The organism is Bacillus sp. PS237 (assembly GCF_037963345.1).
In the GTDB taxonomy this organism is placed as follows: domain Bacteria; phylum Bacillota; class Bacilli; order Bacillales; family Bacillaceae; genus Bacillus; species Bacillus subtilis.
Genome location: NZ_CP150156.1, coordinates 3,975,405 through 4,090,747 on the forward strand (window position 1 = coordinate 3,975,405; position 115,343 = coordinate 4,090,747).

118 protein-coding genes, 4 tRNA genes and 2 pseudogenes (2 of these 124 cut by a window edge) are annotated in these 115,343 nt (G+C 44.2%); 37 read left to right on the forward strand and 87 right to left on the reverse strand.

Features of this window, described 5'->3' with window-relative positions; genetic code table 11:
- A protein-coding gene (locus tag NST22_RS20600) for an amino acid permease (protein WP_019712856.1) crosses the window boundary here: on the forward strand, positions 1-305 show its 3' portion. The gene continues 1,123 nt to the left of window position 1, outside the view; the window shows 305 of its 1,428 coding nt (coding positions 1,124-1,428); its start codon lies beyond the left edge, outside the window; the stop codon is at positions 303-305.
- A 41-nt stretch (positions 306-346) separates the two neighbouring features.
- Here the strand turns inward: NST22_RS20600 and NST22_RS20605 are convergent, their stop codons facing one another.
- The 18 genes from NST22_RS20605 to NST22_RS20690 form a co-directional block, all read right to left on the reverse strand.
- Positions 347-1,648 carry a pyrimidine-nucleoside phosphorylase gene (locus NST22_RS20605; protein ID WP_003243952.1) on the reverse strand — a complete coding sequence of 434 codons (1,302 nt, stop codon included), beginning with the start codon at positions 1,646-1,648 and terminating at the stop codon, positions 347-349.
- A 29-nt stretch (positions 1,649-1,677) separates the two neighbouring features.
- Entirely contained in the window at positions 1,678-2,859 is a 1,182-nt protein-coding gene (nupC, locus tag NST22_RS20610; protein ID WP_003244143.1) for a nucleoside permease NupC, read from the reverse strand.
- 80 nt (positions 2,860-2,939) lie between these two features.
- Positions 2,940-3,611, reverse strand: a complete 672-nt coding sequence (gene deoC / locus NST22_RS20615; protein WP_003244069.1) for a deoxyribose-phosphate aldolase — start codon at positions 3,609-3,611, stop codon at positions 2,940-2,942.
- 105 nt (positions 3,612-3,716) lie between these two features.
- A complete protein-coding gene (gene deoR, locus NST22_RS20620) occupies positions 3,717-4,658 on the reverse strand; it encodes a DNA-binding transcriptional repressor DeoR (protein WP_003227124.1) in 942 nt (313 codons plus the stop codon).
- Positions 4,659-4,791: 133 nt separating this feature from the next.
- Positions 4,792-5,619 carry a DUF1206 domain-containing protein gene (locus NST22_RS20625; protein ID WP_003243667.1) on the reverse strand — a complete coding sequence of 276 codons (828 nt, stop codon included), beginning with the start codon at positions 5,617-5,619 and terminating at the stop codon, positions 4,792-4,794.
- 72 nt (positions 5,620-5,691) lie between these two features.
- Complete coding sequence (gene eutH, locus NST22_RS20630) at positions 5,692-6,804, reverse strand: ethanolamine utilization protein EutH (protein ID WP_003243423.1); 1,113 nt, start codon at positions 6,802-6,804, stop codon at positions 5,692-5,694.
- Between the two features lie 69 nt (positions 6,805-6,873).
- Positions 6,874-8,211 (reverse strand): MmgE/PrpD family protein, encoded by a 1,338-nt coding sequence (locus NST22_RS20635; RefSeq protein WP_003243743.1) that lies wholly within the window; start codon positions 8,209-8,211, stop codon positions 6,874-6,876.
- Positions 8,208-9,350 (reverse strand): N-acetyl-sulfur-metabolite deacetylase SndB, encoded by a 1,143-nt coding sequence (sndB, locus tag NST22_RS20640; RefSeq protein ID WP_003243840.1) that lies wholly within the window; start codon positions 9,348-9,350, stop codon positions 8,208-8,210. Before sndB ends, NST22_RS20635 begins: the two co-directional genes overlap by 4 nt.
- A 16-nt stretch (positions 9,351-9,366) precedes the next feature.
- Positions 9,367-10,116 (reverse strand): amino acid ABC transporter ATP-binding protein, encoded by a 750-nt coding sequence (locus tag NST22_RS20645; RefSeq protein ID WP_003243284.1) that lies wholly within the window; start codon positions 10,114-10,116, stop codon positions 9,367-9,369.
- Positions 10,117-10,128: 12 nt separating this feature from the next.
- Entirely contained in the window at positions 10,129-10,803 is a 675-nt protein-coding gene (locus NST22_RS20650) for an amino acid ABC transporter permease (RefSeq protein ID WP_003243465.1), read from the reverse strand.
- Positions 10,804-10,825: 22 nt separating this feature from the next.
- The gene (locus tag NST22_RS20655) at positions 10,826-11,620 is read right to left on the reverse strand and encodes an amino acid ABC transporter substrate-binding protein (RefSeq protein WP_003227109.1); all 795 of its coding nucleotides are present in this window, start codon (positions 11,618-11,620) and stop codon (positions 10,826-10,828) included.
- A gap of 24 nt (positions 11,621-11,644) precedes the next feature.
- On the reverse strand, positions 11,645-12,142 hold the full coding sequence (snaB, locus tag NST22_RS20660; RefSeq protein WP_003242734.1) for a sulfur-containing aminoacid acetyltransferase SnaB: 498 nt from the start codon (positions 12,140-12,142) through the stop codon (positions 11,645-11,647).
- Between the two features lie 13 nt (positions 12,143-12,155).
- Entirely contained in the window at positions 12,156-13,481 is a 1,326-nt protein-coding gene (locus NST22_RS20665; protein WP_003242500.1) for an LLM class flavin-dependent oxidoreductase, read from the reverse strand.
- 185 nt (positions 13,482-13,666) lie between these two features.
- A complete protein-coding gene (locus tag NST22_RS20670; protein ID WP_003243777.1) occupies positions 13,667-13,894 on the reverse strand; it encodes a hypothetical protein in 228 nt (75 codons plus the stop codon).
- Positions 13,881-14,867: a penicillin V amidase gene (gene yxeI / locus NST22_RS20675; protein ID WP_003243495.1), complete on the reverse strand. Its 987-nt coding sequence runs from the start codon at positions 14,865-14,867 to the stop codon at positions 13,881-13,883. Before yxeI ends, NST22_RS20670 begins: the two co-directional genes overlap by 14 nt.
- A 154-nt stretch (positions 14,868-15,021) precedes the next feature.
- Positions 15,022-15,834: a sugar-phosphatase gene (gene yidA, locus NST22_RS20680; RefSeq protein ID WP_003243315.1), complete on the reverse strand. Its 813-nt coding sequence runs from the start codon at positions 15,832-15,834 to the stop codon at positions 15,022-15,024.
- Between the two features lie 39 nt (positions 15,835-15,873).
- Complete coding sequence (locus NST22_RS20685; protein WP_003242636.1) at positions 15,874-16,431, reverse strand: hypothetical protein; 558 nt, start codon at positions 16,429-16,431, stop codon at positions 15,874-15,876.
- A complete protein-coding gene (locus NST22_RS20690) occupies positions 16,412-16,846 on the reverse strand; it encodes a YxeF family protein (protein ID WP_003244165.1) in 435 nt (144 codons plus the stop codon). The genes NST22_RS20685 and NST22_RS20690 overlap by 20 nt, the downstream gene beginning before the upstream one ends.
- An 88-nt stretch (positions 16,847-16,934) precedes the next feature.
- Here NST22_RS20690 and cotNE point away from each other — a divergent pair, with 88 nt between their 5' ends.
- Positions 16,935-17,300 (forward strand): inner spore coat protein CotNE, encoded by a 366-nt coding sequence (cotNE, locus tag NST22_RS20695; protein ID WP_003227093.1) that lies wholly within the window; start codon positions 16,935-16,937, stop codon positions 17,298-17,300.
- A gap of 247 nt (positions 17,301-17,547) precedes the next feature.
- On the forward strand, positions 17,548-17,901 hold the full coding sequence (locus NST22_RS20700; RefSeq protein ID WP_003242469.1) for a hypothetical protein: 354 nt from the start codon (positions 17,548-17,550) through the stop codon (positions 17,899-17,901).
- 43 nt (positions 17,902-17,944) lie between these two features.
- Here the strand turns inward: NST22_RS20700 and NST22_RS20705 are convergent, their stop codons facing one another.
- Entirely contained in the window at positions 17,945-18,343 is a 399-nt protein-coding gene (locus NST22_RS20705; protein ID WP_003243293.1) for a hypothetical protein, read from the reverse strand.
- Between the two features lie 177 nt (positions 18,344-18,520).
- Here NST22_RS20705 and NST22_RS20710 point away from each other — a divergent pair, with 177 nt between their 5' ends.
- A complete protein-coding gene (locus tag NST22_RS20710) occupies positions 18,521-19,486 on the forward strand; it encodes an iron-hydroxamate ABC transporter substrate-binding protein (protein WP_003243725.1) in 966 nt (321 codons plus the stop codon).
- A 40-nt stretch (positions 19,487-19,526) separates the two neighbouring features.
- On the opposite strand, the gene NST22_RS20715 is transcribed toward NST22_RS20710, so the two are convergent.
- From NST22_RS20715 to iolA, 15 genes are all read right to left on the reverse strand, one after another.
- Positions 19,527-19,874, reverse strand: a complete 348-nt coding sequence (locus tag NST22_RS20715) for a YxeA family protein (protein ID WP_003227084.1) — start codon at positions 19,872-19,874, stop codon at positions 19,527-19,529.
- A 13-nt stretch (positions 19,875-19,887) separates the two neighbouring features.
- Positions 19,888-21,756: an ABC transporter permease YxdM gene (gene yxdM, locus NST22_RS20720; protein ID WP_003244410.1), complete on the reverse strand. Its 1,869-nt coding sequence runs from the start codon at positions 21,754-21,756 to the stop codon at positions 19,888-19,890.
- On the reverse strand, positions 21,731-22,504 hold the full coding sequence (gene yxdL / locus NST22_RS20725) for an ABC transporter ATP-binding protein YxdL (RefSeq protein ID WP_003243557.1): 774 nt from the start codon (positions 22,502-22,504) through the stop codon (positions 21,731-21,733). Before yxdL ends, yxdM begins: the two co-directional genes overlap by 26 nt.
- A 143-nt stretch (positions 22,505-22,647) precedes the next feature.
- A complete protein-coding gene (gene yxdK / locus NST22_RS20730; protein WP_003243885.1) occupies positions 22,648-23,625 on the reverse strand; it encodes a two-component system sensor histidine kinase YxdK in 978 nt (325 codons plus the stop codon).
- Positions 23,622-24,311 carry a two-component system response regulator YxdJ gene (yxdJ, locus tag NST22_RS20735; RefSeq protein ID WP_003243527.1) on the reverse strand — a complete coding sequence of 230 codons (690 nt, stop codon included), beginning with the start codon at positions 24,309-24,311 and terminating at the stop codon, positions 23,622-23,624. Before yxdJ ends, yxdK begins: the two co-directional genes overlap by 4 nt.
- 107 nt (positions 24,312-24,418) lie before the next feature.
- The gene (gene iolJ / locus NST22_RS20740; RefSeq protein ID WP_003242766.1) at positions 24,419-25,291 is read right to left on the reverse strand and encodes a 6-phospho-5-dehydro-2-deoxy-D-gluconate aldolase; all 873 of its coding nucleotides are present in this window, start codon (positions 25,289-25,291) and stop codon (positions 24,419-24,421) included.
- Between the two features lie 20 nt (positions 25,292-25,311).
- Positions 25,312-26,148, reverse strand: a complete 837-nt coding sequence (iolI, locus tag NST22_RS20745) for a 2-keto-myo-inositol isomerase (RefSeq protein WP_032730291.1) — start codon at positions 26,146-26,148, stop codon at positions 25,312-25,314.
- Positions 26,149-26,233: 85 nt separating this feature from the next.
- Positions 26,234-27,103, reverse strand: coding sequence for a sugar phosphate isomerase/epimerase (locus NST22_RS20750; protein WP_015250852.1), 870 nt, complete (start codon positions 27,101-27,103; stop codon positions 26,234-26,236).
- Between the two features lie 19 nt (positions 27,104-27,122).
- Positions 27,123-28,157: a bifunctional inositol 2-dehydrogenase/D-chiro-inositol 1-dehydrogenase gene (iolG, locus tag NST22_RS20755; protein WP_032730288.1), complete on the reverse strand. Its 1,035-nt coding sequence runs from the start codon at positions 28,155-28,157 to the stop codon at positions 27,123-27,125.
- A gap of 22 nt (positions 28,158-28,179) precedes the next feature.
- On the reverse strand, positions 28,180-29,496 hold the full coding sequence (gene iolF / locus NST22_RS20760; RefSeq protein WP_003244597.1) for a myo-inositol transporter IolF: 1,317 nt from the start codon (positions 29,494-29,496) through the stop codon (positions 28,180-28,182).
- A gap of 14 nt (positions 29,497-29,510) precedes the next feature.
- A complete protein-coding gene (gene iolE / locus NST22_RS20765; protein ID WP_003227062.1) occupies positions 29,511-30,404 on the reverse strand; it encodes a myo-inosose-2 dehydratase in 894 nt (297 codons plus the stop codon).
- A 16-nt stretch (positions 30,405-30,420) separates the two neighbouring features.
- Positions 30,421-32,334, reverse strand: coding sequence for a 3D-(3,5/4)-trihydroxycyclohexane-1,2-dione acylhydrolase (decyclizing) (iolD, locus tag NST22_RS20770; protein WP_003242642.1), 1,914 nt, complete (start codon positions 32,332-32,334; stop codon positions 30,421-30,423).
- Between the two features lie 32 nt (positions 32,335-32,366).
- Positions 32,367-33,344, reverse strand: a complete 978-nt coding sequence (gene iolC, locus NST22_RS20775) for a 5-dehydro-2-deoxygluconokinase (protein WP_003243753.1) — start codon at positions 33,342-33,344, stop codon at positions 32,367-32,369.
- 23 nt (positions 33,345-33,367) lie between these two features.
- Positions 33,368-34,183, reverse strand: a complete 816-nt coding sequence (gene iolB / locus NST22_RS20780) for a 5-deoxy-glucuronate isomerase (protein WP_003243247.1) — start codon at positions 34,181-34,183, stop codon at positions 33,368-33,370.
- A 74-nt stretch (positions 34,184-34,257) separates the two neighbouring features.
- A complete protein-coding gene (iolA, locus tag NST22_RS20785) occupies positions 34,258-35,721 on the reverse strand; it encodes a methylmalonate-semialdehyde dehydrogenase (protein WP_003243682.1) in 1,464 nt (487 codons plus the stop codon).
- Positions 35,722-36,136: 415 nt separating this feature from the next.
- Between iolA and iolR the strand changes: the two genes are divergently transcribed.
- From iolR to NST22_RS20810, 5 genes are all read left to right on the forward strand, one after another.
- Positions 36,137-36,892, forward strand: coding sequence for a myo-inositol utilization transcriptional regulator IolR (gene iolR, locus NST22_RS20790; protein WP_003227050.1), 756 nt, complete (start codon positions 36,137-36,139; stop codon positions 36,890-36,892).
- A gap of 53 nt (positions 36,893-36,945) precedes the next feature.
- A complete protein-coding gene (locus NST22_RS20795) occupies positions 36,946-37,878 on the forward strand; it encodes an aldo/keto reductase (RefSeq protein ID WP_003243075.1) in 933 nt (310 codons plus the stop codon).
- Between the two features lie 261 nt (positions 37,879-38,139).
- Positions 38,140-38,790, forward strand: a complete 651-nt coding sequence (locus tag NST22_RS20800; protein WP_003244225.1) for a hypothetical protein — start codon at positions 38,140-38,142, stop codon at positions 38,788-38,790.
- A 3-nt stretch (positions 38,791-38,793) separates the two neighbouring features.
- Positions 38,794-39,102, forward strand: a complete 309-nt coding sequence (locus NST22_RS20805; protein WP_003227046.1) for a YxcD family protein — start codon at positions 38,794-38,796, stop codon at positions 39,100-39,102.
- A 237-nt stretch (positions 39,103-39,339) separates the two neighbouring features.
- Entirely contained in the window at positions 39,340-40,725 is a 1,386-nt protein-coding gene (locus tag NST22_RS20810) for a sugar porter family MFS transporter (protein WP_003244055.1), read from the forward strand.
- A gap of 41 nt (positions 40,726-40,766) precedes the next feature.
- Here NST22_RS20810 and htpG read toward each other — a convergent pair whose 3' ends face one another.
- Both htpG and NST22_RS20820 read right to left on the reverse strand, forming a co-directional pair.
- The gene (htpG, locus tag NST22_RS20815; protein ID WP_003243561.1) at positions 40,767-42,647 is read right to left on the reverse strand and encodes a molecular chaperone HtpG; all 1,881 of its coding nucleotides are present in this window, start codon (positions 42,645-42,647) and stop codon (positions 40,767-40,769) included.
- A 167-nt stretch (positions 42,648-42,814) separates the two neighbouring features.
- Entirely contained in the window at positions 42,815-43,066 is a 252-nt protein-coding gene (locus tag NST22_RS20820) for a hypothetical protein (RefSeq protein WP_003244458.1), read from the reverse strand.
- A gap of 116 nt (positions 43,067-43,182) precedes the next feature.
- On the opposite strand from NST22_RS20820, the gene NST22_RS20825 reads away from it, so the two are divergent.
- Entirely contained in the window at positions 43,183-44,004 is an 822-nt protein-coding gene (locus NST22_RS20825) for an SDR family oxidoreductase (RefSeq protein ID WP_003244072.1), read from the forward strand.
- Between the two features lie 28 nt (positions 44,005-44,032).
- Here NST22_RS20825 and NST22_RS20830 read toward each other — a convergent pair whose 3' ends face one another.
- Entirely contained in the window at positions 44,033-45,175 is a 1,143-nt protein-coding gene (locus tag NST22_RS20830; RefSeq protein ID WP_003243187.1) for a TetR/AcrR family transcriptional regulator, read from the reverse strand.
- Between the two features lie 142 nt (positions 45,176-45,317).
- Between NST22_RS20830 and NST22_RS20835 the strand changes: the two genes are divergently transcribed.
- Positions 45,318-46,655 carry an aldehyde dehydrogenase family protein gene (locus NST22_RS20835; protein ID WP_003243415.1) on the forward strand — a complete coding sequence of 446 codons (1,338 nt, stop codon included), beginning with the start codon at positions 45,318-45,320 and terminating at the stop codon, positions 46,653-46,655.
- Positions 46,656-46,693: 38 nt separating this feature from the next.
- On the opposite strand, the gene NST22_RS20840 is transcribed toward NST22_RS20835, so the two are convergent.
- Together NST22_RS20840 and NST22_RS20845 are read right to left on the reverse strand one after the other, a co-directional pair.
- Complete coding sequence (locus NST22_RS20840; RefSeq protein ID WP_003244176.1) at positions 46,694-47,173, reverse strand: GNAT family N-acetyltransferase; 480 nt, start codon at positions 47,171-47,173, stop codon at positions 46,694-46,696.
- A gap of 79 nt (positions 47,174-47,252) precedes the next feature.
- On the reverse strand, positions 47,253-48,245 hold the full coding sequence (locus NST22_RS20845) for a cupin domain-containing protein (RefSeq protein WP_003243554.1): 993 nt from the start codon (positions 48,243-48,245) through the stop codon (positions 47,253-47,255).
- 508 nt (positions 48,246-48,753) lie between these two features.
- Here NST22_RS20845 and NST22_RS20850 point away from each other — a divergent pair.
- From NST22_RS20850 to NST22_RS20870, 5 genes are read left to right on the forward strand one after another with little or no spacing between them, the layout of a single operon-like run.
- A complete protein-coding gene (locus NST22_RS20850) occupies positions 48,754-49,488 on the forward strand; it encodes a class I SAM-dependent methyltransferase (RefSeq protein WP_003243600.1) in 735 nt (244 codons plus the stop codon).
- On the forward strand, positions 49,488-49,757 hold the full coding sequence (locus NST22_RS20855) for a PqqD family protein (protein WP_003242779.1): 270 nt from the start codon (positions 49,488-49,490) through the stop codon (positions 49,755-49,757). Before NST22_RS20850 ends, NST22_RS20855 begins: the two co-directional genes overlap by 1 nt.
- A 3-nt stretch (positions 49,758-49,760) precedes the next feature.
- Entirely contained in the window at positions 49,761-50,243 is a 483-nt protein-coding gene (locus NST22_RS20860; protein WP_003243073.1) for a hypothetical protein, read from the forward strand.
- Positions 50,244-50,263: 20 nt separating this feature from the next.
- Positions 50,264-52,507, forward strand: a complete 2,244-nt coding sequence (gene asnB, locus NST22_RS20865) for an asparagine synthase (glutamine-hydrolyzing) (RefSeq protein WP_003244103.1) — start codon at positions 50,264-50,266, stop codon at positions 52,505-52,507.
- Complete coding sequence (locus NST22_RS20870) at positions 52,504-53,703, forward strand: MFS transporter (protein WP_003244232.1); 1,200 nt, start codon at positions 52,504-52,506, stop codon at positions 53,701-53,703. Before asnB ends, NST22_RS20870 begins: the two co-directional genes overlap by 4 nt.
- Before the next feature lie 63 nt (positions 53,704-53,766).
- Here the strand turns inward: NST22_RS20870 and NST22_RS20875 are convergent, their stop codons facing one another.
- Both NST22_RS20875 and NST22_RS20880 read right to left on the reverse strand, forming a co-directional pair.
- Complete coding sequence (locus tag NST22_RS20875) at positions 53,767-54,999, reverse strand: PQQ-binding-like beta-propeller repeat protein (RefSeq protein ID WP_003243209.1); 1,233 nt, start codon at positions 54,997-54,999, stop codon at positions 53,767-53,769.
- A gap of 100 nt (positions 55,000-55,099) precedes the next feature.
- Positions 55,100-55,525, reverse strand: a complete 426-nt coding sequence (locus NST22_RS20880) for a DUF5391 family protein (protein ID WP_003242533.1) — start codon at positions 55,523-55,525, stop codon at positions 55,100-55,102.
- 256 nt (positions 55,526-55,781) lie between these two features.
- Here NST22_RS20880 and NST22_RS20885 point away from each other — a divergent pair, with 256 nt between their 5' ends.
- Complete coding sequence (locus tag NST22_RS20885; protein WP_003242940.1) at positions 55,782-56,237, forward strand: RDD family protein; 456 nt, start codon at positions 55,782-55,784, stop codon at positions 56,235-56,237.
- A 29-nt stretch (positions 56,238-56,266) separates the two neighbouring features.
- Here the strand turns inward: NST22_RS20885 and NST22_RS20890 are convergent, their stop codons facing one another.
- The 3 genes from NST22_RS20890 to yxaF form a co-directional block, all read right to left on the reverse strand.
- Positions 56,267-57,475 carry a DUF418 domain-containing protein gene (locus NST22_RS20890; protein ID WP_003244185.1) on the reverse strand — a complete coding sequence of 403 codons (1,209 nt, stop codon included), beginning with the start codon at positions 57,473-57,475 and terminating at the stop codon, positions 56,267-56,269.
- Positions 57,476-57,582: 107 nt separating this feature from the next.
- A complete protein-coding gene (qdoI, locus tag NST22_RS20895; protein ID WP_003243000.1) occupies positions 57,583-58,596 on the reverse strand; it encodes a quercetin 2,3-dioxygenase in 1,014 nt (337 codons plus the stop codon).
- 93 nt (positions 58,597-58,689) lie between these two features.
- Complete coding sequence (gene yxaF / locus NST22_RS20900; RefSeq protein ID WP_003227022.1) at positions 58,690-59,265, reverse strand: transcriptional regulator YxaF; 576 nt, start codon at positions 59,263-59,265, stop codon at positions 58,690-58,692.
- Positions 59,266-59,395: 130 nt separating this feature from the next.
- Between yxaF and NST22_RS20905 the strand changes: the two genes are divergently transcribed.
- Entirely contained in the window at positions 59,396-60,466 is a 1,071-nt protein-coding gene (locus NST22_RS20905) for an SDR family oxidoreductase (RefSeq protein ID WP_003244500.1), read from the forward strand.
- Between the two features lie 56 nt (positions 60,467-60,522).
- On the opposite strand, the gene NST22_RS20910 is transcribed toward NST22_RS20905, so the two are convergent.
- Positions 60,523-60,954, reverse strand: a complete 432-nt coding sequence (locus NST22_RS20910) for a MarR family transcriptional regulator (RefSeq protein ID WP_003243994.1) — start codon at positions 60,952-60,954, stop codon at positions 60,523-60,525.
- Between the two features lie 226 nt (positions 60,955-61,180).
- Here NST22_RS20910 and NST22_RS20915 point away from each other — a divergent pair, with 226 nt between their 5' ends.
- On the forward strand, positions 61,181-61,585 hold the full coding sequence (locus NST22_RS20915) for a CidA/LrgA family holin-like protein (protein ID WP_009968420.1): 405 nt from the start codon (positions 61,181-61,183) through the stop codon (positions 61,583-61,585).
- Entirely contained in the window at positions 61,555-62,247 is a 693-nt protein-coding gene (locus NST22_RS20920) for an LrgB family protein (protein WP_003227015.1), read from the forward strand. Before NST22_RS20915 ends, NST22_RS20920 begins: the two co-directional genes overlap by 31 nt.
- Before the next feature lie 39 nt (positions 62,248-62,286).
- Here the strand turns inward: NST22_RS20920 and NST22_RS20925 are convergent, their stop codons facing one another.
- A complete protein-coding gene (locus tag NST22_RS20925; protein ID WP_003242482.1) occupies positions 62,287-63,318 on the reverse strand; it encodes a polysaccharide pyruvyl transferase family protein in 1,032 nt (343 codons plus the stop codon).
- Positions 63,319-63,410: 92 nt separating this feature from the next.
- Positions 63,411-64,559 carry a glycerate kinase gene (locus NST22_RS20930; RefSeq protein ID WP_003242551.1) on the reverse strand — a complete coding sequence of 383 codons (1,149 nt, stop codon included), beginning with the start codon at positions 64,557-64,559 and terminating at the stop codon, positions 63,411-63,413.
- 195 nt (positions 64,560-64,754) lie between these two features.
- Between NST22_RS20930 and gntR the strand changes: the two genes are divergently transcribed.
- The 6 genes from gntR to ahpF all read left to right on the forward strand — a co-directional run bounded on the left by gntR (position 64,755) and on the right by ahpF (position 72,394).
- The gene (gene gntR / locus NST22_RS20935; protein ID WP_003243132.1) at positions 64,755-65,486 is read left to right on the forward strand and encodes a gluconate operon transcriptional repressor GntR; all 732 of its coding nucleotides are present in this window, start codon (positions 64,755-64,757) and stop codon (positions 65,484-65,486) included.
- On the forward strand, positions 65,479-67,020 hold the full coding sequence (gntK, locus tag NST22_RS20940; protein WP_009968422.1) for a gluconokinase: 1,542 nt from the start codon (positions 65,479-65,481) through the stop codon (positions 67,018-67,020). Before gntR ends, gntK begins: the two co-directional genes overlap by 8 nt.
- Positions 67,021-67,048: 28 nt before the next feature.
- The gene (gene gntP, locus NST22_RS20945) at positions 67,049-68,395 is read left to right on the forward strand and encodes a gluconate permease GntP (RefSeq protein ID WP_003243139.1); all 1,347 of its coding nucleotides are present in this window, start codon (positions 67,049-67,051) and stop codon (positions 68,393-68,395) included.
- Between the two features lie 22 nt (positions 68,396-68,417).
- Positions 68,418-69,824, forward strand: coding sequence for a decarboxylating NADP(+)-dependent phosphogluconate dehydrogenase (gene gnd / locus NST22_RS20950; RefSeq protein ID WP_003243876.1), 1,407 nt, complete (start codon positions 68,418-68,420; stop codon positions 69,822-69,824).
- A 463-nt stretch (positions 69,825-70,287) separates the two neighbouring features.
- A complete protein-coding gene (gene ahpC / locus NST22_RS20955) occupies positions 70,288-70,851 on the forward strand; it encodes an alkyl hydroperoxide reductase subunit C (protein WP_003243686.1) in 564 nt (187 codons plus the stop codon).
- Between the two features lie 13 nt (positions 70,852-70,864).
- Positions 70,865-72,394 (forward strand): alkyl hydroperoxide reductase subunit F, encoded by a 1,530-nt coding sequence (gene ahpF, locus NST22_RS20960; RefSeq protein ID WP_003243077.1) that lies wholly within the window; start codon positions 70,865-70,867, stop codon positions 72,392-72,394.
- 109 nt (positions 72,395-72,503) lie between these two features.
- On the opposite strand, the gene bglA is transcribed toward ahpF, so the two are convergent.
- From bglA to NST22_RS20975, 3 genes and pseudogenes are all read right to left on the reverse strand, one after another.
- On the reverse strand, positions 72,504-73,943 hold the full coding sequence (gene bglA, locus NST22_RS20965) for a 6-phospho-beta-glucosidase BglA (protein ID WP_003226994.1): 1,440 nt from the start codon (positions 73,941-73,943) through the stop codon (positions 72,504-72,506).
- A 13-nt stretch (positions 73,944-73,956) separates the two neighbouring features.
- Positions 73,957-74,196, reverse strand: a pseudogene (locus NST22_RS20970) (PTS glucose transporter subunit IIA); the annotation flags it as partial.
- Complete coding sequence (locus tag NST22_RS20975; protein WP_075058871.1) at positions 74,096-74,374, reverse strand: PTS transporter subunit EIIB; 279 nt, start codon at positions 74,372-74,374, stop codon at positions 74,096-74,098. The pseudogene NST22_RS20970 and the gene NST22_RS20975, both read right to left, overlap by 101 nt.
- 156 nt (positions 74,375-74,530) lie before the next feature.
- Between NST22_RS20975 and NST22_RS20980 the strand changes: the two genes are divergently transcribed.
- Both NST22_RS20980 and NST22_RS20985 read left to right on the forward strand, forming a co-directional pair.
- On the forward strand, positions 74,531-75,241 hold the full coding sequence (locus NST22_RS20980) for a GntR family transcriptional regulator (protein ID WP_003226988.1): 711 nt from the start codon (positions 74,531-74,533) through the stop codon (positions 75,239-75,241).
- A 27-nt stretch (positions 75,242-75,268) separates the two neighbouring features.
- Positions 75,269-75,427 (forward strand): hypothetical protein, encoded by a 159-nt coding sequence (locus tag NST22_RS20985; RefSeq protein ID WP_009968424.1) that lies wholly within the window; start codon positions 75,269-75,271, stop codon positions 75,425-75,427.
- Positions 75,428-75,557: 130 nt separating this feature from the next.
- On the opposite strand, the gene NST22_RS20990 is transcribed toward NST22_RS20985, so the two are convergent.
- The 5 genes from NST22_RS20990 to NST22_RS21010 form a co-directional block, all read right to left on the reverse strand.
- Positions 75,558-76,280: a peptide ABC transporter permease gene (locus NST22_RS20990; RefSeq protein ID WP_003243760.1), complete on the reverse strand. Its 723-nt coding sequence runs from the start codon at positions 76,278-76,280 to the stop codon at positions 75,558-75,560.
- A 20-nt stretch (positions 76,281-76,300) separates the two neighbouring features.
- Positions 76,301-76,930, reverse strand: coding sequence for an ATP-binding cassette domain-containing protein (locus NST22_RS20995; protein ID WP_003242913.1), 630 nt, complete (start codon positions 76,928-76,930; stop codon positions 76,301-76,303).
- A gap of 149 nt (positions 76,931-77,079) precedes the next feature.
- Positions 77,080-77,838: a zinc metalloprotease LiaK gene (liaK, locus tag NST22_RS21000; protein WP_003243055.1), complete on the reverse strand. Its 759-nt coding sequence runs from the start codon at positions 77,836-77,838 to the stop codon at positions 77,080-77,082.
- A complete protein-coding gene (locus NST22_RS21005) occupies positions 77,819-78,778 on the reverse strand; it encodes a YydG family radical SAM peptide epimerase (RefSeq protein ID WP_003242609.1) in 960 nt (319 codons plus the stop codon). The genes liaK and NST22_RS21005 overlap by 20 nt, the downstream gene beginning before the upstream one ends.
- Positions 78,779-78,835: 57 nt before the next feature.
- Positions 78,836-78,985, reverse strand: coding sequence for an epipeptide YydF family RiPP (locus NST22_RS21010; protein ID WP_003226979.1), 150 nt, complete (start codon positions 78,983-78,985; stop codon positions 78,836-78,838).
- A 471-nt stretch (positions 78,986-79,456) separates the two neighbouring features.
- Between NST22_RS21010 and fbp the strand changes: the two genes are divergently transcribed.
- Positions 79,457-81,382, forward strand: a complete 1,926-nt coding sequence (gene fbp / locus NST22_RS21015; protein WP_003243329.1) for a fructose-1,6-bisphosphatase — start codon at positions 79,457-79,459, stop codon at positions 81,380-81,382.
- A 533-nt stretch (positions 81,383-81,915) separates the two neighbouring features.
- Here fbp and NST22_RS21020 read toward each other — a convergent pair.
- The 5 genes from NST22_RS21020 to NST22_RS21040 all read right to left on the reverse strand — a co-directional run bounded on the left by NST22_RS21020 (position 81,916) and on the right by NST22_RS21040 (position 86,504).
- The gene (locus tag NST22_RS21020; RefSeq protein WP_009969953.1) at positions 81,916-83,676 is read right to left on the reverse strand and encodes a DUF2326 domain-containing protein; all 1,761 of its coding nucleotides are present in this window, start codon (positions 83,674-83,676) and stop codon (positions 81,916-81,918) included.
- Positions 83,676-84,074 (reverse strand): hypothetical protein, encoded by a 399-nt coding sequence (locus tag NST22_RS21025; RefSeq protein ID WP_003242576.1) that lies wholly within the window; start codon positions 84,072-84,074, stop codon positions 83,676-83,678. Before NST22_RS21025 ends, NST22_RS21020 begins: the two co-directional genes overlap by 1 nt.
- Entirely contained in the window at positions 84,067-85,512 is a 1,446-nt protein-coding gene (locus NST22_RS21030; RefSeq protein WP_003243883.1) for a metallophosphoesterase, read from the reverse strand. Before NST22_RS21030 ends, NST22_RS21025 begins: the two co-directional genes overlap by 8 nt.
- A gap of 261 nt (positions 85,513-85,773) precedes the next feature.
- The gene (gene rlmH / locus NST22_RS21035) at positions 85,774-86,253 is read right to left on the reverse strand and encodes a 23S rRNA (pseudouridine(1915)-N(3))-methyltransferase RlmH (RefSeq protein ID WP_003243164.1); all 480 of its coding nucleotides are present in this window, start codon (positions 86,251-86,253) and stop codon (positions 85,774-85,776) included.
- 80 nt (positions 86,254-86,333) lie between these two features.
- Positions 86,334-86,504: a CxxH/CxxC protein gene (locus tag NST22_RS21040; RefSeq protein WP_003219122.1), complete on the reverse strand. Its 171-nt coding sequence runs from the start codon at positions 86,502-86,504 to the stop codon at positions 86,334-86,336.
- 184 nt (positions 86,505-86,688) lie between these two features.
- Between NST22_RS21040 and NST22_RS21045 the strand changes: the two genes are divergently transcribed.
- Entirely contained in the window at positions 86,689-87,102 is a 414-nt protein-coding gene (locus NST22_RS21045) for a hypothetical protein (protein ID WP_003243375.1), read from the forward strand.
- 33 nt (positions 87,103-87,135) lie between these two features.
- On the opposite strand, the gene fdhA is transcribed toward NST22_RS21045, so the two are convergent.
- From fdhA to NST22_RS21075, 6 genes are all read right to left on the reverse strand, one after another.
- On the reverse strand, positions 87,136-88,362 hold the full coding sequence (fdhA, locus tag NST22_RS21050) for a formaldehyde dehydrogenase, glutathione-independent (RefSeq protein ID WP_003226972.1): 1,227 nt from the start codon (positions 88,360-88,362) through the stop codon (positions 87,136-87,138).
- A gap of 62 nt (positions 88,363-88,424) precedes the next feature.
- Positions 88,425-88,595, reverse strand: coding sequence for a hypothetical protein (locus NST22_RS21055; RefSeq protein ID WP_003244248.1), 171 nt, complete (start codon positions 88,593-88,595; stop codon positions 88,425-88,427).
- Between the two features lie 104 nt (positions 88,596-88,699).
- Complete coding sequence (locus NST22_RS21060; protein ID WP_003243630.1) at positions 88,700-88,948, reverse strand: DUF2651 family protein; 249 nt, start codon at positions 88,946-88,948, stop codon at positions 88,700-88,702.
- Positions 88,949-88,963: 15 nt separating this feature from the next.
- Positions 88,964-90,127 (reverse strand): hypothetical protein, encoded by a 1,164-nt coding sequence (locus tag NST22_RS21065; RefSeq protein ID WP_003243905.1) that lies wholly within the window; start codon positions 90,125-90,127, stop codon positions 88,964-88,966.
- Between the two features lie 10 nt (positions 90,128-90,137).
- Entirely contained in the window at positions 90,138-90,875 is a 738-nt protein-coding gene (locus NST22_RS21070; protein WP_003243470.1) for a YiiX/YebB-like N1pC/P60 family cysteine hydrolase, read from the reverse strand.
- A 141-nt stretch (positions 90,876-91,016) separates the two neighbouring features.
- Complete coding sequence (locus tag NST22_RS21075) at positions 91,017-91,487, reverse strand: GNAT family N-acetyltransferase (RefSeq protein WP_003243975.1); 471 nt, start codon at positions 91,485-91,487, stop codon at positions 91,017-91,019.
- Between the two features lie 110 nt (positions 91,488-91,597).
- Between NST22_RS21075 and rapG the strand changes: the two genes are divergently transcribed.
- Complete coding sequence (rapG, locus tag NST22_RS21080) at positions 91,598-92,695, forward strand: response regulator aspartate phosphatase RapG (RefSeq protein ID WP_003243386.1); 1,098 nt, start codon at positions 91,598-91,600, stop codon at positions 92,693-92,695.
- On the forward strand, positions 92,696-92,812 hold the full coding sequence (locus NST22_RS21085; protein ID WP_003226961.1) for a Phr family secreted Rap phosphatase inhibitor: 117 nt from the start codon (positions 92,696-92,698) through the stop codon (positions 92,810-92,812).
- A gap of 236 nt (positions 92,813-93,048) precedes the next feature.
- Here the strand turns inward: NST22_RS21085 and rocF are convergent, their stop codons facing one another.
- From rocF to rocD, 3 genes are all read right to left on the reverse strand, one after another.
- Positions 93,049-93,939 (reverse strand): arginase, encoded by an 891-nt coding sequence (gene rocF, locus NST22_RS21090; protein WP_003226959.1) that lies wholly within the window; start codon positions 93,937-93,939, stop codon positions 93,049-93,051.
- A 73-nt stretch (positions 93,940-94,012) separates the two neighbouring features.
- Positions 94,013-95,416, reverse strand: a complete 1,404-nt coding sequence (locus tag NST22_RS21095; RefSeq protein WP_003242721.1) for an amino acid permease — start codon at positions 95,414-95,416, stop codon at positions 94,013-94,015.
- Between the two features lie 222 nt (positions 95,417-95,638).
- On the reverse strand, positions 95,639-96,844 hold the full coding sequence (gene rocD / locus NST22_RS21100; protein ID WP_003242970.1) for an ornithine aminotransferase: 1,206 nt from the start codon (positions 96,842-96,844) through the stop codon (positions 95,639-95,641).
- A 240-nt stretch (positions 96,845-97,084) separates the two neighbouring features.
- Here rocD and rocR point away from each other — a divergent pair, with 240 nt between their 5' ends.
- A complete protein-coding gene (gene rocR, locus NST22_RS21105) occupies positions 97,085-98,470 on the forward strand; it encodes an arginine utilization regulatory protein RocR (protein WP_003244510.1) in 1,386 nt (461 codons plus the stop codon).
- On the opposite strand, the pseudogene NST22_RS21110 reads toward rocR, so the two are convergent.
- From NST22_RS21110 to dnaB, 15 genes and pseudogenes are all read right to left on the reverse strand, one after another.
- Positions 98,452-98,640: pseudogene (locus tag NST22_RS21110) on the reverse strand (ATP-binding protein); the annotation flags it as partial. The gene rocR and the pseudogene NST22_RS21110 overlap by 19 nt on opposite strands.
- Before the next feature lie 116 nt (positions 98,641-98,756).
- Positions 98,757-98,885, reverse strand: a complete 129-nt coding sequence (locus NST22_RS21115) for a hypothetical protein (RefSeq protein ID WP_003242634.1) — start codon at positions 98,883-98,885, stop codon at positions 98,757-98,759.
- A gap of 19 nt (positions 98,886-98,904) precedes the next feature.
- Complete coding sequence (gene htrC / locus NST22_RS21120; protein ID WP_009969578.1) at positions 98,905-100,107, reverse strand: serine protease HtrC; 1,203 nt, start codon at positions 100,105-100,107, stop codon at positions 98,905-98,907.
- A gap of 81 nt (positions 100,108-100,188) precedes the next feature.
- Positions 100,189-100,983 (reverse strand): MBL fold metallo-hydrolase, encoded by a 795-nt coding sequence (locus NST22_RS21125; protein ID WP_003242676.1) that lies wholly within the window; start codon positions 100,981-100,983, stop codon positions 100,189-100,191.
- Between the two features lie 21 nt (positions 100,984-101,004).
- The gene (walI, locus tag NST22_RS21130; protein WP_003244037.1) at positions 101,005-101,847 is read right to left on the reverse strand and encodes a WalRK two-component regulatory system regulator WalI; all 843 of its coding nucleotides are present in this window, start codon (positions 101,845-101,847) and stop codon (positions 101,005-101,007) included.
- A complete protein-coding gene (gene walH / locus NST22_RS21135; protein WP_003242498.1) occupies positions 101,834-103,201 on the reverse strand; it encodes a WalRK two-component regulatory system regulator WalH in 1,368 nt (455 codons plus the stop codon). Before walH ends, walI begins: the two co-directional genes overlap by 14 nt.
- Positions 103,191-105,026 carry a cell wall metabolism sensor histidine kinase WalK gene (gene walK, locus NST22_RS21140; protein WP_009968432.1) on the reverse strand — a complete coding sequence of 612 codons (1,836 nt, stop codon included), beginning with the start codon at positions 105,024-105,026 and terminating at the stop codon, positions 103,191-103,193. Before walK ends, walH begins: the two co-directional genes overlap by 11 nt.
- Before the next feature lie 7 nt (positions 105,027-105,033).
- Entirely contained in the window at positions 105,034-105,741 is a 708-nt protein-coding gene (gene walR, locus NST22_RS21145) for a cell wall metabolism DNA-binding response regulator WalR (RefSeq protein ID WP_003244363.1), read from the reverse strand.
- A 383-nt stretch (positions 105,742-106,124) separates the two neighbouring features.
- Positions 106,125-106,197: transfer RNA gene (locus NST22_RS21150), tRNA-Phe, on the reverse strand.
- Positions 106,198-106,232: 35 nt separating this feature from the next.
- Positions 106,233-106,309, reverse strand: a tRNA-Asp gene (locus NST22_RS21155).
- Positions 106,310-106,390: 81 nt separating this feature from the next.
- Positions 106,391-106,462: transfer RNA gene (locus NST22_RS21160), tRNA-Glu, on the reverse strand.
- Positions 106,463-106,471: 9 nt separating this feature from the next.
- Positions 106,472-106,547: transfer RNA gene (locus tag NST22_RS21165), tRNA-Lys, on the reverse strand.
- 224 nt (positions 106,548-106,771) lie between these two features.
- Positions 106,772-108,064 carry an adenylosuccinate synthase gene (gene purA / locus NST22_RS21170; protein WP_003243325.1) on the reverse strand — a complete coding sequence of 431 codons (1,293 nt, stop codon included), beginning with the start codon at positions 108,062-108,064 and terminating at the stop codon, positions 106,772-106,774.
- A gap of 205 nt (positions 108,065-108,269) precedes the next feature.
- Positions 108,270-108,689 carry a VOC family protein gene (locus NST22_RS21175; protein WP_003243491.1) on the reverse strand — a complete coding sequence of 140 codons (420 nt, stop codon included), beginning with the start codon at positions 108,687-108,689 and terminating at the stop codon, positions 108,270-108,272.
- Between the two features lie 120 nt (positions 108,690-108,809).
- Positions 108,810-110,174: a replicative DNA helicase gene (gene dnaB / locus NST22_RS21180; protein ID WP_003226923.1), complete on the reverse strand. Its 1,365-nt coding sequence runs from the start codon at positions 110,172-110,174 to the stop codon at positions 108,810-108,812.
- Positions 110,175-110,343: 169 nt separating this feature from the next.
- On the opposite strand from dnaB, the gene NST22_RS21185 reads away from it, so the two are divergent.
- Positions 110,344-110,544 (forward strand): DUF2188 domain-containing protein, encoded by a 201-nt coding sequence (locus NST22_RS21185; protein WP_003226922.1) that lies wholly within the window; start codon positions 110,344-110,346, stop codon positions 110,542-110,544.
- A gap of 47 nt (positions 110,545-110,591) precedes the next feature.
- Here the strand turns inward: NST22_RS21185 and NST22_RS21190 are convergent, their stop codons facing one another.
- Positions 110,592-110,795: a hypothetical protein gene (locus tag NST22_RS21190; RefSeq protein ID WP_003244312.1), complete on the reverse strand. Its 204-nt coding sequence runs from the start codon at positions 110,793-110,795 to the stop codon at positions 110,592-110,594.
- A 120-nt stretch (positions 110,796-110,915) separates the two neighbouring features.
- On the opposite strand from NST22_RS21190, the gene NST22_RS21195 reads away from it, so the two are divergent.
- The 3 genes from NST22_RS21195 to NST22_RS21205 all read left to right on the forward strand — a co-directional run bounded on the left by NST22_RS21195 (position 110,916) and on the right by NST22_RS21205 (position 114,499).
- Positions 110,916-111,056: a YycC family protein gene (locus tag NST22_RS21195; protein WP_003242786.1), complete on the forward strand. Its 141-nt coding sequence runs from the start codon at positions 110,916-110,918 to the stop codon at positions 111,054-111,056.
- A 72-nt stretch (positions 111,057-111,128) separates the two neighbouring features.
- On the forward strand, positions 111,129-112,337 hold the full coding sequence (locus NST22_RS21200; protein ID WP_003226917.1) for a CynX/NimT family MFS transporter: 1,209 nt from the start codon (positions 111,129-111,131) through the stop codon (positions 112,335-112,337).
- A gap of 104 nt (positions 112,338-112,441) precedes the next feature.
- Entirely contained in the window at positions 112,442-114,499 is a 2,058-nt protein-coding gene (locus NST22_RS21205; protein WP_003242651.1) for a glycosyltransferase family 39 protein, read from the forward strand.
- 36 nt (positions 114,500-114,535) lie between these two features.
- Here the strand turns inward: NST22_RS21205 and rplI are convergent, their stop codons facing one another.
- Together rplI and gdpP are read right to left on the reverse strand one after the other, a co-directional pair.
- Positions 114,536-114,985: a 50S ribosomal protein L9 gene (rplI, locus tag NST22_RS21210; protein WP_003226915.1), complete on the reverse strand. Its 450-nt coding sequence runs from the start codon at positions 114,983-114,985 to the stop codon at positions 114,536-114,538.
- A protein-coding gene (gene gdpP, locus NST22_RS21215) for a cyclic-di-AMP phosphodiesterase GdpP (protein ID WP_003242517.1) crosses the window boundary here: on the reverse strand, positions 114,982-115,343 show its end. 1,618 nt of this gene lie beyond the right edge of the window; 362 of the gene's 1,980 nt are visible here — the last part of the coding sequence; the start codon falls outside the window, past its right edge; it ends in the stop codon at positions 114,982-114,984. Before gdpP ends, rplI begins: the two co-directional genes overlap by 4 nt.

Consider the following 115,343-nt stretch of genomic DNA (forward strand, 5'->3'; position numbering starts at 1 on the left):
GAGTCGTGGTCTGGATGAGCATTGCCTTGTCCCAGCTCTTGTTTCGAAAGAGATTTCTGAAAAAAGGGGGGAATGTAAAAGATCTGACATTTCGCACGCCGCTTTATCCTCTTATGCCTATAGCCGCTCTCTTATTATGTTCTGCTTCTTGTATCGGTCTTGCTTTTGATCCCAATCAAAGAATCGCACTTTTCTGCGGAGTTCCTTGTATCATCCTTTGCTATCTGATCTACCATTTCAAAAGAAATGTTACAAAAGCGAAAAAAATCAGCCAAGAGGAATATCAGGCTGATCACATCCTGTAATCAAAAAAGCACACCCCACTCAGGATGGGATGTGCTTTTTTTTATTCAGTAATCAACGTATGAATCAGCTTCGGCGCCTTCGCTTCCGCGGCGATGCGGATGTTGTCATAGACTTTTGCGATGACTTCATCAACGTTTTCGCGGTTGGCGTAAAGCGTCACGAGCGGTTCGCCTTTTTCTACTTTGTCGCCGACCTTCTTGCGGAGCATGATGCCGACGGCTAAATCGATCTCATCTTCTTTTGTGGCGCGACCGGCACCTAACAGCATCGCCGCGACGCCGATTTCGTCCGCAACGATTTCAGAGACGACACCCGCTTCTTTGGCAGGCACATCAATTTGATATGCGGCTTGCGGAAGCTTAGACGGATCGTCAACAATTGAGCTGTCGCCGCCTTGGTTTTTCAGGAAATCCTTGAATTTCTCAAGTGCTTTGCCGTTTTTCATGACTTCTTCCAGCTTCGCTCTCGCTTCGTCCAATGTATCGGCTTTTTTCGCAAGCACAACCATCTGGCTGCCGAGCGTTAAGACAAGCTCATGAAGATCCTCAGGCCCCTCGCCTTTGAGCGTGTCGATCGCTTCTTTGACTTCAAGCGCATTTCCGATCGCAAAGCCGAGTGGCTGGGACATGTCTGAAATGACAGCCATTGTTTGACGGCCGACGTTATTTCCGATGCGTACCATCGCTTTGGCAAGTTCAGCTGCGTCTTCTTCTGTTTTCATGAAGGCGCCCGCTCCCGTTTTTACGTCAAGCACGATGGCGTCCGCCCCGGCAGCGATTTTTTTGCTCATAATCGAGCTTGCAATGAGCGGAATGGAATTGACCGTTCCCGTTACATCACGAAGCGCGTACAGTTTTTTATCAGCCGGCGTTAAATTGCCGCTTTGGCCGATGACCGCAACCTTGTCGCGGTTCACAAGTTTAATAAATTCATCCTTCGTCAGTTCCACGTGGAAGCCCATGATTGCCTCTAACTTATCAATCGTGCCGCCCGTATGGCCGAGGCCGCGGCCGGACATCTTAGCAACCGGCACATCAAGAGCCGCAACAAGCGGAGCGAGAACGAGCGTTGTCGTGTCGCCGACGCCGCCGGTAGAGTGTTTATCCACTTTAATTCCTTCAATGGCAGAAAGATCAATCGTTTCACCGGAGTTCACCATAGCCATCGTCAAGTCCGCGCGTTCACGGTCACTCATATCCTGGAAGAAAATCGCCATAGCAAGCGCGCTTGCCTGATAATCAGGAATGCTTCCATCTGTATAGCCGTTCACAAAAAATTGAATTTCTTCAGTGGTGAGTTCTTTTCCGTTTTGTTTTTTGATGATGATATCTACCATTCTCATGTTTGGTCACCGATCCTTTTCGATTAAGTTCAGTAAATCAAGCCCACAATTGCTGCTGATAAAAAGCTGACAAGCGTAGCACCGTATAATAATTTCAAGCCGAAACGAGCGACGACATTTCCTTGCTTTTCATTCAGTCCTTTTACGGCACCGGCAATGATTCCGATTGAGGAGAAGTTCGCAAATGACACAAGGAATACCGATACGATCGCTGTTGTACGGCCGCTGAAATGGAAACCGTTTTGCGTAAGCGACGTCATGGCGACAAATTCATTCGATACCATTTTTGTTGCCATAATGCTTCCCGCATTAACAGCTTCATTCCATGGGATACCGACAAGAAAAGCGAATGGAGCAAACACATATCCAAGAATGCCTTGGAACGAAATACCGAATACTGCATTAAAAATGCCATTGATCAATGCAATAATCGCGACAAATCCAATCAGCATCGCAGCGACGACAACCGCTACTTTGAAACCGTCAAGAATGTATTCTCCGAGCACTTCGAAGAAGGATTGTTTTTCTTCTTCCTCAACACGAAGCATATCCTCTTCTTTTGCAACCTCGTACGGATTGATAATAGAAGCGATAATGAAACCGCCAAATAAGTTCAAAACAAGCGCTGTTACAACATATTCCGGTTTCAGCATTGTCATATACGCACCGACAATCGACATTGATACAGTTGACATCGCAGATGCGCAAAGCGTGTACAAGCGCTGCTGATTTAAAAGACCGAGTTCTTTCTTCAAGGAGATAAATACTTCTGACTGCCCTAAAATCGCAGAAGCCACTGCGTTATACGATTCCAATCTTCCCATACCGTTTACCTTGCTGAGGGCAAGGCCGATATATCTAATGATAAACGGGAGGACTTTCCACTTTTGCAGAATCCCGATCAGAGCGGAAATAAACACGATTGGCAAGAGAACATTCATAAAGAATGTCGTTTGGTCCGCATTCACCAAGCCGCCAAACACAAAGTTAATTCCCTCTGCCGCGTATTCAAGCAGGTAACCGAATCCTTTTGCAAATCCTCCCACGAGGAAATTCCCTATTCCGGTATTGAGGAGAATGTAGCCAAGAATAAATTGCAAAATGAGCATAACAACAATTGGGCGGATCTTAATTCTTTTTTTGCCGCTGCTCGCGATCCACGCGAGGCCTAAAAACACGATTAAACCGATAATCCCAATCAAATACTTCATATGTGTTTCTCCTTTATTTGTATTCGCTTACAATTACTGTTTCCTCAGAAAACGGAAAGCAGTCTGCCTTCCGTCAGCTCTTAATAGTTGTCTCCGCCTGATGCATTTTCTCCTTTTACGATAGAAACGCCTGCGCTGGCGCCAATTCGGCTTGCTCCGGCCTCTACCATTGTGTCTACATCTTCTTTCGTTCTGACGCCGCCAGATGCTTTCACGCCGATATCAGGCCCTACTGTTTTGCGCATTAAGGCGATATCTTCCTTCGTTGCGCCGCCTGTAGAAAAGCCTGTTGATGTTTTTACGAAATCCGCTCCCGCAGACACCGCTAAACGGCATGCACGTTCTTTTTCTTCATCAGTCAGAAGGCACGTTTCGATAATGACTTTGACAAGCGCTTTTCCGGCTACAGCTTCCACTACACCGCGGATATCAGCTTCCACCACATCGTCTTCCTTGTCTTTTAAAGCGGCAATATTAATGACCATATCCACTTCAGTGGCGCCTTTTGAAATGGCGTCTTTTGTTTCGAACGCTTTTGTTTCAGTTGTATTGGCACCGAGCGGGAAGCCGATGACCGTACAAACGTCGACTCCAGTTCCCTTAAGCTCTTTTGCAGCAAGCTCCACCCATGTCGGATTGACACATACTGAAGCAAATTTGTATGTTTTCGCTTCTTCAATTAGTTTTAGAATGTCCGCTTTTTGTGTATGCGGTTTCAAAGCTGTATGATCAATTATGTTGGCTAATGACATCCTTCGCACACTTCCTTTTTTGTTAAGATATTTTTTAGCATAACCGACTTTTGAACATATGTAAATTGGTAATTGAAATTTTGTTCAATGAAAGGTTTGAACGTGTCACAAATCATTAACAAGCGCCCTCGCGGTATGCTGGTCAATGATTAAAACGTTGGCATATTTTCCGGTTAATGCTCCGTGAATGGAAGATACTTTTCTGCTTCCGCCGGCAACTAAAATGGAGCGTTCCTTCAGTCTAAGGTCTTGAAGCTCAACACCGATGGTCCGGTCATTGATGGCGCTGCTGCAAATATTCCCTTTCGCATCAAAAAAGCGTGAACAAATATCCCCGACGGCCTGTTTTTTCAGCAGGGCTTTCTCTTCTTCGTTAAAATATCCGAGCCGAAACAACAGCGCTTCATCACGGACAGTCCCGACCGTAAAGAGAGCGATATTCGCCTGCTTGCCCATCTCAATGATCCGTTCAATATGACGGTCTTTCTCCACCATTCGCTTCACATCCGCATTATCAAACACGACGGGAAGCGGGAGATAGCGCGGCATCGTTTGAAAAGCCTCTGCAAACAGCTGAATCGTTTCAGCCGAATACGTGTTTACCCGGGAATGGCTGATGCCGCCTTTCAGCTGGACGACCTCGACGCCTTTTACCTGCTTCGGCTGCATGTTTTGCGCGATTTGATACATGGTGGTTCCCCAGCTGACGCCGACAATGTCGCCGTCTTTTACCGTTTCATGCATATATTCTGCACCATAGCGGCTTAGGTCATGTGTAATTCCTGCATAATCGGGTGTCGGGGAAAACACAACATGCGCCTCAAGGAGCCCGTATTTCTCTTCAAGTATGGAACCGAGCGCATCCAAATCCTCAAAAGGGTCCATGACGCGAATCTGGACATACCCTTTTTCCTTTGCATATTGCAGCAGCCGGGAAACGGTTGGCCTTGAAATGTTGAGCTGCTCAGCAATTTGCTGCTGACTGTAGTCAGACTGATAGTAAAGCCTTGCCGCTTCTATGCTTAATTGCTGTTTTTCCCGATCCATTCTGCACCTCCCTGTGGATCAGTCCTGATAAAACTGCTTTTGATTTGCTTTTATTATACAGGCTGGCGCCGGCTTTCATCCACCTGATTTCTAAGAAACTGAAAAACGCTCTGGGCGCGGACCTGCCCAGAGCTTACTTCTCCCAAGTCATATGCTGATAAATGCCTTTCATAATGGCGTACATTCCATATAGGATCAGGCCTAATGCCAATATAGACAGAATCAATTTGCCATGCGGCTGCTGCGCGAGTTCTGCGAGCGCGCCGTCAAAGCCTCTTGTGTCGTCGGGATCAGCGGTCATGGCTGTCTTGATGAGAAAATAGCCGATAGCCGAGAAAATAATGGCCCGGGCGATATTGCCTGCGCGTCCTGTGTTTTTCGTGATGCATATCATCTGTTTGTTCATTTTTGATGTATCGAATTCTTTCATAAAAGCAGCCCGAACGCCTTTCATAAATTGAACAATCGCAAATACGATAAAACCCGCACCCGTAAGCCCTGTGAGCCATTGGCCGAACGGCTGCGCCAATACATAAGCGGACCACGTCTGTTCTGAAGTGCCGCCGTCCCCTTGGCCAAACACAAATCGCAAGGCATTCCAAGCGATGGATGTGTAAACAGCGGCACTGAAAAAGTTTCCTATTCTCCGCGACAGGCCTCGCCTGCTGTTTCCGTGCCCCTCCGTGTCCTTGATCGCGCTTAACACCATCCAGATCACATAGCCGATAAGGCCGATGCCTATAAAAAAAAGCAATAGTGACCCATACGGCATGCGTGATAGCGTTTGGAGAGCTCCGCTCGAATCTTTGGCGCGGCCTGCCCCGGCAGCCGTCATAAAAGCCAAAACCCCAAGCAGAATAAAAACGCCGCCGAATGCAAAATAACCAAGCCTCCCGAATCGTTTGATCCAAGGCTTGGTTTCCTGTTTTATTTTTGACATGTACCGGTCTTTCACCGCCATGTGTCCAACCCTCTTTCACAGAAATCTTTACTGTAACATTCCCGATTGAACAAAGTTGAAACAGCTCCTGCCTCAGCTATGGCTGGCTGAGATACGTTTTTGCTGTTTAGCTGATTGTGCAGGTGTCATCCAAGCAGCCGCTGCGGCAGCTGTGACTCCGCCTGCTAATTTCCCAATGATCATGGCCGCCGCCATTTCTTTTTTCATTCCAGCTACAAAACCGAGATGGCTGCCGAGTACAAAGGCGCCGCTGACCGCAAACGCGACATTGATGACCTTTCCTCTCGGCGTCATATCCTTTAATGAAGCCAGCATTGGGATATGATGCGCCAAAGAGGTCACTAAGCCTGCTGTTGCTGTCTCATCTAAATGAAGGCATTTCCCCAGAGCCTGAAGCGGTTTTTTAAAGGTTTTTGTAATAAATGCCGTCATCGGGAACGCCCCTGCCAGAGCAATGGCGATGGTCCCTGTCGTTTGTATCCCTGTCTCGACATTCTCCATTCCCGGAATCAGCACAATGCCGGTCATCGTTTCAACAGAAACAGCTGCAAGCCCGATAATCGCAACCATACTGACCGCTTTCCCGAAGAGATGAAACAACTGAATCATTCTGTCGGTGTATCGCCATAACCCAAAAGCGATGACAGCAGATAACAGACTCGGGATCAGAAGATTTTTACCTATCATGCCGATGTCAAAGCCTGCGCATAATCCGCCGATTAAGCAACCGATCGGCACTGTGCACAGCCCGATTAATATGCCTTTCGCAAAATACGGATGATCCTCTTTTTCGATGATGCCAAGAGCGACGGGAATCGTGAAGACGATTGCCGGCCCCATCATTGTTCCTAAAAACACCCATGAAAACAGCCCGGCCTGCGGATCTTTCGCCATTTCTCCAGCCAGCGCATATCCTCCCATATCAATCGCCAAAATGGTGTTCGCAAAGGAAGAAGGATCCGCGCCAATCGCTGTGTAAAACGGAGCAACAATGGGAATCAAGATTGCTGCCAGCACGGGCGCCAGCGATACAATTCCGATCATGGACAGCGCCAGCGGCCCCATAGCCTTAAAGCCGTCCGCAAACCGCTCGCCTAGCCCCCATCTGTTTCCCAAACAATAATCCGCTGCTCCCCATAGTAAAAAGGCAGCCAAAATGAATACAACCGCGTCATTCACCGTCATGGTTTTCTCCTTTTTCAAACGTATGATTGGTTTTATCATATCATCTGAAATCACCGAATAGAGTTGATCTTATTCAATATGAGCTAAAAATTCTTTTATATCGGCTTTTTCAACGGCTGTTATAATGCGTCGCGCTTTTTCTTGCGGGACCGTTAATGTCAATTTTTCTATTATGTCTTCTTCAGACAGCTCATTTCCTGGTGCCCCTTTTGGGCAGTCCACACGCGCTTCGCAAATCCGGCCGTCTGATAAATAGGCCCGGACAATCGTGAAACGGCCTTTTGGAACGGCATGAGGAGCCGGCTGAATAGCATTGTCATATACGCGCTGAATTCGCCCCATTGTCGTTTGAACCCCGTTTGGGATCGGCTGGCTGCTGAAATGTTCAACGGTCAGGCCGTGTCCATGCAAAGCAAGAGCAATCACATATTCAACGCTGAAACGGCCTTCCTCTCCAGCTTTTGGAGATCTTTCCGTCAATGCAGCATCTCCGCCTGGCGGAAATATCACTTCAATACGTTCGGTATTGGCAGCAGAAATGGTTTCTTCGGAGATAAGCTGTCGTACCGCATCTGCAGCATGGTGTGCCGCGGAACAAAATGGATAGATTTTAAACCATAGACCCGGCTGCACAATTCTCCACGGTGCCCCCCAATCGTTTAGCAAAGTGTGTTGTGCTTTCTCAACGTCACCGTACAGACTGAAGAAACCAGTTTCTCCATCAAGTGCCGTGCGGGACCCGCCAAATTCTGATTGGGCCAGCTTAACGGCCAGCAAGCCAGCCTGAGCCGCCAAACCGGCGTGCAGCGGTTTCATTTCTGTTCCAAATTGCACCCTCATCCCAGCAGATTGCGTAGCCGCAAAACCAATTGCTTTTTCCAACTCTTCCTGAGTCAGCTCCTCAGCATAACCTACGGCGCAGGCAGCAGCGATGGCACCAAGCGTACCTGTATTATGCCAGCCCTTCTCATAGTGGCGGCTGCCAATTGATTCTCCCAGCCGTGCCATCACTTCAACACCAACAACATAAGCGCCAAGAAGCCGCTCGTCATGTCCGCGAGCGGCAGAAGCAATAAGGGCCGGTACGATGACTGCACTGGGGTGTCCTCTTACATCGGAGTGGACATCATCAAAATCCAATGCATGGGCGATAAATCCATTGAGCATCGCGGATTGTAATGGCGCGGCCTTTTTGCCCTGTCCGATAACAGGAACAAGGGGCCGGCCTCCTTCATCCTCTATCAGACGGAGGAGCTTTTGAATTCCTTTATCTTCTCTTCCTGCGAATGAAGCGGCAGTAAAATCAAGTAATCCCTTTTTTGCTTCGTGAATCGCGTCAACTGAATGCTCAGGTTGTGACGTTCTCACAGCCTCTGCAAGACCTGCTGTCAGCCCTTGTTTGCTCATTTGATGGTCTCCAATACAATAACCGCCAGCTCCGCAAAGTATTGAGAGGCAACCGTAAGGGCTTCTTCATCCAGTGTAAAGGCCGGATGATGCCACTCCTCCGTCCCGTTCGTTCCCATCCAGACAAAAAATCCCGGAATCTTCTCTTGATACAGAGCGAAGTCTTCTCCGCCCGGAGACTGCTCAGCGTGAACGGTTTGATAGCCAAGCCGTGCCGCAGCTTCGGATGCCGCATTCAAAAATGTGCCGTCATTCTGAACGGAAGGCAAATAAGGAAACCACTTGAATTCTGCTTGTGCCCCATAGCCCGCTGCAATTCCTTCAGCCACTCGTCTCATATGCTCGGGAACAGCCTGCCTCGCTTCTTTTTGAAAGGTTCGAACCGTCCCCTCCATTTCAGCTTGGTCTGGAATTACGTTCCACGAGGTGCCCGCCTGTACTCTTGTGATACTGACGACTGCGTTTTGCAGTGAGCTGATATTGCGGCTGACCACAGATTGCAGCCCGCTGATGATTTGTCCGGCTGCAGCGATTGGATCAATACTGTTATTTGGGATGCCGGCGTGCCCGCCTTTCCCTTTGATGACGATCTCAAATCGGTCAACACTTGCCATGAGCGGACCTTCCTTTACACCAATGGTCCCGACAGGCAGATCCGGCTTATTGTGCATGCCGAAAATCGCAGAAACGCCATTAAGTACGCCAGCTTCTAGAACCTTTCTTGCTCCTGCGGCAATTTCTTCGGCCGGCTGAAAGATAAAGCGGACTGTACCTTTCAGCTCGGCCCTTCTTTGATTCAGCAACATCGCTGTGCCAATAATAGAAGCAGTATGAAAATCGTGTCCGCACGCATGCATTGTGCCATCAACCTTAGATGCAAATGGAAGATTCGTCTGTTCTTGGATCGGGAGCGCGTCAATGTCCGCTCGTATTGCTATCACGGGGCCGTCTTCCCGTCCTTTGATTTCTGCAATCACACCAGTCTTCAATTGAGGGACATCAAGTATTTCGATTTGCTCCTCCTCAAGCCAACGGCGGATTTTTTTCGTCGTTTCAACCTCTTGAAATGACAGTTCAGGATGTTCATGAAGATCACGCCGCATATTGATTAAACGGGTATGAAACGCTTTGTCGGCCATTGTTCTTCTCCCCTTCTTATATAAGCTCTGCAGGCTCTCCCACCTGCTTGATAAATCGTTTCGTCCGTTCGTTTTTCGGATGGTCAAACAGTTCCTCTGGCGTTCCCTGCTCGATAATATGGCCGTCTGCCATAAAAATCACTTGATCAGCAACCTCTTTTGCAAACGCCATTTCGTGTGTAACAATGATCATCGTTGTTTGTTTTTCCGCAATGGACTTGATGACCTGAAGCACCCCTGTGACGAGCTCAGGGTCAAGCGCTGACGTTGGTTCATCCAGCAAAATCGCATGCGGATTGACCGCAAGCGCCCGCGCAATGCCGATTCGCTGCTGCTGGCCGCCGGACATTGTGATTGGATAGCTGTCAGCCTTATGCTCCAGACCGACTTGTTTCAGAATCTCCATTCCAATACGTTTCGCTTCGTCGCGTGGTTTATGTTGAGCCACGATTAAAGCTTCTGTAATGTTTTGCAGAGCCGTTTTATTTTTAAACAGATTGTAGTTTTGAAAGACCATGGCCGTTTGCTGGCGAAGCCGATGTGCTTCCTTGCGTGTAAACTTTTCCGCATTCAGTTTGGCTTCTCCGATTTCAATAAGGCCTTGATCCGGACGCTCTAATAGATTTAAGCACCGGAGAAGCGTTGATTTTCCGGAACCGGACGGACCGATGATTGCCACCACTTCTCCGCGTTTCACTTCTAGATCGATTCCGTCGAGCACGACGAGATCTTTAAACGCTTTGCGAATATTTTTTACTGTTATCAACTGATTTCACCTCTAAGTCCGGTATGGCTTGCTCATGGCACGTTCAAACAAGTCCTGCAAAATGCTGTAGATAATGGTAAGAACCCAATAGACGATCGCAACCGCCAAATACGTCTCAAAATATTTGAGGTTTCCTGAAGCGTACATCTTCCCTTGGGCGAACATCTCCATGACCCCTAATGTAAAGGCCAGTGACGTTTCTTTCAGGAGCCCGATAAATGTATTGCCCGTTGCCGGAATCGCATTTCGGATCGCTTGCGGCAAAATAATCCGTCTGTATGCCTGAAATTTTGTCATACCGACAGACAGGCACGCCTCCAGCTGCCCGTCATCAACAGAATTGAGGGCGGCCCGGAAGATTTCTGCCAAATAAGCTGCGTTTTTTAAGCTTAACCCGATGATGGCAGCTGTGAGAGCTGTCATTTTGCTCATCTCTGGAAATAGCTGCGGCAGCCCGTAATAGATTAAGAACAGCTGTACAAGTGTCGGCACGCCTCGGAAAAAGGATATATACAGCTTTGACAGCTGATGAAGCACTGGAATTTTGTTTTTTGTAATGAGTGCGAGAATAAGTCCTCCGATAATGGCAAAAATCATAGCTGCTATTGCCATAAACAAGGTGATCGGAAGGGCCTGAATTAAAGTCGGGAACGCTGATATCATGAATTCCCAATCAATCGTGTTCATTCTGGTGAGTCACCGCCGTTTCTTAATGCTTCTGTTCTACTGTGATATCTTCATTAAAGTATTTTTCAGAGAGTTTTTTCAGTGTTCCGTCTTTACGCAATTCATCTAGGGCCTTATTGACTTTTTTGCGGAGCTTGTCGTGCGCATCGTCCTTGGCAAATGGGAATGCAACCTGTTCGTAAACAATCGGATCTCCTGCAAGCTTTAATGGCAAACCGGTCTTCTTGATTTGCGCGATCAATACAGTTCGGCTGTTGACATAAGCGTCTACACGGCCGTACGCAACATCCTTCAGCGTACCCTCTTGTGTTTCGTACGTTTTGATATTGATTTTTTTATCAGGATCTTTGCTTTCAAGGTTTTTCGCGTGGTTTGAACCGAGAACGGCTGCGACTGTCTTGCCTTTTAAATCGTCTACTGATTTGATGTCTGTATTGTCTTTTTTGACGACAATCTGTGTTCCCGCATAAGCGTATGGTTTCGTAAAGTTATACGTTTCCTTACGTTCGTCTGTCACAGCTACCTGGTTGGAAATGGTGTCAAGCTTGCCTGTTTGAAGCTCTCCCATCAGCCCGCTGAATTCAAGCAGCTTCCAGTCCAGTTTCATGTCAATTTTCTTAGCGACTGCTTCCATCACTTCCACGTCAAAGCCTGTCAGCTTTCCGTTTTCTTTATAAGCAAATGGGTAACTTTGTCCTGTCGCACCGACATGAAGCACATTGTCATCCTCTTTACTGCTGCTGTTTCCATTGCCGCAAGCTGAGAGCACCGCTAATAATGCAGCAACGACCAGCACTGTCCATTTTTTCATCTTCATTTGATTTTCCCGCCTTTTCTATTTTTATAGATCATGTCGCAATTGTTTTTTCATATAGACTGTGATATGCCCTTTTCCAAGGTCTTGTTCACCTGAGCGGACATATCCTTTTCGTTCGTACATCTCAATCAGCCACGGATGCTTATCCGCTGTTCCGAGTGAGACAAACGGAACCTTTAACGTATCGCGAAGGATTGTTTCCTCCAGCCATTGAAGCAGCTTTGTTCCGATTCCTTTTTTACCGGTGTCGGGGTCCACAGCAAACCACCAGATATGCGGAACGCCATACGGTCCCGGCTGTTTTCCCCAAGGCATTCTCAAGGTGATGGTCGCGATGATCCGCCCGTCTTCTTCCATGACGTAGCAAGCATTTTCCCGAATATTTTTCAGCACCAAATCCAAATCCGCATGAGCAGCAGCAAAACGAATGCCGAGCTTTCGAATCGGTTCATAAGCCCGCAATGTCAGCTCGAGAAGCTGTTCGGCATCACGTTCAACTGCAAGGCGGTATCGTGGCTTCATCTAGCGTTCCTCCTTACTTTGCATAGCGGTTTACCGGCTTTTCCAAACCGAAGTGCTCTCGTAATGTTGTGCCTTCATATTCTTTTCTGAACACGCCGCGCTCCTGTAAAATCGGAACCACTTGATCAACAAACACTTCAATTCCTTCTGGAAGAAGCGGAGGCATGATGTTAAACCCGTCACACGCTTTCGTATCCACCCATTCCTGCATCTTGTCGGCGAGCTGCTCCGGCGTGCCGACGAAGATATGGTGGCCTCTGGAGCCTGCAACGTATTTGTAAAGCTCTCGTATCGTCATATTGTCACGTTCAGCCATCTCCTGAACAAGCTTGAAGCGGCTCTTCACCGCATTGGAAGCTTCGGCGTCAAGCTTCGGCAGCGGCCCATCAAGCGGATATGCCGACAAATCAATTCCGCCTAAGTAATTTTGGAGAATTTGCAGACCGACAGATGGGATAATCAGATCTTGGAGCTCCTTGTATTTGGCTTGCGCTGCTTCTTCTGTATCGGCAATGATTGGGAAAATACCCGGCATAATGGCAATTTTTTCTGGATCACGTCCGAATTCCGCAGCCTGTTCTTTAATGGATTGATAAAATTCTTGAGCTGATTCCAGGTGGTTTTGTGCTGTGAAGATCACTTCGGCTGTTTTGGCAGCCAGCGCTTTTCCGTCTCCTGATGATCCTGCCTGGATAATGACCGGCTGGCCCTGCGGGGTTCTTGAAACGTTTAGAGGTCCGCGAACCGAGAAATATTCTCCTTTGTGGTTCAGCTCATGCATTTTTTCTTTGTCAAAGAATTCACCCGTTTCTTTATTACGGATAAAGGCGTCCTCTTCCCATGAATCCCAAAGCCCCTTTACAATCTCGACAAATTCCTCTGCCCGCTGATAGCGCAAATGGTGTTCAAGGTGCTTTTCACCGCTGAAATTCAGCGCTGTTGATTCAATAGATGAAGTGACGACGTTCCATCCGGCACGGCCATTGGACAGATGATCCAATGACGCAAACTGTCTGGCAATATGGAATGGCTCGCTGTATGTAGTGGAGGCTGTTGCTGTCAGTCCGATTTTTGATGTGACCTGCGCCAAAGCAGAGAGCAGGGTGAATGGCTCAAACCTTGTTAATACATTTGGATGTGATTTGCTGTCAATTGAAAGGCTGTCCGCTAAAAACAGCATATCCAGCTTGCCTCGCTCCGCTGTTTTCGCAAGCTCTTTAAAATAATCCAAATTCATGCTCGCATCTGACGGCGCGTCCGGGTGCCGCCAAGACGCAACATGATGGCCTGTACCTGCTAAAAATACCCCTAATTTGATTTGTTTCTTTTTGCTTGTCATGGCGATACTCCTTTTATCATGTTTTTAGGCTGAATAATCCGAAAAATAAACTCCTATATTCCTAGTCGTTTAATATGAATAAATCAAAATGTACCTTTGTCTTGGACGTTTGTCAATGAGTTAAGATTAATTTTTTCTATTCAAGCGAAAAGACCCTTGCGTGACCATGAGGGAACGGCATTGATTCATTCAACTAGTGCAACCTCTATATCGGCAAGAAAACTGAGTCTAATGAAGCAAAGACTCAGTTTTCTTCCAATAATTTCATATAAGATTTCGCCATTTCCTTTGCCTTTTCTTCGCTTTTGCAAACCGCCTATCCATTCAGACGCCGTAACGATTGTATAAAAAAACAGCTGACTCCAGATATTCAAACCGGAATCAGCTGATTGATGTGAATTAATTAAGCTCATGAATACTCTCTTCTGCTTTAGCGGAAAACACTTTAGGCTCCAAACAGTCAAGGTCTTCATGAAATAAATTTACTTTTTGGATTTGCCGATTGTCATAGTGGTGGAAATAGTAGTTTCCAGTTTCGTTGCACATCACGGAAGTATATTGCGTATAATGAATTTCGTCTTCTTCCGTTATCACTGCGCCCTTTGGTATCGTCATATTTGCCAAAATTTGAAAAGCGGCTGTTACACCTTTCGTTTCATCGGCCGCCGGCTCTAGATGTTCTTTCAAATAAACAGCTCTGACAAACCGGGAAGGCGGTGTATAATCCCCCGGCAGACCAACAGTTCCTAAGCCTTGGCCAAAAGCAGAAAGGGCTAATCCGCCCATCTCTTTGCTCTCTAATTGCTTCGGTCTGATTCCTGTATATTGCTGCAGATTGGTTACATGCCATATAAAGTCGGGGCTGTTCGTCATGACACCAGGTTGATTATCATAGACTTTGAGGCCGTCTGCTCTTGGTTCTATCGTCAGGTTTCGGCCCGTCCGGTCTGACAATATCCAGTGAAGCGGTAAAACTGTATCCAATAGATCTAATTTTTTCTCTACAATCGTTAAAGATCGAATCTTTTCTTTTACGTCTTCCAAAGACTGACAGACTGACAGCACCCATGTCACAAACTCATGCGGGACAATGTGAACGGTATCTTCCCGTATCGTTTTTTCGTACTCCGCATAGCCCGGAAAATAAAGCGCCGCACAAGATAAACCGCTTTCATTAATGCCGTCGGCAAATAATATATTTCCAAGTTTTCTCCCCATACCGATAAACGCGTACTGTGTCTGATGGGCCCTTCCGTCAGCTTCACTGTTCCAGCTGTAACGGCGCGGATAGAGAATCACCTCTGTCCCCAGCTGAAATGCAAAATCCATTGTTCTTGCTAATACATGTTTACGGTCAGCAGTTTCCAATGTAAGACTTGTGCACATTTGATCAGTCCCCTTTTCAATTCAGATTAATATCATACATATTGTGAACGAATTGGTTTTATCAGCATAACGAAAGTCAAATCGATTCGTCAAAGAATTGACATTACATCAAATAAAACGAAAAAATCCAGCCTTTAGAAGGCTGGATTTTTTATTATTTAGCCAAAACAAGCTCGTGAATCGCATGTGCAACGCCATGTTCATTATTGGAGCGTGTTTGAAAGTTTGCTGCTTCCAATACTTCTGGGATGGCGTTTGCCATGGCAACCCCGCAGCCCGCCCATTCGATCATTGTCAGGTCGTTCCCGTTGTCGCCTATGCACATGACTTCCGCCTGTTCAATTCCAAGCAGCTGAGCCAGCTGGCGTACAGCATTTCCTTTGCTGGCTTCCGAGTGCAGAATTTCATAAAAGAAAGGCGCGCTTCTGACCATTGTATATTTTTCTCTCACGTCTTTTGGAATCGATGTAATGACGCGGCTTAAGTTCTCCGGTTTATCAATAAACATCACTTTCGGGATGAGGATATCTTTTGGCACCTCGTCAATCTTGCGGAAATGAAGCGGCACCTGTGTCACATAGGATTCGTATACGGTAAATTCGCTAATATCCCGGTTAGGCGTATACAAATTAGATGAGTCAAAGAAATGCATCGGCGTCTTCAGCTCTAAGCTCAGGTCATATAATGAAGTCAAATCATCATAACCGAGAGACAGCTCTGAGACCACTTCATTTGTATGCGTATTTTGAACAAGTGCTCCATTATACGCAATAACATAGTCGCCTTCTTCAATTAAATTCAGTTCATCTAAATATCTCTGCACACCCCCGATAGGCCGGCCGGTGCAAAGCACAATTTTGACACCTTCCGCTTTTGCCGCGTGAAGGGCGTCGCGGACCTCCTCTGTTACTTCATGATGATCATTTAAAAGTGTTCCATCCATATCAATTGCAATTAGTTTGTACATCCTGCATCTCCTTCATGTCGTTTTCAGGCTATAGTCCCATCATATCGTTTTTTCTTTTTGATATTCAACCGGAAGAGATGGTTTTCTCCGGATTCTGTTTAGACGCCGCCCTTGTCTTCGGATACGCAAGCGCGGTTTCCGCTTTCTTTCTGCCTTGACGCCGTTTTCTGCTTTTTTCTGTTTCATCAGCAGAAAGCCGGCAGCTAGAAAAGGAATGCCGGTTATATTCAAGATGGCAAGCTTCACACCCGCCGCGATGAAAAAGAACCCCCATGAAGATGATGGATTCCGTCTGATCATGACGTAAGCCGCCATTTCCAGAACGATCAGGATGGCATGAAGCACTATGCCATAAATCAGCAATACAAGGGCAAAAAACAAAACATAATTCACGATTGCCCCTGAGTACATCATAGCGCGCATCATTTGTATAAACGATAAGGACTGCATGGAGCCGCTGATGACATTAGGGTTATAGATCGTATAGTCACTAAATAAATGTTTGACTTTGAGAAAAGCCCATAATATAAATATCCATTGAATGATATGTAAAACAAGCCCCGCTGCCACCAGTCTTTCAGCTTTTTGATTTCTCATCTTTCTCCTCCCTGCCGGTCTTTGATTCGATTCTTGTCATCGTTTTTCTCTGTCCATTTTGCTCCCATATCAATGTCCCGTTTTCTCCTCTTTTCAGCGTGCTTTTGAGCGGATAATAAGGGCCGAGGTACTGAATCTCGATAGACCCGTCAGTGCTTTGGGAAATCACCTTGTATGCCATAAAAGGCAGCTGTACCTCTCCTCTTCCTTCCATCACTTCCGTTTCCACAACCTCGTCTTCGGTAAATGTGACTGTTGCTGATTTCACACCGTCCGTTGGCCCGGGGGCACGCCCCTCATCCCACGTTCCGTAATAAAACGGCGTCTCTTCTTTTTGCTGCTGGCAGCCCGATACCATGATGCATACAGCAATTAAAAACAAAATGCCATATTTGTTTCTCAAGGGGATCACCATTCTTTCCTCCTTTTTTGGGCGAATGCCGTGCCACTGTGCCAATGACTACATAAGTTATAAGGAATTCACCCACAAGGAGACTGATCACATGAACCCTTATCAATATTACAGCCCTCAGCTGCCTCAGCAGGAACCTTACTATAGCCACTATGAGTACAATCCTTATCCGCAGCAGGATGTATACGATCCATACCAAATGGACAGACAGCCGGCATTGGAAAGAAGAATCGCAGCACTTGAACGGCAAAATGAACAGCAGTCAAGAGAATTAACCCGTCTGACAAACGAAGACCGCCGTCAAAATCGGGAAATTGCACGGATTGCCGAACAGGTCAATCAGTTAAGCCAGGCTGTTGAACGCCATACACGCCGCCTAAATCGGCTCAATCAGCGCCTCCGTACAGTAGAAAACCGGCTGAATATCCCATTTACTGCAGGGGAAGGCGGTTTCTGAGCGAAACAAAGAAAAAAAGCGGAATACGATTCTCCCATCTCAGGGTTTCGTTTTCCGCATTTCTTATATGTTAAAACGGAACATTTACATAAAAAGGGTTTGTACCCAGTATACAATCTTTACCGTTTTCATTCAAAGATAGAGGGGCTGAGGAAAATAATTGTAGTTCCTCTTTGACGGAATTTCTTTTCATTCAAGTTGCATGATAATACCGACTCACGTCAATCGATACATGGAGGGATCATTCATGCATAATACACAACACGGCTTGCAGCAGCTGAACCAATGCCGCCAAACTGCTCAGCAGCTCATTCAGCAAACACAGCAAAGCAGCCAGCAATATCGCCAAATGCTTCATCAGGAACAGCAAAACATCCAAATGCTGCAGCAGATTCTAAACCACGAACAACAAGCTGCACATACCATTCAGCAAGCACTGCACGGGCATGACATGGCGATTCAAAAGTGCCAGCAGGTTGTCAACATGTGCAACCAAATGCAACAGGAACTTACTGGACAATCCAGCGTCATGAATACGAATGTGTCTACACTTCCATTCGGCCAAAACACGACATTTCAGCAGCAATCCTACCAGCAGTAACATATAAAAAGCTCAACACAATGCGAGTGTTGAGCTTTTTTTCTTACTGTTCTTTGCGAATATGTATATCCTGAATAGACTGTTTCGGTGCATGAAATCTGCTCTCGGCTTCACTTCTTGCCTCGGCAAAAGCCCGCGCCTCCACATGATCTTTGTAGACATCCAGCTGAATCAAATACAGCGGGCGCACTTTAAATCCATGAATAATGGTTACCGCCCATAACGGGACCACAATAAAAACACCGGGCAGATCGGGCAAAACAAAACCAAACGCAAAAATGAAAAAATAAATGATGCCGTACATGATCCACTTTCTATTTCTAACCTTGATGCCAATAAATAAAAAGGCAAAAAAACTGGTAATGGCAAAAGGCATGAAAATAAACAGCATCCACCAGCTATGCAGCCATTCCCAAGCGGCACCTCTTTTTGTAATTCCCATATTTTTCTCCTCCTATTTACCTATAATAATCGATTAGGCACACCGCGTCACCCATAAACGGGAAAAACTTTCTCCCTTAAAAATAGTGATAGACGGAGAACAGGTTTCTTGCTATATTATTAATTGATAATGATAATCATTACTAATCTATTGAGATACATAGTGGGAGGGTTCTTGATGAAAAAGAACATATTGCTCGTGGGCATGCTTGTGCTGCTTCTCATGTTTGTCAGCGCTTGCAGCGGCACGGCTTCTAAAGGGAGCTCAAGCGATTCTGCTTCCGAAAAAACAGAAATGAGAACATACAAATCACCAAAAGGGAACGTCAACATTCCTGCACATCCGAAACGCATCGTCACTGATTTTTATGCCGGTGAATTGCTGTCTGTCGGGGCCAATGTGGTCGGCTCAGGCTCATGGTCATTTGATAATCCGTTTTTAAAATCAAAGCTGAAAAATGTGAAGGATGTTGGTGATCCAATAAGCGTTGAAAAAGTGATGGAGCTTCAGCCTGACTTAATTGTTGTCATGAATGAAGAGAATGTTGATAAATTAAAGAAAATCGCTCCGACTGTTGTCATACCTTATAACACAGCGAAAAACGTAGAAGACACAGTCAGCATGTTCGGAGATATCGCCGGAGCGAAAGACCAAGCAAAATCCTTTATGGCTGACTTTAACAAAAAAGCGGAAGCAGCTAAGAAGAAAATTGCCGGCGTCATCGACAAAGATGCAACCTTCGGCATTTATGAAAACACAGACAAGGGCGAATTCTGGGTGTTCAATGACAATGGCGGACGCGGCGGCCAAGCTGTATACAATGCACTTGGGTTAAAAGCGCCTGAAAAAATTGAGCAAGATGTCATCAAAAAAGGAGAGATGAAACAGCTCTCTCAAGAGGTTATTCCTGAGTATGCCGCAGATTATATGTTCATTACGGATTACAACCCGAAAGGCGAAAGCAAAACACTCGACAAGCTGGAGAATTCCTCCATTTGGAAAAATCTTGACGCTGTTAAACATAATCGCGTGTTTATCAATGACTTTGACTCGTTCTACCCGTACGACCCGATTTCTGTCAGCAAACAGGTGGATATCATCACCGACATGCTGATCAAACGGGCCGAAGAAAATAAAAAATAAAAAAACGGCACAGTCATGACGCTGTGCCGTTTTTTATGATTCACTTTAATTTTGACTGTACGGAGTCCGGCATATCTTCAAACTTGACTTCTTCCCAAGTCTCGACATACTTTCCTTTCGCCTTCACCTTCAAATACGCGTTCTTCCGAAGCTCTTTGCCGGCGAAAAAGGTCACTTCTTCTTTTTTCCCGGATGCATTATATCCGTCTAATGTATATTCAGTACCGCCCGGACTAAGATGTCTGCCATCTCGATCAATCTGAACATAGACATCTTGCTGGTGAATAAACGGATTAAATCTGTCTGTAACATCGTTATGAAAAAAGAGAAGCCCGCATATTACGGCAGCAGCCGCCAAGACGGCCAGGATTGCCATTGCTTTTTTCATCTTTGCACTCCCCTTACTTGTTCATTTTTTTCAAATAGCTTGACCGCACCGCGAGGAAGAATAGAAGCTGAAAAATGAAAAACCCTCCGATGGTGAGACTGAGCGGCCCCGCTACATCGGAATATCCTTCCACAGCCAATGTTCTCAAGGCAAACAGTGTATGCATGACGGCAATGACAAATGGAAAGAAGAAAAGAATCGCCAATTGTATTGTCACGCTTTGCGCCATTTCTCGCTCACTCAGGCCGATTTTGGCCAGTGAACGGTAGCGCTCCCGGTCTTCATCTAAATCAGTGAACAGCCTGAAATATAAGAAACTTGCTGCCGCGACAAAGAATACAATTGCGATAAACAGGCCGATAAATAGACTCAGGCTCGGCAGCTGCACCGTATCATAGTAAGTCCCCGCTTTTGAAGCAAAATCAGAATGCACGTCGATATAATTGCCGTAAATCTCATTTTGCAAGGATTGGCTGATCTCAAGACTGTCTTTCCAATGATCATAGCTGTAGCCGTATAATGACGCTTTATCACCGAGTGATTTCAGCTGATCAAAGGTTTGATCATTCACCGCGATGATAGCATTCAATGAGATCAGCGGTTTTTTGACTTCTTTTACCGACAGTTTTTGATCAGACAGCTCCCCTTTTTGGTTCAGCAGCTTCAGCTGATCCGGCGCTTCGTTTTTGAAATTGCGGTCATACGTTCCCGGGAAATAGACAGCCTCGTCTTCTTTCAGGCCGTTCACTTTGACATGGAAGTATTTTGCCGCATCCGATTCACTGATCATGTAAACAGGGGGAACAGTTTCTCCTTCCTGATAGCGAACATAGGAAACATCTATTTTGTCTTTCGTATACGTAAAACCGTGTGTTTTCAGTTCATGGTCAATATCTTTCAAATGAGTCTGTTCTTTTGGATTGTTGCTGTAAGATAAATACTCCATTTCATAAGCGGACTCTTCCGCTCCGACGGTCGATTTGTACATTGCGAGCACGCCTGTCGCAGTAAACGCAACCGCGGAAATAATGCTGACAATAAAGAACAGGCGGGCGTTGTCTTTTAGACGATAGACAAGGTCAGAAACCCAAATGATGTTTTTCCCGCGCAGATAAAAGGTTTTCCACTTCTTCAGCGCGCGCAGAATCCATATGCTGCTTTGGCTGAAAAAGAAATATGTTCCGATAACGGTGAGCAGTAAAATGATAAACGGTTCGGCCCCGTGGACATTGCCTTTAAGAACCATGCCGTACCCGCCGCACAGACAGGCGATGCCGAATAAGGACAGAAGCACGGACGGCTTAGGCTCCGGTTTAACCTTGCCAGTGCCCTTTATTAATTTGATAACCGTATTTGATCTGACAAAAAGGATCGTAAACTGCGATAAAAAGAAAAATAAGAGCAGAAATCCGCAGGCCGTAATACCGAGCGCTTTCCAAGGCATATACAAAGGCAGCGCGTCCATTTCTAAAATATAAGCGCCGACCGTAAAGAACGTCTTTGAAAAAATGAATCCTCCGATAATACCGGCTGCAATTGACATGACGCCGATGATCATATTTTCCGCAGTAATGAGCTTTCTCAGCTGCCCCGGCGTGATGCCCTGCATGAGCAGAATGCCGAATTCTTTATTTCTCGATTTCAAAAATGCATTAACCGAATACAGAACAAATAAGAAAGAAAAAACAAAGATCATCCATTCCGCGGCGGTTAAGCCTTTTTTGGCGATGTTATTCAGGTAGCCTTCCTTTAATGCCGGATGAAACAGGAACATCGCAAAGGTAAAGAAAATCAAAACGGAAAAGGCGCTGCTTAAAAAGAATGCAAGATAGGCCCTTTTGTTTCTCGTGACGTTTTTATAAGCGAACTGAAGAAAGGTCATTTGCGTTTCCCCCCAGCATAGACAGCACATCGAGAATTTGTTCATAAAATACTTGGCGGTTTTCCCCGCGGTAAATCTCATTAAACAGTTCGCCGTCTTTTATAAAGATGACGCGGCGGCAGTAGCTTGCCGAAACCGGATCGTGGGTCACCATCAAAGCCGTGACATGATCATCCCGATTCAGGCTCTGCAACGTTTCCATGACGTCTTTTGTCGCTTTGGAATCAAGGTTTCCAGTTGGTTCATCGGCCAGAATGAGTGACGGCTTATGAATGACCGCTCTTGCGATGGCGGCCCGCTGGCGCTGGCCTCCGGATACTTCAAACGTCCGCTTGTTAAGCAGGTTTTCGATACCGAGCTTTGCCGCGATGCCGTGCAGTTTTTCTTCCATTACAGACGGCGCTTCTTTTTCAAGCGTTAACGGCAGCATGATATTTTCACCGATCGTCAGCGTATCCAGAAGGTTGAAATCCTGAAACACAAATCCGAGCTGCTTGCGGCGGAAATGAGCGAGCTTTGTCCGCTTCAGGCGATGCGGGTTTTCTCCGTTAATCAGGATATCGCCTGAATCTGGACGGTCAATCGTTGAAATGATATTCAAAAGCGTTGTTTTTCCGGACCCGGACGGCCCCATCACCGCCGTGAACTCGCCTTCTTCTATTGAAAATGAAATTTGCTTTAAGGCCTGATAGGACACTTGTCCTTTATAGGTTTTATTTATATGTTTGACTTCAAGCATATTCGCCATGAAAATCCTCCTTATGGTTTTATTCTTGTTGATCTGGGCTGCTTTCATGTAGTGCCGGGACGTTCAACATAAAAATCCCCTTGACATAAATCCATGTTATCAAGGGGAAACAAAGCGGGCTATGTTGTTTTCTTAACGCAGCCTTACATTTTTGTAAGAAATGAAAATCGAACTGATGTCCCTTCACCGGGAGACGAGCTGATGTCCACCGTATGATTGAGCTTATCTGTAATTTCTTTGACGAGATGGAGGCCGATTCCCGTAGATTCTTGGAAACGCCGCCCGTTTTCACCCGTGTAATAAGGGTCAAACACCCGCTTGATGTCTTGTGAGGGAATCCCGACACCGTAATCTTTGACTTCAAGCACCGTCCTGTCTTCATCGCAGAAGACATTCAGCTCAAGTCTGTCACTCTTGCCCGCTGAATACTTGACCGCATTTGTGACCACTTGGCCAATCGCAAATTTGAGCCATTTGGCATCGGTGTAAATCTGATGATCATCGCAAACGTTCATTTTCGGATAAACGCGATATTGAATAAAAAATCGTTTATAGCTTTGAATAACTGATTGGAGAAGCTCGGACAGGGAAACCGCTTCGATTTTAAAATCCCGTTCAAACAGGTCGAGCCTTGAAGAATAAAGAAGCGTCTCCAGCCCGAATTCAATCTGCCGGACTTCTTTTTTGATTTGTTCAAAAACGGGCTCATCCTCTTCTTGAATGATTAAATTAATGACCGACAGCGGCGTCTTTACTTGGTGCACCCATTGATTCATATACGTCACCCGCGCGTCAAGCTTGGCTTCGGTCTCATGGAGCTTCTGGTGCTGCAGCCGGATCAGCTCCATCTGCTTTTCATACAGCTCTGAACAGAACACTGAAGAACCGAGATACGGGATATCCGTCCCTTCCTGCCCCGAGCTGAGCCAATGATACACGCCGCGGTCTTTGTACCAGCGATAGGCAAGATAGCCCGCCAAAATAAGAAGCTGCACGCCCAATATGTAAAACAAGTGAGAAAAAGAATGAAGACCCGCAAACCAGTAATAAAAGAAGACAAACAGCCCTTGAAGGAGAAAAAGCAGAATCAGCACTGCATGAGACCGGAGAAACAGCTTCATGACTGCGCCCTCAGCTGGTAGCCTTCGCCCCGCACCGCTTCAATAGAAACAGGCGCATTCAGCTCCCGCAGTTTTTTTCTGAGCCGCGTGATATACACGTTAAGTGTATTATCATCGATGAATATGTCGGTGTCCCACGTCTTTTCCATGAGACGGTCCCGACTCGTCACCTTTTCTCCCCGCTCAAGCAGCACTTCCAAAAGCTTGCTTTCTTTTTTAGAAAGCTCACTTTTTTCATCCTGAAAACGCAGTTCAAACCGTTCCACAAAGAGCTGAACGCCGGCATATTCAACCACTTTCTCTCCCTGCTTTGCGGCGTACTCCCCGTACGCCCTCCGGATCTGGCTTTTGATTTTCGCAAGCACAATATCATAAGAAAACGGTTTTTCGATATAATCGTCTCCCCCATTTTCAATCGCCATCACCTGATCCATTTCCCCGCTTCTGGCAGAAATAAAGATGATCGGGCTTGTGGAGTGCTGGCGGATCTGCCGGCACCAATAATATCCGTCATATGCCGGCAAATTGATATCAAGCAGCACCACATCGGGCTTTTCCCGCAAAAAGACATCAAGAACAGCTGTAAAATCCGCGGCGACCACTGTTTGATATCCGTATTTTTCAAGGTAATTCTGCAATAGTCCGCGAATGTCTTCACTGTCTTCCACAATCATGATTTTATTCAAACTGAACCACTCCCGTTTCTTACACTGCTGCCATCATCATAATCGTTTTGGGCGTATGGACGCAACACCGCACAAAAAAACCGCCATCTCGGCGGTTTCTGGTCTCTTTAGCCGACCTGCTGCTTAGCTGCTTTACCGGCTGATCCGAACTCTCTCATTTTGCTTCGCACTGTCTCTTCCACGGCTTCAATGCCGGGTGTCAAATAGCCGCGCGGTTCGTACAGATCGCTGTTTTCCTGAAACATGCGGCGTGTTTCGTCTGTCCACGCTACCATACATTCCGTATTGATATTGATCTTCGCGTGGCCGAGCGTGATGGCTTTTTTGATCTGATCCTGCGGAATCCCGGATGCCCCGTGAAGAACGAGGGGAATATCAGTCATGCGGGAGATAGCCTCCATTTCCTTAAATCCGAGATTCGGCTCACCCTGATATTTGCCGTGTACAGAGCCGAGGGCGGCGGCCAGCGCGTCGATATTGGTTTCTTTAACGATCCGCTCACATTCCGTGATATCCGCATAGCGGACCCCGCCGACCAGTCCGTCTTCCATTCCGCCGACCGTGCCGACTTCGGCTTCTACTGACACGCCGTGTTTTGCGGCATAATCGGTGACTTCTTTTGTCATCGCGATATTCTCGTCAATCGGCTGATGGGAGCCGTCAATCATCACTGAGCTGAATCCGGCATCAATGGCCTGTCTGCAGCGTTCCGCACTGCTGCCGTGATCGAGATGAAGCACGACCGGAACGGTAATCGCCATGTCCTCTATTAACGCGCCGACCATGGCGGCAATCGTTTTAAATCCGCCTAAATAGTCGACCAGGCGATCGGAAGCCGCGGCGATGACCGGTGATTGCTCCTTTTGCGCCGCCTGCAAAATCGCCTTCGTCCATTGCAGGCCGTTGATATTAAACTGGCCAATTGCATATTGCTCCCGCTTTGCATCTTCAAGAAGCTCTTTCATCGATACAAAAGCCATATTCACCCCTCCTTTATCCATTACATGCTGAAGTATTTTGATACGACATCCACTGTTGTTTTTTTCGCTGTTTGAATGGCTTCCTCAGCAGTCAGCTTATAGTATTCAGGCCGGAAGAGCTCAACCGAAACAACATCAGAGAAGCCGATTTCCTTCAGTGCTGATAAGTGGGCATCTAAGTCAATTGCCCCTTGTCCCGGCCATACACGATCCTCATCTGTTAAAAAGCCGATTGGGAAATCTTCTGTATCATCAATATGATAGATGAAGATTTTCTTTCCGTCCGCCTGCTTTAAGCTCTCAATATTTGAACCCATTGCATGGAAGTGAAAACTGTCAAGGACAAGCCCGACATTGTCACGGTTAACTGTGTTTACAATCTCATACGCCTGTTCAAACGTATTGACCGTACATTGCGGATGGCCGACAAACTCAAGCGCGATTTTTACGCCGTACGGCTCCGCGATATCTGACAGCTCAGTCAGCACGTCTACACTGCTCTTTTTGATCTCTTCTTTTACAATCTTCTGCTCTGTCACAAGCGGAACGGCCACCACATATTTCACACCGAGGGTTTTGCATGTTTCCATCATGCCTTTAAATTCAGTGATGATCTCGTTGTGGCCCTTTTCATCACGGTTGTTGAAGAAAACGAGTGCGTTTAAGGCAAGCGGTTTGATGTGGTGGGTTTGAAAATATTCCGCAAGGTCATCCAATGAATGATCTTTTAAGTACTCCGGCAGCTTATCCATTGTGCGGATTTCAATATAATCATAGCCGTGCTTTTCGCATAGTTCTAAATCCTGTTTAAGGTTTGAGTTTTCCAATGTTGTCGCTTCATTAAAACAAAGTTTCATGCCAGACTCCCCCATCTGCGTTTTAGATATGAAGGGAGTTCGGCAGGAAGGCTGTCGCCATATCCCGCCGAACTCCATGCTCAGCTTATGCCAGACCTAATTCTTCTTTCATTTTCTTAAGCATAAATCGGCTTGATTCATCCGCTCTTTCATCGACCCAAGCAAATACGGCATTCGTCGCAATTCCGTCGAACTTCATCTCTCTCAGTTTTCTGAAAATCGTATCAAAATCAACCTCGCCTTGACCAATGTCCAAATGCTGGTGAACCGTTACTTTCGCGTCAGGCGGATTGACGATATAGCGAAGGCCATGAGCCGCTTTATGATTATAGGTATCTGCAAATAAAACATGTGTAAGGCGGTCGCCGGCTTCGTCAAACATGGTCTCGATGTCGCCTTTGCCGTCATCATAGAAGAACGTATGCGCAGTCGAGTAGACAAGATTGATCCAATCCTTGTCAAGCGCGCGGATCATATCCATCGCACCTTTGTGCGTTTCGATAAAATCGTATGGGTGGGCTTGAAGATTAAGTTTAATACCTTCTTTTTCAAAGACTGGCAGAAGCTCATCCATGGATTTGATAAATTTTTCTTCACTTGTTAAAGGATCATATTTTGAACCGCTGAATTCGCTGTTCATCAAATCCACTTCAAGTTCAACCGCAATTTCGATTGCCCGTTTCCAATTGCGCACTGCTGCCTGGCGGCGGTCTTCATCAGGACCCGCCCAGTGGTAAAGAGGAAGAAGCGATGAAAGCTTAACACCTGTATCTCTTAAAAGGCGCTTTAATTGTTTGATCTTTGCTGAATCGACTTTCGGATATTTATAAAACGGGCAAAAATCCTCGCGCGGAGACAATTCGATATATTCATAGCCGAGCTCTGCCGTTTTATAGACCGTTTCCTCTAAAGTTAAATCATCACGATACATGGATGGATCCAATGCTAACTTCATATTTTCACTCCTCTGTTTTTTAGTTTTGAACTGTTGTAAAAGATTGATAGAATTCCGGTTTTTCCTTCAATTCAACCTTTTCTTTTTGTCCAGATTCCTGGGCTTTTACACACGCGTCAGTCGTGACAGCAGCAATATAGCCGTCCCATGCCGTCGGTCCGCTGACCTCGCCTTTCTTTTGAATCGAATCAATAAAGTCTTGGATTTCCACATCGTACGCAGCAACAAAGCGTCTCTGCCAATCCATCAAAATATCTGTGCTGAATTTGCCTTCTTTTCTCAAGCTGATGCTTGATGGTTCAGGAAGCTTGATGATGCCGTCTTCTCCGACGATTTCACATTGAATGTCATAGCCGTATTTACAGTTCACATAGATTTCAGCATTGATGACGATACCGCCTTTTGTTTCAATCACGACGATTTGCGGATCTTTTAAATGCGGCAGCGCATTTTTCGATTTTTTCGGGTAGATAACTTGAACGGAATCGTAGTCATCATTGACGAGCCAGTGCAGCACATCAATTTCATGAACAAGCGTGTCAACTACGGCCATATCCGTTGTATAGTTATCTCCTACAGTCGGGTTGCGGTGCGCGCAATGAATCATAAGCGGTTCGCCAATCACATGGTTATCAAGTGCTTCCTTCAGCTGTACGTAACCGCTGTCATAACGGCGCATGAAGCCGACTTGAACAAGGCGTTTGCCCACTTTGATTTCTTCTTCGACAATGCGCATGCATCCTTCAGCCGTTGTCGCGAGCGGTTTTTCACAGAACACATATTTCTGGGCTTTAATCGCTTTCAGCACGCTTGACTCATGCGCAGGCCCCCAGCTTGTCACTAAAACAGCGTCTACATTTTCGTCTGCAAGCAAGCTGTCATCATTCGGATAAACCGTCGCGTTTAATTGGTATTGCTCAACGACCTTTTGTGCAGCTTCTTGATTAACATCCGTTACAGCTACAATTTCCGCGCCTGACAGCTTGTTCGTGATACGGTTAATATGTTCTTTTCCGATTGCTCCAGTTCCAATTACGCCAATACGTAAACTCATTGACAGCCACTCCTTCTGTTGGTTACATGATTTTGCTTTCTGTTCCTTTCTTTACTTGGCTCTGAGGAGACCCGTAGAGTTCCTCTTGAATTTGTTCAAGCGACTTGCCAGACGTATTCGGCGCAAAGAGCAGCCCGATGATCATACTGGCCGTCACACATCCGAGAAGAATTGCAGCCATCGTTCCAATGCCGAAATTGGTGATAATCATTGGGACAAACAGACTCCAAATCCCTATTGAAATACGGACAAGGAAAAACATCAGTCCTTGTGCGGAAGCACGATATTGCGTAGGAAAGATTTCGCTGGCCCATAACTGATAGTTCGCTTGCTGCCCGGCTCCGTTATTGATGCCGATCACGACAATAAACAGGAGCAGAATCGGCAGGCCTTCAACTGGCAGCAGAAACAGTGTCCACCCGATCACCGCCATGAAAGCGGCGATTCCAAATACGGTTTTTCTATATTTGTCGGCAAAGGGCATGAAGATCAAGGCGACCCCCAATCCTGTGAAGATAAACAGCCCCATTTGCAAAAGGTTGGCCATGTTGGCAGATACACCGCCGACCTGCTGATAAATGTATGGCATAAAGAAGCCCATGACCCCGGCGGCTAGGTTCCAAACCAAGTACACACCCATCAAAAACAGGATGCTTTTTAGATACATAGGCTTGAGCAAATCAAAATACGATGTCTTATTCAATACAGCCGGCTTCTCTGCCTGAGCTTCCTCCGGCTGATTTTTTGTCTGCCAGGCGTCTGATTCCGGAAGCCTGATTCTCAGGATGTACGTAATCAGCGCAATCACAAGCAGATGGGCAAATACGATTTTATTCCCCAAGAGTCCCAAGTCACCGGCCAGTACGGAGAGGAGCAGTACAACGACAGCGCCCGCGGCCCAAGCGACTTGTGCTACGCCGCAATGCCTGGCCCGATTCTTCTTTGGCGCATTTTCCGCAATAATGGTCCATGACGCGGTTATGTCAGCCCCTACTGATAAACCGATAATGATGTAACCGCTTAACAACATGGGGAAATTAACCCCGAACAAAACCAAACAAATCCCTAGTGCATAAACCAGCATACTATTGGTATAAACAGCCTTCCGTCCGACTTTATCAGCCAGAAACCCGCCAAGCAGCGCGCCGACAGCGGCAGAAATCGCATTTGCGCTCAACGCGCCGAGCAGCCCGATTTGCGTATCGGATAGCTTAAGGTAACTGACCCATAATGATAAACCGGCGGAGCCTGCCACAATTGAACCGGCATCAATATAGTTGGCCAATGCTGCCGCGATTGTCCGTTTATTGAAGGCTGAATCTCCATTGGTATTGCCCATATGTTCATTCCCCATTAAGCCAGATCCAACAACTGCTGATCAATATAGTTTCTCGCAATCAATGCATACTCCAGCGGGTTTGCAACATCGGGGTCTTGTTCAGCTTCAATGACAATCCATCCGGAATAACTGTGCTTCAACAGCAGCTGATATACTTCTCTAAAGTCAATGCAGCCGTCACCGGGAACCGTAAACATGCCTTTTAAAAATGATTGCCGGAACGATTGTCCTTCGAGCCTGCATTGTTCCATGACATTCAGGCGGGCATCCTTAAAGTGCACATGCTTAATGCGGCCGATATGCTTCTCAAGCATCCCCATGTAATCGCCGTCAGAAATATACGCATGGCCTGTATCATAGAGGAGGTGTACATGCGCAGGGTCTGTTCCTGCCATCAGGCGGTCCACTTCTTCCGCTGTTTGGACACCAGTGCCGAGATGATGATGATAGACAAGCTTCAAGCCATGCTGAGCGGCAATTTCGCCAAGGTGATTCAGCCCTTCGCAAAGCCGCTCCCATTCATCATCCGTAAAGTGCGGCTTCTCTGTGAACACATTTTTCTCCAAGCTTTGCACGCTGTACGTTTGTTCAGAGACAACTGCGACATCCGCGTTTACTTGCTGCAAATACTCACAATGCAGGGTAAATGTCTTTGCCGCTTCACCAAGTCCGTCACGCAAAATAAAACTGCTGAACCATTTTCCTGCAATGCGTAAGTTCCGAAGCTTCAGCTCTTTGTTCAGGATGGCAGGTTCGGGGAAAAAGCCCCCGACCTCCGTGCCTTGAAAACGTGCGACAACGATATCACTTAACAAATGCTGAAGTGTATTTCCCGCTCCAATTTCAGGCATGTCATCATTCCGCCACCCAATGGGAGCGATTCCCCACAGGATTTCATTTTTGCCCATCTATGGTGCCTCCCCTCTAATACTGCTTCGCAGATTCCAGCTTTTTCTCTTTTGCTTCGTATGCTTTCTGAACGCTTTCTTGTTCAGATACCTCTGCCACCCCGACATGCCACCAGCTGTCATAGCCGTCCGTCATTGTTTTAGGCAGCACCTTCATTTCAATTAATGTTGATACATCCTGTTTCTTCGCATCCTCTAACGCAGCTTTTAATTCTTCTACTGTGTTTGCACGGTAGGTTTTCGCGCCGTATCCCTCAGCGACTTTCGCGTAATCGACATTCAGGATTTGGTTGTCATCTGTGCGGAACTCGCAATAGTAGCTGCCGCTGCCGTGATCCATTTGCAGGTTGTTGATGCATCCGAATCCTGAGTTGTCAAAGAGCAGCACATTGATTTTCTTGTTGTACTGAATCGCCGTGATCAGTTCAGAATGAAGCATCAGGAAGCTGCCGTCTCCGACGATTGAATACACTTCTCTGTCAGGGTGGGCCAGTTTAAGACCGAGTGTCCCGGACACTTCATAGCCCATGCAAGAATATCCATACTCCAGGTGATACGTATTCGGAACATTAGAATGCCACAGACGCTGCAAATCTCCTGGGAGTGAGCCTGCTGAACAGATGATGACGCTGTCTTCAGGAATCGTCTCGTTGATTGTCAGCAATGCCGTTGTTTGCGGAAGCTCCGTATTCAACGCGTCAGCATATTCATTCAGGACCTCTTGAGAAAAGTGATTTTTGATTTCCGGATCAAATGCTTCCCGCTTAAACGTCACTTTGCTGAGACGCTCGCGTTCAGCTAGCCATTCGTCCTTCAGCTCCCGGATCGTTGTGCCGAACTCGCTCTCATAGCCTTCAAGCAAGCCGTGCAGTTTGCCAAGCGTCACTTTCGCATCCGCCACCACTTGGAATGCATCAAGTTTATACGCCTGCATTCGGCTGACGTTAATGTTCAAAAACTTCGCTTTATCAAAATCAAAAGCGGTCTTAGAGGATGTCGCAAAATCTGTATACCTTGTGCCGATGCCGATAATCAAATCAGCTTGGCGGGCCGCTTTGTTTGCCGCAAGTGTACCTGTGATGCCCATTCCGCCAAGGTTGTTCGCAAAATCTGCCTCAACGGTAGACTTTCCTGCCTGCGTTTCAACTAACGGAATGTTATAGGCTTCAGAAATGGCAACCAATTCATCGCGCGCACCGGAATATTTTGCGCCTCCGCCGACGAGAATCACAGGTTTTTTGCTGGATTTAATCAGCTCCGCCGCACCTTGAAGCTCGCGCTCGCTCGGCTGCATGCGATCAATATAGTGAACCCGTTTGACGAAGAAACTTTCATCAAAATCGTATGCTTCCCCTTCAACATCCTGAGAAATACAAATCGTTGCCGGACCTGCTTTTGCCGGATCAGTCATGACTTCAAACGCGCGCAGCAAACTGCTCATCAGCTGCTCAGGGCGCGTAATGCGGTCCCAGTATCTCGATACAGGCTTCAATGCATCGTTTGTCGTAATCGCCGCACTGTATTCTTGCTCCATTTGCTGCAGTACAGGGTCTGGCTGTCTTGTCGCAAATGTGTCTGCCGGAATCAAGAGAACTGGGATATTATTTGCCAATGCAGTGCCGGCTGCCGCCACCAAGTTAGCCGCTCCAGGTCCGACGGATGTAGACACCGCATATATTTTTCTTCTCAGCATTTGCTTGCTGTACGCCATGGCCGCATGCGCCATTCCTTGTTCATTTTTCCCTTGATAGACTTTCAAATGGCCTGCATCCTGCTCAAGCGCCTGCCCGATCCCTAATACGTTTCCATGACCGAAAATCGTGAAGATCCCTTCGACAAAAGGCTCTTCCTTTCCATCTACATGGATGTACTGCTGGTTTAAGAATTTAATCAGCGCCTGCGCAGTTGTTAAGCGAATTTTCTTACCCACAAACGATCCCACCTTTACTCGATCTTTTTCAATTATGACTGTGCTTCAATAAGCTGTTCGATTTCTTCCGCAGTCGGCATCGCTTCTGACGAACTGTGCTTGCTCACCACAATGGAGGCTGAAGCACTGCCGTATTTCAATGCCGTTTCAATGTCTTTTCCGCTGACAAGGCCATAGATAAAGGCTGACGCATAGGAGTCACCGGCCCCAAAGGTTTTCAGCACTTTTGTCTTGTACGCTTGAGCGCGGAATACCTCGCCGGATTTGCTGTATGCGTAAGAGCCTTCGACGCCGTGTTTGATGACAACGAGGTCGGCTGAATGGCCAAATAAATGATTGACGGATTCTTCATTGCTTCCGCCTGTGCGGTTTTCCATCACATCAAATTCATCGCGTGTGCCGATGACGATATCAGACTGCTCGGCAACCAAAGAATAATAAACGGCTGTTTCATCTGATGACTGCCACGTATATGGCCGGTAATCCAGTTCGAATACCACCTTAACCTGATGCTTTTTCGCGTATTGAACAGCTTTTAACACCGCTTCCCGTGACGGGCTTTTGGCGAGCGCTGTCCCGGAGACAAGCAGCATTTTCGCATTTGCGATATAGTCCTCACTTACCTCTGAAGGCTCAAGATAAAGATCCGCCACATCATCGCGATACATTAAGATGCTGCATTCTTCAGGGCTGAGGATTTCTGTAAATGCAAGGCCTGCTTTGTGTCCATCTTGATCAACAATCATCTGTGTAGTATCCACGCCGGTCTTTCTCATATAGGACTCTATGAATCTTCCATGCTGGTCATCCGGAATTTTGCCGATGAAGCCCGCTTTTAAGCCAAGCTTCGCGCTGCCGATCGCGATATTCGCAGGTGAACCGCCGACATATTTCGAAAATGTCATCGTTTCTTCCATTGGGCGGTTGTATTCGACTGCGTTCAGATCAATACATGCCCGGCCGATGGCAACAATATCAAAAGCCTTCTCTTCATTGAATGTATACTTCATCGTAAACAGCCACTCCTCACTTGTTAGCGTTCTAAAATCCATTCATGCGCCGGGTCGTTATAAAACTTCCATTTTCGCGTCGGCCCTGCCATGACATTTAAATAGTAGGATGTGTATCCGTCCGGAACGCCTACCGGGTGGTATCCCGCAGGAACGATGACAACGTTTTCATTTCCCACAGTCATTGTCTCGTCAATAGAACGGTCATCTGTGTATACGCGCTGAAACACAAAGCCCTGTCCCGGGTCTAACTCATGGTAGTACGTTTCTTCTAAGAAAGATTCTTCCGGCAAGTTGTCTTGGTCATGTTTGTGAGGCGGGTAGCTGGACCAGTTGCCGCTGTCTGTATAGACTTCAACTACTAATAGACTGTTAGCTGAAGGGTCTGAATCCGGAAGAATGTTATGAACAGTACGTTTGTTTGAAAATTGCCCGCGATGCTCAATTCCGTTGTCTTCCGCTTTGATCAGCTTTGTCGGAAGCTGCTTTTCCGATGGAGAATAGCAAAGCGCCACTCTTGCGTCGCTGACCGCTGTGATCTCAAATGCACGGTCATTTGAAATATAGACGCTGTCTGTCGGTTTTCGTTCAAATACGCTTTCGCGCGTGCCGATATTCTCAAAAGTCGACTCATGATCTGTCACTGTAATTTTCCCCGTTACCGCCACAATACAGATTTCTTGTTTTTTCAATTCTTCTGTATAGCTTGAACCTGATGCAAGATCTAACACTTTAAACTCTACATAAGTGAGATCAGAGTTGGATGTCGTTACTTCGTGCACGAGTTTGACCCCATTAGACACTTCATGCGACTGCGGCTTACGCAACAAATAACTCATAGAGAAGCCCTCCTCTTTCTATTGGCAGAATGAGTCCGAACAGCGCACATGGACGCCGTTCGGCTGTTCGTCGTTTAGTTGAAATCAGGTGCCGGATATCTTGCCGTCACCACTTTTTTACGTGTATAGAAGTCGACGCTGTCTTTTCCGTTCGCATGCAGCGTTCCAAAGAATGAAGATTTCCAGCCTGAGAATGGGAAGAACGCCATTGGAGCCGGCACACCAAGGTTGATGCCTAGCATTCCCGCATCAATGTTTTCACGGAAGTAGCGGATTGCGTTTGAGTTGGATGTGAACAAGCAGGCGCCGTTCGCAAACTCAGACTTATTGGCGATTTCAATCGCTTCTTTCAGGTTTTTCACACGGATGACAGATAAGACCGGAGCGAAAATTTCATCTTTCCAGATCGTCATTTCTGTTGTGACATTGTCAAAGATCGTCGGGCCGACAAAGTAGCCGTCGTCAGACACATTTTCACGTCCGTCACATACGAGTCTGGCACCTTCTTCAAGACCTTTTTCGATATAGCTGAGCGTGCGCTTCTTGTTGTCTTCGCGAATCACCGGTCCTAAGAACACGCCGTCATCAAGGCCGTTACCGATTTTAATGTCCGCCACTTTTTCCTGCAGCTTCGCCATAAATTCATCGGCGATTCCTTCTTCAACTGTCACAACCGCACAAGCCATGCAGCGTTCACCGGCAGAACCGAAGGCAGCTCCAACGATGTTTGTAACCGTGTCTTCAAGATTCGCATCGTTCAAGACAATCGTATGGTTTTTCGCGCCAGTCAGAGATTGAACGCGTTTTAAGTTTTCGCTTCCTTTTTTGTAGACGTATTCGCCTACTGGCTTGGAGCCTACAAATGAAATCGCTTTAATTTCGGGATGCTCGAGGATGCCGTTCACAACGTCATGCGCACCGTATACGACGTTGAACACCCCTTTCGGAAGGCCCGCTTTTTCAAAAAGCTCAACCAATTTCTCTGTTAACAGCGGAGTCCGCTCAGATGGCTTTAAAATAAATGTGTTGCCGAGCGCGATCGCCATCGGGAACATCCAGCAAGGAACCATCATCGGGAAGTTGAATGGCGCGATTCCGCCGACAACTCCGATTGGGTAACGGTAGTTCGCCGCTTCAACGTCCGTTGCGATGGAAGCAAGTGAGTCACCCATCATCAGGGAAGGTGCTCCAGCGGCGAACTCTACGTTTTCAATCCCGCGTCCCACTTCACCTAAAGCTTCTTTCGTGTTTTTTCCGTTTTCAATGGTAATTAGATGAGCAAGTTCTTCTTTATGCTGAGACAGCAGCTGCTGGAAGTTAAATAGAATTCTGGCGCGGCGAGGAACCGCCACCTTTGACCATGTTTTAAATGCTTCAGCCGCTGTTTGCGCTGCGTAATCAATATCCTCTTTTGTAGAAATCGGCACTTGGCATAGCACTTCTTTCGTCGCCGGATTGACGACATCTTCATATTGATCTGTTTTGCTTTCAACCCATTCACCGTTGATGTAGTTTTTTAATTTTCTGATTTCTGCCATTCTTATTGCCTCCTTCATTAGTAAACACATACACTTGTATGGATGGTTCCGGATAGATTCATATCAATATCCACTTTTCAGCAAGCCAAGAATTAAACGCTTTCAAAAACACCAAAAAAATAAATGGCGGATGCATATTTACATACAAGCAACCATTTCATGCACAACAGGTTACTTTTTGGTCATTTCTTGGTTATATTCTAATCGCATAATACCCATAAGTCAATCATAAACACTACATTTTTTCATTATTTTTATTATATTAATCTTTTAATCAAGTAAGAGAAGTAAGAGAAGGCCGTCCAATCTTGCAAAAGATATACACCGATGTTATCATTTTTAAGCAACTATTGATTAACTTTTGGTTTTTATTATATATTTATGTTACGTAAAGATTCAAGAAGGAGTTTTTTATATGAAACTGATGCGGATTCAGGAAATGGAGGAGTACATTTTATCGCATGGCACTGTTTCCTTAGATGAGCTGTGCCAGGTGTTCAATGTCTCCAAAAACACAGTCAGACGTGATATCAACAAGCTAACAGAAAAGGGTGCGATTGAAAAAGTATACGGCGGCGTAACATCTATTGAAAAAACCGCATTAGTTCCTTTTGAAAATCGCACCATTCAGCACCAGGATGAAAAAACAAAAATCGCCCATTATGCTTCCCGATTTATTGAAGATCACGATTTGGTCTTCATTGATTCAGGAACGACGACAAAGTCTATTCTTGATACGCTTGATCCAGCCAAAAATGTCACCATCTTAACCAACAGTTTAGACATTATCAATGCGGCGTCAGCTTTGAAGAATATCAACTTAATCATTATCGGAAACAACTATAAGAGAAAAACCCGCTCCTTTGTCGGCATGGACGACCCGGCTATGCTTGATAAGTACAATATCAACAAAGCCTTTATGTCCGCTACCGGAACGACGCTGACTCACGGATTGACCAATTCGGATCTGCTGGAGTATGAAATTAAAAAGAGGATTTCAGAAAAAGCAAAAGAAGTGTATCTATTGGCTGACCATTCTAAATTCGGAAAATCAACGCTTCTGACGTATGCACCGTTTGACAGGCTGCATTGCATTGTGACCTCTCAGCCATTAGACGACGAGTACACGCAGTACTGCAATGAGCATCAAATCGGCATTCATCTGGCCTAACGTTTACAATAGTGTTGAGAGTCTATCATCCATTTTATTCTAGGAGGCAGATCATGAAAAAAGCGAAGCTCGGAAAATCAGACTTGCAGGTATTCCCTATCGGATTAGGAACAAATGCTGTCGGAGGACATAACCTCTACCCGAACCTAAATGAAGAAACCGGAAAAGAATTGGTGCGCGAGGCGATCCGTAATGGCGTGACAATGTTAGACACCGCTTACATTTACGGGATCGGCCGTTCCGAAGAATTAATTGGTGAAGTGCTGCGTGAATTCAACCGTGAAGATGTTGTCATCGCGACAAAAGCCGCTCACAGAAAACAAGGCAATGACTTTGTCTTTGATAATTCACCAGATTTTCTTAAAAAATCAGTTGATGAAAGCCTGAAGCGCTTGAATACCGATTATATTGATTTGTTCTACATTCACTTCCCTGACGAACATACGCCTAAGGATGAAGCCGTTAACGCGCTGAATGAGATGAAGAAAGCCGGAAAAATCCGTTCCATCGGTGTATCCAACTTCTCTTTAGAGCAATTGAAAGAAGCAAACAAAGACGGTTTGGTAGATGTATTGCAAGGCGAATACAACCTGTTAAACCGTGAAGCGGAAAAAACATTCTTCCCGTATACGAAGGAGCATAATATTTCATTTATCCCTTACTTCCCTCTCGTATCAGGTTTATTGGCAGGAAAGTATACAGAAGATACAACGTTCCCAGAAGGCGACCTGCGAAACGAACAGGAACACTTCAAGGGTGAGCGTTTCAAAGAAAATATCAGAAAGGTCAACAAGCTTGCGCCGATTGCCGAAAAACACAACGTGGATATCCCTCACATCGTATTGGCCTGGTATTTAGCAAGACCGGAAATTGATATTTTAATCCCAGGAGCAAAACGTGCCGATCAGCTGATTGATAACATCAAAACAGCTGACGTGACGCTTTCTCAAGAGGATATTTCATTTATTGATAAGCTGTTCGCATAAGAAGAAAACAGCCTTCTCCAATGGAGAAGGCTGTTTTTTTGTGCGATAAATTCCTAAATAACTGATTTTGAAGCAAAACCTTACAAAATGAGCCATAAATCCGATAAAATAAAGGTAGTTTATCTCAGAAAGAAAGTGATTGAGAAAGCAAAAGTATGAAACGTTCATATCATCTAGCTCATATGAAATAAAGCTGACCCAGCTTCTTTTATTTGCTGGTCAGAATAGCGGACCGTTTCGATGGTCTATGGAGGAAACAGAATGAAACTTAAATATGTAAAAGCCTTAGTTGCAGTAACCGTTGCTTTAGGTGTACTGCTGCCATCAACGATTTCTCATGCAAAGAGCTTTAGCGGCCGCTCATCATCTAGTTACAGCAGCCGAAGTTCAAGCTCATCATACAGCGGAAGCTATAAATCAAGCCCGAAATCAAGCTACAGCTCAGGATCAAGCTCTTCTAGCAAAAAATCCAAGACGTCTGACGATTCATCATCATCGATTTCGCTTAAAAAGAAGCCTTCGGAAAAGGCAAGTTCATCAAGCTCTAAAAAATCGTCAGGCACCTTTTCCGGCGCTACATCAAAAGTAACCGGAAAGACATACAGCGGAAAAACGTCTAAAGCCTATGTTGGCGGACGTTATGTTTCAGTCAATCATTACTATCACGCAGGTTTCGCGCCATCAGGATGGTTTGGATATTATAGCGGATTTACAATGGGTATGTTCATGATCAGCATGATGCACCCATGGGGTTACACCTATCATCCAGTCGGAGGCCCCGGTTATGTTTCTTATGGCGCTTCACCCATTGCCTGGATCGTTGATATCATCGCTTTGATTATTATTTTAATCATTGTCATCGCATTGATTCGCGCATTTAAAGCACCGAAGACGTACAGAAGGAGATTTTAGGCAATGAGATTAATATTAAATGAGCAAGAAATTGTAGACGGAATTTGCGTGTATATTTCCAATGAAGAAGATATCTACCCTGAAGACGTTGAAGTAAAAGAACTATCGTACAACAAGCGTACAGGGTTCTTCGCTGAAGCTACATTTGGCCTGCACCACAAGCAGCTTATGTCAGATGACATTTCAGAAGGCATTATTCAGTTCTTAGAGGAATACCACAACTTCAATCCGGACGTTACCGTCGTTGAATTGCAATTTGATAAGAAAAAAGGCTTCTCCGCCTTGGTTTTTGTCAACGAAGCAGAAGAATAAAAATGTCTTAATCAAACCTTACTCCGCGCGGGTAAGGTTTTTTTAATGGTTTCTCTGAGCATAAAGTTATTTCGTTTTTCCTAAACTCAGCGGATCTGTGATCATCTCTTTTGGCTATAAAGTTTCCGTTTTTTCAAAACAAATGTTTCAAATGAGATAGGAAATGGGTACTAATCTATTAACTTTGTTACATATTTTTAGATACTCATTGGCTCAACAACTGAGGAGGAGACATTTGTGAAGAAAGACACAAGGAAATATATGATCTACTTTTTCGGCGCTTTAGGGGGACTGCTATATGGTTACGATACAGGTGTTATCTCCGGAGCACTCCTGTTTATCAATAACGATATTCCTTTAACGACATTGACAGAAGGATTGGTTGTCAGCATGCTGCTCCTTGGCGCGATTTTCGGTTCTGCCTTGAGCGGCACATGCTCAGACCGCTGGGGCAGGAGAAAGGTTGTATTTGTCCTTTCCATCATTTTTATTATCGGTGCGCTCGCTTGCGCATTTTCTCAAACAATCGGCATGCTGATTGCATCTAGGGTGATACTCGGGTTGGCCGTCGGCGGTTCAACGGCACTTGTGCCCGTGTATCTTTCCGAAATGGCACCGACGAAAATTCGCGGGACACTCGGCACAATGAACAACTTAATGATTGTCACCGGGATTTTGCTCGCCTATATCGTTAACTACCTGTTCACACCGTTTGAAGCGTGGCGCTGGATGGTCGGTCTGGCTGCAGTGCCTGCCGTGCTTCTATTAATCGGCATCGCCTTCATGCCGGAATCGCCAAGATGGCTCGTGAAGCGCGGCAGCGAAGAAGAAGCGAGACGCATCATGAACATCACTCATGACCCCAAAGACATCGAAATGGAATTGGCAGAGATGAAGCAAGGGGAAGCGGAGAAAAAAGAAACGACACTTGGCGTGCTGAAAGCCAAGTGGATTCGCCCTATGCTTCTGATTGGCGTCGGCCTTGCCATTTTCCAGCAGGCAGTCGGCATTAACACGGTCATCTACTACGCGCCAACCATTTTTACGAAGGCCGGTCTTGGCACATCAGCTTCGGCGCTCGGCACAATGGGAATCGGCATCCTCAACGTCATCATGTGTATCACTGCCATGATCTTAATTGACCGTGTCGGCCGCAAAAAACTTCTGATCTGGGGAAGTGTCGGCATCACACTGAGCCTTGCTGCTTTATCAGGCGTGCTCCTGACACTGGGGCTTTCCGCATCAACAGCGTGGATGACAGTAGTCTTTCTCGGTGTCTATATCGTCTTTTACCAGGCGACATGGGGTCCGGTAGTGTGGGTGCTCATGCCTGAGCTCTTCCCGTCCAAAGCACGCGGAGCCGCGACAGGGTTCACGACTTTGGTGTTATCGGCGGCTAACCTGATCGTGTCGCTTGTCTTCCCGCTGATGCTAAGCGCGATGGGCATCGCATGGGTCTTTATGGTTTTCTCAGTCATTTGTCTTCTCTCATTTTTCTTCGCGTTCTACATGGTACCGGAAACCAAAGGGAAAAGCTTGGAGGAAATTGAAGCAAGCCTGAAAAAACGGTTTAAAAAGAAGAAAAGCACCCAAAACCAAGTGCTGAATGAGCGTACATTATAAAAAAAGGAATCGTCTCCTTATGAGACGATTCCTTTTTCTGTTTACACCATGACCTTGCAAATATTGTTCGTAAATTCCACAGGGTCCTGAATCGGCAGGCCTTCGATGAGGAGCGCCTGATTGTACAGAAGGTTTGTGTACAGGCTCAGCTTCTCTTTATCTTGTTCAAACGCGTCCTGCAGTGTTTGGAATACCTCGTGATTTGGGTTGATTTCCAGCACTTTTTCCGCCTTCACATTTTGGCTGTCAGGCATCGCATTTAAGATTTTTTCCATCTCAATTGTCACTTCGCCGTCAGCAGCAAGGCAGACTGGATGTGATTTAAGCCGTTTTGAGATTCTGACGTTTTTCACTTTGTCTGACAGAATGTTTTTCATTTCCTCAAACAGATCCTTATACTTGCTTTCCTCTTCCTCGGACTGCTTTTGATCCTCATCCGTGTCTATGCCAAGGTCTCCGCTTGATACGGACTTGAATTCTTTTTCCTGATAAGAAGCCAGCATTTTAATTGCAAACTCATCGATGTCCTCAGTAAAGTAGAGGATTTCATAGCCTTTGTCCGCCACCATTTCCGTTTGCGGCAGTTTCTCAATGCGGTCGTAAGAATCACCGGTCGCGTAATAAATGAATTTCTGCTCCTCTGGCATTCTGGAAACATACTCGTCTAAGCTGACCAGTTTTTTCTCTTTTGAAGAGTAGAATAAGAGGAGATCCTTCAATTGATCCTTATTCGCGCCAAAATCATTGTACACGCCGAATTTCAGCTGTCTGCCGAACGACTTGTAGAACGTCTCGTATTTCTCGCGGTCTTTTTTCAACAGGCTTTGCAGCTCGCTTTTGATTTTCTTGCTGATGTTTTTCGCGATCAGCTTCAGCTGGCGGTCATGCTGCAGCATTTCTCTGGAAATATTCAGCGACAGATCCTCAGAATCGACCATGCCCTTCACAAAGCTGAAGTGGTCCGGTAGCAGGTCTGCGCACTTATTCATGATCAGCACGCCATTGGAATACAGCTCCAAGCCTTTCTCATATTCCTTGGAATAGTAGTCAAACGGCATGTTTTCAGGGACGAATAGAATCGCGTTGTAGCGAACCGCTCCATCCACGCTGATATGAACGTGTGTCAGCGGTTTATCAAACCCGTAATGCTTTTCAGCATAGAATTTTTCATAATCCTCATCTGTCAGCTCGCTTTTGTTTTTTCTCCAGATCGGCACCATGCTGTTGACCGTCTGCTCTTCCTGCACCTCTTCAAATTCATTTTCGCTGCCTTCCTTCGGCTTATTAATGGTTGTATCCATTTTGATCGGGTAGCGAATGAAGTCGGAGTACTTCTTGATGATCGCTTTTAAACGATATTCCTCTAAAAACTCGTCATAGCTGTCATCTTCTGTGTTCTCTTTGATTTTCAGGATAATGTCTGTACCGACAGAATCCTTTTCACACGGCTCAATCGTATAGCCGTCTGCACCCGCAGACTCCCATTTATAAGCCTCTTCGCTGCCAAGCGCTTTACTGATGACTGTCACGACATCGGCAACCATAAATGCCGCGTAAAAACCGACACCGAACTGCCCGATAATGTCATGTCCGTCTTTCAGCTCGTTTTCCTTTTTAAACGCGAGGGAACCGCTTTTTGCAATTGTTCCAAGATGCTGTTCAAGCTCATCCTTTGTCATTCCGATCCCCGTATCAGAGATGGTTAATGTTCTCGCATCTTTGTCAGCTGCGACCTTTATGTAGTAACTGTCTTTATCAAACGTAAGCGCATCGTCCGTAAGCGCTTTGTAATAGATTTTGTCAATCGCATCACTCGAATTGGAGATTAACTCGCGCAGGAAAATTTCTTTTTGGGTATAAATGGAGTTAATCATCATATCCAGCAAGCGTTTAGACTCTGCTTTAAACTCTTTTTTCGCCACTCTTGATCGCTCCTTTACCATTATGTAAACCCTTTTCAGCATCTATTTATCACATAAGATGACAATTGTCAATTAGATTGATAGATGCATATATATGTAAATTTAACATTAGTTGGATTTGTTTTCACTCTTTTTCTCACTCATTCTCATAAAAAAGAGAGGCTTCATCATCCTCTCTTTTTTTCTGTGTCATTCCAACGGCCAAACTCCCGCTTCATCCATATATGCACCGGGTAGAAAAACAAACCGAACGGTATCAAAAACAAAAGATTATGCCATGAAGCATTCAGAAATGCGCTTGCAGTCACCGGGAACGTAATCTCTTGCAATAAAAAAGAGATGACAGTCAGCACAACAAATGCAGATGGAATGGTCACGATGCAATAAAACTTGAGCTCCTTCTTATGCTGTACCTTCAAACATACAAACCTCCCAACAATTTCTAATTCATCTTAACATATGCTGGCCTTTCTTTTCTCGCATGTTTATCACTGCACATAGCGGGAAGACAAATAGAAAAAGGAGGTCTCGTATCATGGGAAGACTTGAAAACAAAACAGCAGTTATCACAGGCGCCGCGACAGGCATTGGTCAAGCGACGGCGGAGGTTTTTGCCAATGAAGGCGCGCGTGTGATCATCGGAGATATCAATAAAGATCAAATGGAAGAAACAGTTGACGCAATCAGAAAAAACGGAGGACAGGCCGAATCCTTTCACCTCGATGTGTCAGATGAAAACAGTGTGAAAGCATTTGCTGATCAAATCAAGGATGCATGCGGAACGATTGATATTCTGTTTAATAATGCCGGCGTTGATCAGGAAGGCGGAAAGGTGCACGAATATCCGGTTGACCTGTTTGACCGCATTATCGCCGTCGACCTGCGCGGCACATTCCTTTGCAGCAAATATTTGATTCCGCTCATGCTCGAAAATGGAGGCTCCATCATCAACACCTCCTCCATGTCAGGCCGTGCCGCGGACCTTGACCGCTCCGGCTACAACGCCGCAAAAGGCGGTATCACCAACCTGACAAAGGCAATGGCAATCGACTACGCACGAAACGGCATCCGCGTCAATTCCATTTCACCGGGCACGATCGAAACACCGCTGATTGACAAATTAGCAGGCACAAAAGAACAGGAAATGGGCGAACAATTCCGCGAAGCCAACAAATGGATCACGCCGCTCGGACGTCTTGGCCAGCCCAAAGAAATGGCAACAGTGGCACTGTTCCTCGCATCAGACGACAGCTCATACGTCACAGGAGAAGACATCACCGCAGACGGCGGCATCATGGCGTACACATGGCCTGGGAAGATGCTGATTGAGGAGAAATGGAAGGAAGAAACGAAATAAGAGAGGGAGCCCCCTCTCTTTTTGTCTTTTAAAGCAATACAACCTTATATTTCTTCACATCCAAAAACTGCAAAAACTCCCTCGCCAGCACTTCAGGCGGATGCGCCTTTCCTTCATCCAGCCGATACAAAAGCAACCCGATAATCATTGCGGATACATAATGGGCATAAAGCTTTTTCTCTGCGTGAATATCAGTTTGCTGATGCAGATAAAACGATTCCAGCGCTTTGAACATATCAGGTATCACATGAGGAACACCCCATTCCCGATTGAGAAAATGGACAATGGGCATGTTTGACAAAGCAGAAAGCAGAATGGCGAGCGCCTTCTCCGCTTCCTTTAAGGAAAATTCATTCGGGCTGGAGGCAATCGTCAGGTGATCAATGATCTCCGCACATGATCGCTGTATCATGGTTTGGAGCAATTCCTCCTTATTGGCATAGTGATCATAAAAGGTTGCACGGCGGATATTGCTTTTACGCGTAATATCTGAAATCGTGATGCCCGCGTAGTCTTGTTTCTCCGCCAATACATCCAGAAATGCCTTCTGCAGCGCCTCTCTCGTTCGAACCACCCGCCTGTCGATTTGCTTCTCCTTCTCTCGCTCTCCTGGCACAGCTTTTCCAAACAGCCAATAAAACCGCTTTTGAGAAACAAGCTCCCATACCTTCTGGCTGATGGCTTCAGGAGACGCGGCCGCATCCTCATTCAGCCAATACAGGATAATCGCGTACGTGTACAAGGCCCGATAATGTCCATAAATGTCCCGTTCAATCGGCGTTAAATTCACATGGATCGGAGCCAGCAGCACATCCTGCTGAAACACATCCTTAAAAAAACGATGAAAATGTCCTCTGTTCATCATCACAGAAAAAAAGGAACGATGCTCATGAACAAAGGACAGCGTCGGATGCACCGTTTGCCGTTTTTTGTTCAAATGAAGGGTATCCATATGACTGAAGGCGTCAAAAAGCGCTTTGCCCAGTCCTTCCTTCATGTCTTCGATCACATCCTCAATGATTGAAAACTTATCCTCATAATAAAGGTAGAGCGATCCGCGGCTCACTTTGGCCTTCTCAGCGATTTCTTTCATTGTGATGTGTTGAATATCTCTATCTTTCAATAAAGCCAGCAGCGCCTCTTTCACTTGAGCTTCGGCAGATTCCGGCACAAAAGACACCTCCAATCATTAGACAGATCTTAGATATATGTACGGTAACGTATAGATGGTTCACCGTTGTCTTTCTTACAGAAAAGGTACCACCTTATAATAGGTCCGAGAAAAGAAGAAAGCAAATGAGGGGGATTTTACAATGGAACAGCAAGTAAAGGACGACATCCAGCGTGTCTTTCAGCTTCAGAAAAAACAGCAAAAAGCCTTGCGCGCTTCAACAGCGGAACAGCGGAGAGAAAAGCTTCAACGCTTTTTAGATTCCGTCATCGCCCATGAAGAAGAAATCATCGAAGCGATCCGCAAAGACGTCCGCAAACCATATCACGAAGTCAAAAAAGCGGAAATCGAAGGAACAAAAAAAGCGATTAGAGATAATATGAATAACCTGGAACAATGGATGGCGCCTAAAGAAGTCGGTTCATCGTTAAGCCCTGACGCAAACGGAATTCTTATGTACGAGCCTAAAGGCGTCACACTCATCCTCGGCCCGTGGAACTATCCGTTTATGCTGACGATGGCGCCGCTTGCCGCTTCTCTCGCAGCCGGAAACAGCGCGATTGTGAAGCTGTCCGATTTCACGATGAACACGAGCAACATTGCTGCTAAAGTAATAAGAGACGCTTTTGATGAAAAAGAAGTCGCGATTTTTGAAGGAGAGGTTGAGGTGGCAACCGAACTACTTGATCAGCCGTTCGACCATATTTTCTTCACTGGAAGCACAAATGTCGGGAAAATTGTCATGACAGCGGCTGCCAAACACTTGGCATCTGTCACACTTGAGCTTGGCGGCAAGAGCCCGACGATCATTGACAGTGAATACGATCTGATGGACGCAGCGAAAAAGATCGCCGTCGGGAAATTCGTAAACGCCGGCCAAACCTGCATCGCACCTGATTACCTGTTCATTAAAAAAGACGTTCAGGACAGGTTCGCGGGGATTTTACAAACAGTCGTCAACGCTGGATTTATGGAGGATGATCATACCCCAGACCGCAGCAAATTTACGCAGATCGTCAATGACCGCAACTTCAACCGCGTCAAAGATCTGTTCGACGATGCCATCGAAAGAGGGGCGGAAGTGGTGTTCGGCGGCGTATTCGATGCCAGCGACCGCACGATCTCGCCAACCGTTTTGAAAAACGTCACGCCTGACATGAAAATCATGCAGGAGGAAATCTTCGCATCGATCCTGCCAATGATGAACTATGAAGACATCGACGAGGTCATCGATTACGTAAATGACCGCGATAAACCGCTTGCACTTTATGTGTTCAGCAAAAACCAAGATCTGATTGACAACGTCCTTCAGCACACGACATCAGGAAATGCCGCCATCAATGATGTCGTCGTCCATTTCAGTGACGTCAACCTGCCATTCGGCGGCGTCAACACAAGCGGAATCGGCTCCTATCATGGGGTATACGGATTCAAAGAGTTTTCTCATGAGAAGGGTGTATTTATTCAGGCCGCTGAATAATCGCATGATCAAAAGGCGCTTCCTTAGAGGAGCGCCTTTTATTGTAACTCCTTGACCAAAAGCAATTCATCACGGATAGGTATTTTATTATCTGCCAGTAAAGGAATTTCGGGCTTCATCTTTCTGGCCGTCTCGACTGCATTCACAAATAGTCGATCCAACCGGTACCCTCTCTTCTGATAAAACGCTAATGCATGAATATTATCATTGGTTGTGATCAGTTTTATTTGTTTGATATTTCTCTCTCTGCATGCTTCCTCGGCTTTCTCTAGCAGAGCTGTTCCGATCCCTTTATTCTCAATGACACTATCCAGCGAAATGATTTCACAGGCATCTTCTTCAAATATGTATGTAATAAGGCCAACAATCTGGTTATCATCGTTGAGCATTCCATAACCATCTAATTCATCGCAGTTATAAATACCGCTAGAAATAACCATTTGCGGACTGCCCCAGTGTTTTTGAAAAAACGCGGAAACAAGATCTTTAGGTATCTGGCATGTCGGAATAATATTCATATTTTCCTCCTTTTAGCTGAACAAAAATAAGAGAATTAACAACCTATTTTATGTCATTAATCCCCTTATCTAGTATTTACTAGAACTTATAACTTGTCAAAAGCTGTCTGAATACCAATTGCGTGGATTGATAAGGATCAAAATCTGAATCCTGAGATTGGAAGATTTGCTCTGGGGTCAATGTCTCTGCGTTCTCTGATAACGTTTGAATCAGACTTTCCAAATATCCATTTAACTCTGATTTGGACGATTCATGTAGGGATTGATGATTTACAGCGAGTTCTCTAAATCTGTTATCACTGATTAATTTTTTTCGAAGAGCTGCTAGCATCAAGTCAAGCCATGCAGGCTGGCCAAATGTAATATTTAAAGCTAACGTTGCTTGATCAGATTTGGTGGAGTGCCATAAACCTCTTGGCAAATACAGCATGGTTCCCGGTGTTAAATTAACGATTTCTGCATCTGGCAGATCCTCTTTTGGCGGATCTCCTTTCCAATATGACTGTAAATCATCAGGATAGTAAGGAGCCTCTGATAAATCATAGTGCTGCATTGGATTGCTCACATTTTCATTCTTGGCAAGCTTCCATGTTTTCTCACCTTGAATTTGAAAAATCAAGTTGGTGTAGGCGTCAAAATGGGCTTTGAATCCCCCGCCATTTTTCGCCGCGTAAACAATGGCTTTGGAAGAAGTACCCGCAGGCAGTCTTAATTCCGCTTTGAGTTTTTCTATCCACCTTCTGACTTGGGGAATAAATAGGTCGGTGAAATCAAACTCTAATGCAGCCCCTTTTTCATACCACTCTAAAGCCTCTGCAGGTGACACAAGAAATCTGTCTGTGATCCCTTCAGATTCTTCAATCACAGCATCACCAACGACCATGACTGGATTATTGTAGATAGCCAATACGTTTTCTAGCGTTCTAACCTTTTCAAACCCCGGTATGCTTGTAAATCTCTCCACTTCTCCTCTGGCTACCAAAGGTTTTACAGGCCAATATTCTTCTAAAAACTCACTCATCGTTACAGGACTGATGATAGACTCCAAAACCGATTCGGTTACAGCACTCATATTATCCCTCCCAAAAAAAGTAACTTCACCACAAAGATATAACATTTTTTTCTAAAAGTAAATATTGACAGAATTATCAGAGGATTATAATATTTAGTTGTGCGTGATAGCCTATTTTTTTACAAGGAAGGAGGGAAAAGGATGAAAAAGGCTTATAAGAAACCTCGTCTTTTTGAACTGCGCCGTGCTGTAGCAGCTGGCGGCCATTAATCTCATATAGCATTTGACATCTAGTACTCTATTTTAGGAGGGATGCTCAATGAAAAAAGCTTATAAGAAACCTCGCCTTTTTGAACTGCGCCGTGCTGTAGCAGCTGGCGGCCATTAATCTCATATAGCATTTGACATCTAGTACTCTATTTTAGGAGGGATGCTCAATGAAAAAAGCTTATAAGAAACCTCGCCTTTTTGAATTGCGCCGCGCTGTAGCAGCTGGCGGTCATTAATCTTATCCAAAACGATTAACGTTTGAGGCTATCACGCCAACTTGATAAGGAGGATGCTGAAGATGATTACGGCTGAAGAATGCAGAACGTACAAAGAATTTGTTGATCTTTACCAATCCTATCTTTACCCCTTGCTTGGCGCCAGACTGTCCCGGATGTATTCCCCCAAAAACAAAGTCATTATCGATATGGGCACAGGTCCAGGTTATTTAAGCATTCAGTTGGCTAAAAGAACAAATGCGCACGTGCATGCTGTCGATATTAACCCGGCCATGCATGAAATCGCTCAAGAAGAAGCTAAAAAAAGCGGAGTAAGCAGCCTGATTTCATTTGATTTGGAAGATGTCCACCATTTATCTTACGCTGACCAATATGCTGACTTCATCGTCTCCTACTCTTGCCTGCATCATTGGGAAGACGTTGTTAAAGGACTTAAAGAGTGCTATAGAGTTCTGGCTCCGGGCGGAAAAATTGTCATTTTGGATACATTTAATCCCCAAGGAAGCCATTTAGAGATTATGCGAAAACAAATCAAAGAACCGGAATACTTCAGGTTTGTAAGAGAGGCATTTGAAGAAAGTTATTCCTTTGAAGACATTCACCAGTTTGTTCAGGATGCCGGCATTCCCAATTATTCATTAGAAACCTTTCACTTTTTACCGGAGGATTTTATAGAAAGCTTAGATGAGCTGGAGGATGCTCCCCTGTGGGAACAAAATGATCAAAGTACTGATCATGAAATTGAGTCTGTCACATGGATGTTAACGATAGAAAAAGAAAAGGAAGGTGCATTGTAATGATCAATGAATCAACTGTTTTATCCAAAAATCCAGAAATGCCATCAAGAAAATATTTGAAAAGCATTATTATAGAGCCGGGCATCACTTTAAATGAAATGGCATCAGATATTTATAACCATATCGACGGCAAGGTCAGCATACATGATATTTGCTCAAAAATCGTCAATGAATATGATGTTGATTATCAAACCTGCTTAGAAGATTGTATGGAGCTGTTTGAGTTGCTTATTGATCATGAAGCAATCAAAGTTAAGCAGGGGGCATGAGAATTGGAAAAACAAAAAGTGCTTGCTTTACCAGACGATGTACATGAGCTGAGTACACACCGTTCTAAATCAATCGTAAATTACATCATCACTCTGCTTGCCTTTGCCAAAAAACAAGGATTGACTCATCAAGATATTGTAAGCTGGATTCACGAGCAATATGAGGAAAGAGGATATTATGATGAGTGGAGACACATTAACAGCCAACAACCAGTTGGATCATTTGTGGAACTCTTTATAAAAGGAAGACGTTTACTTTATGACAAAATTGAATTGTTTGAAACAGAAGATAAATATGTCGTAAATACCCACACTTGGTATGAAAAAGAACCTAGTGAGGCCTTTTTTTATTTTGAAATTGATCCCGAAGAATTTTCTGCGTACGCTTCCATTCTCGCAATCGAAAACGCAAAACGTCTCGGAATTAAAATCGATATTGTAAAAGAAACAGATGTAGAGACAGCTTATATCTATAAACATCAATAACGCTATTGGGAGGGAGACATATGTGCGGGCTCGCGGGTATTATAAATCTGGCTGCTCCCCGTTCTCAGGAATGTACCTTTCATATATTGAAAGGCATGGCAGATGCCATCAGCTATAGGGGACCGGATGATGAACAATATCATATTGATTCCAAAGTCGGCTTTGCATTTCGGCGATTGTCCATTCTTGACCTTGTAAATGGACAGCAGCCCTTTTTAAATGAGGATGGATCAATCGTCGTTATGGTAAATGGAGAAATTTATAACTATAAAGAACTGAAGGCTTCTTTACACAATCATATGTTTAAAACGACATCTGATTGTGAAGTAATTGTTCATTTATATGAAGAAAAAGGGATTGGATTTGTAGACGACATCATCGGAATGTTTTCAATAGCCATTTGGGACAAAAATAAAAACAAAGTATTTTTAGTTCGTGACCGCTTTGGGATTAAACCGCTTTTTTACACAGAGCTAAAACACGAGCTTATATTTGCCTCTGAAATAAAATCCCTATTTTCTCATCCTCACTGTCCCCGCCAATTTAATTGGAAAGAAGCACTCTCAGACATTTGGCTAAGCGGGGAAGCAGCCAGTAATCATAAAGAAACCACTTCCTTTTTTGTAAACATCCAAAATCTCGATGCTGGCCATTATCTCGAAATTAATTTGACAACAAATGAACGAAAAACAGCAAGCTATTGGTCTTTACAGGATATTTTGCTCAGGCAAGGCTATCGTGAGAATCTCCATCCCGATGACCTGATTGAAGGATATAGAGAACTGCTGGCAGATTCAGTCCATAGATGTTTACAAAGCGACGTTGAAGTCGGGTTGTTTCTTAGCGGTGGCATTGATTCAGCTGCAGTCGCACATTTTGCTGCAGAAAAACAGGATCTCCATACGTTTACAGTATTAAGCCAAAGTACATTTACAAATGAAGATGCAAAATATGCCCATTGGCTGGCTAAAGATTTACACCTTCCAAATCATCAGGTTCTCTATCAATTAGGGAACGATGAGTTATTACAACCAGAGTCATATAAACATTTGTTATGGATCTGTGAAACACCGTTTTGCGGACCGGAACAATTATATAAGTTTCATTTACATAAGTATGCCAAAGCGATAAGGCCAAACCTGAAAGTCATGCTGACCGGCCAGGGCAGCGACGAATTTAACGGCGGTTACAGCACGACACTTTCACCAGCCGAGAACCCAAGTTGGGAAGGATTTATTGAATCGGTCAATACGATGGAGATGAACCGGCTGCATCGGCTGCAGGGAAATATCTTTAGAGTGTGGGAGGAGCATTTTGGACTTTCTCCTATAAACCTTTCTTATTTAAAGAGCAATGATTCCAGCCAAGCAGATCCTTGGCAATCGTATGTCCTGACAAAATACCGTGATCTGCAAATGTATAATTGCTGGCATGAAGATCGGATCGCCGCGGCTAATCATATCGAAAACCGTGTACCGTTCTTGGACCATCGGCTTGTTGAATGGGTTTGCGGAATACCTGATGGACTCCGTAAAGACTTGTTATGGGATAAGTCGGTATTGCGAAAATCATTAACAAATGAGCTGCATACAAGCTATACCCACCGGCCAAAGGTTCCTTTTTTCTATGGTAAGGACGTGAGATATACACATAAAATGATGTTTCATCTTCTGAAGAAAAACAATTATCAGCTTATAGAGGAGGCCTTCTCTCACAGCGATGCCTCCAGCATAATACAGGTTGAACACATTCATGCCATCATGACATATTTGGAGGATGATCCTGAGTTTACAAATTTTGAATTTTTATTAAGACTGGTGAACATGGGACTTTTATCAAAAATGACTAAAGAAACCCCTTCTGTTCAATTAGACATAACCAGCCATTTAGAATCGATAACAATAAAAGACTGGCACTCACAGGAAGGTGATATTGCCAGTCGTTTAAATATCTCAGCCAATAAGTGTGAAGGACAAGATATTTTGGCGCTAAACCCTGGCGTCACTCTGTTAAGGCCGGAAAGCGATAGTGAGCATTGCATCTACATTGCGGAAGAAGGATTTATTCAGTTTATTGTTTCGGAGGAAGACGTCGGAGCTTGGCTGCATATTCTCTGCGATATTAATGGAAAAGACACACTTCATACGATTTTAGACAGACATGGTGTCAGCCTTGAAGAAGTGGCCAAATATATTCAAGAAGCCATCGAACACAATATCATTTTGATCAAACAAAAAAATCTGCCAGAAGGAGCATATAGATGAGCATCTTTTATTCGTTTTCCGCACTTAGGGGATTAGCAATGGGGATTTTTTCGCCTATTTGGATTCTTTATCTGATATCTAAAGATTATGATTTCCTTCAGATTGGATTAATGGGAGCGGTACTTGAAATTGCTAAGCTTATATTTGAAGTTCCTTCCGGCGTTTTTGCTGATCGTTATGGAATTAAAATTTCAATTGCCAGTTCATTCTTTTTCTCCATCCTTACATGGGCCTTCTTCCCTTTTATCGATTCAGCTGCTATTTGCATACTGGCTATGATCATATGGGCTTTATCAGATTCCTTAATTTCCGGTTCTTTTGAAACTTGGATGAGCCGTGTCGCAGGGGAAGATCGATTCGGCAAAGAAATGATGAAAAACACACAATTGCTAATCACTTTTTTAATTATTGGAAGTATTGCCAGCGGGTATTTGTATTCATTAAATATCTATTTTCCTTTCCTGCTCGTTATGGTGATCTACTTATTACTATTTATTTGGATGTCTGTATTTATTAAAGTCCCTTCTGTTTCCGAAACAAATCATGGGGATCAGAACCAACATGATTCGATAAAGATTATCAAAGAAAGTTTAAAAATTATCTTTAACAAAAAAAGGGTTCTTTTAATCGTCATAGCCGGTTTCTTTACAGCCACAGCCTATGACACAATTTCCCGTTACTGGCAGCCTTTTTTGAGTGATTTAGGCTTTTCAGAAAAGTCACTGGGATATATTTTTGCCCTAGGAGGGTTTACCGCTCTCGTTCTTTTGACATTAACCATCAGGTTCGAAAAGAAGATCGAAAAAAATCCATATCTCGCTTTAACCTCATTGGATTCCATGGGCATGGTCATGACTTTTCTATTGTCTAGAGCATTCAGGCCGCTGGGCATTCCATGTACAGCGTTTTTGCTTGCAATTGAAGATATTCATCATCCGATCGTAACAAGTTACTTAAATAAGTTTTTCCCCGATTCATACAAGAACACACTTTTCTCGTTAAACTCAGGGGTAGGAGCAATTGGAGAAATTCTTTCCGGTGTCATTTTCGGCATCATTTCCGCAGCCTTTGGGCTCTCTGCCATGTTTGTTGTTGTAGCTGTATTTCTATTAATCCCTATTATCCTTTATACGATAGTGCCTAAGATTAAAGACAATGATATGAAAGTTCAGATTGAAAAATCCCAGCAAGTGTAAATGTTTTGTATCACAGTAAGAAGACCTTCTTATTAAAAGAAGGTCTTCTGCTATTCTATTCAGTTATTTCCCAAAAGCCATCAGCTTCGTATAACTTCCAATATAAAGTGTTCCGTCCTCAGCGAGCTGAGGAGAAGACACGACGTTGCTGTCGGTTTGATAGCTCCATAATTCATTGCCGTTTGCGTCTGCCGCATAAACCTTCATATCATCTGACCCGAAATAAACCGTTCCCTTCGCGTCAATCAGCGGCGCCGTTCTGACAGGGCCGTCTGTGTAGAATGACCAGTTCATATCCCCGTTTTTGCTGATGGAAAACAGCTCGCCGCTTCCTGAGCCGATGTAGATATTGCCATTATGATCAATCGCAGGAGATGAGCTGGAGAACCCGTTTAGCGGGAATGTCCATTTCAAACTGCCTGTTGATGTATAAGCATACAGCTGTCCATCTTGGTTGCCGGCATAAATGTTTCCGTCCTTATCAATCACCGGATATCCTTTAAACGCATTTGACGTCGTTCTGGACCATTTCACCTGTCCGGTTCCGGAGTTGATCGCATAAAACACGTAATTATATGTGCCGACATACACGGTGCCGTTTTTGGCAAGCACCGGCACAGAGCTGACGACCCCATTTGTTTTCAACTTCCAGCGCTCTGTCCAGGTTGATTTTGACGTCGGTTTGATCGCGTGAACATAATTATCAAGTGTTGAGAAATACAACGTCCCGTCTGAACCGATCACCGTTTCAGAGCTTGGCCCGCCGCTTAACGGAACCGTTGTTAAAATTTCTCCCGTTTCTTTGTCAATAAAATAAATCTTTTTGTCATAGGATGCCAAATAGATAACGCCGTTGGTCCCAAGTACAGGAGATTGCGTATATGTTTTTCCAAGATTGCCCGTCACCCATTTGACTGAGCCGTCTGGATTAAAGGCTTTCATTTCCCCGTCTCTGGAATGAAGATATACTGTGCCGTCTCCGTCAATCACAGCCCCCGCTCCATTTTGCGGAGTCGTTCTGATGTCGTTTTGCCATTTCAGCGTCCCGTCTGTATTTCCGGCGAACCGGCTTTCGCGTGACCAGTTAAACATGGCAGGCGCCATCGCTTGTACATCATATCTTCCTGGCAAAAAGCCAGATGCTCCATTATTTTGAGAAAACACCGTTTCCGCCGCATAAGCAGCTGTCGGCTGAAGCACTTTGGCAGCGGGCACATCAGAAACAGCGCCGGCCGAAACAGCCGCCGCCACCGCAGCTCCCGCAATCAAAGCTTTCATACGAAATGACTTGACCATCATTGAGACCCCCATTATATGTAACTTCTAATTTGTGACCATCATAACATATTCATCCATTTTATAAATCTATTTCACAAAAACATCACAAACTAGAAAACTATGTAAGAGTATTCACGGACGTTTTTTCAGCACCCGATCGAAATGCAGCCACAAACCAAATGACGTTGACAGCAGCCGCAGCGAGACTAACTCCCAAAACAAAGATCACCTCAGAAAGCAGATGGTCACTAAAGAAACTAAACATCAAGATAAAACCGGCCGAAGACAAATGAATCAAAAGCCCGAAGCCGCAAAGCACCGCCATGACATACCTCATTGCATCGACTCCGAGCATATAAACGAGAAATGGAATGAAATACAAGACAAGGATCATACCGACAGCTGACCACATGCCAGCTGAATTAAACTGATTGGCCGCCGCTCCCGTTCCGGCCAGCGGCGAAAGTGAAGCCGCCACAATCACGGCGCAAAAAAGAAACGCAGAAATGGTTGTCATGATCGCCACGCTATTTTTTTTTGACATCAAACTCCTCCTTTAATAGAAATATTAACCTTTTTTATTATAAGTAAGTTGAATGTTATATTCATTATATTTTTAAAAAATTCCAGAATACATACACAAATGCTATGCTTCTTTCTAGTATATTTATATAGTAAAAAACAAAGGATAAAAGACTCATTTTTCTGTAATATCAGGATTTTATCACCATACCATATTGCATGTACATGTTTTTCAAAGTATACTATTCCAGATTAATTCAGAGGAGAGAGAAAAATACATGGAAAAACCAGCAGGATTTTGGATTCGTTTTTTAGCTTATTTTATTGACGGCATTATTGTATCTGTTCCTAGTTATATTATTCTATTTATTATCAATTCTGTGTTTGTAGCTGGGGCTGTGGCAACAAACCCTTACATGACGGAAGAAGAGTATTTAGTGAAATACATGACGCTTGCATTTTTGCCTACTATGCTGATCATGATCGTCATCAGCGTGTTATATTACGGGCTGCTCACAGCTTCTAAAATGCAAGGCACACTTGGCAAAAAAATTCTTGGCCTGAAAGTGGTCAATGAACAAGGTGAACGGGTTTCTGTCGGACAGGGAATTGGCCGTTACTTTGCCTATATCTTATCTGGAATCATCTTTTATATCGGGTTTATCATGATCGCCTTTGGAGAGAAAAAAGGCCTGCATGACATCATTTGCAAAACACGTGTCGTGTATAAATAATAGAAAAAAGTCTAGACGCCAATAGGCATCTAGACTTTTGTTTTCTTTGCAATAGGCTGCCACGACAGATACGTAGCGCTTCTCCACAACCACTCAAACGGCCCCATCCGAAAGACACGAAGCCAAAGGTGGCTGAAGACCATTTGAACGGCACAAACAGCAATTGTAATGAGCACACCGGCAGCAGGGTACACTTTTCCATACAGGCCCAAGCCGTAATGATAAAAAATCCAAGTACACACAATAGACTGCATCAAATAATTGGTAAATGCCATCCTCCCAACAGCGGAGAATGATTGCAGCACTGTTCTCACTCTTGTTTTATGATAAAGATAGACAACCGTTGTAACATAGAAAAACATGAGGAAAGGCGCGCCAATCAGCAAACATATTTCTTTATCCGTTACACTGTACAGCACCTGGGCGCCGATGCCGATGACAAGCCCAGCCATCCATAATCGTTTTAATCCTTTGCGATGCTTTTCCGGTTCATGCAAATACCGTGATTTTGCTGCCGCAGCTCCCAGCAAAAACATGCTGAAATATGGAATGGATGCAAAGAAGTAGTTGAGCGGATTATACGTAAGCATGCCATTCGAAGACATGTAAACAAGACGGTCGTGGATCCGCTGTTCTGCAATATCCTTCAGGCTGCCGCTTCCATAAACATGAATCGCTTGTTTTGCCTGCTGTGTTACCGCTTGTACCCATTCCTGTCCGTTTGATTGATCAAAACTTGTCAACATGAACGGAATGGAAAACAGAAGATACAAAGAGACCGCCCATATCAGCAGTGTTTTCGGCTTTGCTTTTCGAAACAAGAGCAGGACAAATCCGAGCAGGGCATATTCTGTTAAAATATCCCCGTCCCATATCAAAAAGGCATGAATCGTTCCAAACAAGAGAAGCGCCATTAACCTTCTCACATATAACGGAACAAACCGTTTCCCTTTGTTTTCTGCTCTCTCCATCATGACAACCATGCCAAATCCAAATAAAAAGGAAAACAATAAAATACATTTTGTTTGAATGAAGAATTTCAGTATGTCTGCGGCGGCAAAATCAGCTTCAGACCACTTATCCATGAAAAAATTCTCTTTTCCAAGCATAGACAAATACATATCCGGATAACTGAAATGTGCCAGATTGACAAATAAGATGCCGAAAATCGCCATTCCTCTCAGCACATCAAGCACACCGATCCGCTCATTTGTTAAAGTCGGCTGTAATGAAGACATAGCCATCACGCTCCTTTTTTCTGTACCTTAAGGGTAGGAAAAAATGAAGCGCGGTAACATCGATTTAGGTGTCAGGCCGGCATGAAAACCTTACAATCTTGTCATCTTTATGGTTTCATCACCTTTAAATCTAATGCTTCGATATTCTGCAAAATGCGATCAAAGCGCAAAGCCTGAGGCTCACATGGGAAGATGTGGCCTTCATACGGGTCGCCTAACGTCCGGAAAAACGGTTCAAATAAACCAGGAACCAATACGCCCACCATCTTTGTATAGTGAGAATCAAGGCGATAGGAGTGAACGGTATTTGCAGGGACATGCAGGAAATCTCCCGGATTCAGCTGAATTTCCTGGCCATCTGTCCACATCGTCATCTGGCCTTCAAGGCAATAAAATGTTTCTGTATGATATTCATGGTAGTGATCAACGATTCGGTCACCTTTAGGGCCTTCAGATGATACGACGATAAACTGGCCATCTGTATTTTTTTGTGCAGCCACAATGCGGTGAAGCTGATCTCCAGTCAACAGACGATCTCCTTCTCCAGATTCAAGAACGTATGGAACCGCTCCATCTGGCAGCTCTGTAAGTTCCGCTAATTTGGCCGAACATGCAGGCTTTGCTTCATCTAGAAATACAATGTCCGCTACAGCGGCTGCTTCTGCAAATCGCTCGTTTGAGACTTCTTCGCTTGCGTACGGCGGATGTTCAGCGTGATCATACGGATTCCCAATAACGGAATACAAGTGCGCTACGTTTCCTTTCATCGTGTAAGACACCAGTCTTGTTCTGTGGCTCTGCATCCGGTAGCTGTGCGGTGTTCCCGCCGGAATGTTGGCATAATCACCTGATATTAATAAATAGCGTTCACCATCAAGTGTCAGTTCCAGTTTCCCGTCCAAAACGAGAATTCCTTCATGTGTGTCCTTGTGGACGTGAAGCGGAAAGGCATCTCCTTTTCCCCCGGAAAGAAGCACGATCTCAAACAAATCACCTGTGCTCCTCCCATTCGCCATCACCGTGGCAACCTGTCTGCCGAACAGATAGCGCTCGCCTTCTCCGCTCCGGAGCAAATAAGGCATTTTTTCTTTAGGCAATGAATGTGTACATAATGTTTTCATATTATCGCTTCCTCCAATTTAGACCAGTCTATATATTATCATTCATTTGTCTAGACCGTTCTATATAATTGTAGGAGAAAGGATAACAAAATGCTACCCTTTTTTTCTCACCAGCACTGGTATTTGTTCGGCAATGAGAAGAAGAGGCGTTTTGTCTTTATTCGTTAACGAAAGCATGATGCCGCCCTCAATCATCGAATTAATCAGCGTTCCAAGCTGATTTGCTTCTTCTTCTGCAAATCCGTTTTCCATTAATTTTCTGGCAAAAACCGCTTCCCAGCTTTTAAACACCTTCATGCAAACCGTCCGCAGCGGTTCACTGATTAACGCTGTCTCACTCGCCAGCAAACCGACTGGAATACCTTTAATGCTTTCTGTGTTGTCAAATTGGCTGGCTGTTTTTTTGATAAAAAGCTGAATCGCTTCAACAGGATCAGAGGATTCATCCATGCTTTGCTGTATCAGATGTTCAACGATCTTACCTGTATATGTAACCGCTTCAATTGCTAGTTCTTCTTTGCCATTCGGAAAAAAGTGATAAAGCGATCCTTTTGGAGCACCGCTTTCTTTTACAATCTGGTTCAAACCTGTCGCGTGATATCCTTGCAGCTGGAACAGACGTGACGCCGTGTGAAGGATTTTTTCACGTGAATCTCCTCTGCTAGTCATTAAAACATTCCCTCCTAGGTATGGTAGAGCGACTTATATAATATAAAAAAGAACCCTGTGATTGTCAAAAGGGGTAAGACCCTTCCGGATGGGGTAATGTACAAAAACAGCGTCTAGGAGGGATCTCTCAATGACAATCGATCATTCAGTCACAAATACAGAGCAGCTTGAACAACAGAACCCCGCCATAAAAACAAAGCTCAAACTGAAAAAGCTTAAGGATCAGGTGATCGTCATTACCGGCGCTTCAAGCGGTATCGGACTTGTCACGGCGAGAATGGCAGCTGAAAAAGGCGCAAAGGTCGTGGCAGCAGCGCGAAATGAAGAGGCGCTGAAGGAGCTCACTGATGAACTTAAGGAAAAAGGGCACGACGCCATATGGGTAAAGGCGGATGTCGGAAAAGAAGAGGACGTCAACCGCATCGCAGAAACCGCGATCAGCACATTCGGCCGCTTTGATACATGGGTCAACAATGCGGCCGTCTCGACTTTCGGACACGCCATGGACGTCACCGTCGAAGACATGAAGCGCATGTTCGACACAAATTTCTGGGGACCTGTTTACGGAACAAGAGCGGCTGTCAAACACTACACCGGCAGAGGTGTGCCGGGCGCACTCATTAATGTAGGAAGCCTGTTCGGAGACAGGGGAACGGTCATTCAATCCACATATGCATCTGCCAAATTTGCGCTTCACGGCTGGACGGAAAGCATCCGAATGGAGCTTGAAAAGGAACAGGCGCCCGTCTCGGTAACGCTCATCCACCCGGGCAGAATTGACACACCATATAACGAGCATGCGCACAGCTACCTCGACAAACAGCCGGCTCATTACCGCTCCATGATCTATCCGCCGGAAGCGGTCGCCGAAGCGATCCTGTTTGCCGCCGAACACCCTAAGCGCGACATGTACATCGGCTCACAGGCCAAAGCCATCGCCATGCTGGGCGCGCTTTTTCCTCGTCTGACCGACAGACTGATGGAAAAAATCATGTATCACAGCCAGCATGCCGAAAGACCGTCCAATCCGAGAGAAGAAAGCGCTCTTTATGATGCTGGCTGCGGTATGCATGACAGAGGCACAAATAAAGGATGGATGAGGTCAAGAAGCTACTACACAAAAGCGACGAAGCGCCCAATTGTATCGGCGGCTGTTGTTGCCGGACTAGTGGCTTGGGCTGCCGCCAAACGATGCAGATAATCTCTGACCATAAGAAAAACCCATGCTGTTCCAGCGAACCATGGGTTTTTCAGCTGTTAATCGATAAAAGCCTTGTTCATACGCTGCAGCAGCTCGCCGAACATCTCTTTTTCCTGTGTTGACCATTCTTTCAGCATCTGTTCATAACGTTCAAGGCGCTTTTGCTGATCGGCTTTTAATAGTTGTTTGCCGAGTTTTGTAATGGTAAACAGGCTGACTCTCCCATCAGACGGGTCTGAGAAACGATAGATGAGCTCCTTTGCCTCTAATGCAGCTGCTTGTCTTGAAAGAGTAGAAATATCAAGCTTAAACGATTCAGCCAATTCCTTAACACGAGCAGGCCCAAACTCATCCAATTGTCTCAGTAATAAGTACGAAGATCTCTCCAAATTCCCTGTTCTTTTCTCCGATTGATCCAGATAAACAGCTCTCCTGATAAAAGTCGTCAGCTCATATTCAATTAATTCAACTGGATTTTGATTTTGCAATCGCTCTCGCTCCCTATTCCAATCTCCGGCATTGACAACATCATATATACTTGTATAATACAAATGTACATTAACTGAATAAATACAAGTCGTTATATGACTAAATCAATTATTATACTTGTATAGTACAATCATATAAAAAGAAAGTAAAGCGATTCCTCAGAACCATCCTAGAAGCAAGCACCAGAAAGGAGGAAGCTGTTCTGATTGGAGAGCAGCACTTGATGTGAAAGTCATACGAATTATTTTGCAAGTGTTGATATTATATGTATTTTTTATGATCGGGGAAGCCATTCAGCATCTGTTTCATTTACCCGTGTCAGGAAGCATCGTTGGATTGGTATTGCTTCTGATCTGCTTGGGCCTCCGTATTGTTCCCGTCTCCATCATTGAAGACGGAGCAGGGTTTTTATTATCCTTCCTTCCATTGTTGTTCATCCCGGCAATGACAGGAGTGATAAACTATCCGTCTCTCATTTCATTCAATGGCCTGATGCTGCTGATTACAGTCGTTCTCAGCACCATCGTCACGATCATTGCGGCTGGATTCGCCAGCCAGCTATTAGAGAAAAAAGCAAAAAAACGGGAGGAGAAAGAGAAATGCAGCAAGCATGTATCGCGATCATTATAATTCTTTTAACAGTTGCCGCTTATTTAGCGATGGTCAAACTCTATAAGCGATTCCCGCTTCCATTTCTGATCCCTGTTCTGACAACGACAATTTTGATTGTAGCGGCTTTGATGATGTTTCATGTTTCCTATGAAGGCTATATGATCGGGGGGAAATGGATCAATTCTTTGCTTGGGCCGGCTGTTGTGGCGCTGGCCTATCCGCTTTATAAGCAATGGCATATCATTGTCAAACATTGTGTTCCCATTTTAGGCGGCGTCCTGGTCGGCTTATGCATGGGAATGATCAGCGGGCTGATCTTCGCAGAAGCATTCGGGATTGATCATGATCTCTTATTATCCATTCTGCCAAAATCGATCACAACCCCTGTCGCTATTCAGATCGCCGCCGGTCTTGGCGGCGTCCCTTCCATGACAGTCGTATTTGTCATGATTGCGGGCTTTTCAGGCGTCATCCTCGGGCCGCTTTTCCTAAAATGGCTTCGCATACGCAGCTCCCTAGGACAAGGCATTGCATTAGGCAGCGCCTCCCATGCACTGGGTACCTCCAAAGCGTTGGAATATGGGGAATTGGCCGTATCCATGAGTTCCGTCTCCATGACGCTTTGTGCGGTGCTCGGCTCATTCTTCGGCCCGCTCGTCGTCTGGCTGTTTCATATTTAACAAAGAAAGACTGCCCCGGGGGAGGGCAGTCTTTTTCGTTTAAGAAGCAAAAAAATCAATCAACGGCTGAAAGTCCTTAGATAAATCAACGTCATTCGGTTCTGCTTGAAGCAGGCGGTCAATCATACGCTCCAGCTCCTCAACATCATTCTTATCCGTATATTCAATGAAGTTTAAGCTTTCAAGCCAATCCCGATATGAATGTTTGGCTTTGCCATAGCTGTTTCCAAAGACAAGGCAAGGTGTTTTGGTGATAATCGAGAAAATCATCGCGTGAAGGCGGTCGGTAATCACCAATTTACTGGAGCCGATGCGGTCCAGCATCTCCATAAAATGCTTTTCACGATCAGCGTAATCGATGGTGTCTACCGTATCCAGCACCGTATCGGTACGCTCTGTGTAAGTTGTTTTTTCTGCCCATTGCTTCATCTGTGAAATAAAATCTTCGTCAGTCACTTTCTCCTTATCCGCTCTTAAAATAAAGAGAACGCCGTCCCGCTCGAGCTCTCGCGGCACAATATCCAAGGAAAGCACCATGTCCGGTGTAAAGATCACATTGGAGTTGAAGGTCTCTTTCACAACATCCAGTGTTTGCGTCTCACGCGCAGCAATCGTTAAGTTTGTATTTTGATGGTACGCATCCTGTGTTTTTTTCTTTTCCTTCTGTCCTTCCTCTGTATCCTCAAAATAAACGGATTGTGGCAGAGAAATTGATTTGTAGTCTTTAAACGCCGAAAAGACCTTTCTTCTGTCTTCCTCAATATCGAGATAAAGGTTTCCTAAATTCCCTCCGCCTGTAAAGCAGACAATATCGTCTTCACGAATGATCTCCTTCACCAGTTCAATGCCCTCATCCGTCGCATAATCCATAATCTCAATGTATTCATAATACGGAAAATGATTTTTGATAAATTTCTCTTCCGCATACGCAATCGCTTGGTCGCCAATGTTTGTGTAGCTAGGGGAACCAAACAAAAATACTTTTCGTTTATCATTTAACAGAGCTTCCGGCTCCACATTTGGCGCAATGCCTTTTACTAGTTTTTTGCCTTTGATTTCTTGTACAGTCATATCTGCGTCCTCCTTCTGGGATGAATTCCTCATTGTGTGTTAACTGTCTCTACCCAAAAAGAAGGATGGCTATGCATTGGCATGTGCATCGGCTATATCAGAAACATCGTTTTCGCCAATTTGATAGACGCTGCAATGTCCCGCGCCGTTCTTTCCATATATTCCGCGGCATGTTCAAACGCGTCTTCTAGTGGCACGGCTCCGGGGACGATGCTGAAAAGCGCATCGATTCCGTGTTGATAGACGGCATTACTGTCTCGGGAAATTGATCCCGCAATGCCGATAACGGGCACATCGTATGATTTAGCGGCCTTGGCCACCCCGATCGGTGTTTTTCCATGAACCGTTTGGCTGTCGATTCGTCCCTCGCCGGTAATCACAAGGTCTGCATCCTGAACGATACTTTCAAAATCAACCGCTTCAAGGACAATATCAATGCCTCTTTTCAGGTCAGCCTGAAGATAAGTTAGCAGGCTCCATCCAAGACCGCCCGCTGCACCGGCGCCCTCTGTATCTCGGAAGGTTGATCCGAGCGCTTTTTCTGCCATATCAGCGAAATGGCTTACGTTCTGGTCTAGTACATCCAACATGTCGGCCGTCGCGCCTTTTTGCGGCCCGAAAACAGCCGTAGCACCCTTTGGTCCTGTTAACGGATTGTCCACGTCACAGGCAACTTCCAGTTTGACATTCCGCAATCTGGAATCAAGCCCGCTCACATCTATTGATGCAAGCTGAGATAACGCGCCGCCCCCTGGGCCAATCTCGCTGCCTGAGTTATCAAGAAGCCTTCCGCCCAATGCCTGAATCATCCCGGCTCCCCCGTCGTTCGTGGCGCTTCCGCCGATTCCGATGATCAATCGCTCCGCTCCCGCATCAAGAGCTGCTCCGATTAATTCTCCCGTTCCCCTTGTTGTAGTGATGAGCGGATTTCGCTTATCTACAGGCACCAGATGCAGCCCTGAAGCAGCAGCCATTTCAATCACAGCTGTTCTCCCATCTCCCATCATGCCAAAGAAAGCTCTCACCGGTTCCCCCAGCGGCCCTGTGACAACTTGCTCTATGATCCTTCCATTGGTCGCATCGACCAGAGATTGAACGGTTCCCTCGCCGCCATCCGCCACCGGCAATTTTCTGTAATCAGCACCCGGAAAGACCGATTTGAAACCTCTTTCTATCGCTTCGGCTGCCTCCAGAGCTGATAAGCTTTCCTTAAAAGAATCAGGTGCAATGATGATTTTCATCCAAATCGCCTCTTTCAAAACATGATTCACTTAACCTATTGATCTCCAATGTACCATAATTGATCTGGAAATACATACCATGCAATATGGTAAAAATTTAAATAAAAATTAGAAATGAAAGTGTTTGCATAAAAGAAATATTCACGTTATCATACTTGTATACAAGTATACTCCTTGAGTGAGGAAGGTGAGTGTATGCTAGACTCCAAAGACCTGTTGTATCCCGCAAAATGGCTCTCAAAAGCGTCAACCGGAGTTCGTGTCGCATACGAGCTGAGAATGCGGATCGTTTCAGGTCTGATTGAAAGCGGTACCATTTTATCAGAAAATACAATCGCCGCCGAGTTTTCAGTAAGCCGTTCGCCGGTTCGCGAAGCGCTAAAAATACTCGCATCCGAAAAAATCATCCGCTTAGAACGAATGGGAGCGGTCGTAATTGGTTTAACTGAGAAGAAAATCGCGGAAATTTATGATGTGCGGTTACTATTAGAAACATTTGTCTTTGAACGGCTTGTCAAAATAGACATTGAGCCTTTAGTTAAGGATCTCAGCAAAATTCTTGAAATGATGAAAGTCTCAATCAAATATGAGGATGCTGACGAATTTTCATTTCAAGATGTGCTGTTCCATGAAACGATTATCCGAGCGATTGATCATTCATACATTCAGATGATCTGGAACAATCTAAAACCCGTCATGGAAAGCTTTATTCTTTTATCGATGCGGGTACGGTTAAAGGAAAAGTATGAAGACTTCACAAGGATTTTAGATAACCACGAGCTTTATATTCAAGCCATCAAAACAAAGGATAGGGCGCTGATGATTCAGTCTCTTCACCAAAACTTTGATGATGTGCAGGATAAGGTAGAAGACCTATGGCTCTCACAACAAATGCTGGCAAAAGGAGCTGAATACAACAATGACTAGTTATATGTTAGGAATCGATATCGGCACGACAAGCACAAAAGCTGTGCTGTTCAGTGAAAACGGAGATGTGGTACAGAAAGAAAGCATCGGCTACCCGCTCTATACACCGGACATCTCAACAGCTGAACAAAATCCGGAAGAGATTTTTCAGGCAGTCATCCATACAACAGCGAGAATTACAAAACAGCATCCCGAAAAACGGATCTCTTTCATTTCGTTCAGCAGCGCCATGCACAGCGTCATTGCAATCGACGAAAATGACAAGCCGCTGACGCCATGCATTACATGGGCCGACAACAGAAGTGAAGGCTGGGCGCATAAGATCAAAGAGGAATTGAACGGACATGAGGTGTACAAACGGACGGGAACACCGATTCATCCGATGGCACCGTTAAGTAAAATTGCCTGGATCACGAATGAAAGAAAAGAAATCGCTTCCAAGGCAAAAAAATATATCGGCATCAAAGAATACATTTTTAAACAGCTGTTCAATGAGTATGTCATCGATTACTCATTGGCATCAGCGACAGGCATGATGAACCTGAAGGGCTTGGATTGGGACGAAGAGGCACTGCGCATCGCAGGCATCACGCCGGATCACTTATCCAAACTCGTGCCGACAACCGAGATCTTTCAGCACTGCAGCCCGGAAATAGCGATCCAAATGGGAATCGATCCGGAAACGCCTTTTGTCATCGGCGCCAGCGACGGCGTGCTGTCCAACCTCGGCGTCAACGCCATTAAAAAGGGTGAAATCGCCGTCACCATCGGTACAAGCGGTGCCATTCGGACGATTATTGACAAGCCGCAAACCGATGAAAAAGGGAGAATTTTTTGCTATGCCTTGACGGACAAGCATTGGGTTATTGGGGGACCTGTGAACAATGGGGGCATCGTCCTTCGCTGGATCAGAGACGAGTTTGCCTCCTCCGAAATCGAAACAGCGACACGGCTGGGCATTGATCCATATGACGTGCTGACGAAAATTGCCCAACGCGTCAGACCCGGTTCTGACGGTCTGCTGTTCCACCCATATCTCGCCGGAGAACGCGCTCCGTTGTGGAATCCGGATGTACGCGGCTCATTTTTCGGCTTGACCATGTCGCATAAGAAAGAGCATATGATACGCGCGGCATTGGAAGGCGTCATTTACAACCTGTACACGGTGTTCTTGGCGTTAACTGAATGCATGGATGGCCCGGTAACCCGCATCCAAGCGACAGGGGGTTTTGCAAGGTCGGAGGTTTGGCGCCAAATGATGTCGGATATCTTCGAATCAGAGGTTGTCGTTCCGGAAAGCTACGAAAGCTCATGTCTCGGCGCCTGCATTTTAGGCCTGTATGCAACAGGAAAAATCGATTCTTTCGACGCCGTGTCCGATATGATCGGCAGCACATACAGACATACGCCGATCGAAGACTCAGCCAAGGAATACAGAACATTAATGCCGATTTTCATCAATCTATCAAGATTATTAGAAAATCAATATACACAAATTGCAGATTATCAGAGGGGCTTAATCACACACAAATAGTACATGACATGAAGGGGAGGGCATTACCATGCCGTTAATCATCGTTGCACTTGGGATCTTAGCATTACTATTTCTGATTATGGGCTTAAAATTAAACACATTTATTTCCCTGCTGGTCGTATCGTTCGGCGTGGCACTGGCACTCGGGATGCCGTTCGATAAAGTTGTCAGCTCCATCGAAGCAGGAATAGGGGGGACTCTTGGCCACATCGCGCTCATCTTCGGACTCGGTGCGATGCTGGGCAAACTGATCGCGGATTCAGGAGGCGCACAGCGCATTGCGATGACGCTCGTCAACAAATTCGGTGAGAAAAATATTCAATGGGCCGTTGTCATTGCCTCATTCATTATTGGGATTGCGTTATTTTTTGAAGTAGGACTGGTTCTATTAATTCCGATTGTCTTTGCGATTTCAAGAGAATTGAAGATTTCTATTTTATTTCTCGGAATCCCGATGGTCGCGGCACTATCCGTCACACACGGTTTCCTGCCGCCGCACCCGGGACCTACGGCGATCGCCGGTGAGTATGGCGCAAACATTGGAGAAGTGCTGCTGTACGGCTTTATCGTTGCTGTTCCGACAGTGCTCATTGCAGGGCCGTTATTTACAAAGTTCGCGAAAAAAATCGTTCCTGCATCATTTGCGAAAAACGGCAATATTGCATCACTCGGCACACAAAAAACATTTAACCTTGAAGAAACACCCGGCTTTGGAATCAGTGTCTTTACTGCAATGCTCCCGATTATCATCATGTCGGTCGCGACCATTATCGACCTGCTTCAAGAAACAATCGGGTTTGCAGATAACGGAGTTTTAGCTTTTATCAGATTGATTGGAAACGCATCGACTGCTATGATTATTTCGTTATTGGTCGCAGTCTATACAATGGGCATCAAGCGCAACATTCCAGTCAAAACCGTGATGGATTCTTGTTCAACTGCCATTTCACAAATCGGCATGATGCTTTTGATCATCGGAGGAGGCGGCGCCTTCAAACAAGTGCTGATCAACGGCGGTGTCGGCGATTACGTAGCAGACTTATTCAAAGGAACGGCATTATCGCCAATCATTCTGGCATGGCTCATCGCAGCGATCCTGCGCATTTCTCTAGGATCGGCGACTGTTGCCGCACTAAGCACAACAGGTCTGGTCATTCCGTTATTGGGCCATTCTGATGTTAACCTGGCGTTAGTCGTACTCGCAACAGGAGCCGGAAGTGTCATCGCTTCACACGTCAATGACGCCGGCTTCTGGATGTTCAAGGAATACTTCGGATTAAGCATGAAAGAAACATTCGCCACATGGACATTGCTGGAAACCATTATTTCCGTTGCTGGACTGGGATTCATTTTATTGTTAAGTTTAGTTGTATGAAATTAAGAAGGAGCTGTAACACATGTTCAATTCGATTGGTGTCATAGGCTTAGGCGTAATGGGAAGCAACATCGCCTTAAACATGGCAAATAAAGGCGAAAACGTCGCTGTCTATAATTACACCAGAGATTTAACGGACCAGCTTATCCAAAAGCTGGATGGACAATCTCTCAGCCCGTATTACGAGCTTGAGGACTTTGTTCAATCGTTAGAAAAACCAAGAAAAATCTTTTTGATGGTCACAGCGGGAAAACCCGTAGATTCCGTCATCCAATCATTAAAGCCTTTGCTTGAAGAAGGCGACGTCATCATGGACGGAGGAAACTCCCACTATGAAGACACAGAAAGAAGATATGACGAGCTGAAGGAAAAAGGGATCGGCTACCTGGGAGTCGGCATTTCCGGCGGTGAAGTCGGTGCGTTAACAGGGCCTTCCATCATGCCGGGCGGAGATCGCGACGTCTATGAGAAAGCCGCTCCTATCCTGACGAAAATCGCAGCCCAAGTCGGAGATGACCCTTGCTGTGTCTATATCGGACCAAAAGGGGCAGGGCACTTTACAAAAATGGTGCACAACGGCATTGAATATGCCGACATGCAGCTGATTGCAGAAGCTTATACGTTTCTAAGAGAAACGCTTCGTCTGCCGCTAGATGAAATTGCATCTATTTTTGAAACATGGAATCAAGGTGAGCTGAAAAGCTATTTAATAGAGATTACAGCTGAGATTTTACGCAAAAAAGACGAAAAAACAGGACAGCCTCTGATCGATGTCATCCTTGATAAAACCGGCCAAAAAGGCACCGGAAAATGGACGAGCATGCAGGCGATTGATAACGGCATCCCGTCCACGATCATCACAGAGTCCTTGTTCGCCCGCTACTTGTCATCTTTAAAAGAAGAACGGATGGCAGCTCAAGATGTATTAGCAGGCCCGGAAGCCGAAGAAAAACACTTGGATAAAGACACTTGGATTGAATACGTCAGACAGGCTCTTTACATGGGGAAAGTATGCGCCTATGCACAAGGCTTTGCCCAATATAAGATGTCATCTGAGCTTTACGGCTGGAATCTGCCGCTCAAAGACATCGCCTTGATTTTCCGAGGCGGCTGCATCATCCGCGCTGATTTCCTAAACGTGATCAGCGAAGCATTCAGTGAGCAGCCAAATCTGGCTAACCTGCTGATCGCGCCTTATTTCACAGATAAGCTCCATGCCTATCAAACAGGCCTGCGAAAAGTCGTTTGCGAGGGTATCAGCACCGGAATCTCTTTCCCATGCTTAACTACCGCGCTCTCTTATTACGACGGCTACCGCACAGGGCGTTCCAATGCGAACCTCTTGCAGGCACAGCGCGATTACTTTGGCGCTCACACGTACGAACGGACTGATATGGACGGCGTCTTCCATACGAATTGGTCTGAATAACCTGTATTAAAAACACGGTCAGTTTCAACTGAACCGTGTTTTTTTCTTCTATCCCAAACAACAGAAGACATAAGTTATGTTTTAAATATCATAAACAGTGATACAATAATAGCTAGAAACAATCCCCAAGATCATCATGTGACAGCAGATTGCTGTTCCGTTCTATTCTGCTTTTGGCCATTGTCCTTTGCCCTTGACCATGGTGTCATAAAATGTTCAAATGCCAAAACGGCCTGGCATTCTGATTTACAAAAGTCCCTGAAAACCTTATCTAATTGAGAATCAGCCTCTCATTTATTATAAAAGAAATGCCTAAATCCTACCTGTCACACCTTTATTAAGATGAAAAAAAGTAGGTTATGGCTTGACAAAAAATATATATTAATTAATAATTCATATATAATTAGAATTATTATTGAAAGCGATTATGCTTTCTAATACATTTTTAGGAGGAATATACATTATGTCTTTAATCGGTAAAGAAGTACTTCCATTCGAAGCAAAAGCATTCAAAAACGGTGAATTCATCGATGTAACAAACGAAGATTTGAAAGGCCAATGGAGCGTATTCTGCTTCTACCCAGCAGATTTCTCTTTCGTATGCCCAACTGAGCTTGAAGATCTTCAAGAACAATATGCTGCACTTAAAGAATTAGGTGTTGAAGTATACTCTGTTTCTACAGATACTCACTTCGTACACAAAGGCTGGCATGACAGCTCTGAAAAAATCAGCAAAATCACTTACGCAATGATCGGTGACCCATCTCAAACGATCTCTCGCAACTTCGATGTTCTTGACGAAGAAACTGGCCTTGCTGACCGCGGAACATTCATCATCGATCCAGACGGCGTTATCCAAACTGTTGAAATCAATGCAGGCGGTATCGGCCGTGACGCAAGCAACCTTGTAAACAAAGTAAAAGCAGCTCAATACGTTCGTCAAAACCCAGGTGAAGTTTGCCCGGCTAAATGGGAAGAAGGCGGCGAAACTCTTACACCTAGCCTTGATCTAGTAGGTAAAATCTAAGGAGTGCATTCAATTGGTACTTGATGCAAATATCAAAGCACAATTAAATCAATATATGCAGCTAATTGAGAATGACATTGTTCTCAAAGTTAGCGCAGGCGAAGATGACACTTCTAAGGACATGCTGGCTCTCGTTGATGAGCTGGCTTCCATGTCATCGAAAATTTCAGTTGAAAAAGCTGAATTAAACAGAACGCCGAGCTTCAGTGTCAATCGTGTCGGAGAAGACACTGGCGTGACTTTCGCCGGTATCCCTCTGGGCCACGAATTCACATCATTAGTGTTGGCGTTGCTCCAAGTGAGCGGCAGACCGCCTAAGGTAGACCAAAAAGTCATTGATCAGGTGAAGAAGATCAGTGGTGAATACCACTTCGAATCTTATATCAGCCTGACATGCCACAACTGTCCTGATGTTGTACAAGCTTTAAACATGATGAGCGTGCTGAACCCGAACATTACGCACACGATGATTGACGGTGCAGCATACAAAGCAGAAGTTGAAAGCAAAAACATCATGGCAGTGCCGACCGTTTACCTGAATGGCGAATCCTTCGGAAGCGGCCGTATGACGCTTGAAGAAATTCTTGCGAAAATGGGCAGCGGCACAGATGCATCTGAGTTTGCTGACAAAGAGCCGTTTGACGTTCTTGTGGTCGGAGGCGGACCTGCTGGTGCAAGTGCAGCGATCTACACTGCACGTAAAGGCATCCGAACTGGTGTTGTCGCTGAGCGCTTCGGCGGACAGGTTCTCGACACCATGAGCATCGAAAACTTCATCAGCGTCAAAGCGACGGAAGGACCGAAGCTAGCGGCAAGTCTTGAAGAGCATGTGAAGGAATATGATATTGATGTCATGAACCTTCAGCGTGCGAAACGCCTTGAGAAGAAAGATCTGTTCGAACTTGAACTCGAAAACGGCGCTGTCCTGAAAAGTAAAACAGTGATCCTTTCAACAGGTGCACGCTGGCGCAATGTCAACGTCCCCGGTGAACAAGAGTTCAAAAACAAAGGTGTCGCATACTGCCCGCACTGTGATGGGCCATTGTTTGAAGGCAAAGACGTTGCGGTAATCGGCGGCGGAAACTCTGGTATCGAAGCAGCGATTGATCTTGCAGGTATTGTCAATCACGTTACTGTACTAGAATTCGCGCCGGAACTGAAAGCAGACGAAGTCCTGCAAAAACGTCTCTACAGCCTGCCTAACGTTACTGTCGTGAAAAACGCACAAACAAAAGAAATCACAGGTGATCAGAGTGTTAACGGCATCACATATGTAGACCGCGAAACAGGCGAAGAAAAACACGTTGAACTTCAAGGTGTATTCGTCCAAATCGGTCTCGTGCCAAACACAGAATGGTTAGAAGGAACGGTTGAACGCAACCGCATGGGCGAAATTATTGTCGACAAACACGGCGCAACAAGCGTACCAGGCTTATTTGCTGCCGGCGACTGCACAGACAGTGCGTACAACCAAATTATTATTTCTATGGGATCAGGTGCAACTGCCGCCCTCGGCGCGTTTGATTACCTAATCCGTAACTAATATAAGAAATCCGCTATATTGCCAGATTGGCAGGATAGCGGATTTTTCTTTTTCTACAGAAAAAAACCGAACCAGGCACTACGGTAAAAGTGCTCGATTCGAGCGCTTCTTATAGTTCCTCACCATTCGTTTGAATGACATTTTTATACCACTCAAAGGAGTCTTTCTTATATCGTTTCATGGATCCGTTTCCTTCATTGTCACGATCAACATAGATCATGCCGTAGCGTTTTTTCATTTCGCCAGTTGTGAAGGAGACAATATCAATAATGCCCCACGGCGTGTAGCCAATTAAATCAACACCATCGTACGTGACCGCTTTTTTCAATGCTTCAATATGCGATTTTAAATATTGAATGCGTTCCGGATCATGAACCTTGCCGTCCTCCTCCAGCGTATCCACTGCGCCAAAGCCATTTTCAACGATGAATAACGGGATTTGGTATCGGTCATAAAAACGATTTAACGTATATCTCAACCCGGTTGGATCAATCGCCCATCCCCAGTCACTCGAAGTGATGTACGGATTTTCGACACCATTCGGCAAGCCGCCATTTACAATATCGCCAGTGTTATCATTTTTCACATCGCTTTTCACAGTTGTTGACATGTAATAGCTGAAGCCTAAGTAATCGACGGTTCCGTTTCTTAAAATCTCATCATCGCCGTCTTCGAATGTGATGTTGTAGCCTTCGCGTTCAAATTCCTTCAACGCGTAGCTTGGATAATAACCGCGAACCTGCACATCAGGGAAGAAATAGCGCTGCCTCATTTCTTCTTCAGCCAGCATCACATCTTCAGGATTGGAGGAGAAAGGATAAATCGGCACGTGTGATACCATGGCCCCAATCTGGAACTCTGGATTGATGTCTTTTCCTTTTGCCACTGCTAAGGCGCTCGCCACTAATTCATGGTGCGCCGTTTGATACATGACTTCCTTGGCGTTTTCGTTTTCGCCAACCACAACACCTGAATTCGTCCATAGGAACAGCGGATTGTTCACATCCATTTGGTTGTTAATCTCGTTAAATGTCATCCAGTACTTCACTTTATCTTTGTAACGGGTAAAGCAAGCCTCTGCGAAGTTGACGAAGAAGTCCACGACTTTCCGGTTTCTGAAGCCGCCATATTCTCTTGCCAGGTGCAGCGGCATTTCAAAGTGAGACAGGGTAATGACCGGCTCGATCCCATGCTTCAGCAATTCATCAAACACATCATCATAAAACTGCAAACCAGCTTCGTTCGGTTCAGCCTCATCGCCTTTCGGAAAAATCCGGCTCCAGCCGATGGACGTCCGCAGACATTTTAATCCCATTTCCGCAAACAAAGCGATATCTTCCTTGTATCTGTGATAGAAATCAATGGCTTCATGGTTTGGATAAAATTCGTTTTCTTCAATCGTGTCAGTGATTTTTCTCGGCACGCCGTGCGCACCCGCTGTCATCACATCGACGACACTCGGCCCTTTACCGCCTTGATTCCATCCGCCTTCAAATTGGTGGGCAGCTAAAGCACCGCCCCATAAAAAATCCTTTGGCATGTTTCCCATGTTTAATTCCTCCTCAGCTTACGACTGTAAATATTTTTTGATGTAATGCACTTTCCTCAATGTCTTCAATGAAAGCTTTATCAAACTCAACAAGCACTTCGCCTTTTTTGACGGTATCGCCTTCTTTTACCTTCAAGGAAAAAGGCGTGCCGTCAAATGTCACCGTATCCAGCCCGATGTGCGCAAGCAATTCGACGCCGGACGCTGAACGCAGGCCAATCGCATGCTTTGTAGGCGTAACCATGACAACCGTAATGACGCCGGGATGGTAGCATCGATTTCACGATATCCTTCGCTTTAGGGGTAGACCGCTTCAGCACCAATCGAAGTCTGGTAGCGCAGCGAGAAGCCCCAATCACATTCTCTTCCCCGCCTACGGCCTCTAAAATGTCTTTTGCTAGTCTCGTATAATCTCTCACTTTCCCCGACATTTCACCCACCCCTTCGTTTTGGTTACGCTTTCATTATAATTGTAACGGTATAATTTATCAATTCCGAAACAAAATATTTACGCACTAACTATCATTGTAAGCGGTTTATGCTATAATTTTGACAAGTGAAACTAAACGAATAAATGAGGAATGCGTATGTTAAAATACCAGCAAATCGCAACGGAAATTGAAACATATATAGAAGAACACCAGCTTCAGCAGGGAGACAAACTGCCAGTCCTAGAAACCCTCATGGCCCAGTTTGAAGTCAGCAAAAGCACCATCACAAAGTCCCTCGAGCTATTAGAGCAAAAAGGCGCGATCTTTCAGGTCAGAGGAAGCGGCATTTTCGTCAGAAAACATAAACGAAAAGGCTATATCAGCCTTCTGTCGAATCAGGGATTTAAAAAAGATCTCGAGGATTTCAACGTCACCTCAAAAGTCATCGAACTGGACGTGAGAAAGCCAACACCGGAAGCGGCGGAAAACCTGAACATCGGAATGGACGAGGACATCTACTATGTCAAAAGGGTCCGCTACATCAACGGCCAGACCCTTTGCTACGAAGAATCCTATTACACCAAATCCATCGTGACGTATTTAAACAACGAAATCGTCTCCCACTCCATCTTCCATTACATCCGGGAAGGACTGGGGTTGAAGATTGGTTTTTCTGATTTGTTTCTGCACGTGGGCCAGCTTAATGAGGAAGAAGCGGAATATTTGGGATTAGAGGCTGGACTGCCGAAGCTGTATATAGAAAGTATTTTTCACCTGACAAATGGGCAGCCGTTTGATTACTCGAAGATTTCGTATAATTATGAGCAGTCGCAGTTTGTGGTACAGGCTAATAGTTTTTTATTATAGGGCTCTTCACTACGGTAGGTGGTCGACATGTACAAAATTATCATTCCTGCCATACTAGCCATCTTTGCGCTCTGGATACTCTTACAGATTTCACTAGAGATGAGCATCGTTAAGAATCCAATGAACTACTTTATCGTATTCATTATCTTTTTCCTCTTTGTAAAGATGGTGAAAGAAAAACAATAATAGTTTGGGCGATGCAAACAGAAAAACATCCTTCCCTTAACAAACTCAGCCAGTCACATGCATTAATCTTGATGTTAATGATATATAGGTGCACATAAAAAGCTACTTCATTGTGAAGTAGCTCCCTTTATTAAAGGCCCATTTTGATCCATCTAGTTTTAGAAAAGCGAAGGACAATCGCATTTATGATAATAATTGAAACTAAATACAAAATAATAAATAAAACATCATTACTCCCAAGTGTCATGTTATCAGATTGCAGCACTCTTTCTATTCGGGGGTACATAGTGTTACCTGCCTCAAAAGGAGCAATGAAACCAAACGTTTTATTGCTTATAGCTACTAAGATAACAGAAGTCATCCAATAAACGATACTGACACCTATACTAATTAATATATTAGGACATAACACGCTTATAGTTCCGATAATTAGAATATACTGCAGTATAACTGCAGAAAATAAAAAAAGTAATAATGCAAAATGCGAAAAATCATGGTACATCAACGATATGATTAGCAGGCCTAGCGTTATAAATGCAAAACATTCTAAAAATAAAACAGCTATCTTTTTATAAAAGAAAGTATAGATGTTCTCTCCAATTAACTTGTAAAAGAGAATATTTTTGTTTGAATACTCTCTATTAATAAAGAAAGCTATAACAAATGAAAATAACATCAAACCAAACTGGGTCGCAACAGTATAGGAGCTAAAGAAAAACATTTCAGGTGTAACATTACTGACTTTATCGATTCCAACAAGTAAAAAATAACCCAGCAAAAATAAAAATACAAACATTGCTCCTAAAATAATGATAACTTTGTTGCTAATACTCTTTTTAAACTCTAATTTCATCTCAAGCCCCCACTGTTTTATTACTCATTTATATACACTTCAATTAATTTATCCACTGAATGATATTGTTGAATTTCTTGGTGATTAAATATATAATAATCCCCTTCTATCGCCTTTAAATCAGACAAATCATGTGTAATGTTGATGATAATCTTCTCGGGGTTCTCCTGAATATACTTGTTTAAGAAGCCATGAATCTCTATAACCGTTTTTTTGTCTAATGAATTCGTTATTTCATCTAAAACAATAATATTTTTATCCTCTAATAAGAAACTGAGCAATTTTAATTTTTGCTTTTGTCCATCACTCAAATTTTTGATCAGAACTTTTCCATCAATATTATCCAGATTAAGTAAATATGCGATTTTATCTATCATTTTTGCATCAAATTTTTTACTCAAAAAGTGTAATAAAAAGTCCTTAGAAACATCATTAGGTATATTCGACGAGCTGGATATTAAAGAAACATTTTGACGAATATCTCTGCCGATTCTTTTGCTATTATTCAACAAAAAGTCTTTAGCAAGCTGTGATTTACCGACTCCATTTTTTCCGACAACGTGATTAATTTTCCCGCTCGAAAAATGCAAGTCGGTGTCCTGAAGTAACGTTTTGCCTTTCACTTTTAAAGTGTAATTCGCTATATTCATATACATACTCCTAGGAAATATTTGCATAATAATAAAATGTTCTGCCTTGTGATTTGTTACTAATGTCTAAGCTTTTGAGGTACCTCTTTCGTTTCCGATCCGGAAGCGAAAGAAATGTTTTTAGATGGCTAATTTGGAGATCTTTTACTCTAGTTTACAATATATAATATCCAATGTACAACTGAATTCACTGCAAGGCCAATCCCTATAATTTGAATCGTAAGAACTAACCAATGATTTGTCTTAAAACGGCTATATTCATCTAAGCTCAGAAAAGCTAAAAGAATTTTGTAACCATCAGAATTCAATATTGGGATTAAGTTCCACAATAAAGTAGACGAGAAAAGCATAAATGCCATAGTTAATGCTTCACTGGAAAATGTAAATTGATTTATTAATTCTAATGTATTTATTAAAAGATAATTGATAAACAAGCCAAATAAATGAACGATTATCTTTTCATTTCTTGATAGCATGTAGGTTTCATTCAATTGGACATAAAAAGCAGGAAATACATAAAAATTCAGTTTGAATCCCACTTTATCAAAGTTTTTCCCGAAAAATTTTAAGGAATAAATATGTCCCAGTTCATGAAGCACTATATTCATTATAAAATAAATAACTATAATTATCCACATTTTCCAGCCGTAAAATACTGAGGACAATCCATTTTGCAATTTTATTAAATGAATATAATTTAATATGAACATGAGAGCCGTAAAGGATAAGAACAGATAAAAAAACTTTGGTGATACTTTCTCTTTATACATTTTAAAACGTAATAATTGTTTATCTGACAGAGAATTTAAACTATTTTTATAGTATTCTCCGCTTTTTTTGTCTTTTATAAATACGTTGTTTTGCACAAGCACTTCATATTTTTCATCTTCATACTTTAAAATTTTCATTATAGTATTTTTCCATATAAGGATAGAAGTAGTTTATTTTTTCTGCAGAGTTGAATAAGGAACCACAAACTCCACAAATAGAGGAAAATTCATAAGGAATGTCAAATTCCTCTATTTTGTTATTTTCTTTTAAAATATTCAAAAACCATTTGAATCCTTCTTTTCTAAGAATAAATAATAGCAAATTGGAATTTAACTTTTCCACGGTTCTTTCGAAACTTTGGTTATATTCTTCCCTTAGGGTTATTTTCGTTTCAAAAATAGCAGGGGAACAACATGGATAAATTTCTCCATCATGATGATATACAATGTCATATCCGGGACAATGTAAGGAATCTTCATCTTCAAGACTGTAAAATTTATGTATGTTTTCTTGCTTAATTCTAGTTTTAGCAGCGCCAACTGATATCATTGGAAATTTTGTTATCTTTACACCTAAGATTGAATCCCCCAATTCCTCTAAAATGTGGTTGGACATTTTGTCTTTGGTAACTGCCATATTAAGAGAAATATCGATATCAGGGTATTTCCTGCTATGTTCTAATATGTTTTTAATACTGGAAGACTTGACAAATGGAGCATGGTACTCATCATAACTTATAGTCAGTGCTATCACATTTAAAGAATTCATATCATGAAAGTACTCCTGGACCTTTTTCTTGCTCAAACCCCAAAATCCATTAGAGATCAACGTTATTTGTTTTTCATATGGTTTAATGATTTCCATTAGTTCTTTTAAAAATTTATAATCTAAAAAAACTTCCCCACCTGTAAAAGAAATCACTTGAATGGTTTTGTTTTTTGCAAATTCAGTTACTAACTCTCTTATGTATTCTTTTTCCATCCTGGTTGTTGAAGTTGGTGAACTAGAAAAACAACAATGGTCACAGGATGCATTACACCTTGAATCTAAATTGATTGATACTGTTTTATTATACATGAAATATCCCCCAACAAATGGTAAAGGAGAGTTAGACTCTCCTTTGTACCCCTCTAATTAATGACCACTTCCAAGAATCCAGCGATTTTCTTTTGATTTTACAAAATACCAAAGATCATTCACTTTTGCTAACTTTTGTGATTCATCTAATAGACCCTTAAATTCTAAGTTTTTCACAGTCTCATTGTTAGTGATTTCCTTTTTCATATTATCCCTCCTCCTTTTCTAATATAAACCAATTATTCTATATCATTCAATACATGTCAATATATTGTACCTAAAAAATCTGAAAAATGTCACTATTCTTGGTATATAAAGCCTATAGTCCTCTAGCCCCTCTAAGCTATACCGAATGAAAGGCCATAGTTTGATTTAAAGCTTCGTAATGAAAAGTAAAACATCAATATTGGCTACACTAGTTAAGGGATATACAGATTTTAAGTGGAAGAAATGAGGCAAACAATCTTACCCTAAACCAACCTGTACTGAAAAGCTGTTTTAAGCTCTTGCTTACCCCATTTGGCACCTCTTTCTCTCGTTTTAATTGTCTCTAAAAGCAGTTATGCGGTACTATCATATAAAGGTCCAATGTTTAAAAATAATGTCATACTTTTAAATTCACCTTATCATGCACATGCTCATAAAGAGGGGTTTATTCTAAAAAGGGGATGGACGGTTTTGGAAAGCAAGTACCTAGATCTACTCGCACAAAAATACGATTGTGAAGAAAAAGTGGTAACAGAAATCATCAATTTGAAAGCGATATTGAACCTGCCAAAAGGCACCGAGCATTTTGTCAGTGATCTGCACGGAGAGTATCAGGCATTCCAGCACGTGTTGCGCAATGGTTCAGGACGAGTCAAAGAGAAGATACGCGACATCTTCAGCGGTGTCATTTACGATAGAGAAATTGATGAATTAGCAGCATTGGTCTATTATCCGGAAGACAAACTGAAATTAATCAAACATGACTTTGATGCGAAAGAAGCGTTAAACGAGTGGTATAAAGAAACGATTCATCGAATGATTAAGCTCGTTTCATATTGCTCCTCTAAGTATACCCGCTCCAAATTACGCAAAGCACTGCCTGCCCAATTTGCTTATATTACGGAGGAGCTGTTATACAAAACAGAACAAGCTGGCAACAAGGAGCAATATTACTCCGAAATCATTGATCAGATCATTGAACTTGGCCAAGCCGATAAGCTGATCACCGGCCTTGCTTACAGCGTTCAGCGATTGGTGGTCGACCATCTGCATGTGGTCGGCGATATTTATGACCGCGGCCCGCAGCCGGATAGAATTATGGAAGAACTGATCAACTATCATTCTGTCGATATTCAGTGGGGAAATCACGATGTCCTTTGGATCGGCGCCTATTCCGGTTCCAAAGTGTGCCTGGCCAATATTATCCGCATCTGTGCCCGCTACGACAACCTGGATATTATTGAGGACGTGTACGGCATCAACCTGAGACCGCTGCTGAACCTGGCCGAAAAATATTATGATGATAATCCAGCGTTCCGTCCAAAAGCAGACGAAAACAGGCCAGAGGATGAGATTAAGCAAATCACAAAAATCCATCAAGCGATTGCCATGATCCAATTCAAGCTTGAGAGCCCGATTATCAAGAGACGGCCGAACTTTAATATGGAAGAGCGGCTGTTATTAGAGAAAATAGACTATGACAAAAATGAAATCACGCTGAACGGAAAAACATATCAACTGGAAAACACCTGCTTTGCGACGATTAATCCGGAGCAGCCAGATCAGCTATTAGAAGAAGAAGCAGAAGTCATAGACAAGCTGCTATTCTCTGTCCAGCATTCCGAAAAGCTGGGCCGCCATATGAATTTTATGATGAAAAAAGGCAGCCTTTATTTAAAATATAACGGCAACCTGTTGATTCACGGCTGTATTCCAGTTGATGAAAACGGCAATATGGAAACGATGATGATTGAGGATAAACCGTATGCGGGCCGTGAGCTGCTCGATGTATTTGAACGATTCTTGCGGGAAGCCTTTGCCCACCCGGAAGAAACCGATGACCTGGCGACAGATATGGCTTGGTATTTATGGACAGGCGAATACTCCTCCCTCTTCGGAAAACGCGCCATGACGACATTTGAGCGCTATTTCATCAAAGAGAAGGAAACGCATAAAGAGAAGAAAAACCCGTATTATTATTTACGAGAAGACGAGGCAACCTGCCGAAACATCCTGGCAGAATTCGGCCTCAATCCAGATCACGGCCATATCATCAACGGCCATACACCTGTAAAAGAAATCGAAGGAGAAGACCCAATCAAAGCAAACGGAAAAATGATCGTCATCGACGGCGGCTTCTCCAAAGCCTACCAATCCACAACAGGCATCGCCGGCTACACGCTGCTATACAACTCCTACGGCATGCAGCTCGTCGCCCATAAACACTTCAATTCCAAGGCAGAAGTCCTAAGCACCGGAACCGACGTCTTAACGGTCAAACGATTAGTGGACAAAGAGCTTGAGCGGAAGAAAGTGAAGGAAACGAATGTGGGTGAGGAATTGTTGCAGGAAGTTGCGATTTTAGAGAGTTTGCGGGAGTATCGGTATATGAAGTGAGGGGTGTGGGGTTCAGGGATGGTGATATGCTGCTCCCCTAAAAGTAGATAGATGAATTTTAGAAAATCTGTTTGCCTTGGGGAGTTTTTTCATGGCTGGACAATTATACTACAAGGAAGAAATACTAATACTTATAGAATGTAATTGGGTAATGATTCGGAGAAAGAGGTTGCGAAATAATATGGTATTACACTGAAACAATTATCAATGGAGAACATGCACGATATAGCCGTTCTATATTCTCCCTCTATTATGGCACTCATTAGTAGACATAACCGTAAAAAAATGCACTCAAAAAAAGTCCATTCTATATAACTCTCGCTAGGGTGGACCTTTTTCAACATTCAAAGTACTAGATTTTTTCTAGTGAAAGAATAAGAAAAGACATAAGTTCTATTTTATCACTCTGTTATAGGTTAAGTTATTACGGTGTTTCATTATATACTGAATTTAAACACCCTTGACATTATGGGAATTTTTAAAACAGGTTAAAAGGAAGTTCTATAAGAACTCCCTAGTTTAATATTATTTGGTCAAAATCTAAAACCAAAAAATCTATTTTTATCTTCATTGTTTCTATCTAATTTTGCAACAATCATACCTTTCGACTCTAATTCTTGAAGGTCATCTAATAATAATTCATTTTTATTTATTGTTACAAAATATTGTCCGATCCTATTCTCTAACAGACTTGAATTGATATGTTTTAATAATGTACCTTTTACATGAGGATCAGGATTAGAATAAGATCCGTCATGAATTAAAATATTCAAACTACACTTATTTATACACCTGTATAAAAACCAAGTAAGATCAAATATATTTATCTTCATATGGAGTCTACCATGTGAACGTTCATCCGGTATAGAACAAGAAATTTTGATCCTTCCTGTAGTTGATTGTTTTGCGTTACTTATTCTATTATCATATTCAAAATCTAAAAATCCATGTTGGTTGTATGTAACATCCATTAGATTATTAAAAAGCTTCTTTAACTCACTAACTATAGCGCTATAAGATTGAAACTCATCATAATACATTGAATTAACTCTTAATATTTCATGTTGAAGTTCATTAATCTTATCAAAAATATGGTTTTTTTTATCGTAGTCACTAATTCTCAATCTTACTTCCGCTAACTCTATTTCTTTCCTTCTTTGTTCTTCCATCACAATGGAAATATCCTCAATGAAATTGTTACTCTTTAAAATTCTGGCACTTGATTCCAGTTGTTCTGTTAATCCTTGCTTTTTGATATTAAGTTTTTTTAAATCGGCTTGTATTTTAACAATTTTATCTTTAAAATAACTCCCTCTACTTTCTACCATGAAATTATAGAACTCTTGGACTTTATTATAATTCTGTTTTACTTCCTCTGGAAAAAAACCTACAATATCTTCATAGAATTTTTCTATATTTTCTAATTCTTTAATCTTAGTTACTTTTTTATTTAAATCATCTATATTTCTTTGATATTGTTTACAAATATGTTCATTTTCAAATATTTCATTTTGTATTTTATTAAGTTCACTTTTAATTTCTGAGTACCTATTTGTATCATTATTATATTTATTGGCAGTCTTAGTTTGATAGATAACTCTATTGTAATCCTCTATCTCATTTATTAATTCATCTTCCTTAACTTTTAAATCGCCAATGTTAATATTCATTGATTCAATCAATTTTATTTCACTATTTAATTTTTCAATCTTATCCCGAAAAACCTTTATGTTTTTTTCTGTATGAGTTGGTAAAGTAAAAAGATAGTTAAGTAATTTATATTGTTTTAACCCTCCCCTATTCGGTAAAACTATATCATTAAACCCTGTCTTTTCGTCTCTTATAATATACTCCCTTAACGCCGCAAAAGTTATATCCTCTTTCTCACCCTTTAAAATTTCCTTTTCAATAAATTTTTTATATACACTTATACTAACTTTTTTCCATTCCTCCAAATTAAAAGTTAAAGAAGTATCATGTAATGTATAACCATGTTTAGGAGAATTAAAAGATCTAGCAAGGAATACTTGATTTCCATCAATTTCCACATTCAAAACAATAAAAACGTTTTTATTGAGAAGAATTTCATTTGTCGTATAAAAATTTGATATAGTCTTCCCTAGTAAAAAGGAGATGCATTCAATCATCGTTGACTTACCTACACCATTAGTCTCTTCATGATCTTCTCTCTTTTCACCAAGTATTATATTTACTCCTACAGCATTAAATTTATACTCTTTCAAAATTTCTTGGGAATTGCAAACAAAAAGATTTTTTATAATCATAACAATCACTAACTCTCCGTTCTGCTAATCATATTTTGATTAAAAGAAACTTTACCTAATGAATATAAAAAAGTTAACGATAAATACAGTATCCGTTCAATATTCAAATTTATTATAATACCTTGACTCTTAGCATAATCAAGAAAAAGTTGATCAATATGTTTTTCCTTCTCTAACAGTTCATAAAGTATCTTTGATGAGTATAAAATATTTTCTTCCACAGCATTATATTTAGTTAATAAAAAATGATTCATTTCTGGCCTCTCCGCCTTTTCCTTTTTTAAAGGAGAATTATTCACTAGAGGAATAAGATCATTTCCAATTTGAATGTTTTTAAACTCATTTTCTAATAAAACATAAGAGTATTTGAGAATATTTTCAGCTGTTTCAATTTTAAGATCAATCATTCTTAACACTTCTTTTGTTATCATTAAAAATCTCACATTCATAAATGCACCAACATGTTAAAATCTTAATGTATTTTTTCGTTAAAGCCTTTGAATATGGTAAAACTGAATGACATTCTAGATAAATCTCATTAACAATTTTTACAAATATCTCATCTCCATTATTATATTGATTATGAAACTCTAGATATTTGTCTACTATCGTCTCAGCAATCAATTCCTTTTTATCAGCACTTACATACGAAGTGGAATCCATTATATGGTTTATCACACCAAAATACTCAGAATAACTATCGAATTTCCGTTTAAAAGTTTCCCCACTTTTCATATCATAAAATTTTTTATCTAAACCAATTTGATTATCAAAATTACTAGTAAATGTTTTATAACTTTCTCTATACTCATGAAAATCTATAATAAAGCTCTTAAACTCATCTTCATCAATTTTATCATCGTTATCTTCTATTTCTTTTTCAATAAGGCTCTCTAATCTATTAATCTTATAATTTAACTTCCCTTCCTGTAGTCTCCTTCCTCCTTGGTTGTTTTTTGACCAGTATTTATATTCGGTATTCCAAATGTAGTATGTTACTTCTGTCTCGCCATTATCTAAATTCACATCCACCGAAATAAATTCTGGAGTAGCATACTCATCCTTTATAATGGCTCCACTTACTAATTCTAAGAATGGATTTTCATTTGTATTTGCAGTAATATTAAATGAAGAATCATGTACATGTCCTGCCAAATATAGATCAATAAAGTAATCATCAAAATGTGCCTTTATTGATTCTCTTTCGGAAGATTCAATACAACCTAACGTATGGTGCCCAATAGCTATATTTAATACCTTGCCCTTATTTTTCTCTTTGTTCATCTTCCTTATTGCTTTATATAATTTCATCTGTGCAGTTAATAACGTTCCTTCTTCACCTTTTTTATCTGATAACAGACATGTATTTATTGATAAAACATTATACTTCTCCGATTGATACAAAAAATGCAAATCTTCTTCCGGATATTTAACACCCATAAAATCTTCATAAAAATCGAAAAATTTCCTTTGACCTTCCACTAATATATTTGTAGCTTTTTGATCTAGTTTATCCAACATTTCTGAGGGGTTAGGAGATTTCATAATACTATCAATCAAAAGTGTCCTCGTCATGTCTCTAGATATATCGTGATTTCCTGGCACTAAGTGTACGTTATTCTTACTTAATCCCATACTTTTAATAATTCCATTAAGATATTCTTTAACATCTTCGTTATACACATCACCTTTGTGTGCTATATCTCCAGTTAATAATAAAAAATCAAAATCTGACTCTCTTCTTAAAACTTCTATAAAATCTAATAATTTATCTCTCATTACAATAGTGTCATAATTTTGAAACTGAAAATGCAAATCAGAAATTTGTAAAAAACGTACCTTCAATACAAACATCCTCTCATAAGTATATTTATCCCCTATATATTTCTAGAAAACTTTTTATTCTATATCATCTTTACTCTTTAATATATTAAGACTCTTTCCACACCATCAAATAAATTATAACCTAAACATAACTCTTTACTCATTTTAGTATTGTATTTAAGTCAAACATTGCATTGGTTGCTGAAATATTATATTCATTGAATTATTCCATTAAATAGCTTTTAGTTGAACTTTAGTCTTTCTGTAATGGTGGAGATGCTCTTACTTATGATAAGGCTCCCCACGATTAATCCGAAAAGCCCGATAAATCTGCTCCACTAAAATAAGCCGCATCAACTGATGAGGAAATGTCATCTTCGAGAACGATAGCTTCTCGTCCGCTCGCTTCATCACCGTGTCACTCAATCCGAGTGATCCGCCGATGACGAAGGTGACTTTGCTTTTTCCATAAGTAGCCAGCTTATCTATTGTATCGGCTAGTTCTTCGGATGTTTTCATTTTTCCTTCGATGGCGAGGGCGATGACGTGGGCGTCGGGGCTGATTTTGGATAGGATGCGGTCGCCTTCTTTGTCTTTTATGATTTTCATGTCCTGGTCGCTTAGGTTTTCCGGCGCTTTTTCGTCCGGGAGTTCGATGATGTCGATTTTTGCGTAGGCCGAAAGTCGTTTGGTGTATTCTTCAATGCCTTGCTTGAGGTATTTTTCTTTTAGTTTTCCGATTGTCACAATATTGATATTCACAGGTCATCCCCACTTTAAAAACAAGTTATTCATATATGTTGTCCACAATTGTGGATATCTTTTCTGTATTTTGTGTAAGATCATTCGTTCCCCACTATATATACTGCGGGGTCTCCACATAATTCACAGGCTGTGGATAAACTGTTAGTATGTTCGATTTTTCTGATTTCGGGCGGCAGCTCGTGGTCGTCTATGTACATATCCAGCACCGTTTCGATGTGTTCTTCACAAGAATAATACGCTTGTTTCATGTTCAAATCCTCCGATGTTTTCTTCCATTTTTACAAATGTTCTCTTCTCAATATAACCTATTTATTCACATGTTAGTAGTGCTTCGGGCTGAGTTTTATCCACAATTCGACAAACAAGCTGTTGATGACTCTATTTCGCTCGTGTGTTAGTTTGGATGTAACCGATGTGTGGGGAGGTCTGCATTTGCGCTTTAGATGGGTTTGGCTTTTTGTGATTATGTTGCTGCTTGCTGAGTGTCAGCCATCTTATTGGGTGTTGGAGAAGGATCGAATCGGTGAAGGCAGTCCAGACTTAGAAATATACGCTAATTATCTCCAAATGCATGATGACGTGAAAGGATATCAAGTCTTCACCATATCAGAAGGCAAAAAAATGGTCGTCGTGTCTCTCGGAAGCAGCGAGAAAGATAAGAAGCTTGAAGTGTCGGACGTCAAATTCTCATCTAAAGAAACGATTGTAACTGTGGAGCGAAAACCTGCTCCTACGGCAAATGAGAAAAACCCTTTTATTTTGATTGGACTGGACAAAATTGAAGGGGATTTAATTGTTCAAGACGAAACAGGAGATCGCTTTGAAGAAACGGATTACCAGCAATAAAGCCGGCGTTCTGAGAACGTCCGGCTTTTTCTTTTACTTCAATGTCCCATGCGGGTCGATGACGAATTTTTTGGCTGCGCCTTTGTCGAAGTCGCTGTAGCCTTTTGGCGCGTCGTCCAGAGAAATAACGGTGGCATTGACGGCTTTTGCGATCTGCGCTCTGCCGCTCAGGATCGCTTTCATCAAATTGCGGTTGTATGTCATGGCGGGCGTTTGTCCGGTGACGAAGGTGTGGGCTTTGGCCCAGCCGAGTCCGAAGCGGATTTTTAATGAGCCTGTTTTGGCGTCCGCATCCTTTGCACCGGGATCTTCGGTCACGTATAAGCCTGGAATGCCAAGGCTGCCTCCGACCTGGGTGACGTCCATGATTGAGTTCAGCACGGCGGCTGGCGCTTCTCCTTGATTGCCGTGCCCAGATGCTTCAAAGCCGACACAGTCCACTGCAGCATCAACGGTTGGTTCACCTAGTATTTGTTCAATTTGCTCGCCGAGGCGGTCGTGTTTTTGCACGTTGACCGTTTCACAGCCGAAGCTTCTGGCCTGTGCCAGCCTGTCTTCGTTCAGATCGCCGACAATCACGGTAGAGGCGCCTAGGAGCTGAGCGGAGTGTGCAGCTGCCAAGCCGACAGGACCCGCTCCAGCGATATAAACGGTTGAACCTGTTTGCACGCCCGCTGTATAAGCTCCATGGAAGCCGGTCGGAAAAATGTCGGACAGCATGGTCAAATCGAGAATCTTTTCTAGCGCCTGTTCTTTATCAGGGAATACCAAAAGCTGAAAATCAGCGTATGGCACCATGACATATTCAGACTGGCCGCCGACCCAGCCGCCCATATCGACGTAGCCGTAAGCCGATCCCGGCCGGTCCGGATTGACATTCAGGCACACATGCGTTTTCTGCGTTTTGCACATCACACAGCGTCCGCAGGCAATATTGAAAGGAACGGATACGATATCTCCTTTTTTGATAAATTCAACATCACGCCCCGTTTCAATGACTTCTCCCGTAATTTCATGCCCGAGCACCAAGCCTTCTGGCGCCGTTGTGCGGCCTCTGACCATATGCTGGTCGCTTCCGCAAATGTTGGTTGTAATGACTTTGAGAATAACCCCATGCTCACATTTTCGATTCACATTCGCCTTCGGGACGCCGGGCCCGTCCCTCAAGATTAACTCCGGATAACCGATATCCTCCACCGCTACAGTCCCTTTGCCTTTGTACACAACCGCTTTGTTTCCTGTCAACGCCATTCCTCCCATTCATGTGTTTGGACTCTCCGTCCTTGAACATGACTTCGGTTCGGCATGACTCTTTCCCTTTTTCACGACTGTTTTTTCTGTATTCTTACAACAACAAATATGCCAAGAAAGCATCCAATAATGGTTCCGCCGATGTCTAAGAAGTCGACTTTACATCCATTTAACAAGAACACAGTAATGGCCGAAACCAGGCAGATCATAACTGCCAGAAGAATAACCCGATTTGTCTGCATGTAATTCCTCCTTTGGATTCGTTTCTAAACCATACCCAAAATCCTCTGCAAACTTCGGTTCAACAAAAAAAGAGACTTCACACCAGTCTCTTCATAAACAGAGATCACTCAAAAAATTTCCTGAGAAATAATGTGGCAACACTCGTTACTAACGCAATTGCCGTATACATAACAACCCAAAATATGAATGAGCTATTCCCCGAAGCTAACGTAACTAACAATATCAAGCTCGTGATAAGAACGATGAGCGGTGCCACCCAAAATCTTTTAAATAAAAAATGACCCGCTATACCAAATACACCTGCGACGATCGGAAAACCAAAAACGATAAATAAAACGGCGATGGCTCCCATACTACCCTCCTTGCCTTAAAACCTCTTCATCACCTCAACATCATACAGCTTCAAATGACTCTTCGGCGTCACGACATCCTTTACCTTCCCAATCTCTTTTTCTTTCATTTTCTTTCCGGTTTTCAGGCTGTACTGTTCAATGTAGGCAGGCTTGTGATACGTGTATGTGAAGAAATAGAGGCTGCTGCCTTTTTGGGTGATTTCTTTGAATTCGGCTTTCATTTTGTCCGGGGAAAGGGTGAAGACGATGCTTGTTTTTCCTGTCTTGGCATCGATTTTGTGTACCTTTCCGAAGCCGTCAATGAAATACAGGTTCCCGTCATAAGGGAAAAAGCTGTTTTTAAAGCTGAAGGGCATGGAGCTGTATATCGTTTGTTCGTCGTTTTTGTATTCGGCGATATCGTGCAGCTCTACTTCGCCGCTTTTTTTGTTGATCTTGACCATTTGATAGAGATCGTGGGCTTTTTGGCCGCGAACCATAACATACACAGCTTGGTCGTCCACGGCAAGTTGGGATTCGACTGAGGCTCCTTCCCGGTACTGCCATTCCGTTATGCTGAGATAGGTAAGCTTCTTCTGATCTGCTTGAATCTGAAGGAGCTGATAGCCTTTTCCGTCATCTGTCGGGACGAGTGCGTAAATGGCGCCATCATGGAAACCGGAGGCTCGGATGTAGTAGGGGATGACGTCTTTTTTCCACTCTCCGTCCATTTGGCGGTACAGCTCTGAGCGGTATCCGTCTCCCTTTTTGTCGTAGCCGGAGTTGTATAAGGTGTAAAAGCCGTCCGTGTTTTGCAGAAAGCCCGCGCTGTCGCCTGTGTGCTGATAGGTTCTTTTATGGGAGCGCAGGCCGTTTTTGATCGTATAAATCGTGTTTTTGTCCTCCAGCATCACGCTGTCACCGTGAACCTTTGCTGAGCCCAGCTCAAGGCCCTTCATCTGAAAGGAAGACAGCGTCCCGTCATGGCTGATAAACAGGGCGTAGCTTTTCCCGCCGCCAAATGCATCTTGATCCGCAGAGGATGAGAAATACAGCAGGACTTCTTTGTCATCCAGGAAATCGGGATTTCTGAGATCCTGCTGACTCACGGTTTTATGGCTTTTGAGAGGAGAAATGAAGACAAATAGTGCGATTCCTGCGAGAATCAGCATGGCGATGGTAATCATCCACTTTTTCATAGCCTTCTCCTTAGTAAATGGTCATAATGGTTGTCGTATAAGAAGAACTAGTGATGTCGCGCGGATACACGCCTAAGCCTCCGTTGCTGTCTATATCAATCCCTGCTTTCAGCAAAAAGGCAGACCATAGGAGCTTTGAACAGTTTTTGGCGCCGTCATGGCCGGTATTTCTGTTATTGACGAAGTTAAATGAGTATGGGTCGCCGACTTTTGATACCGCCCAGTCGGCAGCAGCTGTTTTTTGAGATGAGGATACGCTGACGGTTTGCACAATGGAGTTGTCTTCCACGTCTCTGGCATTATACGCGATCTGCCTGACGCCGTCGCTCGGGACAGATTCAACAATTTTGTCAGCGGCGGAGTACATGCCGACATGGCCGTGATTGTAGTAGGCTGTGTAGGAGTTCGTGTAATAGATATTGCCTTTCGCGCTTGTCGGGAGTTTTTTCGTGCCGGACGAGCCGCCCATGATAGACATGCCGCTTTCCTTGGCGAGCCGGTCCCCCTCTGCTTTATCAGCCGTGATCTCCTTATAGAACTGTTTTAGGATAACGTCCTGCTTTACGTGCTGCTGTTTGGCAATCTGGCTGGCAGATTTCATGATTTCTTCCGGTGTCGTGCCTGGCTGCAGTGCGGCGATTTCTTCAGCATAATTTGTGGTCTTTACGGCTTTGGCGGGAGTAACAAACAGGCCGCCGCACATTGTGAGCGCTACCAAAAACATCGACACTCGTTTCTTCAACTTCATTACATCTCCTCTTTTCTTGTGAGTGTAGGAAAGGTAATTTCCTCACCCACATTATATTAGGAAAATAAGGAAAGTAACTAGGTTATTTACAGAATTTTTAGAAATCGTTTACAGAAAAAGGCCTTTATCAGGCCCTTTTCGTTAAAGCTTCTTGCTCATCACTACGTCTGTTTCTTGAAATCCGGTTTGCTCATATAGCTTTCGAGCCGTCTGATTATGGGCAAAGACATGAAGGGACAGCTTGCGGATTCCCATACTGCGTGCCGCTTGATCTAATGCCGCCAATGCTTGCTTTGCGTAGCCCTTTCCCCGATACGGTTCATATAACCCGAAATCATAAATAAACGCTTCCTGCTGCGGATGCTCCGGTTCAGCATGTATCCAGAGCCAGCCAACGATATCCTTTTCATTCAGCTTGAGGCTCCACAAATGGTGATGGGGTGTTTCGAGCCCTCTCGGAAGCAGATCAGTAAACACCTGCTTAGACAAAAGCTGGGCATCTTCAGGCAGCCATGTTCCCGCTTTTACCTTTTCTTCCGCGTAATGCTTTGTTGTGTACGTGAGATAAGACCGAAATTCTTCTGTCTGCATAGGGGTTAGCATAATTGTCATATCATCTCTCCTTCATATATTGACTAGAGGATTTTACATAAAATAGAAAGAGGTGTTACTATCAGAATAAGCAACTGAGATTGATAAGTCACTAGAGAAAGGAGTTTCACATGAATAAGATCGCACCCGCAGAAATCGCTAGCATGCTCAACGATTGGTACCTTGCCATCAAGAAACATGAAGTTGAAGAATCCTCCCGTTTATTTGAAGAAGTGAAGCCTTTATTGGATGACATGGAAGAGGATCAGGAGGTGCTTGCCTACTTCTCCTTATTGGAACTGCGCCACAAGGTTTTGCTTCACGAGGCGAGAGGACAGGGCTTTCAGCATGAGGAGCCTTCTCATATGAATGCTACGTCTGACATGCTGAAATATTACTTTTTTCTGTTTGAAGGCATGTATGAGGCCTATAAAAATAATTATGACATTGCCATTGGGCTGTATAAAGATGCAGAGCAGTATCTCGACAACATTCCCGATCCGATTGAAAAAGCCGAATTTCACCTGAAGGTCGGTAAGCTCTATTATAAGCTGGGACAAAATATTGTGTCCCTCAATCATACACGGCAAGCAGTCAAAACATTCAGAGAAGAGACAGATTATAAAAAGAAGCTGGCTTCAGCCCTGATTACCATGTCAGGCAATTTTACAGAGATGAGCCAGTTTGAAGAAGCTGAGGCTTATTTGGACGAAGCAATTCGGATCACGAGTGAATTAGAGGATCATTTTTTTGAAGCCCAGCTTTTGCATAACTTCGGCCTTCTACATGCGCAAAGCGGCAAATCAGAAGAAGCGGTTTCGAAATTAGAGGAGGCTCTACAGAACGATGAGTATGCCCGCTCCGCCTATTATTATCATTCTGCCTACTTGCTGATACGAGAGCTGTTTAAGATCAAAAAGAAAGAACAGGCCTTATCTTATTACCAAGACGTGAAGGAAAAATTGACTGCTGAGCCGAATAGAATATGTGAGGCAAAAATAGACATTTTATATGCCATTTATGCAGAAGGGGGTCATGCGGAAACGTTTCACTTATGCAAACAACATATGGATGACTTGTTGTCCGAGAAAGAGTATGACAGTGTAAGAGAACTTTCCATTTTGGCTGGCGAACGGTATAGGGAACTTGAGCTTTACAAAGAAGCTGCCCACTTTTTTTATGAAGCATTACAGATTGAAGAACTGATTAAACGAACGGAGGTTATATAAATGAAAAGATTTCTGATTGGCGCAGGCGTCGCAGCGGTGATTTTATCAGGTTGGTTTATTGCGGACCATCAAACCCACTCACAGGAAATGAAAGTCGCTGAGAAAATGATTGGATAAATGAAAAACCCCCGCGGGATGCGGGGGTTCAATTTAACGAAAGAATCCTAAAACGGTTTGTAGTTTTAGGATTCTTTCATCTTTTCAGCGTGATTGAAAACCCTTGAAGTCTAGGAAGAACGAGCATTGGAGCGCAGCGAATGTTTGGAATTCGTGAGCACCGAAGCGCAGGCCTGACAACGAATGCGAGGGTTTGTCGACACGCTGAAACCCCCGCGGGTGCGGGGGTTTTCTTATTACAGCAGCTTCTTCCCTAACAGGGATTCTACGAGCTCTACTGCTGTTTTGCCCGTTTTGTTTTTGTGATCAAGGATCGGGTTAACCTCAACGAATTCGGCTGAGGTAATGATGCCTGCGTCATACAGCATTTCCATAGCCAAATGGCTCTCCCGGTAGCTGATGCCGCCGACGACAGGGGTTCCGACACCCGGTGCGTCGTTCGGATCAAGTCCGTCCAGATCAAGGCTCAGATGGACGCCATCACATGCTGATAAATAATCAAGGGTTTCTTCAATGACCTTTGTCATGCCAAGACGATCGATTTCGTGCATTGTGTACACCTTCATGCCGCTTTCCTTAATGTACTTGCGCTCCCCTTCATCAAGTGACCGGGCGCCAATGATGACGACGTTTTCCGGTTTGATTTTAGGCGCGTAGCCTTCAAGGTTAACCAGTGACTCGTGGCCAATGCCTAGGCTGACCGCGAGCGGCATGCCGTGAATATTGCCCGATGGTGAAGTTTCAAGTGTATTCAAATCGCCGTGCGCGTCATACCAGATGACGCCGAGATTATCGTAATGCTTCGCTGTGCCTGCAAGCGTGCCGATCGCAATACTGTGGTCACCGCCCAGGACAAGCGGGAATTTTTTCTCTTCAATGACTTTGTTGACCTTTTGCGCGAGTTTTTCATTTCCCGCCAAAACGGAATTCAGGTTTTTCAGTTCCTCGTCATTTTTGATTTTTTCGCGATTGATCGGAATGTCACCGAGATCTTCAACCGTATACCCCATGTCTGACAGCCTCTCGATCAGATGAGCGTACCGGATGGCACTCGGGCCCATATCCACTCCGCGTCGTGCTTGTCCTAAATCCATTGGCATTCCAATAACCGAAATCGTTTTATCCATCTGTGATTCCACCTCAACATTTAAGATAATGTCCTATGCGGGTTATAACAAAGATGACTTGCGGACAACGTTTTTAAAGCTCTAGCTGACGATTTGCCTGCTGGCGTTTTTTAATGACGACATGATAAATGATGTAGCAAATGATCATAAACGGTACGCCGCAATACAGCGCGATACGCTGCTCCGGATCAAATGCAAGACTGATGAGCACGACCGTATTTAACGTTAGGCCGATCAGCGGAAGCACCGGGTACAGCGGTGTTTTAAATTTCAAATCTTCTATCTTCCCGCCCTCACGGATATATTTGCGTCTGAACATGATTTGGGAAAGCGAGATCGTAATCCAGCCGACCTGCGCGCTCATGCCCGCCAAAGATAACAGTACCATATATACGGTTTCAGCCTGCGCAAACTTTGTCAGAAGTGATAGGCAGGCCACAGCCATCGTTACGATTAACGAGTACATCGGTACACCGCGCTGATTTGTTTTGCCAAGCGCTTTGAAGGCTTGTCCTTCATTCGCCATCGCGTACAGAATACGTGTTGATGCGTATAAACCTGAGTTCGCAACAGATAACAGTGCGATTAAAATAACAAAGTTCATGATATCAGCTGCATATGGGATTCCGATTTGCTCAAATACGGCAACAAATGGACTTTCCACGACACCCGCCTGTTTCCACGGAATCATGCCGGCAATGACAATGATTGAAAGCACAAAGAACACAAGCGTTCTCCATACTGTCTGTTTGATGGACCGCGGAATCGTTTTTTCAGGGTCTTCACTTTCTCCGGCTGCAACCCCGATCAGCTCAGTCCCCTGAAACGCAAAGTTCACAGTAATCATCGTAATCAGCATTGCCTTTATGCCGTTCGGAAATAACCCGTCTTCATAAAAATGTGTCAAAAACGGCGCCTGCTCTCCGCCCTTCAGATCAATCAGGCCAAACATGGCAGCTCCGCCGAGAATAATAAATAAAAGGATAATCAAAATTTTAATGCCTGAGAACCAGAATTCAGATTCCGCAAAGGCTTTTGTGGTGATCGCATTTAAAATAAACATCAGTGCCGCAAAGACCAGACACCAGATCCACACGTCTATATGCGGAAACCAGCGTTGCATCAGCTGCCCCGCTGATAAAAATTCAATGGCGCATGTAACCGCCCAGCCGAGCCAGTACAGCCAGCCGAACGCAAACCCGAAGGCCGGGCTGATAAATTTCGTGGCATAGGTCTGGAAGGACCCCGACACAGGAAAGGCGACTGCCAGCTCTCCTAAGCAGAGCATGGTCAAAAACATGATAAAGCCGCCCACTAAATAGGACAGAACCGCGCCGAGCGGTCCCGCTTGGTTAATGGTAAACCCGGTTCCAAGGAAGAAACCGGTTCCGATCACTCCGCCCAATGAAATCATGAACAAATGGCGTGATTTCATTGTCCGCTGGAGCTGATTTCCGTTATCTTGGTTTGTATTCACATTCTGCACCCCTTCAGCAACTTGTATTGGATCTAAGCTGGAACATCTGCATGGTGCTATCCCAGTTTGCTGTCCAAAGAGTCTCTATCTATTTAATATAAAATTCACTTCTTCTCATAAAGATACATTATACTAAAATACTGTAGCTGAGCAAATAGGGAGTGCTGATTTTTCTGTTGTAAATTTATACAAACGAAGTGAATATCCCGCCATGGTGCGGATTTATGCGTTTCGCAGCACGTGCTTAATTTTCTCTATCGCCCAATCCAAGTCCTCTTTGGAAATGATTAATGGCGGTGCAAAACGAATGACTGTATCATGCGTTTCCTTGCATAAAAGTCCCTCTTCCTTCAAACGCTCACAATACGGACGTGCCGCTTCAGTCAATTCCACACCGATAAACAGCCCTCTGCCGCGGACTTCTTTAATGACAGGGCTGTCAATACTCTCAAGCTCGCTTTTAAAGTATTCACCAAGTTCAAGAGAACGATCCGCCAGCTTTTCATCCTCCAGCACTTCTAATGAAGCGATAGACACTGCACATGCAAGCGGGTTTCCACCAAATGTTGAGCCGTGTGAGCCAGGGTTAAACACGCCTAGGATCTCGCGGTCCGCCGCAATGCAAGAGATCGGGAACACACCGCCGCCAAGCGCTTTGCCCAAGATATACATATCCGGAACAATGCCGTCCCAGTCACAGGCAAACGTCTTGCCTGTACGTCCGAGACCCGTCTGAATTTCATCCGCAATAAACAAGACATTCTCTTCCTTACAAATCGCCGCCGCTTCCTGTAAAAATCCTTCAGGCGGAATCACAATGCCCGCTTCGCCTTGAATCGGTTCAAACAAGAATGCCGCTGTATTCGGCGTAATGGCCTGTCGAAGCGCTTCCACATCGCCGTAAGGAATGAGTTTGATTCCTGGAAGCATCGGGCCGAATCCTCGTTTATATTCCTCTTCAGAAGAAAGAGATACCGCCAGCATCGTGCGGCCGTGGAAGTTCCCGACACATGCGATAATTTCCGCTTGATTGTCAGCTACGCCCTTCACTTCATACGCCCAGCGTCTCGCCGCTTTCACCGCGGATTCAACCGCTTCGGCTCCTGTATTCATCGGCAGAATCATCTCTTTGCCTGTCAGTTTAGCTGTTTTTTCGTAAAACGGCCCAAGCTGATCGTTATGAAACGCGCGTGACGTGAGGGTGATTTTATCAGCCTGATCCTTTAATGCCTGAATGATTTTCGGGTGTCTGTGCCCCTGGTTTACCGCAGAGTAAGCACTCAGCATATCCATATATTCATTGCCTTCCGGGTCCTTTACCCAAGCACCCAGCGCTTCAGAAATAACAATCGGGAGCGGGTGATAATTGTTGGCTCCGTAATGAGACGTCTGATCAATAATTTCTTTGGATTTAGATAAAGCTGTCATATTTGAATTCCCCCTTGTTTTCTGTTTCAACATGTTATCCTGCTTTCCCTTTATATAAATGCAAGTTCTGTGCCAAATCAAGAATTCGTGTGTTTTCTACAATTTTCGAGGACAAGGTGCAAAAACATTCTGATATTTCGAGCGAAAATTTCAGCAAGTGCAAAATTCTTTTGCATATCCTCTCCGTTTTTTTATAAAATAGAAGCAATATTAAGAAAATAATTGAGGGAGGTTCATACAGTGGTCAAAGACAGCGAATTCCTCACATTGGTTTTTCAGAGTATTTTAGATGAAATCGATGTTGGCCTGCACGTGGTAGACGAGCATGGAAACACAATCGTTTATAACAATAAAATGATGCAGATTGAAGATATGGAGAAGCATGACGTCTTGAATAAAAACCTGATGGATGTGTTTATGTTTTCAAAGCAGCAGGACAGCACACTGGTACAGGCTCTTCAGGAAGGCAAGACGATTAAAAACGTCAAACAGAGCTATTTCAATAATAAAGGCCAGGAAATTACGACGATCAATCATACATATCCCATCGTCCAAGACGGCAAAATCAGGGGCGCCGTTGAAATTGCCAAGGATGTGACAAAGCTGGAACGGCTGATCAGGGAGAATATGAACAAAAAAGGCAGCACAACCTATACGTTTGACAGTATTCTCGGCACCAGTCCGGCCATTCAAGACGTCATCGAAAACGCCAAGCGGGCAACCCGTACGTCATCATCTGTCCTTCTAGCAGGCGAAACCGGCACGGGAAAAGAACTGTTCGCGCAAAGTATCCATAATGGAAGCGATCGTTCTGGCGGCCCGTTTATTTCGCAAAACTGCGCGGCACTGCCAGACAGCCTTGTGGAAAGCATTTTGTTTGGGACGAAAAAAGGCGCGTTTACCGGCGCTGTCGACCAGCCCGGCCTGTTTGAACAAGCCCACGGCGGCACACTGCTGTTAGATGAAATCAACTCGCTGAATCTCAGCCTTCAGGCGAAGCTGCTGCGCGCCCTTCAAGAACGGAAAATCAGGCGCATCGGTTCAACAAAGGATACACCGATTGACGTACGTATTATTGCCACGATGAATGAAGACCCAATTGATGCAATTGCAGGCGAACGAATGCGGAAGGACTTGTATTACAGGCTGAGTGTCGTCACACTGATCATCCCGCCGCTTCGGGAACGAAAAGAAGACATTTTGCTTCTCGCGTCGGAGTTCATCCAGAAAAACAACCATCTGTTCCAAATGAATGTTGAACACATCAGCGATGACGTGAAGCAATTTTTCCTTTCTTATGACTGGCCGGGAAATATTCGCGAGCTTGAGCATATGATCGAAGGCGCAATGAATTTCATGACGGACGAGCAAACGATTACGGCTTCCCATCTGCCCTATCAATACCGCATGAAAATCAAGCCGGCTGACATCCCAGAGCCGGAAACACCAAGACACCAGCCAGCCGCGGACTTAAAAGAAAAAATGGAAAGCTTCGAAAAATATGTGATAGAGAACGTGTTAAGAAAACACGGCCATAACATCTCGAAAGCTGCTCAGGAGCTTGGCATCAGCAGACAAAGCCTCCAATATCGGCTGAAGAAATTTTCTCACTCGTCTAACGAATAATCCGGAGCAGGAAGCCTGATCAGAAAAACAGTGCCTCTGCCGATTTCACTTTTCACTTCAATCGTCCCATTGTGATTGTCGATAATCGATTTCGTTATGGCAAGGCCTAATCCCGAACCTCCATATTTCCGGGAGCGGGATGGGTCTGCCTTGTAAAACCGGTCAAACACTAAAAAACGTCACTTCTTATGCATTGAAGAAAGAAAATGGCACCTATGTGTATCACAGCCAGCAACCACACGGTACAAACCATTAAAGTCCATGCAAATAACGGAAGTATTTGCAGCTAACTGCCATTTGCTGTTTCACGTGTAACATCCATCTTGTATTTTTCTTCATATTCGATATATCCTTTTTCAACTGAACGGGCGTGACCCCTGTTCAGTTTTTTTTGCATATCAAAACAGCCTGGCAACGATGCCAGACTGCTTTTATTAACTGCCTAATTGGTCTGCGGAGGACAGCTTGATATCAACAGATTTTTCTTTTCCGCCGCGATAAAACTTCACCTTCACCCGGTCACCGACTTTTTTCTGATAAAGCCGTTTTCGCAGGTCAACAATATCATTTACTTTGTATCCGTCAAATTCCGTGATGACATCCAGTTCCTTCAGCCCCGCTTTTCCGGCAGGTGAAAAGGCGTCTACACCCATCACAACCGCTCCATTGGTGACGTTCTTAGGAAGCTTTAATGTTTCATCCCAATGATAGCTTGCGATGTCACTTAGCGATTTCATCTCAATGCCAAGGAACGGGCGTTTGACCTTTCCGTATCTCTCTAAATCCTCTATCACAGGGATCACGAGCTTAGACGGAATGGACAGGCCAATCCCTTCAACCGCTGACTCGGCAATTTTCATTGAATTGATGCCAATGACCTTCCCATCCATATTTAACAAAGCGCCGCCGCTGTTCCCAGGGTTAATGGCCGCATCTGTTTGCAGGACTTCAGCGTTCCAGTCAGGCTGTCCATCACCGTTTGAATCTACTGGGATCGCCCTCTCCGTACCCGAGATGACGCCTTGTGTGACAGAGCCTGCAAACTCAAGGCCTAACGGGTTCCCGATCGCAATAACCGGCTCCCCAGACTTCACTTTATCTGAATTTCCGAAATCAGCGACTGCTTTAATCTTATCGCTTTTCACCCGTAAAACGGCAAGGTCCATCAGCTGGTCGCTGCCGACAAGATCAGCTGATACACGTGAGCCGTCTTTCAAGCTGATTTCAATTTGGGAAGCGCCTTCGATGACATGATGGTTGGTCACGACATAAGCGGAATGGTCATTTTTCTTATAGATGACGCCAGAGCCGCTCCCAGCCTCGCCGCTCTCTCCCCAAATATCTGATTTTTGGATGTTCACAACACCGACAACGGCGGGCGACATATTGCTGACAATCTTGGTGACGGCATTGTTGACACTGACATTCACCGTCCTGATTGATTCCCGGCCATTGTTGTTTTGCTGCTGATCTAAGGCGCCTGTATCCAGCCCTTCATTTGAAAGGTACGGCATGATAAACGCCATTAATACGGCACCGACAATCACGCCAATCAGACTCGAAAGAAAATATCCTTTTTTGCTTCTCTTTGGCTGTTCAGGAGTAGTATGTTCTTCCTCACGTTCGTAATCCACCATATTCCATCCTTTCCAAGAACGTTAATATGGTTATATTGTGGGTTAGAAACTCCTAGAATAGTCATGATTTACATAGAAAAATTATACAGCGCAAAGCGGAGTGGCCTTCTTCGGATCGGTGTCGTATAAGTCAAATGTCTCACCCGTCACAAATCCTTTAGAAGCCAATGTCTGCTGCACAGACATTCTTGCCAGCTCCTTCATGTTGTTGTCCTGGCTCAAATGCGCCAGGTAAATACGAGACGTCTCATCGCCAATGACATCCGTCATCGCCAAGGCAGCATCTTCATTTGACACGTGCCCGACGTCACTTAAAATCCGCCGCTTAATGCTCCATGGGTATCTTCCCATTTGCAGCATACCGACATCGTGATTGCTTTCAAACACAAATACATTCGCTGAACGGATAATGCCTTTCATCCGGTCGCTGACATATCCCGTATCTGTCATTAACGCGAGCTTTCGGCCGCTATAATGGAATACATAAAACATCGGTTCCGCCGCATCGTGGGAAACGCCAAACGATTCAACATCAAGTCCGCCGAACGACTTCACCGTCTCCATTGGAAATACAAACTTTTGATCGGTGTCAATTTTGCCGATTTGATTCTCCATCGCTTTCCAAGTCTTCTCATTCGCATAGATCGGAAGCTTGTACTTTCTGGCGACGACACCAAGGCCCTTAATATGGTCACTATGCTCATGCGTCACAAAAATGCCGTCTACATCATCCAGCTTACGCCCGATCTGCGCCATCAGCCCATCCATGGCTTTTCCGCTCAAACCGGCGTCCACTAAAAATGCGTGATCCTCTGTTTCGAGGTAAAACGCATTTCCCGTACTCCCGCTCGCAAGTACGCTAAATTGCAAGCTCATGTTTGTCTCACTCCATTATTTTCATTGATCTGTATCTAAAATCGTACTCTCCAAAGCATTCACAGTAAAATACTCTTGTACTGTCTTTTTCTCACCGTTCACTTTTTTCTCGTACTCGACCGTAATTCTCCATACCGGCGCCAGCACCTGCGTACTTGTCAGCGGATATTGTGCTACATAGCCGAATTTACAGCTCTTCACAGTGCTGTATTCTTTTAATTGATTTTGATAGTACAATAGCTCAACCGCATCCATTTCAGTAATTAAGCTTTCTTTCTGGATTTGCTTGAAGGTCTCAAGCGTAGTCTGGTCGTATGACACAACCTCGTTTTTACCGTTTAAGTGCAGCACCACTTGCCCGATCATATTAGAGGGATTGTCGGTCTTTTGGTAAATATAATGACCTTCGTACGTTTGGAAGAAAATAATTTCTTTCTTCGATTTATCAACCTTCCAAAGCTTATATTTTTCGCCATCTTGAATTTTCGAAGAAACAAGTGCCTGAGCATCGTCCTCGATATCCTTCTTTGATAGTGCGATTGGATTTGCAAACTTCATTTTCAGGCTCGTTACTTTATGATCATCACTAGGCATGTCCATCAAAGGCTTTTGATCCTTCAGCGCCTCAATTTCCTCCTTGGAGAAAGACTTTTGATTTGCCGTGATCCGATAGCCTTCTGTTGCTTCCTTATTCAAGCCTTCATACGTGATATGATCGGCCTTCATGTCATGCTCGACATCATTTTTAATGACTTCATATTCTTTGCCGGTAGCCTGCCATTTTTGAAAAAACTGATAGCCTAAGAAAATATCTAAAATGAGGAAGGCAACGATGAAGATTGATTTTGTCTTATTCCACTCCACTGTTAGCCCCCTCCTTCCTCAATAAATCCTTTGTAATCGGCACAATTTTTCCATTTACTTTCATCGCCCAAACCGGTTCCAGTTCAACGAGAGGATCATCGTTGGTTGATGTTGATACCAATTGATAAGCAAGGAAGATCTGATCAATTTTGTCCGTATCATAAGCGGTTTGTTTCGAAAGCAGCATCTTCACTTCGCTGCCGCCCATGAGCTCTGTTTCACTTGTTTTAATCGGATTCGTTCCGAGACTGTAATTCGGCCGCTTATAGCTGAGAATATCATCATTCGCCCATTGCACCGTAATCGCCGATGTCGCCCCGAAAGGTTTGGCGGTGCTGTTAATGACCGGGATCTGATCCATAAAAATATAGAAGCTCAACTGCTGGCTGTCATTGATATTGAAAAATTGATAGTGATCCGTCCAGCTTCCGGTATCCTCAAGGTATTTTTGGCTCTTTTTGATTAATTCACCTGTTTGATAGGATGTGCTCTGCACCAAATTGCGCTGCTGAAATTGCACCTGTCTCTGGCTTAGATTCACATCTAACCGGCTGATCCCATCTGTCAGCACATTTCTGTTGTTGTAATTCGAATCTTCTCTTACAATGCTCGGATCACTAAACAAAGCCTGCTTAAAGGTATTTGTTTTAATCGATTCTGTGACAAATTCTTTTTTGTCCATCGTAAGCGGTTTGTTCGGCAGCAAGAACTCTTTCTTTGAGCCAATGGAGAACAAACTGAACGCCGGCATATTTGATTGCCTGTTTTTCAAGTCGTTCATAATGTTCCGGTAGTTTGCTGATTCAACCGTCACTTCAAGAATGAGCTGCTTGCTGTATGACACCAAATAGATTTTCTTGTTCGCTTTTGTTTCATTGAACGGGATCAGAATATGGTCAAACGAACTGTATTCAAACGACTGATTAGACCATTTAAACAGCGTTTGGAAAATATCAATCGGGATCGTATCGCTGAATTGCAAGTCAAGCTTGGCTTCAGAACCGCCTATTCCATAAAACCAGCTTTTGAATCCAGCCTTGTCATACTGATCCGAAATATCTTTAATTCCTTTCACATCCCAATGCGGCAAGTCAGACCAAATTTCTTCATAGAGGGCATTGTCATCCACTTTGTAATGAGCGCCGTCATCATGGATAAACATGTCCCTTGGCCTTACCGTTTCAGACAGCTTTTGGGTGGTTTTTTCGATTTTATGTTTCACACGAACAGTAGACTCTGTTGAGGATGAGCCTTCAGAAAAGTTTGGCTGGAACGTCCATATCCCCCATGTAAAAACAAGACTGATGACGACGAGTACCGTAAGTAATATCGTTTTTATATTTTCACGCTTCATCCCAATCATCCTCTTGTTCCTCTTTATATGGAAGAGTAAATGTAATCGTCGTGCCTTTTCCTTCTATGCTGTCCGCCCAAATATCTCCACCGTGCGCCTGTACCATTTCCTTGGCAATCGCCAATCCCAGACCGGTGCCGCCAAGCTTTCTCGTTCTCGCTTTATCCACCCTGTAGAAGCGGTCAAAGACTTTTTCGACATCTTTTTTCGGAATGCCGATCCCTTCATCCTTCACGCTGATATAGAGAAGTTCTTCCTCTTCATTGACATCAATCGAGAACGTGACATGTCCGCCTTCCGGTGAATATTTTAAAGCGTTAGAAATAATATTATCGAGCACCTGCGTTATTTTATCCTGGTCAATCTCGACATACAGATCTCTGTCCGGCAGATTGCGGATAAACTCCACATGCTGCTCTTTTGTCATTTCAAAACGGTCAATAATAAGTGACATAAACCGGACAATCTGAATCCATTCCCGGTTAAATTGATAATCTTTACTGTCAAATTTCGACAGCTGAAGCAGATCATTGACAAGCCGGATCATACGCTCTGTTTCATTTTGCGTCACCATTAAGAAGCGCGGAGCAATGTCTTTATTTTCCCACGCGCCTTCAGCTAACGCTTCTAAATAGCTGCGCATTGTCGTAAGCGGCGTCCGCAGCTCATGTGATACATTCGCAACGAATTCTCTGCGTTCCTGATCCATTTTCTCTTGTTCGGTTACATCGTAAATGACAGCGATTAAACCATCAATTTTGCCGTGTTCCCTTTGAATCACAGAGAAATTCACGCGAAGCACCGTTAATTCATCATCGCGCTCAATTTCAAGCAGCATAGAATCCTGCTGTTCCACTAAATCTTCAAAAGTATAATTCTCTTGAAGCCCCAGCAAACTCGTAATCGGCATTTCTAAGGCTGTTTCACGTGAAACGTTCAACAGTTCCAGCGCCGGGCTGTTTAAGAGAATAATCGCTCCGTTTCGGTTTGTGGCGATAACGCCGTCTGTCATATAAGCAATGACAGAGGCTAGCTTTCTGCGTTCTCCTTCAGTCATCGCCTGGGCATCTTCAAGCTCTCTCGTTAAGTGGTTAAACGTTGTGGCCAGCTGCCCAATTTCATCATGTCCATACTTTTTAACCTTCCTCGAGAAATTCCCTTTCGCAAGCTCCATCGCCTGCTTTCGCATATCTGAAAGCGGGTGGGTAATGGTTCTTGCCAGAAAAATACCGAGAAGAGCCGTCAAAACAAGTGCCAAACCTGTGCCGGACGCCAGTATCGTGTTGATCGTCTTCATTTGATTAAAGACATCTTCCATACTCGCGACAACGTAGATCGCGCCCACAACCTCTTGGTTTTCAGTCATGACGGGCTTCGCGGAAATAAGAACTCTGATTTTGCTTTTCGGGTCATAATATTTTCTTAAATACGACTGTTTGGTAGAAAAGATTCTTTTGAAAATCAGATCGGTCGTTTGTTTCCCAGCCACTTCCTCACCGTACGGCTTTGAAGAACCGACCACTTCATAGCTTTTATCTACAAAGCTAATTTCCCGAACCTCATCACTTTTCGTGAAGTCATTCAAAATACGGCTGACGTCATCCTTTATGACGGTACTGTCGTTATCGCTCTTATATTCTTGTTCGATATAATAAGAAAGGTTGTCGATTCGCTGATTCAGCGATTGTTCATAAGAGCTGATCAGCGACTTCTCTACCTGATTGACAAAATACACACCAATGATTTGCATGGCAATGATAATCAAAAGCACATAAATCAAGGTAATCTTAAATTGGATCGACCGAAAAAAACCAACCTTATTCATATGGGCATTAGTCCTGTTCTGGGTTTCTCAAGTAATAACCTACACCACGGCGTGTGACGATCCAATTTGGATGGCTCGGGTTGTCCTCGATTTTTTCACGAAGCCGGCGGACTGTTACGTCAACCGTTCTGACATCGCCGAAGTAATCATAGCCCCAAACGGTTTGAAGCAAATGTTCACGGGTCATCACTTGTCCGATATGTTTTGCTAAATAATGAAGCAATTCGAACTCACGATGAGTCAATTCGATTGTTTCGTCTCGTTTTGATACAACGTACGCGTCAGGGAAGATGACGAGAGAGCCGATATGAATCTCGTTAGAGGAAGGCTCTTCCTCCGCAGGCGCTGTTGTCAGCTGGCGGCGCAGGTTCGCTTTTACACGCGCCAAGAGCTCGCGTGTGCTGAATGGTTTTGTGACATAGTCATCAGCACCGATTTCAAGCCCGATAACCTTGTCAATTTCTGAATCCTTAGCCGTCAGCATAATGATTGGCATATCGTATTTCTTTCTGACTTCGCGGCATACTTCAACGCCGTCTTTATTTGGGAGCATAATATCTAAAAGAATTAAATCAGGCTGAAGCTCTTCTACCATTTCAACGGCTTCGTTTCCGTCGTGGGCACAGTGCACTTCATAGCCTTCTTTTCTTAAGTTAAATTCCAATATATCTGCAATCGGTTTTTCATCATCTACTACAAGGATCTTTTTATCCATCATTTTGATTTTCCTCCTGCCGAATGACTTCATTTCATCTATATAACATTCGTTTCATCACTTATGGCCCATGTAAAGAATGGGTCCTTGTCTATTATAACGGTTTAAGGTCAAAAGATAAAAAAAATAAAGGTTTAGAAAAAAAACACATGTTTCACCTTTATCGCCAGTTGTTTATCTATTGTCATGCTGGTCAACTTTTTTTAAAAAAGATAACTTTATTGAAACCTCCCCTCACCGGAGTGCGTCTTTATCAATGACGTCTTCTTCTTTGAACCGGCCGCAGGGCCGGTTCTCCCTTTTTCTTCTATTATAACACTCCTCATGTTTGCCTTTTTCCTAAAAGAAAAAACGCACCTACGATTGCAGATGCGTTTGGTAAGTGGCTCGGGACGGAATCGAACCGCCGACACACGGATTTTCAGTCCGTTGCTCTACCAACTGAGCTACCGAGCCAAATGTTTTATTTTTCTCTACTAAGTAAAGTAAAATGGCGGTCCGGACGGGACTCGAACCCGCGACCTCCTGCGTGACAGGCAGGCATTCTAACCAACTGAACTACCGGACCTTACAGTAATTGCCCGGAGAGCTGTCGTGTCAGCTCTCACAGACAAATAAGGAATTTAGCAATAACGCTAAAGTAAATCAATGACCCGTACGGGATTCGAACCCGTGTTACCGCCGTGAAAGGGCGGTGTCTTAACCGCTTGACCAACGGGCCTTCACGAAATGGTGAGCCATGAAGGACTCGAACCTTCGACCCTCTGATTAAAAGTCAGATGCTCTACCAACTGAGCTAATGGCTCTTAAAGATGTCGGAATTTCTATAGAGCAAACGACTTAAATCTAGTTCTCATCTTGTACTCTATTGAAGCAGTTTCCGTAACAACGAGATTTATAATATCACGAACAAATAGAAGTGGCAATAACTTTTTTGGTTTTTTTTCATATTTTTTTCTCAGACCAACTTATATGCGGCTTTCAAACAAAAAACAAGCCCCTTAAATAGGGGCTTGCAGACATATTCTATTTAGTTCGCACGGTACACACTGCGAAGGACATTTGTTTGTGAGCGGTCTGGACCGACAGAGAAAATAGAAAGCGGAATGCCTGTCAGCTGAGACACACGCTCAAGATAATGGCGCGCATTTTCCGGAAGCTCGCTCAAGCTCTTCGCACCTGTAATATCCTCAGTCCAGCCCGGCATTTCTTCATATACCGGCTCACATTCAGCAAGTGCCTTAAGACTTGCTGGGAATTCTTCAATGATTTCGCCTTTGTAGCGGTACGCCACACAGATTTTCAACGTTTCAATTCCTGCTAGGACGTCAATTGAGTTCAGAGAAAGATCTGTAATTCCGCTCACACGGCGGGCGTGGCGGACAACAACGCTGTCAAACCAGCCGACACGGCGCGGGCGGCCTGTTGTTGTTCCATATTCGCGTCCGACTTCACGGATTTGATCGCCGATTTCATCTTTCAGCTCAGTCGGAAAAGGACCGTCGCCGACACGAGTCGTATATGCTTTTGATACACCGACAACGTGCTTGATTTTGGTCGGGCCGACACCAGAACCGATCGTGACACCGCCGGCAACCGGGTTAGATGACGTAACAAACGGGTATGTTCCTTGGTCGATATCGAGCATAACCCCTTGTGCGCCTTCAAATAATACACGGCGCCCTTCATCAAGAGCATCGTTTAAGACAACAGATGTATCGCAAACATACTTTTTAATCTGCTGTCCGTACTCATAATATTCGTCTAAGATATCCTCAAGTTTAAACCCTTCTGTCTCGTACATTTTCTCGAGAAGACGGTTTTTTTCTTCAAGATTGCGCTCAAGCTTTTCCGCAAACGCGTCACGGTCTAACAGATCCGCGATGCGAATTCCGATGCGGGCTGCTTTATCCATGTAAGCAGGGCCGATTCCTTTTTTCGTTGTGCCGATCTTGTTAGCCCCTTTACGCTCTTCTTCCACTTCATCCAATTTCAAATGATACGGCAGAATGACGTGAGCTCTGTTGCTGATTCTCAGGTTATCTGTACTCACGTTGCGCTCATGAAGATACGCAAGCTCTGTGACTAATGCTTTCGGATCTACAACCATTCCGTTTCCGATTACACACGTTTTATCCTTATAGAAAATTCCAGACGGGATTAAGTGAAGCTTATATGTGATTCCGTCAAACTTGATTGTATGCCCTGCGTTATTTCCGCCTTGATAACGGGCGATCACTTCTGCATTTTCTGATAGGAAATCTGTAATTTTACCTTTTCCTTCATCGCCCCATTGCGTACCTACTACAACTACTGAAGACATGTCCGTGCACCTCCGTTAACCTTTCAAAACGATTCTATTCAAACAAATCAAGTTTATCAGTGAAGAAACAGAAAGTCAATTGTAAATCCGAACATTAATTTATTGTAAATCTATATTCGTTCGCTTCCATTCGTTTTATAAGCGTTTTCTCACTGCTTTGTCATAAAAAGCTTGCGAAACTTTCATCCTTTAGCATAAGAAAGAATCACTTGCCTGATATCCCTTTTGAATTCATAAAAACGATCCGCCAGCCGTCCGGGTCCTCTATCGTCACGCCCCCATTGCTCCAGTACGGGTTCTCTGATTCGACCTCTTGATAGCCCATGTGCTTTAGCTTTGAAGTGATCGCTGCCAGTTCAACTGCATTCGGCACATAAAAAACAAGAAGGCTGTCGGGATGGGGAACGGGGGCAGTGCTTCCCCCTTCATACTGGGTGAATTCCAAATGATAATCGGCATGAGGAAGGCCGAACATGACACCGTCATACCCGTTATGCTGTGAAAATTCTCCTATTCGTTTCAAACACAGTCCCTCTTCGTAAAAACGAATAATCTCATCAAGCTGGCCCGTAGGACGCGCAATTCGGATTTGTGCTGCTTGAAAAGACGAAAAACGTTTTCCCATATTGTTACCATCTCCTTTTTGCACCATTTTATTAAAACGCTTTCAATTTTTCATCCGCTGAGCGAACGTCATTTCTTCCATCTTTCGAATGAAAAAAACCCCAAGAGCAGCTCTTGGGGCTTATGCGCCGGGCGGAACGCCTGCGTCATCAAAACGCCGTTCCAGGTTGACGAATTTGTTGTATTCTTTTACGAACGCAAGAGACACGGTTCCTACCGGGCCGTTACGCTGTTTGGCGATAATAATTTCGATAATATTTTTATTCTCGGTTTCTTTGTCATAGTAGTCATCACGATAAAGGAACGCGACAATATCCGCGTCCTGCTCGATACTTCCTGATTCCCGGATATCAGACATCATCGGACGTTTATCCTGACGCTGCTCAACACCCCTGGAAAGCTGAGAAAGCGCGATAACAGGGACTTGCAGCTCCCTCGCAATCGACTTCAGTTCACGGGAAATTTCAGATACTTCCTGCTGACGGTTGTCCTTTGAACGACCGCTTCCCTGAATCAATTGCAGGTAATCGATCAAAATCATGCCCAGCCCGCTTTCCTGCTTCAAGCGGCGGCACTTGGCACGGATTTCACTCACTCGAATACCCGGTGTATCATCGATGTAAATCCCGCTGTTCGATAGGCTTCCCATTGCCATCGTCAGCTTGCCCCAATCCTCTTCGGTCAGGTTACCTGTACGGAGATTCTGGGCATTGATATTTCCCTCGGCACAGAGCATACGCATAACGAGCTGCTCGGCACCCATCTCAAGACTGAAAATCGCTACGCTCTCATCGGTCTTCGTCGCCACGTTTTGTGCGATGTTCAGGGCAAAGGCTGTTTTCCCTACTGAAGGACGGGCAGCCACAATGATCAAGTCGTTGCGCTGGAAACCCGCAGTCATCCGGTCAAGCTCCGTAAACCCTGTTGGAATTCCCGTGATATCACCTTTTCGATTGTGAAGCTGTTCGATATTATCATAGGTCTGGACAAGGACGTCCTTAATATTTTGGAAGGCACTCGTGTTTTTGCGCTGTGCCACTTCCATAATCGTTTTTTCCGCTTCACTGAGTAAATCCTCGACCTCATCCTCACGGGTATACCCGTCTTGAGCAATCGTTGTCGCAGTTCTGATTAATCGGCGAAGAATCGATTTTTCCTCAACGATTTTCGCGTAATATTCTATGTTAGCCGCTGTCGGCACCGAGTTTGCGATATCTGTCAAATATGAAATACCGCCTACTTCTTCCAGCAGGTCTGTGTTCGCAAGCTCTGATGTAACTGTCACCAGATCAACCGGTTCACCTCGGTCACCGAGCACCAGCATCGCATTATAGATTTTTTGGTGGGACATTCTATAGAAATCATCTGGAATCAATACTTCTGAAGCCAGTGTTAAAGCAGACGGCTGTAAAAAAATAGCGCCTAACACGGCTTGTTCGGCTTCTATATTTTGCGGAGGAAGCCGGTCATTCAGAAGGTCTGTCATGCTAAGCACCGTCCTCTCATTAAAAAATCTCCAACCTCCATTCTACCATTTCTACAGAAAAAAAATAGAAAAATTGTCTGTTTCCTGTTTTTTTCAGTTAGCAGATTGGATCGTTTCGGACAGTAACAAGGCGGGAAAAATGCAATAAAACATAAGGGAGGAATGAAAGATGATAAAGAAATATGCGATTACACCTAATGTTGATGCGGACGGCTGGTTTATTGAGGTGGAGAATGTAGCGCCGACAGCTTTGTATACGTCTAAAGACGCCGCTATTGAAAAGGCCAAACAGGTGGCTAAGGAAAACAGTCCGTCTAAGCTTGTAATTTATGACCAGTTTAAAAATGTGGAAGAAGAACACTCATTTTAATGAATGAAAGCCTTCGCTGCAGCGAGGGTTTTTTAGCGGTTATCGGTTTATTTCATCCATTGGATGCCTATGTGCATCATCAAATCTGCCGCTTTTTGATACAGATCCCACTCCCCGATCGAAGCAAATTTCCCCATCAGCTCCTGAAGCTTTAACCTCATTGCTATATATTCTTCGAAAGTGACAGCTTTTTCAGTGTCTATTTGGTGTTCCTTCAGCATTTGTTTTAATAAGGATAACGGTGCGTGCATAAGAACCCTCCTTACCTCTTTTATAACGGTCATTTTCCGATTGCTCTATTCCTTTGTGACATCTTCTTACATTTCACATCTGATTCTTGTACAATGGACAGAAGAGAGGAGGGATCTTTTGTGAGACCTTTGCAAATTTCTGCCGAAACTGCACAAAAGCTTGCAGAGTCCTTGAATCTGCCGCTTGAACAGATCATGCATATGCCTCAGCATATTCTGCTTGCCAAAATGGCTGAACTGCAAAAAGAGGACAAATCATAGCCTTCATTCACATACTTGCTTACCTGTTTCGGGATAATATCATGTATATGTTAGAAAAGAGGAGTAACTGCTTTGCCACATCCACATAATAAAAAAATCCAATCATTTTGGCTGATCACCGGCATTATCTTTATCGCCTTTAACTTACGGCCCGCGATCACTTCAGTCGGTCCGGTCATCAGCTCTATCCGGGCAGAGCTGCACATGTCCAATGGGGCAGCCGGTTTTTTGACCGCACTGCCGCTGCTTTCGTTTGCAGTTCTTTCTCCGCTTGCACCTAAGCTTGGACAGCGCCTCGGTAATGAGCGAACTTTATGGCTAGGTCTCGTGATACTGCTGATCGGTGTTCTGACTCGTTCTACCGGCTATACTGCCGCTTTGTTTTTCGGAACAGCACTTATCGGCGTCGGGATTGCGATTGGTAACGTACTTTTGCCAAGCTTAATCAAACATAAATACCCTGAAAAGCCAGGGATCATGATCAGCCTGTATACGACATCAATGAATATATTCGCAGCTTTAGCATCGGGTGTCAGCGTTCCTTTAGCGACCCAGATGAATGGCGGATGGAAACAAGCCTTTCTCTTATGGGGCGGGCTGGCTTTACTTGCATTGCTAATCTGGATACCTCAGCTGCGCCATCGAGATACGGCAAACCAGACAATGAAGCTGCAATCCAGTTCCATTTGGGCTTCCAAAATGGCATGGTATGTCACCATCTTTATGGGCCTGCAATCGTTTTTATTTTACAGCAGCATCGCTTGGTTTCCTGAAATTCTCCGTTCACACGGGATTGATACGGCAACAGCCGGATGGATGGTATCACTCATGCAATTTGCGAGTCTGCCTTCCACTTTTCTGACGCCAGTTTTAGCTGACCGTGTGAAACAGCAGCGCGGTATCGTTGCGGCGCTGGCCTCAGTTTATCTGATCGGCCTTTGCGGATTATTAGCGGGCGGAAGCCATACATTGCTTGCCATCTGGATGATCATTATCGGTATCGGACAAGGCTCCAGCATTAGTCTGGCCCTTACTTTGATTGGTCTCCGCAGTGAAAATGCCCAACAGGCCGCTGCGCTGTCAGGCATGTCTCAGTCATTCGGCTACCTGCTGGCAGCAGTCGGGCCAATCTTTGTCGGCTATCTCTTTGACCAGACGCATTCTTGGACGATGCCGATTGTGCTTCTCATTGCTGCCCTGATCGTAATGGGAGCAGCCGGACAGGGAGCCGGACGAGATCGATACATTTTCCAGTCAGAAAAACAAAGAAATTCAGCATAAAGCGGGGAAGATATCTCCGCTTTTTTCTTTGAATATTTATGGTTTATTCATAAGTTTTTCATATTTGTTTTTTACAATGAGACACCATAAAGAGGTGAAAAACGATGAAAACCAAACGATTCGACGCAGCCCTTATTCTTATTTTGCTAGCAGCAGCTTTTTTGAATACGTATCACATTTGGCAGGATGATACAGCAAACCAGTACTATTTGGCGGCTGTAAAAAGCATGACGCAAAGCTTCCATAACTTTTTTTATGCGTCATTTGACCCTTCTGGATTTGTGACAGTAGATAAGCCTCCTGTCGTGTTATGGATTCAAACGATTTTCGCACTGATTTTCGGTGTTCACACGTGGAGTGTCATCATTCCCCAGGCTCTTGCCGGAGTTGGATCTGTCTTCCTTCTCTACAGAATGGTTAAGCCGACTTTTGGAGTTGGAGCGGCCCGCATTGCCGCACTTGTCATGGCACTGACCCCTATCGCAGTAGCTGTCAGCCGGACAAACAATATCGACAGCATGCTTGTTTTTACCTTATTGCTCGGTTCAACTTGTCTGCTTAGGGCAGTAAAACAAGGCAAGCTGGTTTGGCTGCTGACGGCATTTGCCCTGATTGGGCTCGCCTTTAATATGAAGATGATGCAAGCGTTTATGGTATTGCCTGCATTTGTGTTATTCTACCTGATTGCATCTCGGGTTTCTCTGAAGAAAAAAATCGGGTCCCTGCTTCTGTCTCTTGTCCTTCTGACAGGCCTTTCACTCTCATGGGCGATTGCAGTGGATTCAGCCTCTTCCTCAAGCCGGCCTTATGTAGGAAGCAGCCAGACTAACTCAGTGCTAGAACTGGCCTTTGGCTACAACGGCACAGAGCGTCTGTTTGGGCAAACTACGGGCCTTGCAAAGGGTGATATGAATGCTGCTGGCGGAGGGAACATGCAGAATCAAGACAACATGCAAGCGCCAAATGGCAACGGTTCATCTTTTTCTCAGAACGGTAATCAATCATTCGGAAACCATTCACAGGCGCCTCAGCCGCCTAACGGACAAACCGGCGCTCTCAATGGAGGCGGAGGCACACCTCCCACAGGTGGCAACGGACCTGGAAATGGAGGGCCTGGCGGCGGAGGCGGAAAAAGCGTGAATATGTTCGGCACCGGTGATCCTGGACCGCTTCGTCTCTTCCAATCAGCACTTTCCGGCCAAATCAGCTGGATGCTTCCATTCTCATTGATCGGATTACTGGGCGCAATCATCAGCTGGTACCGTGATCGCCGCGGACATGCTGCTAAAATGAAAGAAACGCTATTCTGGGCGGCTTGGCTTGTTCCCGTGGCTGGTTTCTTCAGCATCGCAGGATTCTTCCACCAGTATTATTTGATTATGCTGGCACCGCCGATTGCCGCCCTTTCTGGTATCGGATGGTATACGATGCACCGCTTATACAAAAATAATAAAGACTGGTCCAGCTATCTTCTGCCGGCAGCCGTCTTGATCACAGCCGTGTTTCAGGTGTATATTCTGAGCGCTTATACAAGCCAAATCGGCAGTGTATGGATGTATGTCCTGGGGCTCTTAGGACTGGGCATCACCCTTGCACTTCTGATGCTTAAACGCAGCCATCCGTTCAGTAAGCTGCTGACCATCATCAGCTTGTGCGTTCTGCTTCTCACACCAGTTTACTGGTCAGCAACGCCGCTTCTATACGGTGGCAACAGCGTCCTTCCTGAATCCGGCCCGCAGCTCAAAGGCTCAGCAAACGGCGGGAACATGTTCTCTTCAGAGGTCGACAGCGGGCTCCTGTCCTATCTGAGAAAACACAATACCGGCGAAGAGTATTTATTTGCTACTTTGACAACCGTAACAGCTGCGCCATACATCATTTACGAAAATGAATCTGTTATGGCAATGGGCGGGTTTAACGGCACGGATCCCATTCTGACTGTGTCGGAACTGAAAAAACTGATCAAAGAAGGCAAAGTGAAATACTTCCTTCTGTCAGAAAACAACTCAGGCAACAGCGAACTTGTTTCCTGGATTAAGAAAAACGGAAAAGAAATAACATCTGACGAGTACAGCGGTTCCTCCAGCAGCACAAACAGCGTGCAGGGAATGCGAAGAGGACCTGGCGGAGAAAGCCAGCAAACTCTTTATCTCGTGGAATAAAAAAAGAGGCTTGGATGAATCCAAGCCTCTTTTCTATTAAGCTTCTTCTTTTACATGTACCTTTAACACAGCCTGCACTTCAGGATGCAGCTTCACAGGCACGTTTGTATATCCTAATGCACGAATGCCGTCCGGCAGTTCAAGCTTCCGCTTATCTACTTTAATGTTATGGTCTTTTTGGAGCTGTTCAGTGATTTGCTTGCTTGTCACTGAACCAAATAAACGGCCGCCCTCACCTGATTTTGCGCTAAGCTCAACAGTCAGTTTTTCTAATGTCTCTTTCAAGCTCTTAGCCTGCTCAAGCTCAGCAATGGCTTCTTTTTTCTCTTTCTGCTTTTGTCCGTTTAACGCGCTGATGTTTGACGCGTTCGCTTCAACCGCGAGGCCTTTTTTAATTAGAAAGTTATGCGCATAACCGTCTGCTACGTTTTTGACTTCGCCTTTTTTTCCTTTTCCTTTTACATCTTGTAAGAAAATAACCTTCATCTCTGTACGCCTCCCTCAAAATACTCATCTATGGCGTGCTTCAGCCGTTCCAGCGCTTCAGAAACTGAAATGCCGGACAACTGAGTCGCCGCATTTGTTAAATGCCCTCCGCCTTCCAGGGCCTCCATGATGATCTGAACATTTACCTCGCCAAGCGACCGAGCACTGATACAAACCGTTTGTTCATCCCGTCTCGCCACCGCAAATGAAGCCTCAACCTCACTCATCGATAGCAGCGAATCGGCAGCCTGCGCAATCAGCACTTGATCGAAGTATTCCTCTTCATTTTCAGGAAGAGAAGCAATCGCAATGTTATCTTTATAGAGGACCGTATGCTGGATCAGCTTCGCCCGTTTAA

Coding starts and splice junctions, on each gene's coding strand:
- NST22_RS20990 (WP_003243760.1), bottom strand. CDS start 76,280: ATGAAATTAGAGTTTAAAAAGAGTATTAGCAACAAAGTTATCATTATT.
- iolB (WP_003243247.1), bottom strand. CDS start 34,183: ATGAGTTATTTGTTGCGTAAGCCGCAGTCGCATGAAGTGTCTAATGGG.
- NST22_RS20885 (WP_003242940.1), top strand. CDS start 55,782: ATGGAAAAACCAGCAGGATTTTGGATTCGTTTTTTAGCTTATTTTATT.
- gntR (WP_003243132.1), top strand. CDS start 64,755: ATGCTAGACTCCAAAGACCTGTTGTATCCCGCAAAATGGCTCTCAAAA.
- NST22_RS20975 (WP_075058871.1), bottom strand. CDS start 74,374: ATGTCGGGGAAAGTGAGAGATTATACGAGACTAGCAAAAGACATTTTA.
- NST22_RS21075 (WP_003243975.1), bottom strand. CDS start 91,487: ATGACAATTATGCTAACCCCTATGCAGACAGAAGAATTTCGGTCTTAT.
- NST22_RS20690 (WP_003244165.1), bottom strand. CDS start 16,846: ATGGTGATCCCCTTGAGAAACAAATATGGCATTTTGTTTTTAATTGCT.
- NST22_RS21070 (WP_003243470.1), bottom strand. CDS start 90,875: ATGAAGTTGAAGAAACGAGTGTCGATGTTTTTGGTAGCGCTCACAATG.
- iolJ (WP_003242766.1), bottom strand. CDS start 25,291: ATGGCTTTTGTATCGATGAAAGAGCTTCTTGAAGATGCAAAGCGGGAG.
- yxdM (WP_003244410.1), bottom strand. CDS start 21,756: ATGACCTTTCTTCAGTTCGCTTATAAAAACGTCACGAGAAACAAAAGG.
- NST22_RS20925 (WP_003242482.1), bottom strand. CDS start 63,318: ATGACTGTACAAGAAATCAAAGGCAAAAAACTAGTAAAAGGCATTGCG.
- snaB (WP_003242734.1), bottom strand. CDS start 12,142: ATGAAGCCACGATACCGCCTTGCAGTTGAACGTGATGCCGAACAGCTT.
- bglA (WP_003226994.1), bottom strand. CDS start 73,943: ATGGGAAACATGCCAAAGGATTTTTTATGGGGCGGTGCTTTAGCTGCC.
- cotNE (WP_003227093.1), top strand. CDS start 16,935: ATGAACCCTTATCAATATTACAGCCCTCAGCTGCCTCAGCAGGAACCT.
- NST22_RS20650 (WP_003243465.1), bottom strand. CDS start 10,803: ATGAACACGATTGATTGGGAATTCATGATATCAGCGTTCCCGACTTTA.
- NST22_RS20705 (WP_003243293.1), bottom strand. CDS start 18,343: ATGGGAATTACAAAAAGAGGTGCCGCTTGGGAATGGCTGCATAGCTGG.
- NST22_RS21205 (WP_003242651.1), top strand. CDS start 112,442: ATGAAAACCAAACGATTCGACGCAGCCCTTATTCTTATTTTGCTAGCA.
- ahpC (WP_003243686.1), top strand. CDS start 70,288: ATGTCTTTAATCGGTAAAGAAGTACTTCCATTCGAAGCAAAAGCATTC.
- yxdL (WP_003243557.1), bottom strand. CDS start 22,504: ATGGCGAATATGCTTGAAGTCAAACATATAAATAAAACCTATAAAGGA.
- NST22_RS20855 (WP_003242779.1), top strand. CDS start 49,488: ATGATCAATGAATCAACTGTTTTATCCAAAAATCCAGAAATGCCATCA.
- iolI (WP_032730291.1), bottom strand. CDS start 26,148: ATGAAACTTTGTTTTAATGAAGCGACAACATTGGAAAACTCAAACCTT.
- gnd (WP_003243876.1), top strand. CDS start 68,418: ATGTTCAATTCGATTGGTGTCATAGGCTTAGGCGTAATGGGAAGCAAC.
- gntP (WP_003243139.1), top strand. CDS start 67,049: ATGCCGTTAATCATCGTTGCACTTGGGATCTTAGCATTACTATTTCTG.
- NST22_RS20795 (WP_003243075.1), top strand. CDS start 36,946: ATGAAAAAAGCGAAGCTCGGAAAATCAGACTTGCAGGTATTCCCTATC.
- fdhA (WP_003226972.1), bottom strand. CDS start 88,362: ATGGGAGGAATGGCGTTGACAGGAAACAAAGCGGTTGTGTACAAAGGC.
- NST22_RS20685 (WP_003242636.1), bottom strand. CDS start 16,431: ATGAGAAATCAAAAAGCTGAAAGACTGGTGGCAGCGGGGCTTGTTTTA.
- NST22_RS20805 (WP_003227046.1), top strand. CDS start 38,794: ATGAGATTAATATTAAATGAGCAAGAAATTGTAGACGGAATTTGCGTG.
- NST22_RS20985 (WP_009968424.1), top strand. CDS start 75,269: ATGTACAAAATTATCATTCCTGCCATACTAGCCATCTTTGCGCTCTGG.
- NST22_RS20840 (WP_003244176.1), bottom strand. CDS start 47,173: ATGAATATTATTCCGACATGCCAGATACCTAAAGATCTTGTTTCCGCG.
- NST22_RS20850 (WP_003243600.1), top strand. CDS start 48,754: ATGATTACGGCTGAAGAATGCAGAACGTACAAAGAATTTGTTGATCTT.
- NST22_RS20845 (WP_003243554.1), bottom strand. CDS start 48,245: ATGAGTGCTGTAACCGAATCGGTTTTGGAGTCTATCATCAGTCCTGTA.
- walR (WP_003244363.1), bottom strand. CDS start 105,741: ATGGATAAAAAGATCCTTGTAGTAGATGATGAAAAACCGATTGCAGAT.
- NST22_RS20980 (WP_003226988.1), top strand. CDS start 74,531: ATGTTAAAATACCAGCAAATCGCAACGGAAATTGAAACATATATAGAA.
- yxeI (WP_003243495.1), bottom strand. CDS start 14,867: ATGTGCACAAGTCTTACATTGGAAACTGCTGACCGTAAACATGTATTA.
- htrC (WP_009969578.1), bottom strand. CDS start 100,107: ATGGTGGATTACGAACGTGAGGAAGAACATACTACTCCTGAACAGCCA.
- rocD (WP_003242970.1), bottom strand. CDS start 96,844: ATGACAGCTTTATCTAAATCCAAAGAAATTATTGATCAGACGTCTCAT.
- eutH (WP_003243423.1), bottom strand. CDS start 6,804: ATGACGGTGAATGACGCGGTTGTATTCATTTTGGCTGCCTTTTTACTA.
- rocF (WP_003226959.1), bottom strand. CDS start 93,939: ATGGATAAAACGATTTCGGTTATTGGAATGCCAATGGATTTAGGACAA.
- asnB (WP_003244103.1), top strand. CDS start 50,264: ATGTGCGGGCTCGCGGGTATTATAAATCTGGCTGCTCCCCGTTCTCAG.
- iolR (WP_003227050.1), top strand. CDS start 36,137: ATGAAACTGATGCGGATTCAGGAAATGGAGGAGTACATTTTATCGCAT.
- NST22_RS21040 (WP_003219122.1), bottom strand. CDS start 86,504: ATGAAACAAGCGTATTATTCTTGTGAAGAACACATCGAAACGGTGCTG.
- rapG (WP_003243386.1), top strand. CDS start 91,598: ATGAATAAGATCGCACCCGCAGAAATCGCTAGCATGCTCAACGATTGG.
- NST22_RS20920 (WP_003227015.1), top strand. CDS start 61,555: ATGCAGCAAGCATGTATCGCGATCATTATAATTCTTTTAACAGTTGCC.
- iolA (WP_003243682.1), bottom strand. CDS start 35,721: ATGGCAGAAATCAGAAAATTAAAAAACTACATCAACGGTGAATGGGTT.
- NST22_RS20635 (WP_003243743.1), bottom strand. CDS start 8,211: ATGAGCAAACAAGGGCTGACAGCAGGTCTTGCAGAGGCTGTGAGAACG.
- NST22_RS21085 (WP_003226961.1), top strand. CDS start 92,696: ATGAAAAGATTTCTGATTGGCGCAGGCGTCGCAGCGGTGATTTTATCA.
- NST22_RS20665 (WP_003242500.1), bottom strand. CDS start 13,481: ATGACAAGCAAAAAGAAACAAATCAAATTAGGGGTATTTTTAGCAGGT.
- yxdK (WP_003243885.1), bottom strand. CDS start 23,625: ATGAAGCTGTTTCTCCGGTCTCATGCAGTGCTGATTCTGCTTTTTCTC.
- NST22_RS20750 (WP_015250852.1), bottom strand. CDS start 27,103: ATGAAGTTAGCATTGGATCCATCCATGTATCGTGATGATTTAACTTTA.
- NST22_RS21175 (WP_003243491.1), bottom strand. CDS start 108,689: ATGGGAAAACGTTTTTCGTCTTTTCAAGCAGCACAAATCCGAATTGCG.
- nupC (WP_003244143.1), bottom strand. CDS start 2,859: ATGAAGTATTTGATTGGGATTATCGGTTTAATCGTGTTTTTAGGCCTC.
- liaK (WP_003243055.1), bottom strand. CDS start 77,838: ATGAAAATTTTAAAGTATGAAGATGAAAAATATGAAGTGCTTGTGCAA.
- walK (WP_009968432.1), bottom strand. CDS start 105,026: ATGAATAAGGTTGGTTTTTTTCGGTCGATCCAATTTAAGATTACCTTG.
- NST22_RS21125 (WP_003242676.1), bottom strand. CDS start 100,983: ATGAGCTTGCAATTTAGCGTACTTGCGAGCGGGAGTACGGGAAATGCG.
- NST22_RS20655 (WP_003227109.1), bottom strand. CDS start 11,620: ATGAAGATGAAAAAATGGACAGTGCTGGTCGTTGCTGCATTATTAGCG.
- NST22_RS20825 (WP_003244072.1), top strand. CDS start 43,183: ATGGGAAGACTTGAAAACAAAACAGCAGTTATCACAGGCGCCGCGACA.
- NST22_RS20715 (WP_003227084.1), bottom strand. CDS start 19,874: ATGAAAAAAGCAATGGCAATCCTGGCCGTCTTGGCGGCTGCTGCCGTA.
- NST22_RS20700 (WP_003242469.1), top strand. CDS start 17,548: ATGCATAATACACAACACGGCTTGCAGCAGCTGAACCAATGCCGCCAA.
- NST22_RS21005 (WP_003242609.1), bottom strand. CDS start 78,778: ATGTATAATAAAACAGTATCAATCAATTTAGATTCAAGGTGTAATGCA.
- iolF (WP_003244597.1), bottom strand. CDS start 29,496: ATGGGCAATACCAATGGAGATTCAGCCTTCAATAAACGGACAATCGCG.
- sndB (WP_003243840.1), bottom strand. CDS start 9,350: ATGGCCGACAAAGCGTTTCATACCCGTTTAATCAATATGCGGCGTGAT.
- NST22_RS21025 (WP_003242576.1), bottom strand. CDS start 84,074: ATGATTGATCTTAAAATTGAAACAGCTGAAAATATTCTCAAATACTCT.
- NST22_RS21010 (WP_003226979.1), bottom strand. CDS start 78,985: ATGAAAAAGGAAATCACTAACAATGAGACTGTGAAAAACTTAGAATTT.
- NST22_RS20670 (WP_003243777.1), bottom strand. CDS start 13,894: ATGAGCTTAATTAATTCACATCAATCAGCTGATTCCGGTTTGAATATC.
- iolC (WP_003243753.1), bottom strand. CDS start 33,344: ATGAAGTATACATTCAATGAAGAGAAGGCTTTTGATATTGTTGCCATC.
- NST22_RS21190 (WP_003244312.1), bottom strand. CDS start 110,795: ATGCACGCACCGTTATCCTTATTAAAACAAATGCTGAAGGAACACCAA.
- walH (WP_003242498.1), bottom strand. CDS start 103,201: ATGAAGCGTGAAAATATAAAAACGATATTACTTACGGTACTCGTCGTC.
- NST22_RS20890 (WP_003244185.1), bottom strand. CDS start 57,475: ATGTCTTCATTACAGCCGACTTTAACAAATGAGCGGATCGGTGTGCTT.
- NST22_RS20995 (WP_003242913.1), bottom strand. CDS start 76,930: ATGAATATAGCGAATTACACTTTAAAAGTGAAAGGCAAAACGTTACTT.
- rplI (WP_003226915.1), bottom strand. CDS start 114,985: ATGAAGGTTATTTTCTTACAAGATGTAAAAGGAAAAGGAAAAAAAGGC.
- dnaB (WP_003226923.1), bottom strand. CDS start 110,174: ATGACAGACCTTCTGAATGACCGGCTTCCTCCGCAAAATATAGAAGCC.
- yidA (WP_003243315.1), bottom strand. CDS start 15,834: ATGTACAAACTAATTGCAATTGATATGGATGGAACACTTTTAAATGAT.
- gntK (WP_009968422.1), top strand. CDS start 65,479: ATGACTAGTTATATGTTAGGAATCGATATCGGCACGACAAGCACAAAA.
- NST22_RS21060 (WP_003243630.1), bottom strand. CDS start 88,948: ATGGGAGCCATCGCCGTTTTATTTATCGTTTTTGGTTTTCCGATCGTC.
- NST22_RS21055 (WP_003244248.1), bottom strand. CDS start 88,595: ATGCAGACAAATCGGGTTATTCTTCTGGCAGTTATGATCTGCCTGGTT.
- NST22_RS21185 (WP_003226922.1), top strand. CDS start 110,344: ATGATAAAGAAATATGCGATTACACCTAATGTTGATGCGGACGGCTGG.
- NST22_RS20605 (WP_003243952.1), bottom strand. CDS start 1,648: ATGAGAATGGTAGATATCATCATCAAAAAACAAAACGGAAAAGAACTC.
- deoC (WP_003244069.1), bottom strand. CDS start 3,611: ATGTCATTAGCCAACATAATTGATCATACAGCTTTGAAACCGCATACA.
- NST22_RS20875 (WP_003243209.1), bottom strand. CDS start 54,999: ATGGTCAAGTCATTTCGTATGAAAGCTTTGATTGCGGGAGCTGCGGTG.
- NST22_RS20905 (WP_003244500.1), top strand. CDS start 59,396: ATGACAATCGATCATTCAGTCACAAATACAGAGCAGCTTGAACAACAG.
- NST22_RS20710 (WP_003243725.1), top strand. CDS start 18,521: ATGAAAAAGAACATATTGCTCGTGGGCATGCTTGTGCTGCTTCTCATG.
- NST22_RS20880 (WP_003242533.1), bottom strand. CDS start 55,525: ATGTCAAAAAAAAATAGCGTGGCGATCATGACAACCATTTCTGCGTTT.
- NST22_RS20625 (WP_003243667.1), bottom strand. CDS start 5,619: ATGGCGGTGAAAGACCGGTACATGTCAAAAATAAAACAGGAAACCAAG.
- iolE (WP_003227062.1), bottom strand. CDS start 30,404: ATGGGCAAAAATGAAATCCTGTGGGGAATCGCTCCCATTGGGTGGCGG.
- NST22_RS20930 (WP_003242551.1), bottom strand. CDS start 64,559: ATGAAAATCATCATTGCACCTGATTCTTTTAAGGAAAGCTTATCAGCT.
- qdoI (WP_003243000.1), bottom strand. CDS start 58,596: ATGAAAACATTATGTACACATTCATTGCCTAAAGAAAAAATGCCTTAT.
- NST22_RS20835 (WP_003243415.1), top strand. CDS start 45,318: ATGGAACAGCAAGTAAAGGACGACATCCAGCGTGTCTTTCAGCTTCAG.
- NST22_RS21065 (WP_003243905.1), bottom strand. CDS start 90,127: ATGAAAAAGTGGATGATTACCATCGCCATGCTGATTCTCGCAGGAATC.
- NST22_RS20800 (WP_003244225.1), top strand. CDS start 38,140: ATGAAACTTAAATATGTAAAAGCCTTAGTTGCAGTAACCGTTGCTTTA.
- iolG (WP_032730288.1), bottom strand. CDS start 28,157: ATGAGTTTACGTATTGGCGTAATTGGAACTGGAGCAATCGGAAAAGAA.
- deoR (WP_003227124.1), bottom strand. CDS start 4,658: ATGGATCGGGAAAAACAGCAATTAAGCATAGAAGCGGCAAGGCTTTAC.
- NST22_RS20870 (WP_003244232.1), top strand. CDS start 52,504: ATGAGCATCTTTTATTCGTTTTCCGCACTTAGGGGATTAGCAATGGGG.
- yxaF (WP_003227022.1), bottom strand. CDS start 59,265: ATGACTAGCAGAGGAGATTCACGTGAAAAAATCCTTCACACGGCGTCA.
- purA (WP_003243325.1), bottom strand. CDS start 108,064: ATGTCTTCAGTAGTTGTAGTAGGTACGCAATGGGGCGATGAAGGAAAA.